Annotated in this window: 103 protein-coding genes, 2 pseudogenes and 1 riboswitch (1 of these 106 only partly in view); of the genes and pseudogenes, 50 read left to right on the top strand and 55 right to left on the bottom strand. The window is 69.5% G+C overall.

All coding sequences use genetic code 11. The features are described from left to right. Together K7G19_RS01495 and K7G19_RS01490 are read right to left on the bottom strand one after the other, a co-directional pair. Positions 1 to 33, bottom strand: partial view of a tripartite tricarboxylate transporter substrate binding protein gene (locus K7G19_RS01495; RefSeq protein ID WP_370639465.1) — the 5' end (the start) only. It extends 972 nt beyond the left edge of the window; 33 of the gene's 1,005 nt are visible here — the first part of the coding sequence; its start codon is at positions 31 to 33; its stop codon lies beyond the left edge, outside the window. Next, a complete protein-coding gene (locus tag K7G19_RS01490) occupies positions 30 to 881 on the bottom strand; it encodes an amidohydrolase (RefSeq protein WP_226106273.1) in 852 nt (283 codons plus the stop codon). Before K7G19_RS01490 ends, K7G19_RS01495 begins: the two co-directional genes overlap by 4 nt. 210 nt (positions 882 to 1,091) lie before the next feature. Here K7G19_RS01490 and K7G19_RS01485 point away from each other — a divergent pair, with 210 nt between their 5' ends. The 5 genes and pseudogenes from K7G19_RS01485 to K7G19_RS01465 form a co-directional block, all read left to right on the top strand. Then, the gene (locus K7G19_RS01485) at positions 1,092 to 1,979 is read left to right on the top strand and encodes a LysR family transcriptional regulator (protein WP_149318176.1); all 888 of its coding nucleotides are present in this window, start codon (positions 1,092 to 1,094) and stop codon (positions 1,977 to 1,979) included. Positions 1,980 to 2,158: 179 nt separating this feature from the next. Then, positions 2,159 to 3,151 carry an SDR family oxidoreductase gene (locus K7G19_RS01480; protein WP_226105360.1) on the top strand — a complete coding sequence of 331 codons (993 nt, stop codon included), beginning with the start codon at positions 2,159 to 2,161 and terminating at the stop codon, positions 3,149 to 3,151. Positions 3,152 to 3,432: 281 nt separating this feature from the next. Next, the gene (locus K7G19_RS01475) at positions 3,433 to 4,704 is read left to right on the top strand and encodes an MFS transporter (protein WP_226105358.1); all 1,272 of its coding nucleotides are present in this window, start codon (positions 3,433 to 3,435) and stop codon (positions 4,702 to 4,704) included. Between the two features lie 106 nt (positions 4,705 to 4,810). Further along, the gene (chrA, locus tag K7G19_RS01470; protein WP_226105356.1) at positions 4,811 to 6,049 is read left to right on the top strand and encodes a chromate efflux transporter; all 1,239 of its coding nucleotides are present in this window, start codon (positions 4,811 to 4,813) and stop codon (positions 6,047 to 6,049) included. 213 nt (positions 6,050 to 6,262) lie between these two features. Then, positions 6,263 to 6,895, top strand: a pseudogene (locus K7G19_RS01465) (UdgX family uracil-DNA binding protein); the annotation flags it as partial. A 137-nt stretch (positions 6,896 to 7,032) separates the two neighbouring features. On the opposite strand, the gene K7G19_RS01460 reads toward K7G19_RS01465, so the two are convergent. From K7G19_RS01460 to K7G19_RS01435, 6 genes and pseudogenes are all read right to left on the bottom strand, one after another. After that, positions 7,033 to 7,416, bottom strand: a complete 384-nt coding sequence (locus K7G19_RS01460) for a Na+/H+ antiporter subunit G (protein ID WP_149318172.1) — start codon at positions 7,414 to 7,416, stop codon at positions 7,033 to 7,035. 11 nt (positions 7,417 to 7,427) lie between these two features. Then, positions 7,428 to 7,703 carry a K+/H+ antiporter subunit F gene (locus K7G19_RS01455; RefSeq protein WP_149318171.1) on the bottom strand — a complete coding sequence of 92 codons (276 nt, stop codon included), beginning with the start codon at positions 7,701 to 7,703 and terminating at the stop codon, positions 7,428 to 7,430. Continuing rightward, a complete protein-coding gene (locus tag K7G19_RS01450; protein ID WP_149318170.1) occupies positions 7,688 to 8,191 on the bottom strand; it encodes a Na+/H+ antiporter subunit E in 504 nt (167 codons plus the stop codon). The genes K7G19_RS01455 and K7G19_RS01450 overlap by 16 nt, the downstream gene beginning before the upstream one ends. Further along, complete coding sequence (locus K7G19_RS01445) at positions 8,188 to 9,738, bottom strand: monovalent cation/H+ antiporter subunit D (protein ID WP_226105354.1); 1,551 nt, start codon at positions 9,736 to 9,738, stop codon at positions 8,188 to 8,190. The genes K7G19_RS01450 and K7G19_RS01445 overlap by 4 nt, the downstream gene beginning before the upstream one ends. 167 nt (positions 9,739 to 9,905) lie before the next feature. Further along, a pseudogene (locus K7G19_RS01440) lies at positions 9,906 to 10,226 on the bottom strand (Na+/H+ antiporter subunit C); the annotation flags it as partial. Continuing rightward, the gene (locus K7G19_RS01435; RefSeq protein ID WP_226105352.1) at positions 10,226 to 13,033 is read right to left on the bottom strand and encodes a monovalent cation/H+ antiporter subunit A; all 2,808 of its coding nucleotides are present in this window, start codon (positions 13,031 to 13,033) and stop codon (positions 10,226 to 10,228) included. The pseudogene K7G19_RS01440 and the gene K7G19_RS01435, both read right to left, overlap by 1 nt. A gap of 382 nt (positions 13,034 to 13,415) precedes the next feature. Between K7G19_RS01435 and K7G19_RS01430 the strand changes: the two genes are divergently transcribed. Next, the gene (locus K7G19_RS01430) at positions 13,416 to 13,844 is read left to right on the top strand and encodes a hypothetical protein (RefSeq protein ID WP_043437284.1); all 429 of its coding nucleotides are present in this window, start codon (positions 13,416 to 13,418) and stop codon (positions 13,842 to 13,844) included. A 154-nt stretch (positions 13,845 to 13,998) separates the two neighbouring features. On the opposite strand, the gene K7G19_RS01425 is transcribed toward K7G19_RS01430, so the two are convergent. The 5 genes from K7G19_RS01425 to K7G19_RS01405 form a co-directional block, all read right to left on the bottom strand. Then, positions 13,999 to 14,214, bottom strand: coding sequence for a hypothetical protein (locus K7G19_RS01425; RefSeq protein WP_149318166.1), 216 nt, complete (start codon positions 14,212 to 14,214; stop codon positions 13,999 to 14,001). Positions 14,215 to 14,260: 46 nt separating this feature from the next. Continuing rightward, positions 14,261 to 14,710, bottom strand: a complete 450-nt coding sequence (locus K7G19_RS01420) for a PA2169 family four-helix-bundle protein (RefSeq protein ID WP_053823726.1) — start codon at positions 14,708 to 14,710, stop codon at positions 14,261 to 14,263. A 263-nt stretch (positions 14,711 to 14,973) separates the two neighbouring features. Further along, positions 14,974 to 15,570: a GTP cyclohydrolase II gene (ribA, locus tag K7G19_RS01415; RefSeq protein WP_149318165.1), complete on the bottom strand. Its 597-nt coding sequence runs from the start codon at positions 15,568 to 15,570 to the stop codon at positions 14,974 to 14,976. Positions 15,571 to 15,780: 210 nt separating this feature from the next. Continuing rightward, a complete protein-coding gene (gene cls / locus K7G19_RS01410; RefSeq protein WP_226105350.1) occupies positions 15,781 to 17,208 on the bottom strand; it encodes a cardiolipin synthase in 1,428 nt (475 codons plus the stop codon). A gap of 288 nt (positions 17,209 to 17,496) precedes the next feature. Then, a complete protein-coding gene (locus K7G19_RS01405; RefSeq protein WP_226105348.1) occupies positions 17,497 to 19,341 on the bottom strand; it encodes a phosphodiesterase in 1,845 nt (614 codons plus the stop codon). Between the two features lie 494 nt (positions 19,342 to 19,835). On the opposite strand from K7G19_RS01405, the gene K7G19_RS01400 reads away from it, so the two are divergent. The 4 genes from K7G19_RS01400 to K7G19_RS01385 all read left to right on the top strand — a co-directional run bounded on the left by K7G19_RS01400 (position 19,836) and on the right by K7G19_RS01385 (position 25,389). After that, positions 19,836 to 21,338 carry a methyl-accepting chemotaxis protein gene (locus K7G19_RS01400; protein WP_226105346.1) on the top strand — a complete coding sequence of 501 codons (1,503 nt, stop codon included), beginning with the start codon at positions 19,836 to 19,838 and terminating at the stop codon, positions 21,336 to 21,338. 192 nt (positions 21,339 to 21,530) lie between these two features. Continuing rightward, positions 21,531 to 23,159 (top strand): class I adenylate-forming enzyme family protein, encoded by a 1,629-nt coding sequence (locus tag K7G19_RS01395; RefSeq protein ID WP_226105344.1) that lies wholly within the window; start codon positions 21,531 to 21,533, stop codon positions 23,157 to 23,159. A gap of 20 nt (positions 23,160 to 23,179) precedes the next feature. Continuing rightward, positions 23,180 to 24,037: an IclR family transcriptional regulator gene (locus tag K7G19_RS01390; RefSeq protein WP_226105342.1), complete on the top strand. Its 858-nt coding sequence runs from the start codon at positions 23,180 to 23,182 to the stop codon at positions 24,035 to 24,037. Positions 24,038 to 24,315: 278 nt separating this feature from the next. Beyond that, a complete protein-coding gene (locus K7G19_RS01385) occupies positions 24,316 to 25,389 on the top strand; it encodes a hypothetical protein (protein ID WP_226105340.1) in 1,074 nt (357 codons plus the stop codon). Here K7G19_RS01385 and K7G19_RS01380 read toward each other — a convergent pair. Continuing rightward, on the bottom strand, positions 25,379 to 27,079 hold the full coding sequence (locus K7G19_RS01380; protein WP_226105337.1) for a thiamine pyrophosphate-binding protein: 1,701 nt from the start codon (positions 27,077 to 27,079) through the stop codon (positions 25,379 to 25,381). The genes K7G19_RS01385 and K7G19_RS01380 overlap by 11 nt on opposite strands. A 409-nt stretch (positions 27,080 to 27,488) precedes the next feature. Here K7G19_RS01380 and K7G19_RS01375 point away from each other — a divergent pair, with 409 nt between their 5' ends. Continuing rightward, positions 27,489 to 27,857, top strand: coding sequence for a 5-carboxymethyl-2-hydroxymuconate Delta-isomerase (locus K7G19_RS01375; RefSeq protein WP_149318159.1), 369 nt, complete (start codon positions 27,489 to 27,491; stop codon positions 27,855 to 27,857). Positions 27,858 to 27,891: 34 nt separating this feature from the next. Here K7G19_RS01375 and K7G19_RS01370 read toward each other — a convergent pair whose 3' ends face one another. Genes K7G19_RS01370 through K7G19_RS01360 form a run of 3 tightly spaced genes read right to left on the bottom strand, consistent with a single transcriptional unit; the run spans position 27,892 to position 31,534 of the window. Then, positions 27,892 to 29,397, bottom strand: a complete 1,506-nt coding sequence (locus K7G19_RS01370; protein ID WP_226105335.1) for a carboxylesterase — start codon at positions 29,395 to 29,397, stop codon at positions 27,892 to 27,894. Between the two features lie 38 nt (positions 29,398 to 29,435). Further along, entirely contained in the window at positions 29,436 to 30,854 is a 1,419-nt protein-coding gene (locus K7G19_RS01365; RefSeq protein WP_226105333.1) for a heavy metal sensor histidine kinase, read from the bottom strand. Beyond that, positions 30,851 to 31,534 (bottom strand): heavy metal response regulator transcription factor, encoded by a 684-nt coding sequence (locus K7G19_RS01360; protein ID WP_149318157.1) that lies wholly within the window; start codon positions 31,532 to 31,534, stop codon positions 30,851 to 30,853. Before K7G19_RS01360 ends, K7G19_RS01365 begins: the two co-directional genes overlap by 4 nt. A gap of 391 nt (positions 31,535 to 31,925) precedes the next feature. Between K7G19_RS01360 and K7G19_RS01355 the strand changes: the two genes are divergently transcribed. Next, entirely contained in the window at positions 31,926 to 32,312 is a 387-nt protein-coding gene (locus K7G19_RS01355) for a hypothetical protein (RefSeq protein WP_226105331.1), read from the top strand. 313 nt (positions 32,313 to 32,625) lie between these two features. Here K7G19_RS01355 and K7G19_RS01350 read toward each other — a convergent pair whose 3' ends face one another. Both K7G19_RS01350 and K7G19_RS01345 read right to left on the bottom strand, forming a co-directional pair. Then, positions 32,626 to 33,069, bottom strand: a complete 444-nt coding sequence (locus K7G19_RS01350; protein WP_149318156.1) for an HU family DNA-binding protein — start codon at positions 33,067 to 33,069, stop codon at positions 32,626 to 32,628. Between the two features lie 279 nt (positions 33,070 to 33,348). After that, positions 33,349 to 33,843 carry a DUF962 domain-containing protein gene (locus tag K7G19_RS01345; protein ID WP_226105329.1) on the bottom strand — a complete coding sequence of 165 codons (495 nt, stop codon included), beginning with the start codon at positions 33,841 to 33,843 and terminating at the stop codon, positions 33,349 to 33,351. A 345-nt stretch (positions 33,844 to 34,188) separates the two neighbouring features. On the opposite strand from K7G19_RS01345, the gene K7G19_RS01340 reads away from it, so the two are divergent. The 5 genes from K7G19_RS01340 to K7G19_RS01320 all read left to right on the top strand — a co-directional run bounded on the left by K7G19_RS01340 (position 34,189) and on the right by K7G19_RS01320 (position 39,525). Then, the gene (locus K7G19_RS01340; RefSeq protein WP_370639464.1) at positions 34,189 to 34,944 is read left to right on the top strand and encodes a Crp/Fnr family transcriptional regulator; all 756 of its coding nucleotides are present in this window, start codon (positions 34,189 to 34,191) and stop codon (positions 34,942 to 34,944) included. Beyond that, a complete protein-coding gene (locus tag K7G19_RS01335; RefSeq protein ID WP_226105327.1) occupies positions 34,941 to 35,810 on the top strand; it encodes an arylamine N-acetyltransferase in 870 nt (289 codons plus the stop codon). Before K7G19_RS01340 ends, K7G19_RS01335 begins: the two co-directional genes overlap by 4 nt. A 229-nt stretch (positions 35,811 to 36,039) precedes the next feature. After that, positions 36,040 to 36,804, top strand: a complete 765-nt coding sequence (locus tag K7G19_RS01330) for an SDR family oxidoreductase (RefSeq protein ID WP_149318154.1) — start codon at positions 36,040 to 36,042, stop codon at positions 36,802 to 36,804. Positions 36,805 to 36,827: 23 nt separating this feature from the next. After that, on the top strand, positions 36,828 to 38,630 hold the full coding sequence (locus tag K7G19_RS01325) for a class I adenylate-forming enzyme family protein (RefSeq protein ID WP_226105325.1): 1,803 nt from the start codon (positions 36,828 to 36,830) through the stop codon (positions 38,628 to 38,630). A 43-nt stretch (positions 38,631 to 38,673) separates the two neighbouring features. After that, positions 38,674 to 39,525 carry a phosphatase PAP2 family protein gene (locus tag K7G19_RS01320; RefSeq protein ID WP_370639463.1) on the top strand — a complete coding sequence of 284 codons (852 nt, stop codon included), beginning with the start codon at positions 38,674 to 38,676 and terminating at the stop codon, positions 39,523 to 39,525. Positions 39,526 to 39,550: 25 nt separating this feature from the next. Here K7G19_RS01320 and K7G19_RS01315 read toward each other — a convergent pair whose 3' ends face one another. From K7G19_RS01315 to K7G19_RS01295, 5 genes are all read right to left on the bottom strand, one after another. Beyond that, positions 39,551 to 40,135, bottom strand: a complete 585-nt coding sequence (locus tag K7G19_RS01315; RefSeq protein ID WP_226105323.1) for a CreA family protein — start codon at positions 40,133 to 40,135, stop codon at positions 39,551 to 39,553. Between the two features lie 2 nt (positions 40,136 to 40,137). Continuing rightward, positions 40,138 to 40,623 (bottom strand): acyl-CoA thioesterase, encoded by a 486-nt coding sequence (locus K7G19_RS01310; protein ID WP_149318152.1) that lies wholly within the window; start codon positions 40,621 to 40,623, stop codon positions 40,138 to 40,140. A 176-nt stretch (positions 40,624 to 40,799) separates the two neighbouring features. After that, positions 40,800 to 41,081 (bottom strand): HU family DNA-binding protein, encoded by a 282-nt coding sequence (locus tag K7G19_RS01305; protein WP_006577833.1) that lies wholly within the window; start codon positions 41,079 to 41,081, stop codon positions 40,800 to 40,802. Between the two features lie 264 nt (positions 41,082 to 41,345). Next, a complete protein-coding gene (locus K7G19_RS01300) occupies positions 41,346 to 42,566 on the bottom strand; it encodes a Bcr/CflA family multidrug efflux MFS transporter (RefSeq protein ID WP_226105322.1) in 1,221 nt (406 codons plus the stop codon). A 157-nt stretch (positions 42,567 to 42,723) separates the two neighbouring features. Next, positions 42,724 to 42,888 carry a hypothetical protein gene (locus tag K7G19_RS01295; RefSeq protein WP_187829200.1) on the bottom strand — a complete coding sequence of 55 codons (165 nt, stop codon included), beginning with the start codon at positions 42,886 to 42,888 and terminating at the stop codon, positions 42,724 to 42,726. On the opposite strand from K7G19_RS01295, the gene K7G19_RS01290 reads away from it, so the two are divergent. Next, entirely contained in the window at positions 42,851 to 43,381 is a 531-nt protein-coding gene (locus K7G19_RS01290) for a hypothetical protein (protein WP_043440846.1), read from the top strand. The genes K7G19_RS01295 and K7G19_RS01290 overlap by 38 nt on opposite strands. 194 nt (positions 43,382 to 43,575) lie before the next feature. Here K7G19_RS01290 and mdoH read toward each other — a convergent pair whose 3' ends face one another. Together mdoH and K7G19_RS01280 are read right to left on the bottom strand one after the other, a co-directional pair. Next, positions 43,576 to 46,155, bottom strand: coding sequence for a glucans biosynthesis glucosyltransferase MdoH (gene mdoH / locus K7G19_RS01285; protein WP_226105321.1), 2,580 nt, complete (start codon positions 46,153 to 46,155; stop codon positions 43,576 to 43,578). Beyond that, the gene (locus tag K7G19_RS01280) at positions 46,128 to 47,657 is read right to left on the bottom strand and encodes a glucan biosynthesis protein G (protein ID WP_304524166.1); all 1,530 of its coding nucleotides are present in this window, start codon (positions 47,655 to 47,657) and stop codon (positions 46,128 to 46,130) included. Before K7G19_RS01280 ends, mdoH begins: the two co-directional genes overlap by 28 nt. A 766-nt stretch (positions 47,658 to 48,423) precedes the next feature. On the opposite strand from K7G19_RS01280, the gene K7G19_RS01275 reads away from it, so the two are divergent. Next, positions 48,424 to 48,906 (top strand): hypothetical protein, encoded by a 483-nt coding sequence (locus K7G19_RS01275; RefSeq protein ID WP_226105320.1) that lies wholly within the window; start codon positions 48,424 to 48,426, stop codon positions 48,904 to 48,906. Between the two features lie 30 nt (positions 48,907 to 48,936). Here the strand turns inward: K7G19_RS01275 and K7G19_RS01270 are convergent, their stop codons facing one another. Both K7G19_RS01270 and ribB read right to left on the bottom strand, forming a co-directional pair. Next, entirely contained in the window at positions 48,937 to 49,593 is a 657-nt protein-coding gene (locus K7G19_RS01270) for a surface-adhesin E family protein (protein ID WP_150083446.1), read from the bottom strand. A gap of 140 nt (positions 49,594 to 49,733) precedes the next feature. Beyond that, positions 49,734 to 50,450 carry a 3,4-dihydroxy-2-butanone-4-phosphate synthase gene (gene ribB / locus K7G19_RS01265; RefSeq protein WP_150083445.1) on the bottom strand — a complete coding sequence of 239 codons (717 nt, stop codon included), beginning with the start codon at positions 50,448 to 50,450 and terminating at the stop codon, positions 49,734 to 49,736. Between the two features lie 237 nt (positions 50,451 to 50,687). Beyond that, positions 50,688 to 50,878: riboswitch (FMN riboswitch) on the bottom strand. Positions 50,879 to 51,117: 239 nt separating this feature from the next. On the opposite strand from ribB, the gene K7G19_RS01260 reads away from it, so the two are divergent. Then, the gene (locus tag K7G19_RS01260; protein WP_226105319.1) at positions 51,118 to 51,717 is read left to right on the top strand and encodes an acyloxyacyl hydrolase; all 600 of its coding nucleotides are present in this window, start codon (positions 51,118 to 51,120) and stop codon (positions 51,715 to 51,717) included. Here the strand turns inward: K7G19_RS01260 and K7G19_RS01255 are convergent. After that, positions 51,705 to 52,610, bottom strand: a complete 906-nt coding sequence (locus tag K7G19_RS01255; protein ID WP_149318146.1) for a helix-turn-helix domain-containing protein — start codon at positions 52,608 to 52,610, stop codon at positions 51,705 to 51,707. The genes K7G19_RS01260 and K7G19_RS01255 overlap by 13 nt on opposite strands. A gap of 204 nt (positions 52,611 to 52,814) precedes the next feature. Here K7G19_RS01255 and K7G19_RS01250 point away from each other — a divergent pair, with 204 nt between their 5' ends. The 4 genes from K7G19_RS01250 (at position 52,815) to K7G19_RS01235 (ending at position 55,530) form a co-directional block, all read left to right on the top strand. Further along, a complete protein-coding gene (locus K7G19_RS01250) occupies positions 52,815 to 54,128 on the top strand; it encodes a hemolysin family protein (protein ID WP_226105318.1) in 1,314 nt (437 codons plus the stop codon). Between the two features lie 94 nt (positions 54,129 to 54,222). Next, a complete protein-coding gene (locus tag K7G19_RS01245; RefSeq protein ID WP_370639462.1) occupies positions 54,223 to 54,651 on the top strand; it encodes a DUF6152 family protein in 429 nt (142 codons plus the stop codon). A gap of 19 nt (positions 54,652 to 54,670) precedes the next feature. Next, positions 54,671 to 55,204: a hypothetical protein gene (locus K7G19_RS01240; RefSeq protein WP_149318143.1), complete on the top strand. Its 534-nt coding sequence runs from the start codon at positions 54,671 to 54,673 to the stop codon at positions 55,202 to 55,204. Between the two features lie 194 nt (positions 55,205 to 55,398). Further along, entirely contained in the window at positions 55,399 to 55,530 is a 132-nt protein-coding gene (locus K7G19_RS01235) for an entericidin A/B family lipoprotein (protein ID WP_149318142.1), read from the top strand. A gap of 138 nt (positions 55,531 to 55,668) precedes the next feature. On the opposite strand, the gene K7G19_RS01230 is transcribed toward K7G19_RS01235, so the two are convergent. From K7G19_RS01230 to K7G19_RS01215, 4 genes are all read right to left on the bottom strand, one after another. Then, positions 55,669 to 57,480: a phospholipase D family protein gene (locus K7G19_RS01230; RefSeq protein ID WP_149318141.1), complete on the bottom strand. Its 1,812-nt coding sequence runs from the start codon at positions 57,478 to 57,480 to the stop codon at positions 55,669 to 55,671. A 278-nt stretch (positions 57,481 to 57,758) separates the two neighbouring features. Further along, positions 57,759 to 58,400, bottom strand: coding sequence for a bifunctional 4-hydroxy-2-oxoglutarate aldolase/2-dehydro-3-deoxy-phosphogluconate aldolase (locus tag K7G19_RS01225; protein WP_226105317.1), 642 nt, complete (start codon positions 58,398 to 58,400; stop codon positions 57,759 to 57,761). Positions 58,401 to 58,500: 100 nt separating this feature from the next. Next, entirely contained in the window at positions 58,501 to 59,436 is a 936-nt protein-coding gene (locus K7G19_RS01220; RefSeq protein WP_226105316.1) for a sugar kinase, read from the bottom strand. 81 nt (positions 59,437 to 59,517) lie between these two features. Continuing rightward, on the bottom strand, positions 59,518 to 60,879 hold the full coding sequence (locus K7G19_RS01215; protein ID WP_226105314.1) for an amino acid deaminase: 1,362 nt from the start codon (positions 60,877 to 60,879) through the stop codon (positions 59,518 to 59,520). A 176-nt stretch (positions 60,880 to 61,055) separates the two neighbouring features. Between K7G19_RS01215 and K7G19_RS01210 the strand changes: the two genes are divergently transcribed. The 8 genes from K7G19_RS01210 to fghA all read left to right on the top strand — a co-directional run bounded on the left by K7G19_RS01210 (position 61,056) and on the right by fghA (position 70,349). Then, the gene (locus K7G19_RS01210) at positions 61,056 to 61,982 is read left to right on the top strand and encodes a MurR/RpiR family transcriptional regulator (protein ID WP_150083440.1); all 927 of its coding nucleotides are present in this window, start codon (positions 61,056 to 61,058) and stop codon (positions 61,980 to 61,982) included. Positions 61,983 to 61,984: 2 nt separating this feature from the next. Beyond that, a complete protein-coding gene (locus K7G19_RS01205; RefSeq protein ID WP_226105312.1) occupies positions 61,985 to 63,535 on the top strand; it encodes an amidohydrolase family protein in 1,551 nt (516 codons plus the stop codon). Positions 63,536 to 63,598: 63 nt separating this feature from the next. After that, complete coding sequence (locus tag K7G19_RS01200; protein WP_006579898.1) at positions 63,599 to 63,991, top strand: RidA family protein; 393 nt, start codon at positions 63,599 to 63,601, stop codon at positions 63,989 to 63,991. A 181-nt stretch (positions 63,992 to 64,172) separates the two neighbouring features. Beyond that, entirely contained in the window at positions 64,173 to 65,534 is a 1,362-nt protein-coding gene (locus K7G19_RS01195) for a GntP family permease (RefSeq protein ID WP_149318135.1), read from the top strand. A gap of 88 nt (positions 65,535 to 65,622) precedes the next feature. Then, on the top strand, positions 65,623 to 66,582 hold the full coding sequence (locus K7G19_RS01190) for an aldo/keto reductase (RefSeq protein ID WP_226105310.1): 960 nt from the start codon (positions 65,623 to 65,625) through the stop codon (positions 66,580 to 66,582). Positions 66,583 to 66,607: 25 nt separating this feature from the next. After that, entirely contained in the window at positions 66,608 to 68,104 is a 1,497-nt protein-coding gene (locus K7G19_RS01185) for an NTP/NDP exchange transporter (RefSeq protein ID WP_226105308.1), read from the top strand. A 258-nt stretch (positions 68,105 to 68,362) separates the two neighbouring features. Continuing rightward, entirely contained in the window at positions 68,363 to 69,469 is a 1,107-nt protein-coding gene (locus K7G19_RS01180; protein ID WP_150083436.1) for an S-(hydroxymethyl)glutathione dehydrogenase/class III alcohol dehydrogenase, read from the top strand. A 19-nt stretch (positions 69,470 to 69,488) separates the two neighbouring features. Then, entirely contained in the window at positions 69,489 to 70,349 is an 861-nt protein-coding gene (fghA, locus tag K7G19_RS01175) for an S-formylglutathione hydrolase (protein ID WP_226105306.1), read from the top strand. Positions 70,350 to 70,470: 121 nt separating this feature from the next. Here the strand turns inward: fghA and K7G19_RS01170 are convergent, their stop codons facing one another. After that, complete coding sequence (locus tag K7G19_RS01170; protein WP_149318130.1) at positions 70,471 to 71,463, bottom strand: GlxA family transcriptional regulator; 993 nt, start codon at positions 71,461 to 71,463, stop codon at positions 70,471 to 70,473. A gap of 204 nt (positions 71,464 to 71,667) precedes the next feature. Between K7G19_RS01170 and ybaL the strand changes: the two genes are divergently transcribed. After that, on the top strand, positions 71,668 to 73,500 hold the full coding sequence (ybaL, locus tag K7G19_RS01165; RefSeq protein ID WP_226105304.1) for a YbaL family putative K(+) efflux transporter: 1,833 nt from the start codon (positions 71,668 to 71,670) through the stop codon (positions 73,498 to 73,500). A 22-nt stretch (positions 73,501 to 73,522) separates the two neighbouring features. Here ybaL and K7G19_RS01160 read toward each other — a convergent pair whose 3' ends face one another. Continuing rightward, a complete protein-coding gene (locus tag K7G19_RS01160; RefSeq protein ID WP_149318128.1) occupies positions 73,523 to 74,560 on the bottom strand; it encodes an AraC family transcriptional regulator in 1,038 nt (345 codons plus the stop codon). 251 nt (positions 74,561 to 74,811) lie between these two features. Between K7G19_RS01160 and K7G19_RS01155 the strand changes: the two genes are divergently transcribed. The 4 genes from K7G19_RS01155 to K7G19_RS01140 are packed head-to-tail and all read left to right on the top strand — an operon-like array spanning position 74,812 to position 79,807. Further along, positions 74,812 to 75,945 carry an acyl-CoA dehydrogenase family protein gene (locus K7G19_RS01155; protein WP_149318127.1) on the top strand — a complete coding sequence of 378 codons (1,134 nt, stop codon included), beginning with the start codon at positions 74,812 to 74,814 and terminating at the stop codon, positions 75,943 to 75,945. Positions 75,946 to 76,000: 55 nt separating this feature from the next. Next, the gene (locus K7G19_RS01150) at positions 76,001 to 77,524 is read left to right on the top strand and encodes a CoA-acylating methylmalonate-semialdehyde dehydrogenase (protein ID WP_226105302.1); all 1,524 of its coding nucleotides are present in this window, start codon (positions 76,001 to 76,003) and stop codon (positions 77,522 to 77,524) included. 40 nt (positions 77,525 to 77,564) lie between these two features. Next, a complete protein-coding gene (gene mmsB / locus K7G19_RS01145; RefSeq protein WP_149318374.1) occupies positions 77,565 to 78,464 on the top strand; it encodes a 3-hydroxyisobutyrate dehydrogenase in 900 nt (299 codons plus the stop codon). Beyond that, a complete protein-coding gene (locus K7G19_RS01140) occupies positions 78,461 to 79,807 on the top strand; it encodes an enoyl-CoA hydratase/isomerase family protein (protein ID WP_370639461.1) in 1,347 nt (448 codons plus the stop codon). The genes mmsB and K7G19_RS01140 overlap by 4 nt, the downstream gene beginning before the upstream one ends. A 27-nt stretch (positions 79,808 to 79,834) precedes the next feature. Here K7G19_RS01140 and alaC read toward each other — a convergent pair whose 3' ends face one another. Further along, complete coding sequence (gene alaC, locus K7G19_RS01135) at positions 79,835 to 81,106, bottom strand: alanine transaminase (protein WP_226105300.1); 1,272 nt, start codon at positions 81,104 to 81,106, stop codon at positions 79,835 to 79,837. Positions 81,107 to 81,363: 257 nt separating this feature from the next. Here alaC and K7G19_RS01130 point away from each other — a divergent pair, with 257 nt between their 5' ends. Next, positions 81,364 to 81,648 carry a nicotinamide mononucleotide transporter gene (locus K7G19_RS01130; protein WP_226105298.1) on the top strand — a complete coding sequence of 95 codons (285 nt, stop codon included), beginning with the start codon at positions 81,364 to 81,366 and terminating at the stop codon, positions 81,646 to 81,648. 28 nt (positions 81,649 to 81,676) lie between these two features. Here K7G19_RS01130 and K7G19_RS01125 read toward each other — a convergent pair whose 3' ends face one another. The 3 genes from K7G19_RS01125 to K7G19_RS01115 all read right to left on the bottom strand — a co-directional run bounded on the left by K7G19_RS01125 (position 81,677) and on the right by K7G19_RS01115 (position 84,558). Then, positions 81,677 to 82,612: a siderophore-interacting protein gene (locus K7G19_RS01125; RefSeq protein ID WP_226105296.1), complete on the bottom strand. Its 936-nt coding sequence runs from the start codon at positions 82,610 to 82,612 to the stop codon at positions 81,677 to 81,679. A 3-nt stretch (positions 82,613 to 82,615) separates the two neighbouring features. Next, the gene (locus K7G19_RS01120; RefSeq protein WP_226105294.1) at positions 82,616 to 83,263 is read right to left on the bottom strand and encodes a PadR family transcriptional regulator; all 648 of its coding nucleotides are present in this window, start codon (positions 83,261 to 83,263) and stop codon (positions 82,616 to 82,618) included. A gap of 218 nt (positions 83,264 to 83,481) precedes the next feature. Beyond that, positions 83,482 to 84,558, bottom strand: a complete 1,077-nt coding sequence (locus K7G19_RS01115; protein WP_226105292.1) for an AI-2E family transporter — start codon at positions 84,556 to 84,558, stop codon at positions 83,482 to 83,484. A gap of 713 nt (positions 84,559 to 85,271) precedes the next feature. Between K7G19_RS01115 and K7G19_RS01110 the strand changes: the two genes are divergently transcribed. Continuing rightward, positions 85,272 to 86,564 (top strand): DSD1 family PLP-dependent enzyme, encoded by a 1,293-nt coding sequence (locus K7G19_RS01110; RefSeq protein ID WP_226105290.1) that lies wholly within the window; start codon positions 85,272 to 85,274, stop codon positions 86,562 to 86,564. 209 nt (positions 86,565 to 86,773) lie between these two features. Then, positions 86,774 to 87,418 carry a phosphoglycerate mutase family protein gene (locus tag K7G19_RS01105; protein ID WP_226105288.1) on the top strand — a complete coding sequence of 215 codons (645 nt, stop codon included), beginning with the start codon at positions 86,774 to 86,776 and terminating at the stop codon, positions 87,416 to 87,418. Between the two features lie 163 nt (positions 87,419 to 87,581). Here the strand turns inward: K7G19_RS01105 and K7G19_RS01100 are convergent, their stop codons facing one another. Then, positions 87,582 to 87,983 (bottom strand): 4-oxalocrotonate tautomerase, encoded by a 402-nt coding sequence (locus K7G19_RS01100; RefSeq protein WP_149318120.1) that lies wholly within the window; start codon positions 87,981 to 87,983, stop codon positions 87,582 to 87,584. A gap of 180 nt (positions 87,984 to 88,163) precedes the next feature. Between K7G19_RS01100 and K7G19_RS01095 the strand changes: the two genes are divergently transcribed. The 3 genes from K7G19_RS01095 to K7G19_RS01085 all read left to right on the top strand — a co-directional run bounded on the left by K7G19_RS01095 (position 88,164) and on the right by K7G19_RS01085 (position 91,070). After that, positions 88,164 to 89,078, top strand: a complete 915-nt coding sequence (locus tag K7G19_RS01095) for a LysR family transcriptional regulator (RefSeq protein ID WP_226105286.1) — start codon at positions 88,164 to 88,166, stop codon at positions 89,076 to 89,078. Between the two features lie 190 nt (positions 89,079 to 89,268). Beyond that, positions 89,269 to 90,306, top strand: a complete 1,038-nt coding sequence (locus K7G19_RS01090; RefSeq protein WP_149318118.1) for a M14 family zinc carboxypeptidase — start codon at positions 89,269 to 89,271, stop codon at positions 90,304 to 90,306. Then, on the top strand, positions 90,303 to 91,070 hold the full coding sequence (locus tag K7G19_RS01085) for an alpha/beta fold hydrolase (RefSeq protein ID WP_226105284.1): 768 nt from the start codon (positions 90,303 to 90,305) through the stop codon (positions 91,068 to 91,070). The genes K7G19_RS01090 and K7G19_RS01085 overlap by 4 nt, the downstream gene beginning before the upstream one ends. Here the strand turns inward: K7G19_RS01085 and K7G19_RS01080 are convergent. The 12 genes from K7G19_RS01080 to K7G19_RS01025 form a co-directional block, all read right to left on the bottom strand. Continuing rightward, the gene (locus K7G19_RS01080; protein WP_226105282.1) at positions 91,067 to 91,930 is read right to left on the bottom strand and encodes a DUF2063 domain-containing protein; all 864 of its coding nucleotides are present in this window, start codon (positions 91,928 to 91,930) and stop codon (positions 91,067 to 91,069) included. The genes K7G19_RS01085 and K7G19_RS01080 overlap by 4 nt on opposite strands. Beyond that, the gene (locus K7G19_RS01075; protein WP_226105280.1) at positions 91,923 to 92,804 is read right to left on the bottom strand and encodes a DUF692 domain-containing protein; all 882 of its coding nucleotides are present in this window, start codon (positions 92,802 to 92,804) and stop codon (positions 91,923 to 91,925) included. The genes K7G19_RS01080 and K7G19_RS01075 overlap by 8 nt, the downstream gene beginning before the upstream one ends. A gap of 116 nt (positions 92,805 to 92,920) precedes the next feature. Next, positions 92,921 to 93,517, bottom strand: coding sequence for an EF-hand domain-containing protein (locus K7G19_RS01070; RefSeq protein ID WP_226105278.1), 597 nt, complete (start codon positions 93,515 to 93,517; stop codon positions 92,921 to 92,923). Between the two features lie 146 nt (positions 93,518 to 93,663). Further along, the gene (locus K7G19_RS01065; RefSeq protein ID WP_226105276.1) at positions 93,664 to 94,335 is read right to left on the bottom strand and encodes a DoxX family protein; all 672 of its coding nucleotides are present in this window, start codon (positions 94,333 to 94,335) and stop codon (positions 93,664 to 93,666) included. A gap of 455 nt (positions 94,336 to 94,790) precedes the next feature. Next, complete coding sequence (locus K7G19_RS01060) at positions 94,791 to 95,195, bottom strand: cytochrome P460 family protein (RefSeq protein ID WP_226106267.1); 405 nt, start codon at positions 95,193 to 95,195, stop codon at positions 94,791 to 94,793. Between the two features lie 294 nt (positions 95,196 to 95,489). After that, positions 95,490 to 96,560 (bottom strand): alpha/beta fold hydrolase, encoded by a 1,071-nt coding sequence (locus K7G19_RS01055; protein ID WP_226105275.1) that lies wholly within the window; start codon positions 96,558 to 96,560, stop codon positions 95,490 to 95,492. Between the two features lie 167 nt (positions 96,561 to 96,727). Next, positions 96,728 to 98,224: a hypothetical protein gene (locus tag K7G19_RS01050; protein WP_226105274.1), complete on the bottom strand. Its 1,497-nt coding sequence runs from the start codon at positions 98,222 to 98,224 to the stop codon at positions 96,728 to 96,730. A gap of 79 nt (positions 98,225 to 98,303) precedes the next feature. Then, positions 98,304 to 99,953 (bottom strand): hypothetical protein, encoded by a 1,650-nt coding sequence (locus tag K7G19_RS01045; RefSeq protein ID WP_226105273.1) that lies wholly within the window; start codon positions 99,951 to 99,953, stop codon positions 98,304 to 98,306. 192 nt (positions 99,954 to 100,145) lie between these two features. Further along, complete coding sequence (locus tag K7G19_RS01040; RefSeq protein ID WP_226105272.1) at positions 100,146 to 100,772, bottom strand: LysE family translocator; 627 nt, start codon at positions 100,770 to 100,772, stop codon at positions 100,146 to 100,148. Between the two features lie 52 nt (positions 100,773 to 100,824). Continuing rightward, positions 100,825 to 102,423, bottom strand: a complete 1,599-nt coding sequence (locus tag K7G19_RS01035) for a histidine kinase N-terminal 7TM domain-containing protein (RefSeq protein WP_226105271.1) — start codon at positions 102,421 to 102,423, stop codon at positions 100,825 to 100,827. A 154-nt stretch (positions 102,424 to 102,577) separates the two neighbouring features. Continuing rightward, positions 102,578 to 103,195, bottom strand: a complete 618-nt coding sequence (locus K7G19_RS01030; protein ID WP_149318108.1) for a TetR/AcrR family transcriptional regulator — start codon at positions 103,193 to 103,195, stop codon at positions 102,578 to 102,580. A 291-nt stretch (positions 103,196 to 103,486) separates the two neighbouring features. After that, complete coding sequence (locus tag K7G19_RS01025; RefSeq protein ID WP_149318107.1) at positions 103,487 to 103,903, bottom strand: hypothetical protein; 417 nt, start codon at positions 103,901 to 103,903, stop codon at positions 103,487 to 103,489. A 524-nt stretch (positions 103,904 to 104,427) separates the two neighbouring features. Here K7G19_RS01025 and K7G19_RS01020 point away from each other — a divergent pair. The 3 genes from K7G19_RS01020 (at position 104,428) to K7G19_RS01010 (ending at position 106,185) form a co-directional block, all read left to right on the top strand. Continuing rightward, on the top strand, positions 104,428 to 104,778 hold the full coding sequence (locus K7G19_RS01020) for a hypothetical protein (RefSeq protein WP_149318106.1): 351 nt from the start codon (positions 104,428 to 104,430) through the stop codon (positions 104,776 to 104,778). Between the two features lie 188 nt (positions 104,779 to 104,966). Further along, a complete protein-coding gene (locus K7G19_RS01015) occupies positions 104,967 to 105,698 on the top strand; it encodes an alpha/beta hydrolase (RefSeq protein ID WP_226105269.1) in 732 nt (243 codons plus the stop codon). A gap of 97 nt (positions 105,699 to 105,795) precedes the next feature. Next, on the top strand, positions 105,796 to 106,185 hold the full coding sequence (locus K7G19_RS01010) for a hypothetical protein (protein WP_226105267.1): 390 nt from the start codon (positions 105,796 to 105,798) through the stop codon (positions 106,183 to 106,185). Positions 106,186 to 106,236: 51 nt separating this feature from the next. On the opposite strand, the gene K7G19_RS01005 is transcribed toward K7G19_RS01010, so the two are convergent. Then, positions 106,237 to 107,400: an AGE family epimerase/isomerase gene (locus tag K7G19_RS01005; RefSeq protein ID WP_226105265.1), complete on the bottom strand. Its 1,164-nt coding sequence runs from the start codon at positions 107,398 to 107,400 to the stop codon at positions 106,237 to 106,239. A gap of 149 nt (positions 107,401 to 107,549) precedes the next feature. On the opposite strand from K7G19_RS01005, the gene K7G19_RS01000 reads away from it, so the two are divergent. Both K7G19_RS01000 and K7G19_RS00995 read left to right on the top strand, forming a co-directional pair. Beyond that, positions 107,550 to 107,789, top strand: a complete 240-nt coding sequence (locus K7G19_RS01000) for a hypothetical protein (RefSeq protein WP_149318102.1) — start codon at positions 107,550 to 107,552, stop codon at positions 107,787 to 107,789. 248 nt (positions 107,790 to 108,037) lie between these two features. Next, complete coding sequence (locus K7G19_RS00995; RefSeq protein ID WP_149318101.1) at positions 108,038 to 108,340, top strand: hypothetical protein; 303 nt, start codon at positions 108,038 to 108,040, stop codon at positions 108,338 to 108,340. 45 nt (positions 108,341 to 108,385) lie between these two features. Here the strand turns inward: K7G19_RS00995 and mdtD are convergent, their stop codons facing one another. Beyond that, a complete protein-coding gene (gene mdtD, locus K7G19_RS00990; RefSeq protein WP_226105263.1) occupies positions 108,386 to 109,834 on the bottom strand; it encodes a multidrug transporter subunit MdtD in 1,449 nt (482 codons plus the stop codon). Positions 109,835 to 110,091: 257 nt separating this feature from the next. On the opposite strand from mdtD, the gene K7G19_RS00985 reads away from it, so the two are divergent. Beyond that, a complete protein-coding gene (locus K7G19_RS00985; protein WP_149318099.1) occupies positions 110,092 to 110,688 on the top strand; it encodes a lipocalin family protein in 597 nt (198 codons plus the stop codon). A gap of 72 nt (positions 110,689 to 110,760) precedes the next feature. On the opposite strand, the gene K7G19_RS00980 is transcribed toward K7G19_RS00985, so the two are convergent. Continuing rightward, on the bottom strand, positions 110,761 to 111,099 hold the full coding sequence (locus K7G19_RS00980) for a hypothetical protein (RefSeq protein WP_187829179.1): 339 nt from the start codon (positions 111,097 to 111,099) through the stop codon (positions 110,761 to 110,763). A gap of 292 nt (positions 111,100 to 111,391) precedes the next feature. Here K7G19_RS00980 and K7G19_RS00975 point away from each other — a divergent pair, with 292 nt between their 5' ends. Beyond that, complete coding sequence (locus tag K7G19_RS00975; RefSeq protein ID WP_226105261.1) at positions 111,392 to 111,865, top strand: hypothetical protein; 474 nt, start codon at positions 111,392 to 111,394, stop codon at positions 111,863 to 111,865. The last annotated feature ends 57 nt before the right edge of the window (positions 111,866 to 111,922 follow it).

Raw genomic sequence — 111,922 nt, 5'->3', positions numbered from 1 at the left:
CGACAGCGTGTGGAACAGGGCAGGCAGCATCATGCGGAGTCTCCTTGGAATTGGAATAGGTTCAGCGCGGTATCGCCGAGCAATTGCCGGCGCTGCGCGACATCGTCGATCCAGTCGTCGAGCCATTGGCGGGTAGCGCCGTAGGACACGTGTGGATGTTGGGTATGGGGCCAGTCGCTGCCCCACAGCAGGCGCCCGGCGGTGAAGGCCTCCAGCAGCCGCTGTGCCGCAAGCCGCCCTGCCTGCGCGCATTGCGCATCGGGCCAGTTGCGATAGGCGCCGGACAGCTTGACCCAGACCCGTCCGCTGTCGGCGTGGCGCAGCAGAGCGTCGAAACCCGGGTCAGCCACGCCGAGCGCCGGATCGGGCCGGCCGAAATGATCGACGACGATGCGGCAACCGGCCGCCAGCAGCGCGGGCATGACTTCCTGCAGCCGCGCCGCGGGCAGATGCAATTCGACGTGCCAGCCGCGCGCATGGATGCGCTCCAGCAAGCCGCGCCACGGCGCCGTGCCGAGGTCGGGCGCCGGCAGGCCGATCAGGTTCAGCCGGATGCCGACCACGCCGGCGGCGGCCATGGCGTCGAGCTCCGCATCCTCGATGGCCGGGTCCACCACCGCCACGCCGCGCAGCCTGGCGGGCTCCGCACGCAGCGCCGCCAGCAGGTAGCGGTTGTCGGTGCCGAGAAAGCTCGGCTGGACCAGCACGCCGTGCGTCAGGCCATTCGCGTCGAGCTGTGCCAGATAGTCGCCCAGCAGCGCGTCGTGGTCCGGCCGGTAGCGCCGGACCGCCGCCAGCGCCAGGCCGTGCTCGAACACATGGGCATGCGAGTCGACGGCGGGTCGCGTCGATGGCGACGCGGATGGTGACGCAGGCGGCAGCGCTGATGGTGACGCGGATGGTGACGCAGGCGGCAGCGCTGATGGTGACGCGGATGGTGACGCAGGCGGCGGCGCGGATGGCGAAGACTGGGACAAGGCGCGGCTCCGGATCGAAAACGGCTGAATGGACAACGATAGTTCGGACGGATTCTAGGGAGCGCGGGTATAGTTTTCCATTATCCAGAATCTGTTTATTCATACCGTTTCGATATGGAAACCCGCCACCTGCGCTACTTCCTCGCCGTGATCGACCATGGCAGCGTCAGCCGCGCCGCCGACTGGCTCGGCATCGCGCAGCCGGCGCTGAGCACCGCGCTGGCCCGCATGGAGAAGGACCTGGGCGTCCGGCTGTTCGAGCGCTCGCGCCGCGGCGCGCAGCCGACCGCGGCGGCGCTGGCGATCCTCGACGATGTGCGCACCAGCGTCGAACGCATCGACGCGGCGGCCCGGCGCGCGCAGGAGATCGGCCGCGGCAGCGCGGGGCAATTGACGATCGGGCTGGTGTCCTCGGCGCTGTTCGATACGCTGCCGCGCGCGCTGCGCGAGCTGCGCCGGCGCGCGCCGGGCGTGCGCGTGATCCTGCGCGAGATGAGCAATGCCGAGCAGGCCGAGGCGCTGCGCACCGGCGCCATCGATCTCGGCCTGATGCACACGCCGGTGGCGGTGGGCGGACGCATGCGGGAGCGCCCGCTGCTGCGCGACCGGCTGGTGGCGGCGATTCCCGACGAGCTCGAGCCCGGACCGGACGGCAAGGTGTCGCTGGCGCAGATCGCCGAGGCCGGGCTGGTGATGTATCCGCAGGCCCAGCTGCCGGCCTTCTATGCCGGCATTCTCGATGCGATGCGCAAGGCCGGCCACGAGGCCCACGTCGCGCAGGAGGCCAACCGGACGCTGACCGTGCTGGCCTGCGTCGCGGGGGGCTGCGGCGTGGCGCTGTTGCCGAGCTGGATCCGTTCGCTGAACTTCCGCGGCGTGCGCTTTTGCGAGGTCCGCGATGGCGATGCCCTGCCGACCTTCGACCTGTCGGCGATCTGGCCGGCGCGCTCGGTGCCGACGCTGGCCGATCTGTTCGCCAGCCTGGAGATGGGGCCGGCGTAGCAGCGCGGCACGGGCGCGGACAGGCACCGCGGCGAGCAGGCACGGCGGGGACGGGCTCAGCGTCCGACACACTCGCCGGATGACACGCTCGGCGGATAACAGGTTCGGCAGGGGATGTCGCCGTGGCATGCCGTTTGCATCGTCACCCCGCACGATTGCCGATCCGCGAAGGAGTGACCATGCGTCCGTCCCGTCCCGTCACCATCGTCATCACCGGCGCGTCCAGCGGCATCGGACGGGCCACCGCCGAGGCCTTCGCCCGCAGAGGCGTGCGCCTGGTGCTTGCGGCGCGCGGAGAAGCGGCGCTGCGCGAAGTGGCCCATGTCTGCGCGGCGCACGGCGCCGACACGTTGATGGTGCCGACCGACGTCGGCGACGCGGAAGCCGTCGCGGCGCTGGCCCGGCTCGCGGCCGACACCGGCGACGGCCGCATCGATGTCTGGATCAACAATGCCGGCGTCGGCACGGTCGGCCTGCTGGAACAGACGCCGGTGCATGCCCACGAGCGCGTCCTGCGGACCAACCTGATCGCCTACCTGTACGGCGCGCACGCGGTGCTGCCCTACTTCAAGCGCGAGGGACACGGCACGCTGATCAATGTGCTGTCGATGAACGCCTGGTCGCCGTCGGCCTATGGCGTGTCCTACACCGCCAGCAAATATGGGCTGCGCGGCTTCAGCGAGGCGCTGCGCGCCGAGCTGCTGCCCTTCCCCGGCATCCACGTCTGCGACATCTTTCCGGCGGTGGCCGATACGCCGGCCTTTCGGCATTGCGCCAACTACACCGGCAAGGCGATCCGGCCGCCGCGGCCGCTGGTCGATCCCCGTGCCATCGCCCGTGCGATCGTGCGGGCGGCGGCGCGGCCGCATCGCCAGGCGACCACCATCGGCAGCGTGGCGTGGCTGTCCCGCGTCGGCAATCTGGTCACTCCGGGCCTGACGCGGCGCTTTTCCCAGCAGCTCGCCCAGCGCTATCTGGACCGGGCCGACCCCGCGCCGCGCACCGACGGCAATCTGTTCGATCCGACCGAGGGCTATATGGCGGTGGACGGCGGCTGGCGGAACCGCAACGAGGGATCGCGTGCCACGCAGGCCGGCCTGATCGGCGCCGGTCTGCTGGCCCTGGGCGTATCCCTGGGCATATTGGCCCGGCGGCGCCGCCAGGCCGACTAGGGTCTGGCGAGAACCCTCCGAGAACCCTCCCAGAACCCTCCCAGAACCCTCCGAGAACCCTCGGAGAACCGTCCCGGAACCCTCCGCATGGCGGTGCCGTCATGCTGCGTCGCAGCACGGCCGCGCGTTTTGCTTCACAATAACGGCCAAACCGGCCGCCCGGATCGCTTCGCTCGCTTCGATCGCGACCGGGCGTGCCAGCGGGCCGCAGAGCCCGCGCTCCGGTTCATCACAAGGTCCAAACAACACGCGTCCGCGCGATCTCTTGCAGTCATCTCCTCATGTCCGCCCCTGACGGTAGCCCATACGATCCGATCGACTCCTTTTCACACGACGCTCCCGCCCCTTCCCCAGCCGCTTCCTCCGCCACCAGCAAGGCGGAGCGCCGCGCCGGGCGGCTCGCGCTGCTGGCGCTGGGTGTCGGCGGCTTCGCCATCGGCACCGGCGAATTCGTCATCATGGGCCTGCTGCCCGACGCCGCCAGCGACCTGGCCATCACGATCCCGGCCGCCGGCCACCTGATCAGCGCCTATGCGCTCGGCGTGGTGATCGGCGCCCCGCTGCTGGCGGTGCTCGGCGCGCGGTTGCCGCGCCGCACCCTCCTTCTGGCGCTGATGGCGGTGTTCGCGATGGGCAACTTCGCCAGCGCGCTGGCGCCCGGCTACGGCTCGATGATCGTCGCGCGGCTGCTGACCGGCTTTCCGCATGGCACCTACTTCGGCGTGGCGGCGCTGGTCGCCGCCAGCCTGGTCGCGCGCGAGCGCCGCGCGCAGGCGGTCGGCATGGTGATGCTGGGCCTGACCGTCGCCACGCTGGTCGGGGTGCCGATCGCCGCGGCGATCGGCCAATGGCTGGGCTGGCGCTCCGCATTCGCGCTGGTCGGCCTGATCGGCGCACTGACGGTGTTGCTGGTCTGGCGCTGGGTGCCGTTCGTGCCGGCCGACCGCCACGCCAGTCCGCTGCGCGAGCTGTCGGCGCTGGGCCGCAAGCAGGTCTGGCTGACGCTCGGCATCGGCGCGATCGGCTTCGGCGGCATGTTCGCCGTGTTCAGCTATATCAAGCCGACGATGATCGAACTGGCGCACATGCCCGCCAGCGGCATTCCCTTCGTGCTGGCGCTGTTCGGCGTCGGCATGGTGATCGGCAATCTGGCCGGCTCCAAGCTGGCCGACAAGGCGCTGATGCCGACCATCGGCGGCGTGCTGGTCTGGTCCGCTGCGGTGCTCGGCGCCTTCGTGCTGACCGCGCCGCACGCCTGGCTGGCGTCGGCCAATGTGCTGCTGATCGGCACCGTGGTCGCGCTCGGCCCGGCCCTGCAGATCCGCCTGATGGACGTCGCCGGCGATGCGCAGACGCTGGCCGCGGCGCTCAATCACTCGGCCTTCAACATGGCGAACGCGCTGGGCGCCTGGCTCGGCGGCGTGACCATCGCGGCCGGCCTGGGCTGGCAATCGACCGGCTGGGTCGGCCTGCTGCTGGCGGCGGGCGGCCTGGTGGTCTATCTGCTGTCGCTGTCGGACGCCTCGCGCCGCGGCGCACCGGCCACCGCCTGAGGACGGGCCGCAACCGGGCACGACGGCCCGCGATGGCCTGCGATGGCCTGCGGCCATCGCGCTGCGCTACCATGGCGTTCCCTGCACCCGAGCCCACGCCAGCCCCATGGAGCCAGAACCGCTGCCGGCCACCGACGGCCATAGCCTCGCCCCGCATCGCCATCCGGTCTGGGAGGTATTCCTGGCCTTCCTGCGGCTGGGCCTGACCTCGTTCGGCGGACCGGTCGCGCATCTGGGCTATTTCCGTCAGGAATTCGTGGTGCGCCGGCGCTGGTTCGGCGAGCGCGTCTATGCCGACCTGGTCGCGCTGTGCCAGTTCCTGCCGGGGCCGGCCAGCAGCCAGGTCGGCATGGCGATCGGGCTGTCGCGCGCCGGCTTTGCCGGCATGCTGGCCGCCTGGGTCGGCTTCACGCTCCCGTCCGCCATCGCGCTGATCCTGTTCGCGCTGACCTTGTCGGCGTGGGGCAATGTGCTGCCCGCCGGCATGCTGGCCGGGCTGAAGATCGTCGCGGTGGCGGTGGTCGCGCAGGCGGTCTGGGGCATGGGCCGCTCGCTGTGTCCGGACCGTCCCCGCGCGACGATTGCCGCGGTCGCGGCCTGCGTGGTCGTGCTGGTGCCCGGGCCGCTGGCCCAGGTCGCGGTGATGGCGGCAGCGGCACTGCTGGGCCGCGCGTTGCTGAAGACGGCCCCGGCCGGCGAGCACGAGGCCTTGCCGATTGCGGTCGACCGCCGGCTCGGTGCCCTGATGCTGTCGATCTTCGCCGCGCTGCTGGCACTGCTGCCGCTGGCGGCGCAGACCTGGCCGGGCCAGGCACTGGCGCTGATCGACGCCTTCTACCGGGCCGGCTCGCTGGTGTTCGGCGGCGGCCACGTGGTGCTGCCGCTGCTGCAGGCCGCGGTGGTCCCCAACGGCTGGGTCGACAACGACGCCTTCCTGGCCGGCTACGGCGCGGCGCAGGCGGTACCCGGTCCGCTGTTCACCTTCGCGGCCTTCCTCGGCGCGGCGATGCGGATTGAGCCGAGCGGCTGGGCTGGCGGCGCCCTGTGCCTGGTCGCGGTCTTCCTGCCGTCCTTCCTGCTGGTCGCCGGCGCCCTGCCGTTCTGGGAACGGCTGCGCCGCAGTCCGCATGCCCAGGGTGCACTGGCCGGCGTCAATGCGGCGGTGGTCGGCGTGCTGCTGGCAGCCTTGTACGATCCGGTCTGGACCAGCGCGATCCACCGCCCGGCCGACTTCGCGCTGGCGCTCGCGGCGCTGGTGGCGCTGATGTTCTGGAAGCTGCCGCCGTGGCTGGTGGTGGTGGCCTGCGCGCTCGGCGGCTGGGGGTTGTCGCTGTTGCCGCTCTGAGCCGGCCCGATCCCGTCCGAGCCGATCGGATAGAAGACCGAGGATCGAGGATCGAGGATCGAGGACCGAGGACCGAGGACCGAGAATCGGAATCGGAATCGCGGTCGTGGATCGAAGACAAGGATCAGCGATCCAGGATCGCGCTCGGCGCCGTTGGCATGCGGCGTGCTTGAAACGAGCAACGCGGCTCGCCAGCACCGCTGCCCACGCGCCATGTCCTCACCATCCCGCCCAACTCCACCCGACGACGCGCCCGACCCCGCACCGGAACCGTCCGACCAGCGGCCGGCCACGCTCGATGCCTGCCGCCGCTGCGACCTGTGGCGCAATGCCACCCATGGCGTGCCCGGCGACGGCCCGACGCCGGCGCCGGTGATGGTGGTCGGCGAACAGCCCGGCAATCAGGAAGACCTCGCCGGCAAGGCCTTCGTCGGGCCGGCGGGCCGGCTGCTTGACGAAGCATTCGAAAAAGCCGGCTTGTCGCGCGAGTCGGTATTCCTGACCAACGCGGTCAAACATTTCAAATGGGAGCTGCGCGGCAAGCGGCGGCTACACAAGACACCGGCACAACGGGAGATCGAGGCCTGCGGCTATTGGCTCGAGGACGAATTCGAACGGGTGGCGCCGCGCGTGGTGGTGGCGCTCGGTGCGACGGCGCTCAAGGCCGTGCTGGGCGTCAAGGCGACGGCGCTGCGCAAGGTGCTGGGCCAGCCGATCGAGCACGAAGGCCGCACCGTGATACCGACCTACCACCCGTCCTATGCGTTGCGCGTGCCCGATCCCGCGGCGCGCGAGGCCGCCTTCGATGAAATCGTCGCAGCCTTGAAGCTGGCCGCGAAGTTCAGCGGCAAGGCGGCGCGCAAGGGCGCCGGCAAGACGGTCGCGAAACGCGCCGTCGCCAAGTCGCCGTCGGCGTCGTCGTCAGAGTCCGCGCCCAAGCCCAGGCCCAAACCAAGGCCAAAACCAAAACCGGCCGCGGAACCCTAGCGCTGCTCGATGCCGTCGTCGTCCTCCGGCTCGGCCTCGGCGCCGCGGTCGGTCAGCCACGGCCGGCCGCGCGTGACCGGATGGACCGGCACCCGTTGCTGCATCGCCGCCTTGGCCAGCATATGCGCGCTGATCGGCGCGGTCAGGAACAGGAAGGCCGTCAGCAGGATCTCGTGCAGACTCCAGCCCTCACCCAGGCTGCTGAAGTAGACGACGGACGCGATCACCACCCCGCCGACGCCGAGCGTGGTCGACTTGGTCGGCCCGTGCAGCCGCATGAAAAAGTCCGGCAGGCGCAGCAGGCCGATCGCGCCGACCAGCGTGAACAGGCTGCCGATCAGCAGCAGCGCGCAGACGATGGCCTCGAGGTAGAACGGCATCGCGGGGCTCCCTACTTCAGCTCGATGATGTCGCCGCGCTGCAGATACTTGGTCAGCGCGACCGTGCCGATGAAGCCCATCACCGCGAGCAGCAGCGCCACCTCGAAGAACTGCGCGGAGCCGAGCCAGATGCCGAACACCACGATCAGCGCGATCGCATTGATGTTCAGCGTGTCGAGCGCGACGATGCGGTCCGGCAAGGTCGGGCCGATCAGCAGCCGCAGCAGCGTCAGCAGGAAGGCGATGCCGAGCATCGCCAGCGAAATCGGAATCACGACGGCAAGCATAGGAAGATCTCCCTCAACGGCGCCTCGTAGCGCGACTTGATGCGCGCGATCATGTCGTCCGCATCGTCCAGATCGAGCACATGGATCAGCAGGCAGCGGCGATCGTCGCTCAGTTCGGCGCAGACCGTGCCCGGGCTCAGGGACACAATGCTGATCAGCGCGGTCAGCGCGATCTCGTGCTCGGACTCGAGCGGAAGCTCGATAAAGGCCGGTTGCAGGCGCGCGCCACGCACCAGCACCAGCCAGGCGACATGCACGTTGGCGACCACGATGTCGACGGCGACATGCCAGATCAATCGCAACGCGAGCCAGGGCCGCGCCAGCCGCAGCGGCCGCAACCACAGCCGCCGGCCGACGCGCAGGCCAATGGCCCAGGCCAGCAGCGCGCCCAGCAGCCAGTCGCCCGGCGCGGCCGCATTGCCCAGCAGCAGCCAGACCGCGAGCAGCATCGCGCTGAGCCAGGGATGGGGCAACAGGCGCCGCATCATCGTGCCGGCTCCGTCGGCGCGCCCAGCACCGCCCGCGTATACGCGGCGCGGTCGAACAGTTGCAGCGCGGTTGCGTCCAGATAGCCGGACAAGGGCCGCGCGAACACGACCAGCGCCACGCTGCAGGCCAGCAGCAATGCGCAGCAGACCAGCTTGGCCGCGTCCGGGCGGCGCACCGGCGGCGTACTGGCCTGTGGCCGCGTCACCATGCCGTGCTCGTGCGCGGCGGCGGCTGCCGGCCCCTGCCACAGCAGCCGGCTGCCGGTGCGGCTGATCGCCACGATCAGGGCCAGGCTGGACACCAGTACCGCGGGCCAGAGCACCGCCGCGCCGTTCCACTCGCCATACAGCGGCATCGCCTGCATCAGCATCACCTTGCCGATGAAGCCCGACAGCGGCGGCAGCCCCACCACGGCGATCGCGGCGGTCAGGTACAGCGTGCCGGCCAGCCGCGAAACGCCGCCGCCGACGGGCATCCTGCCGGACGGCAGCTCGAGCGAATCGGCCAGCAGGAACAGCGCGGCGGTGCCCACCGTGGTGCTGGCCAGGTAGTACAGCGTCGCGCTCCAGGCCTGCGGCGTCTGCATCGAGACCCCGGCGCACAGCAGTCCGACCGATACCAGCACGAGGTAGCCGGTCAGCCGTTTCATCGAACGCGCCGCCAGCGCGCCGCATGCGGCCAGCACCATCGTGACGATCGCCAGCCACCACAGCCAGTGGTGCATGAAGGCGCCGAACCAGCCGCGCCCGCCGTCGAACAGCAGGGCATGGCAGCGCAGGATGGCGTAGATGCCGACCTTGGTCATGATCGCGAACAGCGCGGCCACCGGCCCGGCCGCCGCGGCATAGGCACGCGGCAGCCAGAAGGACAGCGGAAAGATCGCCGCCTTCAGCCCGAACACCAGCATCAGCATCGCGCCGGCCGCCAGCGCCAGCGGTACCTCCGATGGCGCCAGCCGCGCCAGCCGCTCGCCGAGGTCGGCCATGTTCAGCGTGCCCGTGATGCCGTACAGCACGCCGATCGCCAACAGGAAGAACGAGGAGCCGACCAGATTGAGCACGACGTAATGCAGGCCGGCGCCAATCCGTTCGCTGCCGCCGCCATGGACGAGCAGCGCGTACGAGGCGATCAGCAGGATCTCGAAGAACACGAACAGATTGAACAGATCGTCGGCCAGGAAGGCGCCGTTCAGGCCCATCAGCTGGAACTGGAACAAGGCGTCGAAATGCCGGCCGGCACGGGTATCGCGCTCGCCTGCGCTGAGCACAGCGGCCGCGCCGAGCAGCGCCGTCAACAGCAGCATCAGCGCCGCCAGCCGGTCCAGCTGCAGCACGATGCCGAACGGCGCCGCCCAGTTGCCCAGCGCGTAGACCGCGATGTTGCCGCCGGCTGCCTGGCCGACGAGGCCGGCCGCAATCGGCAGCAGCGCCAGTGTCGCCAGCACGCCCAGCCAGCGCGAGCGTGCGCGCCAGCGGGCCGGCATCACCACCAGCAGGCCGCCGCAGAACAGCGGCAGCAGGATGGGCAGCAGCATGGCGTGGTTCATCGCGCCTCCTCGCTGGCCGGGGACGGAGCGGTCGATGGCGCCGTTGATGGTCCCGTTGGTGGCGCCGTTGGTGGCGCCGTCGAGGGCGATGCCGAGCGCGCGCGCTCGGCATCCTCCGGACGTTCGGGCTCCGGCGGCTGCCCGGGTACCGCCGACGATGGATCGGCCGGCTCGTCGCCGTCCACATGGTCGCTGCCGCGCAGCGCACGGGAACGCAACGCCAGCACCATGATGAAGGCCGTCATCGCGAAGCCGATCACGATCGCGGTCAGCACCAGCGCCTGCGGCAACGGGTCCGCATACTGCGCGCCGGGCGCGATGATCGGCGGCTTGCCGGTGGTCAGCCGGCCCATGCCGAGCAGGAACAGCGTGACCGCATAGGTCAGCAGCGTCAGTCCGAGCACCACCGAGAAGGTACGGGCGCGCAGCACCAGATAGATTCCGCAGGCGGCGAGCACGCCGATGGCGGCGGCGAACAGGGCTTCCATCAGGCAGTCTCCGCGATCTCGCGCGCGGCGGCCACCCGCTTGTCGCGCACGCCCAGGTGGGACACGATCAGCAGCACGGTGCCGACCACGGTCAGATAGACGCCCAGGTCGAACAGCAAGGCGGTCGCCAGTTCGATCTCGCCGATCCAGGGCAGATGGAAGTGGCCGAAGGCGGTGGTCAGGTATGGATAGCCGAACGCCCAGCTGCCCAGGCCCACCAGCCCGGCGATCAGGATGCCGGCGCCGGCGATGGCGCGATGGTGCAGCGTGATGCGCGACTCGGTCCACAGCACGCCGCTGGCGATGTATTGCAGCAGCAGCGCCACCGCGGTGATCAGCGCGGCGACGAAGCCGCCGCCGGGCAGCTGATGCCCGCGCAACAGCATGAAGATCGCCACCAGCATCGTCAGCGGCAGCATCAGCCGTGCCAGGATCGCGAGCAGCAGCGGATGGCTCTGGCGCGACCACGGCATGTCGTTCGGGCCGGCGGTCGGCGCCGGCAGCCGCAGGCCCTTGAGCAGCGCATGCACGCCGAGGCCGGCGATCAGCAGCACGCAGATCTCGCCCAGCGTATCGAAGCCGCGGAAATCGACCAGGATCACGTTGACGACGTTATGCCCGCCGCCGCCCGGCACGCTCTGCGCGATGAAGAAATCGGCAATGGTCTGGTGCGGGCGCGTCATCACCGCGAACGCGGCCACGCCGACGGTGCCGCCGCCGGCCAGCGCCAGCGCGGCATCGCGCAGATGCCGCGCGGTGCCCGCGCGCTCCGGCAGGTCGACCGGCAGGAAGTACAGCGCCAGCACCAGCAGGATGACGGTGACCACTTCGACCGAGATCTGCGTCAGCGCCAGGTCGGGCGCCGAGAAACGCGTGAACGCCAGCGCCACCATCAGCCCGCACAGGCTCGCCATCAGCAGCGCCACCACGCGCTGCCGGCGCGCCGCGACCACGGCGATGGCGCCGATCGCCAGCAGTATCAGGCCGGTCGCCGTGACCGGGTCCGCAGGGGACAGCGGCGCCGGGCCCTGGGCCTGCTCGAGCTCGAACAGATAGCGGGCAGGCAGCAGCACCATCGCCGCAATCGCGAAGGCCAGATAGCGCTGCAGCGAACCGTTCTCGAACAGCAGCGCCAAGCGGCCGGCGGCGCGCTCGATGCGCTCGATCGCATCCTCGAAGCGGTCGCGCGCGTTCAGCTGCGGCAGCTTCGCGTGATAGTGGCGGAACGAATCGCGGCGCAGGAAGAACAGCGCAGCGCCCGCCGCCATCGACAACGCGCTCATCGCGAGCGGCAGATTGAAGCCATGCCAGGGGCTCAGGCTGTAGATCGGCAGCGGCGCGCCCATGGTGCCACGCGCGGCCGCATCGAGCAGGCCGCCGACGGTGTGGTTGGGGAAGAGCCCCACCACCAGGCAAGTGACCACCAGGATCTCGACCGGGATCTTCATCCAGCGCGGCGGCTCGTGCGGCGGATGATGGGGCAGGTCGTCGGGCTCGCCGTCGAAGAACACGCCATGGATGAAGCGCAGCGAGTACGCCACCGTCAGCGCGCCGGCGGCGGTCGCCAGCGCCGGAATGGTCCAGTTGAACGGACCGAGCAGGCCCTGTGCCAGCGTCTCGCCGAAGAACATCTCCTTGGAGAGGAAGCCGTTGAGCAGCGGCACGCCGGCCATCGCCAGCGAGGCGACGATGGCCAGCAGCGCGGTGTGCGGCATGTAGCGGCGCAGCCCGCGCAGGCGGCCCAGGTCACGCGTGCCGGTCTCGTGGTCGATGATGCCGGCGGCCATGAACAGCGAGGCCTTGAACACCGCGTGGTTCATGATGTGGAACAGCGCGGCCACCGTGCTCAGGCCGGTGTCGAGCCCGAACAGCAGCGTGATCAGGCCCAGATGGCTGATGGTCGAATATGCCAGCAGCCCCTTCAGGTCCCGCTGCACCAGCGCCATGCCGGCGCCCACCACCAGCGTGGCGAGGCCGGTCAGGCTCAGCATGTAGAACCACCAATCGGTGCCCTCGAGCACCGGATACAGCCGCGCCAGCAGGAACACGCCGGCCTTGACCATGGTGGCCGAGTGCAGATACGCCGAGACCGGCGTCGGTGCCGCCATCGCGTGCGGCAGCCAGAAGTGGAACGGAAACTGCGCCGACTTGGTGAAGACCGCGAGCAGCACCAGCACGATCATCGGTGGATACAGCGGGTGCTTCTGCACGGTGCCCGCGCTGGCGATCACGTCGGACAGCTCCATGCTGCCGCAGATATGGCCGAGCAGCAGCACCCCGGCGAGCAGCGCGAGCCCGCCGCCGCCGGTGATTGTCAGCGCCATGCGCGCGCCCTTGCGCGCATCGGAGCGATACGACCAGAAGCCGATCAGCAGGAAGGAAACGATGCTGGTCAATTCCCAGAACACGACCAGCAGCAGCAGATTGCTCGACAGCACCACGCCGAGCATCGCGGCCATGAACAGCAGCAGCAGCGCGAAGAAGCGCGCGGTCGACTGGCTGCGCGACAGGTAATAGCGCGCGTACAGCAGCACCAGCAGGCCAATGCCCAGCACCAGCAGCGAGAAGGCGAAGGACAGGCCGTCCAGGCGGAAGCTCAGCGCGAAGCCCAGGCCGTCGAGCCACGGCATGCGCCAGGCCAGCACCTCGCCGCTGAAGATCTCGTGCCGCACGCTGGCCAGCAGGGCCAGCCCGAGCATCGGCGTGCCCAGCACCAGCGGCGCGGTCAGCGCTCGCAGATGGCGGCCGACCAGCGGCGTCAGCATGGCCGCGACCAGCGGCAGCGCGATCAGCCACAGCATCACCATCTGTCGTCTCCGGCAGAGGGTGCGGGAAGGCGAAGGGAAGGCGGCGGGCCCAGCCGCGCCGAGCATCGTGTGCGCAACATGCGGCTATTGTGCCCCATGACACCGCCGCCGCGGCAATCGTTATGTCTGCCCTAAAAATAATTCACATCGAATCCGGGCCATTCAGCGCGGGCCTGCATGCCGCACCGGTTGTATCACCGCATTCCAAAGATCGCGGCCATTCGGGATAGCACGAGGTTGGATCGCCCCCCGGCGCCTACATATACTGGCATGCGGCCTGCATCGACGGCCGCACGACGCATCGTCCACGAGCAAGCACACGCACCGCGCCACTACCCCTGTCGCGCGGGACGACCGCACAACACCGAACCGGGAGCGGAGAATGGGGATGCTGACTGAAGAACAATACCAAGCCACGCAGGAATCGCGCCGCGCCGGATTGCGCGCGCTGCGCGCCGCGCTGCTGAAATCCCACAAGGAGATCATCCAGCACGACCGTAACGAATATGAACGCCTCTATGGCCCGATCCCCGCGGGCCAGTTCGTGCAGATCGTCACCGAGGACAACTACTTCCGCTGGCTAGACCCGCTGTCGCGCCTGATCGTCGAGATCGACGAGGAGCTCGACGGGCCGAAGCACCATGATGGCACCTGCCGCGCGGTGGCCGAGGCGGCGGCGCGGCTGTTCAGCACGCAGGGCGATCCGGCGTTCCGCGAGCGCTATCACGAGGCGCTGCAGGACGAGCCCGCGGTCACCGTGGCGCACGGGCAACTGATGTCGGTAATCGCACAACTTCGCAAGCTGCCCTAGGGGACGCGCAAGACAAGACGCGGGAGCCTTGCGGCTCCCGCGTCTTTGCTTTTGCGTACGCCCAGGACCCGGCAGGGCCAGTTGCGCGACCGATCCTCGCGGTCAATCCTGCCGGGCAACCCCTGCGGCCAATCGCCGCATCCGGCCCGGGCGATCAGCCGGGGCCACCAGCCTGGCCGCCCTTGCGCGGCCTGCCGCCCTGCCCTTCACTGTCGTCCTTGTCGGGCTCGACCGCGATCGGGTCGCTGGCCGGGAACGTTTCCTCCAGCGCCTCGTCGAGGTTGCGCTCGGTATGGTCCTCGGCCGCCCCGCCCTTGCCTTGCTGGCCGGAGCGGGGAACCGCGGTGTCGGGCTTGCCGGGCTGGCTCATCGTCTGTCTCCTTCGCGTGGCGGTGGCGGGCGGCGGCCTCGGCCGCTCAGGTCGCGCGATAGCGGTTGCGCAGGTCGCGCACCAGGTCATGGTTGCGCAGCACGCCGTGATACTGGCGTTCGATCAGCGCGCGCACTTCGAAGCTCAGATCGTCGTGCTGGAGGGCGTCCGCGTATTTCTTCTTGGCCACGTCCTCGCCGCGCTCGCATTCCTCAAGGATAGACAGATCGGTGCGATTCGCGACCGCGCTGCGCAGGCTGACCCAGCCGCGATGCAACGCGCCGGCCACGCTGCCGCCCTCTTCCGGCCGGCCACCCAGCGCGATCACCTGCGACTGCAGCTCGCGGATGGCGGCGCCGATCTCGGTCGCGCGGCTGGTGAACAGTTCCTTCAGCTCAGGATTGGTGGCATCCTCGGCGGCCTTCAGAAAACCTTGCTCGCCGTCGCGCGACACCTCGATCAGATCGTTGAGCACATCGACGTTCTTGTCTGCCATGGCGACTCCTCGTTATCGTGATGCCGCCGCATGCCGCGGCGGCGGTTGCAGGACGGTTGCAGCGAGGCTGCAAAACGGCGCGCACCGCGTGCGGTGCGACCATGCCTTCACGATAAGAGAAGCGGCGGGCGGGGACTGTAAGCAGGCCGCCCGAGAAGCTGTCGGTCGATGCCTACAGGGTTGCCCCCAAGGACCGGGAGCGGTGTCGCGCGCGTTCCCGGACGCGTTGTCCGGCGAATTGTCCCCCGTTGTCCGGCGCGCCGTCAGTCGAGCAGATGCCCGAGCCGCACGCGCTTGGTGGCCAGGTACTTTTCGTTCTCGGCGTTGGCCGGCACGCTGTGGCGCACCTGCTCGAGCACGGTGATGCCGGCCTCTTCGAGCTGCTGCCGCTTGCGCGGATTGTTGCTCATCAGCCGGATCGATTTGACGCCCCATTGGCGCAGCAGATCGGCGGCGAAGGCATAGGTGCGGGAGTCGACCGCCTGCCCAAGCGCCAGATTGGCATCGACCGTGTCGAGCCCGCCATCCTGCAGGCTGTATGCGCGGATCTTGTGGCCCAGGCCGATGCCGCGGCCTTCGTGGCCGCGCAGGTACAGCAGGATGCCGCGGCCCTCTTCGGCGATGCGCTCCATCGCCAGCGCCAGTTGCTCGCCGCAATCGCAGCGGCACGAACCGAATACGTCGCCGGTCAGGCATTCCGAATGCAGCCGCGTCAACACGCCCTCGCCGGCGATGTCGCCGACGCTGAGCGCCAGGTGTTCCGTCCCGCTGGTCGCGCCCTTGAAGGCGTGAGCGGTGAACTCGCCGAAGCGGGTCGGCAGCCGTGCCGAACCGATCAGCGTGATTTCCGTGTCGTTCATATCATCTTGCCAATGCGTGTGCGCCGGATGCCGTGGCAGCGGCCGGGATGGGGTCCCGGGAGAGTCCGCTGCCGGCTGGGTGATGCCTGCCGATGGCCCCTTCCAGGGCGGCGCCTGACGGCAAGGATACCGCGAATCGGCAAAGGGCCGCTCGGGGCCCCGTGTCGGGCCCTTTACCCGGGCCGCGCTTGCCGGCCCGGCGCGCAGCCCCTACAGGATCGGCGCGAACAGCTTGGCCACATGCATCGCCACGCGGCGGGGCCCCGGCGCGGCCAGGTATTCGTCGCGGCCGATCTCGCGTGCCTGGGCAAAATCGGCCAGCAGCATCCCCTCGACCTGGCTCGCGAAGGCGCGATCGGCCGTCATCACCGTCAGCTCGAAATTGAGCCGGAACGAGCGGTTGTCGAGGTTCGCGGTGCCGACCGCGGCCAGCTCGTCGTCGATCAGCATCACCTTCTGGTGCAGGAAGCCCGGGATATAGCGATAGATGCGGATGCCCGCGCAGATCGCCTGGTAGGCGTACAGCGTCGAGGCGGCGAACACCACCTTGTGGTCGGCGCGTCCCGGCATCAGGATGCGCACGTCGACGCCGCGCAGCACCGCCAGCCGCAGCACCGCGAACACCGCCTCGTCGGGCACGAAGTACGGCGTCGTGATCCACAGCCGGTTGCGCGCGGCCTGGATCGCCTCGACGAAGAACAGCGAGCAGGTCTCCTGCGAATCGGCCGGCCCGCTCGGCACCACCTGGCACACCATCGCGCCGGCCGGTTCGGGCGGCGGCAGCAGCAGCGTCGGCACTTCACGCGCGGCCCAGTACCAGTCCTCCGCGAAGGTCATCTGCAGGTCCAGCACCGCCGGTCCGCGCACCTCGATATGGGTATCGCGCCAGGGCGCCAGCGGCGGCCTGCGGCCCATGTATTCGTTGCCGACATTGTGGCCGCCGATGAAGGCCCGCTCGCCATCGACCACCACCAGCTTGCGGTGGTTGCGGAAGTTCAGCTGGAAGCGATTGACGAAGCCGCGGTGCGGCGCGAACGCGCTGACCTTGACGCCGCACTCGGCCATGCGGCGAACGTAGTGGCCCGGCAAGGCATGGCAGCCGATGCTGTCGTACAGGAAATAGATCTCGACGCCCGCGGCCGCGCGCTCGCACAGCAGCGCCTGCAGCTCGCGCCCGAGCTCGTCGTCATGGACGATGAAGAACTGCACCAGCGCGACGCGGCGCGCGGACTTCAACGCGGCGAAGATCGCCTCGAAAGTGGCCTGCCCATCGACCAGCAGTTGCACATGATTGCCGGACAGGCAATGCAGCCCGGTCAGCCTTGGCAGTGCGCGCAGTCCCGGATGATGCGGCTGCCGGACGATGCAGGCCTCGCGCTCGCGCGGCTCCATGCCGTGGCGCAGTTCGCGCATCTGGGCGCGATAGAAGCGCCGCGCATTGACATAGCCGACGAAATTGCTGCTGCCGAACACCAGGTACGGCACCAGTGCCAGATACGGTATCAACAGCAGCGAACCGGCCCAGGCGATGGCGCCGGGCGCGGTGCGGACCGTCATCACGGCATGCATGGCGGCGAACACGCCGATCACGTGGAAACACAGGACAATCGTCGCGACAACGCTGGTGCTCAATAACATCGGCTGCCATCCGCTGCGGAATGCGGTTGAACGATGAACGGTGAACGATGATGAGTGAACAGTGAACACTGAACTGCCGCGCATTGTGGCATAGGCGGCCCGCATCGCGCCCGTCCATGTATGCAACATGGACGCGCTGATGACCTCGGCGCCTGCGTTTGCATTTTTTTTAGGCAGTCCGATGGGGCGACGCGCCGGCGCGCGCCTGGCGCCGTGGCCGGTCGGGTTATCCACACAATCTGTGGATAACCCGAACGCCCGTTCGCGAGCCGGGCGCTCGCCGGTCGCTCAATGTGGACGGCCCTCGCTGCGCTCTTCCGACGGACCGCCCGGCCCCAGCGTCGGCGTCAGGTCGACCACCGCGAAACCGCTCGGGTCCTTCTTGGCATCGCGCTTGGCCGCGGCCGCGGCGGCGGCAATATGGCTGCTGCCCAGGCGCCAGCCGTCGGTCTCGGTGCGGGCCACCCCGTGGGCCACGCGGACCGCGCCGATCGCCATGCTGACCATCGGGAAGAATGCGGTGCGGCCATGGCGGTCCTCGCCATGGATGCCCCCTGCCGCGCGGTCGTCCACGTCGTACAGTTCGCGCGCGGCGCGATTGAAGCGCGCGATCGCGCCGCGCGCCCGCTGGTTCCAGTCCGGGCTCTGGTACAGCACCAGGAAGTCGTCGCCGCCGACATGCCCGAGGAAGTCGCGCACCGGATCGCAGGCATCGGCCAGGATCGCGGCCGCGCCCTTGATCATCTCGTCGCCCTTCCAGTAGCCGTACTGATCGTTGAAGGGCTTGAAGTGGTTCAGGTCGACATAACAGGCGCAGAACGCCGCGCCCGCATCGAGCAGCCGGTCGACATGCTGGTTCAGCGGGATGTTGCCCGGCAGGAAAGTCAGCGGATTGGCATAGCGCGCCGCCTCCATGCGGATCTCGGTGACGGCGCGGATCAGGTCCGCGCCGGTGCCCAGGCCCGCATAGCGGCCGCCATCGGTGATGATGAAACCGTCGGCCAGATAGCGCTGGTTGCCGCTGGCCAGGCTCTTGGCCATGGTCTCGATGGTGGCCTCGCGATCGAAGCAGACCGGCTCGCGATGGGCCATCAGGATGCAGGCCTTCTTGCCATAGAGCTCGCGATGGAACGGCGCGGCATAGCGGTCGATGAAGCTCTGCCGGTTGATGATGCCGATCGGCCTGCCCTCCGGATCGAGCACGGCCAGCGCATGCAGCCCGGGATGGGCGTGGAACAGCGCCAGCACCTCGTTGTTGGTCTGCTCCGGCCGCACCGTCGGCGCGCGCCGCAGCAGCTTGCCGGCATTCGGCCCGGTCCAGCCCGAACGCACCACCTGCGGAAACACCGCGATCTGGCGCGAGCCCAGCGCCTGCACCACGTCATGCGGCGGCGCCTGCGACGGCTCCGGCAATGGCCGCCCCAGCAGATAGCCTTGGCCGAACGGCACGCCGAGATCGCGCAGCACCGCCAGCTCCTCGTTGTCCTCGATGCCTTCGGCAATCACGCTGATGCCCAGCGCATCGGCCAGGCTCAACACCGTGCGCATCAGTTCGAGCCGCCGCGAGCATGAGGCCACGCCGTGCACCAGCGACTTGTCGAGCTTGATGAATTGCGGCGTCAGCTGGACCAGCAGATCGAGGTTGGCGTGGCCGGTGCCGAAGTCGTCCAGCGCATAGCGCAGGCCGAGATCGCGCAGTACCGCCATCGCGTCGGCAAATGCCGCCATGTCGCCGATGCGGGTCTGCTCGGTCAGCTCGATCACCACGCGCCCCGGGGCCACGGTGTTCGCCAGCAGCGCCGCCATCCCGCGGCCATGATCGGCCAGCAGATGGCGCAGCGTCATCGGACTGAAATTTACGAACAGCGCGCCGGGCAACTGCAGCTCGGCGAAGCGCGCCAGCGCGGCGCGGGCCGCCTGCACTTCCAGCGCCATCGTGTCGGCGGGGCTGACGGCCAGCCGGAACAGCGCTTCGGGCGAGGCCAGCGGCGAGCCCTCGGGTCCGCGCAGCAGCGCCTCGTAGCCGAGCAGATCGGCCGACTCGAAGCGCACGATCGGCTGGAAGACGGCGCGCAGCGGCGGCAGACGCATCGGCGCAGCCGCTGCGGCGGATTCGATCACGGCAACGGACATGGGGATCTCGACAACGGTGGCAAGGACGCCGGGATGGACGCGGCGACGGCGTGTGTGGCCTGCGCCGGCATCGACGAGGCGCGCGGCAAGGCAGCCTATTTCATGACAGTCACATGACCGCCATATGACAACCCCGCCGCATGGCAGGACGTCACGGCGACGTCACATCCCCTCGCCAGCATCAGCCCAAAACAACAATTCACGGGCGCCGCATGCGGCGGGGGAAAGCCATGTTGCAAATATTCAGAACGGGGTGGCCGCGCTGGCGGTCAAGGTTTGGTTTGCGGTCGAGCACGGGCGCGGGGATCGCACCGATGCTCGGCACCGCTGCCACGGCGGACACGGCGCCAGCGGGCACGTCGCCATGGGGGCCATCGGGGCCACCGGGGCCGGCGTGGCAATCCGGGCCATCGGAGTCCTCGGAGTCCTCGCCTTCCTCGGCGGCCCGGCGCCGGCCACGCCTGCCGCTTGCCGCGCGCCTGGGCACGGCGTTCGTGCTGGTCTACCTGTTCGGCGCGGCGGCCGCGGTCAGCGGCATCGTCAATCTGGTCGCGCTGAAGGACAGGACCGACACGCTGTATCAGCGCGACATGCGCGGCTCGGTCGCGGCCGAGCGCGCCCAGTCGGCGCTGGCCGGCCTGGGACACGCCCAGCTCGCGTTGACGATGGCCACCAGCACGGCCGAGCGCGATACCGCCGCCCAACAGATCGCCCAGGCCCTGCAGACACTCGACACCACGCTGTCCGGCGTCGGCCGTGCCGCGCCGGATCAGGCCGAGGCGCTGGCGCGCGAGCGTGCCAACGCGGCGCAACTGATGCACGGCTATGTCGAGCTGTTGCGCAAGCAGCCGCTCGACGCGCTGCAATTCGACAGCGCCGTCTCCGTCGAGGGTCACTTCGTCGCCGAACAGCTGGCGAAACTCGGCACGCAGATCGAGCAGGCCCGTGCCCGCCTGGAGAAGCAGGCCGCCGATACGGTTGCCTCGGTGTCGTCCAGCCAGGCCCGCGCGCAGTGGATCACGATGGCGATGCTGGCCGCGAGCCTCGCGGCGGCCGCAGTGCTGGCATGGCAGGCCGCGCGCGCCCTGCTGGCAGAACTCGGCGGCGAACCGCGCGAGGCGGCCGACGCCGCGCGGCGCATCGCCGCCGGCGACCTGACCGAAGGCCAGCGTCTGCGCCGGCGCGGCGCGCGCGGTCTGCTGCAGGATCTGGCCGCGATGCGCGACGCGCTGGCCGCGATGCTCGCGCGCATTCAATCCTCGGCGCGCCAGATCCATGGCGCCAGCGAGCGGATCGCCGCGGCCAATCGCGATCTGTCCGAGCGCACCGGCCGCCAGCTGGCCGCCGTCGAGGAAGCCGCCACGAGCATCGGCGAACTGCGCGGGCTGGTCGAGCAGATCCACATGCGTGCGCACGAGTCCAGCGCGATGGCCAGCCAGGCACGCGACGCGGTCGGCACCGGCAGCGCGGTGGTGCGCAGCATGCGTGCGTCGATGGATGCGGTGCAGGCGCGTTCGCGCGACATCTCCGAAGTGGTAGGCGTGCTGCAGGGCATCGCCTTCCAGACCAATCTGCTGGCGCTCAACGCAGCGGTCGAAGCTGCGCGCGCCGGCGCGGCGGGCCGCGGCTTCGCCGTGGTGGCCAACGAAGTCCGTGCACTGGCGCAACGCAGCGCGCAATCGGCGCGCGATATCGGCGCGCTGCTCGGCGAAGCCACGCGCGACATCGAGGCCGGCGCCGGCCTCAGCGGCGAGGTCGAACAGGCGATGGCGGCGATCGAGCAGGCGGTGCTGCGCAGCCATACGCTGGCGGAGCGGCTCAATGGCCTGGCGCAGCAGCAGGCGGCGGGGATTGCGGTGGTCGACGGCGCCGTCGCGCGCCTGGACGGCACCAGCCGGCAGAACGCCGAACTGGTGACCACGGTGGCGCAGCAAGCCGAATCGCTGGACTGGCAGGCCGGCGAACTGGCCGCCGATGTGGGGCGCTTCCGCTTCTGAGCCGGGCCCGCCGGGAGGCGAGGCGCTCCGCCGTCTTGGGACGCTGCTGGACGCATCCCGCCATCGGATTTGGCTGTTCTGCACTGCAGAACATAGATTCTGCATTGCAGTTGACGGCATCATCGAACGATGCAACCATCGCGGACAGACCAAGCCGGCGGCCACGCCGGCAACGCCATTCCGGAGACTTCGATGAGCAGCACCTTCAGCGCCAATCCCGGCGCCAATGCCGGCCCCAATACCGGCCCCAATACCGGCGCTAATTCCCCCGCCGCCTCCACGCCCGCTTCCCGGCCCTCCGCCGCGCCGTTCGTGCCGCCCTACGCGCGCCTGCACCAGGCCATCGCGCCCTGGGCCGCCGACCGCCCGGACGTGGTCGCGCTGATGGATGGCGAGCGCTCGATCCGCTATGGCGAGCTGGAGGGCGCGGTGCGCCAGAGCGCGGCGGCGCTCGCCAATGCCGGCGTGCGCGGCGGCGACCGCGTGGTGCTGGTGACCGAGAACAGCGTCGGCTGCGCGGTGCTGATCCTCGCCCTCAGTTCGCTGGACGCGTGGGCGATTCCCGTCAACGCCCGCCTGTCCGCGCGCGAGATCGACAACATCATCGAGCACGCGGGCGCCCGGCTCGCGCTGTATCTCGACAATGCCTACCCCGAGGCGCGCGAGCACGGCCTGGCGCGCGGCGCGCAATGGGCCGAATGGCCGCATGTCGGTCGCCTGTTGATCGGCAAGCTCAATGGCGAGGCGGTGCCCGAACCGGTGCAGGCAGACGCGCGCGAACAGGTGGCCGCGGTGATCTACACCACCGGCACCACCGGCGCATCGAAGGGCGTGATGCTGACGCATTCGAACCTGATGTTCATCGGCCACAGCAACCGCGTGCAGGCGCGCGTGCAGCCTGGCGACCGCGTCTATGGCGTGCTGCCGATCTCGCATGTCTACGGCCTGTCGGTGCTGCTGGTCGGCCCGCTGTCCAACGGCGCCACGGTCTACTACGAACCGCGCTTCCGGCCCGAGCGGCTGGCGCGCGCGCTGGTCGAGGAGAACCTGTCGGTGCTGCACGGCGTACCGGCGATGTACGCCAAGCTGATCGAATGGGGCCGCAGCCAGCCCACGCCGCTGCGCGCGCCGGCCTTGCGCATGGCGCAATCGGGCGGCGCGCCGCTGACCGCGACGTTGAAGGCCGCGTTCGAGCAGACCTTCGGCATCACGCTGCACAACGGCTACGGCATGACCGAAACGTCGCCGACCGTCAGCCAGACGCGCGTCGATGCGCCGCGCAGCGACTGCTCGGTGGGCCAGGCGGTGCCCGGTGTCGAGGTGTGCCTCGGCGATCCGCTGCCGGACGGCAGCGGCGAACTGCTGGTGCGTGGCCCCAACGTGATGAAGGGCTACTACAAGCGCCCCGATCTGACCGCGCAGGCGATCGACGCCGACGGCTGGCTGCATACCGGCGACCTCGCCAGGATCGACGACGACGGCGCGATCTCCATCGTCGGCCGGTCCAAGGAAATCATCATCCATTCCGGCTTCAACGTGTATCCCGAGGAAGTCGAGCAATCGATCAACGCGTACCCGGCGGTGGTGCAGTCGGCCGTGGTCGGACGCGCCGTCGAAGGCAACGAGGAGGTGATCGCCTTCGTCGAGGTCCGCGCCGGCATGACGCTCGATCCCGCGGCGCTGAAGACCTTCCTGCGCGAACGGCTGTCGCCGTACAAGATCCCCGCGGAAATCAAGGTGGTCGCACAGCTGCCGGCCGCGCCGTCGGGCAAGATCCTGAAGGCCAGGCTGCGCGAGATGCTGGCCGCCGGCGAGTTCTGAGCGCGGATCGCACGAGCACCATGGCAAGCGACGATCAGGCCCAGGCGATGGCGACCGAGGCGGCGGAGCGGGACGACGTCCGCAGCGGCATCGGCAGCGGCGCGCCCCGCCACAAGGAAGACCGTCACTTCGTCACCGCGCTGGCGCGCGGCCTCGATGTACTGGCATGCTTCCGCGGCTTCGACGCGCAATTGGGCAACGCGGAACTGGCGCAGCGCTGCGGCCTGCCCAAGTCGACCGTATCGCGGCTGACGCATACGCTGACCGAGCTCGGCTATCTGCGCCTGGAGCCGGACGCCGGCAAATATCGCCTCGGCAGCTCCGCGCTGGCGCTGGCGCCGACCGGGCGCGAAGGCGCCGATGTGCTGGCGGTCGCGCGGCCGCATATGCAGCGCCTGGCAGATCTGTCGCAGGGCGTCGCCTCGCTGATCCTGCGCGATCGCGGCCGCATGCTGATCTTCGAGAACTGCCAGGCCGAGAGCTATCTGACCTTGCGCGTGGCCGTGGGCACGCGCATCTCTGGCCTGACCACGGCCGCGGGCCGCGCCTATCTGCAGGCGCTGCCGGCCGCCGACGCGCGCCAGGCGCTGGCCGCCTTCCGCGCCAGCGACGGGCTGCCGGAGGCCGAGGCCCAGGCGGTGCTCGCGCGCAGCCGCGAGGAAGTCCGGCGCATGGGCTGCACCACCTCGTTCGGCGACTGGCTGCCGGACATCAATTCGATCGCGGCCGCCTTTCATCCGGGCCCCGCGCTGCCGCCGATGACGTTGAGCTGCAGCGGCCCCAACGCGGTCGTCCCGCCGCGGCATCTGCTCGACGTGGTGCGGCCGGTGCTGATCGAATGCGTCGCGCGGATCGAGCGCGAACTCGGCGGCGCGTAATCGGACGGCCGTAATCGGGCGGCGCGACGATCGGGCGACGCGACAATCGGGCGACGCGGAAGCGGCCGGCCTGCCGCGACGGTGACGAAACCGCGATCGCGCGACGAGCGGGCTACCGTTTGCCATACGGACCGCGCCAAATTCGCAAGAACGCGGCCAGCATGCCGCCATGATTCCGGTGTCCCGCAAACCGATTGGCCCCGCCTGGCAGGCGCGGCCGATCGGACGCGGCAATCCCACTGCCGCGCGCCAGTGCGGCGTTTTCCGGAGCGCCCCCCATGCCCACTCTGCCCTGCCTTGCGCGCCCCGTCCTCGCGGCGCACTATTCGACCGCGCACGAATTCTTCGACGCCGTCGCCAAAGGCAGCGACGAATCCATGCTGAAGCGGATCGTCCTTCAGCGCGGCTCGTTCTTCGTCGGCGGCCGCGGCTACCGGCTCGTCGTCGAGAATGCCGCAGTCGCGAACGCCCGCCAGCCTGTCGATGTCCGGCTGGAGCGCAACTGGCGCGAATTGGGCTGGTTCCGCCGCGTCGTGCTGACGCTGCTGAGTTGCGTCGTGCCGCGCGACAGGTATCGCTGCGAGCGGCCCTGTCACGGGCAGGTTCCCGCCGTATTGCACACCATCACGCGACTGCGCCAGCGGGCCGGCATGGCTGTCTCGACTGTGCCGCCCTCCGTCAACGAAGCACGCGTCCCTTCTGGCACCGGCGTTGACGTCGACGAACCGCGCCCGCGGATTTCCCCGGTGCTGTCGCCCGAAGCGCGCCGCGTGAGGCTGAATTTCCTGGCCGAGCGCATCCGCAAGGCGGACCGCTGCAAGCTGTTCGCGCACAAGGGGAAATGGTGCAAGGTGGTTCGCGCGATCGCCGGCAATGATCCACCCGAATGCCTGGACGTCGCCGCCGCGGCGGTGCTGGCGCAGATGGCGGCCGTGGTCAGGTACCTGCGCCGCAACCGGTCGGAGAGCGCATCGGCCTATGCCGAAGTGATGGGCGTTCTGCAGGCGCTTCGCCAGTCGGCCGACGCCAAGGACGAACAACTGGCGGAACTGGCCGCTCGCCTGACCGACGTGTGGAAGCAGCACTGGTGGCGCGGCGAGATTCCGAGGTATTCGGCCTTCGCGGACTTCCGGCTGCCCGTGGGCGTGGTGCAGCGCATCGGCGCCTGCTTGCGCGAGGACTGGCTGCTCGTCAACGATGAGTTATGCACGCTGGACCTGCGCGACCGCCAGATCAAGCGTCTGCTCGCCGCCGCGTCGGCGAAGTCGACCACCACCACCACCACCACCACCGCCACAACCACCGCCGGCGCGGGCAGCGCTCCGGCGGTCCCGTCGCTTGCTACTGGCTGAGCCGCATCGCCGGCGTGATCTGCCGCGGGTCGGTGCACAGCTCGAGCAGCGCCGGCCTGCCTGCGGCGCAGGCGCGCGCAAAGGCGTCGGCAAACCCGTCCGCGCTGGTCAGCCGCTCGGCCCAGGCCTCACAGGCCTGCGCCAGCGCGACGAAATCCGGATTGACGATGCCGGTGCCGCTGACGCGGCCCGGATAGCGCCGCTCCTGATGCATCCGGATCGTGCCGTACATGCCGTTGTTGACGACCAGCACCACGACATTGGCGCCCACCGCGGCCGCGGTGGTCAGCTCCTGCGGATACATCTGGAAGCAGCCGTCGCCGGCGAAGCACACCACGGTGCGCTCGGGATGGCGCAGCTTCGCCGAGATCGCAGCGGGCAGGCCATAGCCCATCGCACCGCAGGTCGGAGCCAGCTGCGTGCGCGGCCGGCGATAGGCGAAGTAGCGATGCAGCCAGACCGCATAGTTGCCGGCCCCGTTGGTGACGATCGCATCGTCGGGCAGCGTGCGGTTCAGATGGTCGACCACCGCGGTCATGTCGACACCAGTGGCGTCCGCGTGCGGCGCGGCCGGTGAGACAAAACCCTGATGATCGGCGCGCGCCGCGGCCGTCCATTCGCGCCAGCGTATCGTCGCCGGCGCCGGCAGGCCCGCCAGCATCGCCGCTCCCGGACCGATACCCGCGTGGATCGCCAGATCGGGCTGGTACACCCGGCCCAGTTCCGCCGCATCGGCGTGGATATGCACCAGCCGCTGGCGCGGCCGCGGGGGTTCGAGCAGCGTATAGCCGTCGGTGGCCACGTCGCCGAGCCGCGTGCCGAAGGCAACGACCAAATCGGCGCCGCGCACGCGCTCGGCCAGGCGCGGATTGACACCCAGGCTCAGATGCCCGACATAGTGCGGATCGCGATTGTCCAGCACGTCCTGGCGGCGGAAGGCACAGGCCACCGGCAGGTCCCAGGCATGCACGAAGCGGGCGAACGCGGCCGCATCCTCGTCGCGCCAGTTGGCGCCGCCGGCGATCACCAGCGGGCGCTGCGCTGACGACAGCTGCTCGGCCAGCGCGGCCGCATCCGCGGCCGACGGCGAGGCGACCACGGGCCGATACGCGCCGGTGTCGCGGCAGACCGCCTCGCCGTCGAGCACGTCCTCGGGCAACGCGAGCACCACCGGTCCGGGCCGGCCCGAGGTCGCGACCTGGAAGGCGCGCGCCACCAACTCCGGGATGCGCGCGGGGTCGTCGATCTCGGCGACCCATTTGGCCATGCCGCCGAACATCGCCGCGTAGTCGACCTCCTGGAACGCTTCCCTGCCGCGGTGCTCGCGGGCGATCTGCCCGACGAACAGGATCATCGGCGTCGAATCCTGCGCGGCGATATGGACGCCGACGCTGGCATGCGTCGCCCCGGGTCCGCGCGTGACGAAGCAGATGCCGGGACGTCCGCTCAGCTTGCCGTCGGCCTCGGCCATATTGGCCGCCGCGCCTTCGTGCTTGCAGACGATCAGGTCGATGGCGGGCTGATCGTGCAGGGCGTCGAGCACGTCGAGGAAGCTCTCGCCCGGCACGCAGAACACACGCTCGGTGCCGTGGATGCGCAGCGCATCGACCAGGATGCGGCCGCCGCTGCGTGGCGCGGGCGCCGGCGTGCCGGCGGAGGACGATGGGAGGTCGGCGGTAGGCTGGGTCATCGGCTGGCTCATCGAATCGGAAACGGGACGAAGATCGGGAACGGTATCGGGAACGACAACGGGAACGACATCCGGAACAGGCTCGCGAACGGGATCGGAACGCGATCGGAACAGGTCCGAACGGAATCGGGACCTGAACCCTGCATCGCCCCATTGTGCAGGCGAACGCGAAACGGCAGGCAAGGCAGGACCGATTATCGCGCCAAAATTCGGGTTGGCCGCCGGGGTGACCGCCGCGCGCCCTCGCCGGGCGTTGGCCTGCCCGTGGCACGGCGCTTATCATGACTACCGCCGCGAACGTCATCGCCGCCGACAGCGGCAGTGCGCCGGGGAACGAACCGAACACCGATGCCTCGACGCACCCGGCGTTTTGCCCGCTGTCTCTTCCCGCCAACCGACGGAGTCCCCGATGCCCCATCTCGTCATTGAAATCACCGAAAACGCGCGCCTGAACTGCTCGCCCGAGGAACTGCTGGATCAGGCCAACGCCGCGCTGCTGGCCTCCGGGCAATTCCAGGAGCCCGATATCAAGTCGCGCTGCATCACGCTGGAGACCTACCGCCAGGGGACCGAAGCGGTCGAGCGCGCCTTCGTCCATGGCCGGCTGTCGATTCTCGACGGCCGCGACCTGGCAACGCGCCAGGCGCTGGGCCAGGCGGTCTGCGAGGTGATCGCCGAAGCGGTCCGCTCGGGCGCGAACAACACGCCGGTGCAGATCAGCGTCGAGGTGCGCGAAATGGAGCGCGCCAGCTACGCGAAACAGGTGATCGGCGGGTGAAGGCCGGTCCGCGCAGGATGGCGGACCGGGACCGTTACCGGGATGCCGTCGGGGATGCCGTGGGGGATGCCGAGCCCGATTCAGCAGGGGATGCAGGGGATGCGTCATAGGATGCCGCGGCCGATGCGGTGGCCGAGGTGGTGGCCGAGGTGGTTGGCAATGCGGTGGCCGAGGCCGTGGCCGGTACCGCCCCAGCGGCCCCGTCCAACCCCAGCACCGACAACATCACGCCGGTCTGCCATGCGAAATACGGGTTGTAGGTCAGCCGCGCGTGCACCTTGCCGGGCTCCCGATAGCCCCAATCCGAATACCAGACCTCGGCGCCATCGACGCAGCGCTGGTACTCGGCCGGCTCCTGACCGTTCAGGCACAGCCGCAACGAGCCCTGCCGCCCATAGAGCGGATTGGCATCGGAAAACAGCACGCCCATGTGCGAGAACTGGCTGATGCGCTCTGCCGGCAGGCGGTCCGGGCGGACCAGCACGCGGCCGGTACCGGCGCTCCCGTCGGCCTTCGCATCGCGGCTTGCACCGACGCTCGCATCGACGCTTCCAGCGAGGCGCACATCGGCCCTCGCATCGACAAGCACATCGCCGCTCGCATTGCCCTGCTCCGCCCCATACCAGATCAGCCGGCTCGCCGGATGCGTGAAGCGCGTACCGAACACTTGCCGCACGTAATGCGAGTCGACCACCGAATCGTGCTCGGCGACGATCAGCAGCGCCGGCTTGTCGTAAGGGCGCGCGTTCAGCGCCGCGCGCGCCGCGACATTGCTGCGGTAGTACTGCGCGAATCCATTGGTGGGCGTGTTCAGATAGCGGACCGGCGTCTGCTGCGGCCGGTCGTCGCCGGTCGACAGCAGCCACGGCATCACCGGTGCGAGCCACGGCGTCAGCCATTCCCATCGGCTGCCGGAGCGCAGCGCCGGCGACACCAGCAACAGCCCGGCGATCTCGGCATGGGCCTGCGCATAGTCCAGCACCAGATTGGCGCCGGTGGAGAAGCCGCCGAGATACAGCGGCCCGTCGCCAACGGTGTCCCGCAACGCCGCGACCTGCTCGCGCAGCACGCGCTGCCAGTCCTCCAGCCTGACGTCCATCAGGTCCGCTGGCGCCGTGCCATGGCCGGGCAGCAGCACCGTGCGCACCAGCAGGCCGCGCTCTGCCAACCGCGGCGCGATATCGACGAAGGACCACGGCGAATCGCCGAGCCCGTGCACCAGCAGCGCCCCGCCGCGCGGCGTGCCGGCGGGACGCCATTCGCGCGGCAGATTCCATTCGGTCTCGGCTTGCATATCGGCCGACACGTAGCGGCGCCGGCTTTCCAGCGCGGCGAGCGCTTGCGCGCGATGCGCGGCGAAGGTCGGTGCGATGGGGGGTGCGCGCGTCGCGCTGTCGTCCTGCCGGCTGTGGTCCTGCCGCCCGTGGTGCTGCCGGCCGTGGTCCTGCCCGGTGATGCTGCAAGCCGAAGCCAGCACCATCAGCCCGGCGGCGGTGGCGACCAGCGCGGCGACGACGAGGCGCCGGACACGGCTTGCCATGCGCACGCGCCGCGGCGTGCGCGTCTTGCCGCCGCCCATCATGCCGTGGCCGCCTGTGTCAGCGGAGGCAGGCTGTCGGACGTCGGCGCCTGCGGCGGCAGCGCCGGCAGCGTCAGGCCGATGCAGACCACGCCGCGCGACTGGCGCGCGAACACCGCGCCGCCATGCATTGTGGCGATGGCCTTGACGATGGCCAGTCCGAGCCCGTGGTTCTGGCGGCTGTCGGCGCGCGCACTGTCGACGCGGTAGAAGCGATCGAACAGCCGGTCCATCTGCGCGGTGGACAGCGGGTCGGCCTCGTTGCGCACCGCAATCGTCACCACGCCGGCCTCGTCGCCGATCTCGACCGCCACCGGCCGGCCGTGCAGGCCGTGCTGCAGCGCATTGCCGAGCAGATTGGTGATCGCCCGCTGCAGCAGCGAGGCGTTGACGCGGGCACGGGCGTCGCCGACGATCTCCAGCGTCGCGCCGGCGTCCTCGAACAGCATGTCGAGGAAGTCCGCGCTGCGGCGCACCTCGTGCGCGACCGACACCTCGACCAGATCGCGCGCCAGCGCGCCCCGGTCCGATTGCGCGAGAAACAGCATGTCGACGACGATGCGGCCGAGCCGTTCCAGATCCTCCAGGTTCGACTGCAGGATGTCCTCCAGCTCGCGCGCGCTGCGTGGGCGTGACAGCGCCACCTGGGTCTGGCCGATCACGTTGCCGAGCGGCGTGCGCAGTTCATGCGCGACATCGGCATTGAAGGCGGACAGCTGCACGTAGGCGCGTTCAAGCTTGTCGAGCGCGCCGTTGAACGCCAGCACCAGGCCGGACAGCTCGGCCGGCAGATCGGTATCGGGCAGCCGCTCCAGCTTGCGCGGATTGAGCTCGCCGGCATGGCGCGACAGCGCCTCGATCGGCGCCAGCCCGACCTTGGCGATGCGCCAGCCGAGCACCGCCACCGCCAGCACACCGAGCACCGAGCAGACGATCAGCGCAACACCCAGCACGCGGCTGGTCTGGTAGAACGGCGCCTGATCGACCGCAACCACCAGCGCCAGCGCCGGGCGCTCGTCCAGCGCGGGGATCATCCGCTTGAGCATCAGGAAGCTGCGGTCGTCGAACTGCACCGTCCAGACATCCGGCGCACGCTGCACGGTGACCGCGTCGCGCGGAAACGGCTTGCCGAAGCGGAAGCGCGCATCCGGCGTGTCGACGAAATAGCGCAGGCTGTCGTCCTCCGGCGTCATGCCGGTCAGCACCGCGCCGAAGCGCTCCCATTGCGGCTGCGTGCCGTAGTGGGCGGCCTTCGGGCCGATCAGCTGGAAGCGCGCCTCGAGCTCCTCGAGCTGGCGCTTCTCGAGCTCGACGCACTGGACGTAATACATCACGAAGCCGGTCACCGAGAACACCAGCGCCGCCGCGAGGGCGAACATCGCGGCCAGCCGCGTGGCGATCGAGCGGCGGCGGCTCACGCGATTTCCTCGGCTCGGCATTCGAGCACATAGCCCATGCCGCGAATGGTATGCAGCAGCTTGGGCTCGCCCGGCCAGTCGAGCTTGGCGCGCAGGCGCTTGATCGCCACCTCCACCACATTGGTATTGCAGTCGAAGCTGATGTCCCACACCAGCTCGGTGATCGCCGTCTTCGAGACGATCTGCGACTGGCGCCGCGCCAGCACCGACAGCAGCGTGAATTCGCGCGCGCTCAGGTCGAGCCGCCGGGTGCCGCGCATTGCGCGCCGCGACAGCAGGTCGATGCGCAGGTCGCCGACCGTCAGCTGCGAGGGCTCGCTCTGGCGGCCGCGGCGGGTCAGCACATTGAGGCGGGCCAGCAGCTCCAGGAAGGAGAACGGCTTGGCCAGGTAATCGTCGGCGCCGGCGTCGAAGGCATTGAGCCGGTCGTCCAGATCGTCACGCGCGGTCAGCATGATGACCGGCGTCTGCTGCTCGCGCCGCAGCGACTTGAGCATCGACACGCCGTCGAGGTCGGGCAGCATCACGTCGAGCACGATCGCGTCGTAGGGCTCGGTGCAGGCCATGTGCAGGCCATCGACCCCGTTGGTCGCCGTGTCGACCACATAGCCGTTTTCCGACAGCCCACGGCGCAGATAGTCGACGGTCTTGATCTCGTCCTCTACCAACAACAGTTTCATGGGTCCGGCCCTCCAAGTCCGGCAAGTTCGCGGCAAAGTTGCGGCCAAACAGTTGGCGCCAAACTCGCGGCACAGCCGTCGCCCGCAATGTCCGCGCCAACGGCTTCCGCCCGCCATTTCCGGCAACTATAGGTGAAAGCCGCCGCCCGAACCTGTCAACGTTGTCAGCTTGCCGCCGGCGTGGGCATCACCGTGCAAGCCGTGCTGCCACGGGGTATTTGTCCGGCCACCCGCGGTGCGCGGCGCGCCTCCGATCCTGACGCAATTGTCAGGCTGGCGTCACCGCCGCGTCCGGCCCGGTTCATAGACTGCTAACCGTGCTTGGCCAAGCCGTCTCCCCTCGTCAAGGTTCCCAGAACCGCCCCGGATCCCAATCTGAAGGAGTGTTGCCATGACTCGAACGACCCCGACCACCGTGCCTCACCGAGCGTCCGGCGCCCCGCCCCGTCCGCGTCCCCCGCTGGCGGCGCAGCGGCTGCGCGCGTTGCGCCAGCGCTGGCATGCGCGCCGCCGCGCGATGCTTGCCGCGCTGCTGCCCACCGTGGCGATGATGATCGGCGCCACCGTCTCGCTGTCGGCCAAGGCCGCAACGCGCACCGCCGATCCGTACACCGACGGCGCGCGCAGCGCGACCCAGAAGTTCGATGTGTTCACCGAAGGCGCCAGCCGCCTCGGCCCGCGCGACAGCTTCACGCAGGGCGGCCATGGCGCGGACCATCGCGATCGCTTCAGCGACGGCCCGCATACGCAAGACACGCCGGCGGACCATAGCGCCTAGCACGGGGCGCCCCTCGCCCTGCTGGCCATGACTGGTCGGCGTGGGCGAATGCCTGGCGGTTAATTGCAATATTGAAGGCTACGCGCCGTAGCTGCGTCGCGCCGTAGCTGCGTCGCGCCGTAGGTCGATTGGTTTCGGCCCGAGCCGCTGCAGCGCAAATTGTTCGTCGCGGCCCGATTCGTTGTCCGCCGATTCGCCTCGGTGCATTCCTCGCCGACCGATTGCCAATGGAAAAGGGAGCCGCATGCGGCTCCCTTTTTTCACTGCTTGCCGCGACCGGCATCCGCCTGTCGCGGTCACGTCGGATGACGTATTACGCGGCAGCGTCCTTCAGCTTCTTCAGCGGACGGACCTTGACCTTGACGCTGGCCGGCTTGGCCGGGAACCAGCGCTCTTCGCCAGTGAACGGATCCTTGCCGAAGCGCTTCTTCTTCGCCGGCACCTGTTGCGCGGTGATCTTCAGCAGGCCGGGCAGCGTGAATTCGCCGGCGCCCTTCTTGTGCAGCGCGCTGACGATGGTGTTTTCCAGATGGGCGAGCACCGTCTTCACGGCCTTCGGCTCGACTTGCGTCTGCGCGACCAGGTGAGCGACCAGGCTGGATTTGTTGAAGGTGTCCTTCAGCGGACGCGGGGTTGCGGTTGCGGGCGCAGCGGCCTTCTTCGCGGCAGCCTTCACGGGCGCCTTGGTTGCCGGTGCCTTCTTGGTCGCGGCGGTCTTGGTTGCAGCTTTCGCGGTCGATTTCGCTTTGGTCGCCATATTGGTCAGATAGAGTTGAACGGTTGGCGCCGCAAACCCCGCGAAAACAGCGTACGGCTGCGGCGGCCACCGAATCATAGCGGAAAGTGACGCATTTCCAAGGGGGTTTGGCCCGTTACCCCCCTGAAACCCCGTAAAAACCCGGTGAAAAGTCCTGCTTTCTGTCGCGCCGATGCATCGACGCGCGTGCGCGGCAACGCCCCGGCCCTCCTGTCGGCGCGCATCGCCGTGCTTCGCAGTGTCGAGCGATGACCCGCTCCTTGCGCGTGCGATACCGATTCAGTGCGCGTGCGCCTCCATCCGTTCGCGCGTTTCGCGCGCCAGGCCCAGCGCAAAAGCCGTCTCGGCGACCAGGAACAACGGGCCGATCAGCAGCCCGACAAGATCGTCGACGAAGGCCGGCTTGCGCCCTTCGTAATAGTGGCCGACGAACTGGATCACCCATCCAAGCACGAACAGGCCGATGCCGATCGCCAGCCAGGCCGCGGTCGACAGTCCTCCGATCAGATGGCCGACATAGACGAACAGGGCAAGGATCAGCGTCATCGCGATGCCGAACCCCGCCGACAGCCGCAGATAGAACAGACAGGACAGCACGTAGACCACGATCGCCGGCGTCAGCACCGCGGCGCCGCCGAGCGGGATCTGCGGACGCGCCAGCAGCGCCGTGACCGCCAGCACGATCATCGGGATGCCGACGAAGTGGGTCGCGACGTTGCGGCTGTCGCGGTGATAGGCGGCGTATTGGGATAGATGGTCGACCAGCGTTTTCATGGCGTCTCCTCCTGTCAGCGGGGACTACGAACGGCATGCCGTCGGACCGATCCCGCGCAATACGGGCGCACTACGGACGCAATACGGGCGCACCACGGGCGAACTTCGGCTGCATTCCTGGCGCACCTCCGACGCATGGCTGGCGCGCTCCAGCCCGGCATGATCGATTTATAGTAATGGGCGCGCCGGACGCGGTCTGTCCGAATTTTGACAGTCCGGGCTTGTCCCTGGGCTTGTCCCTGGGCTGGTCCTTGACCTCGTCCCCGGCCCTTGCCGAACTCGCACCGGCGCACGCACCGACGCTCGCACGGACTCACCTCGACCCTGCCCTGCGTCGCGATGACGATGGAGACCACCATGGGGATTCCGCCCCTTGCCTGCCCCACGCGTGGCACCGACAACCCCGCCGATCCGCTCGCCCCGCTGCGCACGGGTAGCTGGTTTCGCGGCCTGCCCGAGGACATGCGCGCGGCCCTGCTCGAGAGCGGCACGATGCGCCGGCTGGAACCTGGCGAGGTCCTGTTCCAGCGCGGCGATCCCTTCGATGGCCTGTTCGCGGTGATCGCCGGCGCGGTCCTGGTGCATGCGCACGATGCCGGCGGCAAGGCCGCGCTGCTGGGCATGCTGGAAGGGGGCGCATGGTTCGGCGAGATCTGCCTGTTCGACGGATTGCTGCGCACGCATGACGCCCGCGCGGCAACGCGTGCGGCGGTGTGGCACGTCCCGCGCGCCCGGCTCGACGCGATGCTGGCCGCGCAGCCGGCGTGGTGGCGCGAGTTCGGCAAGCTGCTGGCCGGCAAGACGCGCGAGGCGTTCCGCTATGTCGAGGAGGCGCAATTGCTGCCCCCGCTGGCGCGTACCGCCCGGCGGCTCGCGGCCATCGCGCGCTCCTATGGCGACACGCCCGCGGCGGCCGAAGACCCCGCACGGCAGCCCCATCGCTCGATCCATCTGCCGCAGGAACAACTGGCGCAGATGCTCGGCCTGTCCCGGCAGACCGTGAACCACGCGCTGCGCGAACTGGAGGCACGCGGCCTGCTGCGGCTGCGCTACGCCGATATCGAACTGCTCGATCTGTCGACCCTGGAGACCTTGACGTGACCACACCGGTGAACCCATCGGCCCAGCCGAGCCTGGATGCCGACCGGCTCGACGCCTATCTGAACCGCATCGGCCTGCGCGAGCGCCCATCGCCCGGCCGCGAGGCGCTCGACGCGATCGTTGCCGCGCATCTGCGGCGCATTCCGTTCGAGAACATCGACGTGCTTCTCGGCCGCCCGATCGACATCGCGCTCGACGCGGTGTTCGACAAGCTGGTGACGCGCGGACGCGGCGGCTACTGCTTCGAGCACAACACGCTGCTGGCCGCCGCGCTGACGGCGCTCGGCTTCGAGGTGGTGCCGCTGGCCGCGCGCGTACGCTACGGCGTCGACGAAGGCGTGCCGACGCCGCAGTCGCATCTGCTGCTGCGCGTGCGCATCGCCCACCGCGACTACATCGCCGACGCCGGCTTCGGCGGCCCCAATCCGCCCTGCGCGCTGCCGCTGTCCGAACCGGCGCCCGAGGGGCTGCCGTACCGGCTGGTCAGCGCACCGCCCGGTGCGGCATCCGGCGGCGCGTTCCACCTGCTCGATCTCGAACTGGCCACCGCCGACGGCTGGGCCAAGCTCTATCGCTTCGACCTGTCGCCGCAGGCGTGGATCGATTACGCGGCGCGCAACTGGTATGTCTGCACCCATCCGGACAGCGTGTTCCTGCACCGGCTGATGGCGGCGCGCACCGACGGCAACGTCCGCCTGACGATGACCAACGGCGAGCTGACCGAGCGCGATGCCGATGGCGCCAGCCGCCACCTGCTGCTCGACACGCCGGCGGAGATCGTCGCCACGCTGCGCGAACGGATCGGCGTACGGCTGGACGACGAGACGGCGGCCGGCCTGCGGGAATGGCTGGCGCGGCGGGCCTGAGGCATGCGGGCGGGCGCCCCGCACACCGGCCCACCCTGCGCACCATGCACGCCGTGAATCCCCCGCAGAAAGAATGCTGATAAGGGCCGAGGAACGCGCGCCGGCCTGTGGACGCGGCCAGACCCACCGACCATAATGTGCCGGTCGCCGCCGCCCGTGCAACGCGTGCCGCGGCGCCACACCAACATCAGAGTCCACCGGAAAACGGGATCGGTAGAGGAGACACCCCATGTCATTGTTCGATCTGAGCGGCAAGGTCGCCATCGTCACCGGCTCTTCGCGCGGCATCGGCCGCGCGATCGCCGAGCAGATGGCGGTCCAGGGCGCCAAGGTGGTCATTTCGTCGCGCAAGGCCGAGGCCTGCCAGGAAGTGGTCGACGCCATCAACGCCAGGCACGGCGACGGCACCGCGATTGCCGTGCCGGCCAATATCTCGTCCAAGAGCGATCTGCAGCATCTGGTCGACGAGACCAACCGCGTGTTCGGCAAGATCGACGTGCTGGTCTGCAATGCCGCGTCCAACCCCTACTACGGTCCGATGGGCGGGGTCACCGACGAGCAGTTCCGCAAGGTGCTCGACAACAACGTGATCTCCAACCACTGGCTGATCCAGATGGTCGCGCCGCAGATGATCGACCGCAAGGACGGCTCGATCATCATCGTGTCGTCGATCGGCGGCCTGCGCGGCTCGCCGACCATCGGCGTCTACAACATCTCGAAGGCGGCGGACTTCCAGCTGGCGCGCAACCTGGCCGTCGAATTCGGCCCGCACAATGTGCGCGTCAACTGCATCGCCCCGGGCCTGATCAAGACCGACTTCGCCCGCGCGCTGTGGGAGGACCCGGTGCGCTACAAGCAATCGACCGAGAACGCGCCGCTGCGCCGCATCGGCGAGCCGGTCGAGATCGCCGGCGCGGCGGTCTACCTGGCCTCGAGCGCCAGCACCTTCATGACCGGCCAGGCGCTGGTGGTCGACGGCGGCGTGACGATCTGAGCGGCGCTCACGCTCGCCGCCCGATGGCACCGCCGACCCGCAGTTCACAGGGCAGTGCGCAGGGAGATTCGCCGGCCTGGCCGGCGATCTCGCTGGCCGAAGCCCATGCCCGCCTGACCGCGCCCGGCGCACCGTTCGAAACCGAGGTGCGCGAGATCCGCGGCATTCCAACCACGGTCTGGAAGCACGCGCCGCCGACGCTGCGCGACCTGTTCCTGCAGGCCCGCGCGCGCGGCGAGCGTACCTTCGTCGTCTACGAGGACCAGCGCGTTTCCTATGCGGGCTTCGCGCGCGCCGCGCTGGCGATCGCGCACGCGTTGATCGCGGACGGCGTGCGCCCCGGCGACCGTGTCGCGGTGGCGATGCGCAACCTGCCCGAATGGCCCGCGGCCTTCTACGGCGCGCTGCTGACCGGCGCCATCGCGACGCCCCTCAATGCATGGTGGACCGGCCCCGAGCTCCAATACGGCCTGGCCGATTCCGGCTGCAAGGTCGCCATCGTCGACGACGAACGGCTCGAGCGGCTGCGTCCGCATCTGGCCGAGTGCCCCGCCCTGCTGCGCGTCCATGTCTGCCGCTTCGGCGCCGATGCCGGCAATGCCGCGATGGCAGGAGATGTTGATCCGCGCGTGGTGCCGCTGGAGCGGACCACCGGCGACGTGATGGCCTGGGACGCGTTGCCGGATCTGCCGCTGCCCGACGTGGCGATCGATCCCGAGGACGACGCCACGCTGTTCTATACCTCCGGCACTACCGGCAAGCCCAAGGGCGCCATCGGCACGCACCGCAATGCGACCACGGTGGCCTTCTGCGGCGGCTTCGGCCCGGCGCGCAACTTCCTGCGCCGTGGCCAGCCGATTCCCGAACCCGACCCGCAGGCACCGCAGAAGGCCACGCTGCTGTCGGTGCCCTTTTTCCACGTGACCGGCTGCATGTCGGTGCTGAACGGCGCCTTGCACGCCGGCAGCAAGATCGTGCTGATGCGCCGCTGGGACGCGCTGCGCGCGCTGGCGCTGATCGAGCGCGAGCGCTGCACGGTGGCCGGCGGCGTGCCGACCATCGCCTGGCAACTGGTCGAGCATCCCGAGCGTGAGCGCTTCGACCTGTCGTCGCTGGAGAGCGTCAACTACGGCGGCGCGCCGGCCTCGCCCGAGCTGGTCCGCCGCATCGTCGAGGTGTTCCCCAAGTCGATGCCCGGCATCGGCTGGGGCATGACCGAGACCTCGGCCACCTTCACCAGCCACAACGCCGAGGAATACCTGCATCGTCCCGACAGCAGCGGACCCGCGCTGCCGATCGGCGAGATGAAGGTGGTCGACGGCCGCGGCCGCGCCCTGCCGCCCGGCGAGGTCGGCGAGCTGATGGTGCGCGGCGCCAATGTCGTGCGCGGCTACTGGAACAAGCCCGAGGCCACCGCCAGCACCTTCGTCGACGGCTGGCTGCGCACCGGCGATATCGCGCGGCTGGACGAGGAAGGCTTCCTCTATATCGTCGATCGCGCCAAGGACATGCTGATCCGCGGCGGCGAGAACATCTATTGCATCGAGGTCGAGAGCGCGCTGTACGAGCATCCCGCGGTGATGGACGCGGCCCTGGTCGGCATCCCGCACCGCACGCTGGGCGAGGAACCGGGCGCGGTGGTAGGCGTCAAGCCCGGCGCCAGCGTTACCGAGGCCGAGCTGCAGGCCTTCGTCGCGCAGCGGCTGGCGGCGTTCAAGGTGCCGGTCCGCGTGATCGTGCGCGACGCGACGCTGCCGCGCAACGCAAACGGCAAGATCCTGAAGTCGGAATTGCGCAAGCTGTTCGACAATGGCGCGAACGCGTAGCCACGCGCCACGCGCCCTATCACGACAACCGGGAGCCCCTATCTTGGCCACTGCCGCCTCGCCCATCCGCGCCGCCTGGCGCGGCACCCTGTCCGTCTTTGCCGTCGCCGCCTTTCTGGCAGGCGCCTACGGTTGCGCCAGCCAGGGCCCCATCAGCCGGGCCGGCGACGTGCCGGAACTGCGCCCGGGCGTTCTCGCCGGTTACCTACCCGCGGACCAGCGTCCCGACAGCCTGCGCCTCGTGCCGCCACCGCCTGCGCCCGGCTCGCAGGCGCTCGCCGCCGACGAGGAAGCCGCGCGCGCGAACCTGGCCAAGACAGGTACGCCCCGCTGGCAACTGGCCGTCGAAGACGCCAACCTGAAATTCCCGCAGGCGGCCGAGACCTTCTCGTGCGCGCTGGGCGTGCCGATCAACGAACGCGATACCCCGCAGCTCTACCTGCTGCTGCGGCGCAGCCTGGTGGACGCCGGCCTGTCGACCTATCGCGCCAAGGAGCACTACCGGCGCCAGCGTCCCTTCCTCGTCAACCACCTGCCGACCTGCACCCCCGACGATGTCGCCAAGCTGGCCAAGGACGGCTCCTACCCGTCCGGCCACAACGCGGCGGGCTGGGCCTGGGCGCTGATCCTGACCGAGGTCGACCCCGAGCGCGCCGACGCGATCCTGGCGCGCGGGCTCGCCTACGGCCAGAGCCGCCTCGCCTGCAACGTGCACTGGCAGAGCGATGCCAACCAGGGCCGCATCATGGGCGCAGCCACGGTGGCGCGGCTGCATGCCGACCCGACCTTCCGCGCCGACCTTGCGGCCGCACGCACCGAGGTGGCGGCCGCGCGCGCCAAGGGGCTGAAGCCGACGCGCGACTGCGCGGCGGAGCGGGCGGCGCTGGGGCAGTAGCGCCCCCCACGAAAGAGAGCAGCGCTCAGCGCAGCGGGATCGGCGTGCCGGCCTCCACCGGTACCGCCGTCACGCTGTTCTTCGGGCTGCCGGACACGATGCGGTCCGAATAGGTCAGGTAGACCAGCGTGTTGCGCTTGCGATCGACCACGCGCACCACGTGCAGGGTCTTGAACAGGATCGACATGCGTTCGGAGAACACATTGTCCTGCTGGCGCAGCGGGCCCTTGAAGGCGATCTTGCCGACCTGCCTGCAGGCGATCGAGGCTTCGGCCGGGTCCTCGGCCATGCCGAGCGATCCCTTGATGCCGCCGGTGCGGGCGCGCGAGACGTAGCAGGTGATGCCGTCGACTTCGGGATCGTCGTAGGCCTCGATCACGACGCGGTCCGAGCCGGTCACGCGGAAATGCGTGTTGACGCCGCCGATTTCTTCGGCATGCGCGGGCGCGATCGTGGCGAACGCCAGCGCCCCAACGAACGCACCAACGAACGCACCAACCAACGCACCAACCAACGGACGAACCAGCGGACGAACCAACGCACCAGCCCGCGGGGCAGCCAGCGATGCGGCCGAACCTGCGGCCATCGGACGACGGGATGCGCGCGCCATGGTCAGCTCACCGCGCCCTGGATCTGGTCGTGCCGGTGCTCCATCTCCTGGCGCAGCTGGCGGCGCAGTTGCGCGGCGGCGAAGCGCTGGCGCTCGACCTCGTCGCGCGGCACCAGCGGCGGCACCTCGGCCGGCTTGCCGTCGTCGTCGACCGCGACCATCGTGAAATAGCAGCTGTTGGTATGGCGCACCAGCTTGCTGCGGATGTTCTCGGTGATGACCTTGATGCCGATCTCCATCGAGCTGCGCCCGGTGTAGTTGACCGCGGCGAGGAAGGTCACCAGTTCGCCGACGTGGATCGGCTGGCGGAACACCACCTGGTCGACCGACAGCGTGACGACATAGCGGCCCGCGTAGCGGCTGGCACAGGCATAGGCGACCATGTCCAGATATTTGAGGATGGTGCCGCCGTGGACATTGCCGGAGAAATTGGCCATGTCCGGCGTCATCAGCACGGTCATCGACAGTTGATGCGAGAGGTCGTTCATCGGGAGCGGCGCGGAGGAATCGGCGCGGGTGGGTTGAGATTGGGGTGGCGAACTGCGGCGGTGGCGGAACGCGCTTGCAGGATGCGAGTGTAGCGCGGCGCGGCGACGGCGGCGCCAAATGAAAAAGCGGCCCACGTGGGCCGCTCTCTCCGGTTGGCATCCGAGGATGCCCGCTCTTACTTCTTCTTGTTCACAGCGTCCTTGAAACCCTGGCCGGCAGAGAACTTGACCGTCTTGGCGGCCGGAATCTTGATCGTTTCGCCGGTGCGCGGGTTGCGGCCGGTACGGGCGGCGCGCTTGCCGGCGCCGAAGCTGCCGAAGCCCACCAGCGTGACCGAATCTCCCTTGGCAACCGCCTTCTTGATGTTTTCCAGCGCGGCGTTCAGGGCGCGCTCTGCTGCAGCGTTGCTCAGTTCCGCGTCTGCGGCGATGGCAGACACCAGTTCACCTTTATTCATGGCTGTATCCCTTGTTGGTCGTCGTCACCGGTGACCAGCCTGAGCCGTTTCACCGACCGGCGCAGTCTAATCCGCCGCTTGCGCGTTGGGCAATCCCCAGTCGCACCGACGCAACGAAAATGCCGGAAATCCTTCCGTCAAGCGGCTTTCGGGGAGATTTACCCCCTCAATTCGGGGCTTTGACGCGGGTCCGACAGCGGGTTATCCCGAACCTGCGGCAAGGGCCGCGGCGCCCCGCGTCGCCACGCCTCCCCGGCCGGCAGCCTATTCCGCGGCAGCCACCACGGCGGAACGACGGCCGAACATGCGCATCAGCACCGCGCCGATGCCGGCGATGGCCATCACCACGCCCAGCGGCAAGGCGGTGCCGTCGTGCCACAGGCTGACCGCGGTACCGGCCAGCGTGCCCATGCCGAATTGCAGCGTGCCCATCAGCGCCGATGCGGTGCCGGCGCGATGGCCCTGATGCGCGAGCGCCAGCGCCGACGCGTTGGGCGTGATACAACCCAGGCCCGCCACGAAGATGAAGAAGCCGACCAGCAGCACCGGCAGCGCCGCCACGTTGGCGAGGTTGACCAGCGCGAGCAGCAGTCCCGCGCCGCACGGCGCCAGCAGCGCCAGCTGCAGCACGCGGTCGAGCGAGCGGCCGCGCACCAGCGCCGCATTGATCTGCGACATCGCGATCAGGCCGAACGCATTGGCGCCGAAGACGAAGCCATAGTGCGAGGGGTCGATGCCGTGCAGTTCGATCAGCACGAAGGGCGAGCCGGCAATGTACGCAAACATGCCCGACTGCGCGAAGCCGGCGCACAGCGAGTAGCCGAGAAATTCGCGATCGCGCAGCAGCGCGCCGTAGTTGCTAAAGACATTGCCCAGGCGCAGCGGCGTCGCGCGGCGCGGGTCCAGCGACTCCTCCAGGCGGAAATGCACCAGCAGCAGGACCAGCGTGCCGACCGCGGCCATCACCCAGAAGATCGCGCGCCATCCCAGCGCGGTCAGGATCGCGCCCCCGACGATCGGCGCGAGGATCGGCGCCAGGCCCATCACCAGCATCAGCGACGAGAACGCGCGCGCGGACTCGTGCGCCTCGAGCCGGTCGCGCACCATCGCGCGCGCCATCACCATGCCGGCGCAGCCGCCGGCCGCCTGCACGAAGCGCCAGGCCATCAGTGCGGGTGCGTCGCCGGACAGCGCGCAGGCCACCGACGCCAGCACGTAGAGGCTGAGCCCGACATACAGCGGCGCCTTGCGGCCGAAGCGGTCGCTGACCGGACCGTAGAAGGACTGCCCGATCGCCAGGCCGACCAGGAAGGTACCGAGCGTCAGCTGCACGCTGCCGATGTCGACGCCGAGGTCGGCGGCCAGCGTCGGGAACGCCGGCAGGTACATGTCAATCGACAGCGGCGCCAAGGCGGTCAGCGACGCGCAGATCAGCAGCCAAAGCGGAAAACGCGGCGTCGTGGCCGTGCGGGAGGATTGGGTCATTGGCGGACGACGGAACGCCGTCAAGCGAAAGGCGCAATTGTTGCACACCGTGATGTATTGCGTGCCTGCGGGTTCCGCCTCACGGGGCCGGCGGGTACAATGCACCCGGTCGACACACTGCCGGTCCGTCTTCATCGCCGGTCTCGATCGCGGGACTTCAGCGCAGCCCCAGCCCCGTGCCGTTCCAGGCGTTCTTTCCCTGCATGCGAACCATATCGAACCACACGACTGCATCGATCGCCCGAGGAACGTCGGCCTCCATCGGGATCGCTACCGCAACCTGGTTGCTGTGGGCCTCGTCCGCCTGCGCGGCGCCGGTCACGGCGCGTACTGTCGCGGCACATCCAGCCGCGAGCGCGGCCGTGGTGGTCGATGAAGCCGATTCGCTGACCCGCATGCTGCGCGGCGCGGCCACCGGCCAGAACACCGGCGCGGCCGGCGTCCCCGAATTCCTGCGCAGCTCGCGCCGGCCCGATACCGTGCTGGCGCGCGCCTGCCGTCAGCTCAACGACGCGCTGCCGATCGAGATCGACAAGGAAACGCGTCTGCGCCGCTGCCAGGCGGTGCCCGGCAAACACATCCTGTTCCAGCTGGAATTGACCAACTACAGCGGGCCGATGCTGGACCTGGCCAGCTTCGAGGTCAGCTACGCCGCGCCGCTACAGCGCAATATCTGCGCGAATCGCGACGTCGAGATCCTGACCAAGCTGGGCGTCAGCATGATGTTCCGCTACATGACACGCAAGGCCCGCGGCGAGCGCCGCGTCGGCGACGTCTATATCAACGGCCCGATCTGCACGGCGGCGCTGCGCTGAGCGTCCCGTCTCGCTTCCATCGGCGATGGCATGGCCACCGCTCCTGCCCTCTGTCCCAACCCCTCTCCCCCAACCCTCTCCCGCATGCGGGAGCGGGGAGCGAGGCATTGAATCGGCGTTGGCGGTGGCAGCCGGCGTTTGGGTTCTCCCTCTCCCTCACCGGGAGAGGGAGAGGGAGAGGGAGTGGTGTCCGATCAAGCCGCCGCACTCCCCCGCGGGCGCAGGGGCACGACATTGGCCGCGCGGCGCAGCAGCGCGCGCGTGGCCTTCCAGCCGTCGTCGGCCAGCGGCGACGACCACACCGCCTCGTGCAGCCGCGACAGCGCCAGCGGATCGTTCAGCAGCAGCAGCTTCTGCTTCGCGCTCAGATTGCCGGGGCCATTGGTCAGCGCCTGCTGCACCAGCACCGCGTGCTGGCGCTGCGTGCTGGCCGGCTGCACCACGCGCGTGGTCGCCGTTGCGCACATCAGCGCATTGGTGACCGGATCGACCACCGCGTCGACGAAGCCCGGCGTATCGCCTGCCTCCGCCACATGGCGCTGCGTGTCGACGATCTCGCGCGGCGGCTCGATTTCTTCCGGAATCACGAACAGTCCGGCACGGCGCGTGGCGCGGCCCAGGCTGACGCGCGAGAGCCAGACCGACAGCGGGATCGACAGCGCCAGCGCGCCGACGATCGGCAGCAGCCACCAGACGAAGCCCGGATCGAGCCAGTACACCAGCGCGCCCCAGCCCAGACCCAGCACGGTATGCCAGCCGTGGCGGCGCACCGCCTCGCCCCAGCTCGTCTCGGCGTCCTCGCGCGGCGGCGACTTCCACGAGATGCCCCAGCCGATATAGGCGGCGAGCACGAACTGCGTATGGAACAGCATCCGCACCGGCGCCAGCAGGGCCGAGATCACGACCTCGATCAGCATCGACAGCATCAGCCGCAGCGCCCCGCCGTAGCGGCGCGCCTGCTTCATCAGCAGCACCACGCCGAACAGCTTCGGCAGGAACAGCAGCGTGGCGGTGGCCGAGAACAGCGCGAGCGCCTTCTCCGGATGCCACTCGGGCCAGTTCGGATAGAACTGGTACGGCTGCGAGAAGTACTCGGGTGGCACCAGCGCATGCTTGGCCAGCATCGCGGTCGACAGCAGCAGGAACAGGAACCACAGCGGCGCCGACAGGTAGGCCATCACGCCCGTCAGGAACACCGCGCGGTGCACGGCGTGGAAGCCCTGCTTCATCCACAGCCGGAAGTTCATCAGGTTGCCCTGGCACCAGCGGCGGTCGCGCTTGACCTCGTCGAGCAGATTGGGCGGCAACTCCTCGAACGAGCCCGGCAGATCGTAGGCGATCCACACCCCCCAGCCGGCGCGGCGCATCAGCGCGGCCTCGACGAAATCGTGCGACAGGATCTCGCCGGCCAGCGGCCCCTTGCCGGGCAGCGGCGCCAGCGCGCAATGCTCCATGAAGGGCTTGATGCGGATGATCGCGTTGTGGCCCCAGTAGTGCGATTCGCCCAGTTGCCAGTAATGCAGGCCGGCCGTGAACAGCGGTCCGTAGACGCGCGTGGCGAACTGCTGCACGCGCGCGTACATCGTCTCGCGGCCGGTCGCCAGCGGCGCGGTCTGGATGATGCCGGCGCCCGGGTTGGCCTCCATCAGCCGCACCAGCGTGGCCAGGCAATCGCCGCTCATCACGCTGTCGGCGTCGAGCACCACCATGTAGCGATACTTGCTGCCCCAGCGGCGGCAGAAGTCGGCCACGTTGCCGGTCTTGCGCTTGACGCGATGACGGCGCCAGCGATAGAAGATGCGGCCGAAGCCGTTGACCGCGCGGCAGGTTTCCATCCACGCATCGGTTTCCGCGGTGCGCAGGTCGGGATTGCCGCTGTCGGACAGCACGAAGAAATCGAAGTGGGCGAGTTCGCCGGTGCGTTCCAGCGATTCGTAGGTCGCGCGCAGGCCGGCGAAGACCCGGGTCACGTCCTCGTTGCAGATCGGCATGATGACCGCGGTGCGCGCCTCCTGGGCGATCGGCGCGTTGCCGCTCGCGGAGCGCGAGATCAGATGGCGATCGCCCCCCTTGGCCAGCACCAGGAAGCCCATCATCGCGGTCCAGAAGCCGGCCGAGACCCACGAGAACAGCACCGTGAACAGGCCCAGCGTGATCATCTCGAGGGTGTCGTTGCCCTTGTACGGCAGCACCGTCGACATGAAGTACGTCGCCATCATGGTCTGCACGATCACCAGCAACAGCAGCACCCAGCGGCGGTGCGCACCGGCCGGATGCCACTTGCCCTCGGCGTCGGGGCCGTCGTGCAGCGTGTCCCAGGTCTCTGGAACCGGCGGCTTGCCGAACAGCTTGCGCACGCCGTTGCGCACGAAGGCCGCGACCAGGTGCGGCGGCCACGGCCGCGGCACCATCGACGCACGTTTGGGTTCGGGGCCGGTGGCCACATGGACCGTGCCGTCGGCGCGCCGCTCGATCAGCGGTTCGCCCCCGACCTTGGGCTCGCCGTAGGCGAGTTGCAGGCGCCGCTCGATCGAGCCGTAGGCCGCGCCGGCGGGAGAGGCCGCGCCGTCGCCATTGGACAGCGCCTTTTGCAGCGAGCGTACGCCGGGATCGTCGCCGGTGGCATCGCCCTTGATGACGATGCCTTCATGCAGCGCGGTATCGGCGAGCAGGTCGCGGCGCTGTTCCGGCGATACCGGCAGGCGGTCGACATAGCGCTCGCACGCCGCCGCGGCCGAGCGCTGCTTTAGCCTGGGGGTAAGATGTAGCTCCATGTCTCTGACAGGGTTGTGTTGCCGTTGCGAAGATAGCCGCGCAACTCGACCGGCTTGTTCTCATCCTTGCGGCGCAGGAACATCGTCATGCGCCAGCCACCGGTGGCCTCGTTGCGCTGCGTCGTGGTGCGCAGCAGTTCGGCGTTGCCATCGGCCGATACCACCGCATCGATATGCGCGGCGGGATCCAGCTTCTTGAATGCGGGCCCCTCGAAGTCCACCAGCAGCGAGAAGCTGGTGTCCTCCTTGTTGCGGGACAGCCCCTGCCCGCGGCGGGTCTGCGTGACCCACGACAGCGGCGGCATGCGCTCGCGGTCCTTCTGCCACAGCAGCCGGTATTCGAGATCGAACGGCTGCTTCGGCTTGGGCGGGTTGTCCGGGACCCAATAGGCCACGATGTTGTCGTTGGTCTCGTCCGGCGTCGGGATCATCACCAGTTCGACGCGCCCCGAACCCCAGTTACCGCGGGGTTCGACCCAGCCGCTCGGCCGGCGTTCATACCATTCGCCGATTTCCTGGTAGCTGGCGAACGAGCGGTCGCGCTGCATCAGGCCGAAGCCCTGCGGATTGGTCGCCGAGAACGAGGTCACCAGCAGGCGGCGCGGATTGACGAGCGGACGCCAGATCCATTCGCCGGTACCCAGCTGGATCGACAGGCCGTCGGAGTCGTGCACCTCGGGACGGAACTCGGGCGCCGCGGGCGGCTGGTTCTCGCCGAACAGGTACATGCTGGTCAGCGGCGCCAGGCCCAGCTTGGTCACGTTCTCGCGCAGATACAGGCGTGCCTTGACCTCGGTCTCGGTGTCGGTGCCCGGCTTGATCACGAAGCGATAGGCGCCGCTCATGCGGCGCGAATCCATCAGCGCATAGATGACCAGCTGCTTGTCGCCCGGTGCGGGACGCTCGATCCAGTACTCGACAAAGCGCGGGAATTCCTCGCCCGAAGCGAGCGCGGTGTCGACTGCAAGACCACGCGCCGACAGCCCGTACCACTGATCCTTGCCGACGCCGCGGAAATAGCTGGCGCCGACGAAGGACACCACCTCGTCCTTGTGCTTGCCGTTGACCGGATGCAGCACGCGAAAGCCCGCAAAGCCCAGGCCCTTGAGCATCTCGGGGTCGAACTTGTGCGAGCCGTAGTTGAAGTCGGCCGGATTGAAGCGCATCTCGCGCACGCGGTTGCCGGTGACCTCGTTGATCTTGACGGGCTGGTCGAACACCATGCCCTCGTGGAAGAACGACAGCTCGAACGGCAGCTTGGTATTGCGCCAGACGAAGCGTTCGGGCTTGTACTGGATCTCGCGATAGCGCGGGTACGACAGTTCGCGCAGCTCGGTCGGCAGATGGGCCTTGGGGGCCTTGTACGGGGAATTGGCGAGCTGGCGCGCGCGCGCCGCCACGGTATCGAAGCTGAACGCATGCGCCGCCATTGCGAAGCAGGCCAGCGCACCGGCACACAGCCAGCGTCCCAGTCGCACGCCGTCGAAGCGCGCCGACGGCATGGGCCGGCGGGAACGGGCGGAGAGCGGCGAGGAAATGGCGGAGTCGATCATGAATGCCGTCATCAAAGGCGGTAGTCGGTAATGCAATTGGTTATTCGGGAAGCCGCGGACAGTGGCGCGGAAACTCGTCGATGGCCAGGCCGGAGAACCGGTGCCTGAGCCGCCCCATGACGGACGTTGCCGGGGGCTGTGACTTTGGTGACGCTTGGAAGCTGTTGGATTTGCTGCAATGCGGGACAAAACCTTAACAAATTTGCCTACCAAAAGTCACGTTTCGGTCACGCAACGGTTGCAACAATTTGAAACGTTTGTTGCTTATCCGCCTCTTGATTGATCAACGTCGGGTATCCTCCTCATCAGTCAAATGGCGCCGAAGTTGCACCGCAACAAGGCCCATGGCCACGACGGGCGCGCATGGCCTGTCCGCTCCTGTCGTCCTGCGCGCAGGAGCAGCGAATCGGTGTCGGGATCGGATGCGCGCCGGACGGCACGCGGTCGGTTGCGGATGCGGCCGTACCGTGCGGGCGGCAAGCGCCGGAACACGAACGTGCCGCAGCGGGCGCGACGATTGAAACTAGGCCCGTGTCATTGCGGCGTCAATCGGAGGCTGTCCGACAAAACCCTGCCTTGGTGGGACGGAACACGCAGGCCGGCGCGCGCGAGCCGCGCCGCGGGTCGGCGCGCACTACAATCGACCGATCCGTTCGATGGCGCGCCCGCGTGAAACCGGGCCGACCACGCCCACCACGCTGACAAGGGGGAAGCGATGCCGCACGCAGCGCCTGCCCGCCTGCCGATGCCGCATTCGGCGCGCGCCCGCCTGCCGCTGCCGCGGCGCCTTGCGCCTGCACTGGCGTTTGCACTGGCGCGTGTACTAGCGTTTGCGCTGGTGTTTGCGCTGGCCCTGTGCGCGGCGGCGCCCACATGGGCTTATGTCGACCACTATCTGACCAGCACGATCGTCGGCACGATGACGCAGAGCGAGGCGCGCGCCTTCGCCTCCGCGGTCAATCGCGCATTGAACACGACCGAGGACGGCACCCCGGTCTCGTGGCGAACCCAGGCCACGCCGCGGCGCCCGGCCACCTACGCCAGGATCACGCCGCTGCAGAGCAAGACCGACCACGGCCAGCCCTGCCGCCAGATTCGCAGCGAGCTGCAGCGGTCCAGCAACGAGGAAAGCTGGACCGGCTGGTTCTGCAGGCAGCCGGACGGCCGCTGGCGGGCGCGGGCTGTCGACGAAGAATAGGAAACAAGGAAAAGCCGTTCGGCGCAGTGCTCAGCGGCACAGGCGCGCCATCATCTCGCTGGCCAGCGAGCCCGATGAGGCCACCTGCGGCGTGGCCCGCTGCGGCGAACGGATCGTATAAAGCGGTTCGCCGCGCGCGAAACGGCGCGGGAACAGCGTCTGCTCGACCACCGCGTACATCGACGTGGCGCAGTCCAGCACCATGCGCCGCAGCGACGACTGGATCGGCTCGCCGCTGGTCGTGTGGATGGCGCCGCCGACCGGCGCGTTGCGCATCACGACGACGCCGATGCGCGCGCCCTTGCGGCGCACCGAACGCTGGTCCAGATAAGAGATCACGCCATTGGCGCCCATCAACGGCAGCCAGCGCTGCGGGTCCGGAGCGGACGGGTCCGGCGCGGCCAGCGTCACGCAGCCTTCGCGCGGCGTCGAACGAAAGACGGTGCCGCCGTTCGGCCCCTGGCATTGATAGAGCCCGGCGGCCGCCGCGGGCAGCACCTTGCCGCGAGCGGTGTCGGCGTGGGCATCGGGACTGAGCGCGGGCGCGAGCGTCAGCGTGACGGCCAGCAGCAGCAGCGGCGCGATCGATCTGGATGCGGTGGATTCGGCGGAACGGTAACGAAACGGCGCGACGCCGGCGCTGAGAGCGCGGCGGCGCGGTGCGGGCGTGGCGGCACGAGACGACATGATGCGGGGCGCGTTGGTGAAACGGGGACGGCCCGGGGACCGGCGGCGGGCGCGGCCCACGATGATGCATGGGCCGCGCGACAGGCGGCATTGTCGCACAGCGACGCGCCGCCGCGGCCGGAACGGTCCGCCCCCAGGCCTCAGTGCCCCTGCTCTCGCCAGGCCACCAGTTCGGCGATGGTCAGCACCGGCAGATCGTGCTGCGCGGCGAAGACCAGCGCCTGCTCGTAGCGGGCCATCGTGCCATCCGGATTCATCAGCTCGCACAGCACCGCGGCCGGAGACAGGCCCGCCAGCCGCGCGAGATCGACCGATCCCTCGGTATGGCCGCGCCGGGTCAGCACGCCGCCGTCGGCGGCCACCAGCGGAAACACATGGCCGGGACTGACCACCGCGTCGAGCCCCGCGTCGTCGGCGATCGCGGCGCGGATCGTGGTGATCCGGTCGGCCGCGCTGACGCCGGTGGTGACACCGGTGCTCGCCTCGATCGACACCGTGAACGCGGTACCGTACTGGCTGCGATTGTTCTCGACCATCGGCCGCAGGCCCAGCCGCGCGACTTTCTCGCGCGTCAGGCACAGGCAGACGATGCCGCTGCATTCGCGGATCAGCATCGCCATATTGCCCGGCGTCAGCCGCTCGGCGGCGACGATCAGGTCGGCCTCGTTCTCGCGGTCGTGGTCGTCCATCAGCACCACGGGACGGCCCTCGCGCATGGCCTGCAGGGCCTGCTCGATGCGGGTCGGCAGATCGTGGGGAAGCGCCGGCACGATGGCGGCGGCAGGGTCCACGGCGGCCTGCGCGGAGGCGGCGTGGTCGGGGGAAGCGATATCGTGGGAAGAGATAGCGGACAGCATTGAAACGCTCCTTGCGTAAAGATCAACGGGCGTTTCAGGGGATTGGCGTCACAAGCGGGAGCGCGCACGAGAGCCGGCCCGAAGCCGGCCTGCGTGATCGTTCACGACGCCGCCCACTCGCGCATGGCAAGGCAACGAACCGCGGAGCCGCATGCACGAGGCACCCGACCGCGCAGGCCCGCGCCGTTCCAGCCTGACCGCAGTGAAGCGGCAGTGAAGCGGCAGCGATGCTTGCTCGCCCATCTTCTTTCATCCGGACTATGACCGTCGGCCCTGGCCTCTCACCAGGTCTGCTGACCCCGCGCGAATCCATGTACCAGACAAAGGAAAACATGGATCGACGCGGGCGCTCGCGGGCTCGCCGGCGCGTCGGAGAACGCGTTCGGCATACCGCCGGTGGGGACTTTCACCCCGCCCTGAAGACGTAACGAAACCGGCGAAACGCGCTTGCCCTTCGAGGAATCGTGGCCCGATTCCCGGGGGCGGAGGCCCGCGCCGGCGTTGCGATGTTAGCACGCGATGCGGCGTAAGCGCCCGATCTGTACTACAACTAAACGACTTGCGCCGACGCCGCGCCCGCCATGCGGGCATCGAAACCCCGGCGCCGCGCAGGCTTTCCGCGCTCTCGCCCGCGTTTCCCGTTCCCGTTTTTCTTGCCGCGATCACGATGCCATTCGACGACAATCCGCTTGCCCGCCCGTCCCGCCGCCCTTCCCCTTCCCGTCACGCCGCGCGCGCGCTGCGCTGGCTCGCCGCCCTGCCCCTGCTGATTGCCGGCAGCGCGGCATGGGCCGACCCCACCGTGCAGATCGGCTACGGCACCGACAGCCGCACCGACGTGCGCAAGGTCGATATCGCCTTCGGCTGGGACTCCGGCTTCGGCTGGGGCGACCCGATGGGCCTGCGGCTCGGGCTCTCGTGGGAGCTCAATGTCGCGCGCTGGGACAGCACCAGCGACGCCAATCCGCGCAACCTGTGGGAGATCGGCGCGCAGCCGGTGTTCAGGCTGGCGTGGCAGCGCCATCGGTGGGTGCCCTTCCTCGAGGCATCGATCGGCGTGCGGTTGATGAGCGGAACGCGAACGTCGGACAACCACACCATGTCGACCGCGTTCCAGTTCTCGGACATGGCGGGCGTCGGCATCGCGTTCGGCAAGGACCAGCGCTTCGCGATCGGCTACCGCTACCAGCACATCTCGAATGCCGGCATCAAGAAGCCCAATCCCGGCTCGGACTTCCATACCGCCTATCTGCGCTACCGGTTCTGAACGGCGGCTGGCTCGGCGTCGCGCCCCAGCGCCTCGAGCGCGAGGCGCGACGGTTCGTCGGCCGGGAAGAAGCATTCGATCCGCAGTTCCTGCAGCGTGACGTCGTGCGGATTGCCCAGCGTGGTCAGCGTCGAGAACAGCGAGGCCTGGAAGCCCTCGGCGCGCAGCACCACCGGCAGCACCGGCGGCAGCGGGCCCTCGCTGGCTTCCTCGTCGGCATGCGGCACGCCGCCCGGCCCGATCATCTCCGGATGCCATTGCGCGATGCGGGCGAAGATCTCGCGCGCGACGCGGTCGTGCGCCTGCGCCTGCAGCTCCTGCCAGACCCGGCGCAGCAGATAGCGGCCGACCTGATGGGCGTTCTCGATCAGCGGCCACAGGCCCTGCGGATCGAACACGGTCAGCATCAGGTTGATGCGCGGGCCGCCGCCGGCATCGTTGCCCAGGCCCTCGGGCAGCACCGCCGCGGGACGTCCGTCGAGCAGCGCGTCGACCATGCGGCGATAGGCACGGTTGGCGTCGCTGATATTCCAGAAGCGGTCCAGCACCACGGCGGGGTACGGCTCCTGCTTGGCCAGGATCAGCGCGATGGCCTGGCGCACCATCTGCAGCGGTGGTTCGGCCAGCGCATGCTCGCTGTACGCGGGGGCGAAGCCCGCCGCCAGCAGCAGCCGGTTGCGCTGGCGCAGCGGCACGCCGAGCCGGTCCGACAGCGCGAGGATCATCTCGCGGCTGGGCCGGGCGCGGCCCGATTCGAGAAAGCTGATATGGCGCTGCGACACGCCCGCGGCAAGCGACAGCGCCAGCTGGCTGTAGCCGCGGCGCCCGCGCCAGTAGCGCAGCAGGGCGGGAAAGTCGAGGGCGGTTTCGGAGGCGGGGGTCAGCGTGTCCATGGCCGCATTACAGCATGCGGTGCGCGCGCTGGCGATAACCTGCCAGGTAATGAACGCCGGACCGAAGCCGGACCGAAGCCGTACCGAAGCCGTACCGAAGCCGTACCGAAGCCGGACCGAAGCCGGACCGAAGCCGGACCGGCCACATGCCGATGTTATGCTTGACGGCTCGACAACACCCGCGCGCGTAGGGCGCGCAACCCGATGGAAATAGCCATCCTGCTGGCGCTGATCCTGCTCAACGGCGTGTTCGCCATGTCCGAGATCGCGCTGGTTTCGGCCCGCAAGGCCCGCCTGCAGAAGCTGATCGACGAGGGCGACCGCGGCGCGATCGAGGCGGTCAAGCTGGGCGAGGATCCGACCCGCTTCCTGTCCACCGTGCAGATCGGCATCACGTCGATCGGGGTGCTCAACGGCGTGGTGGGCGAGTCCGCGCTGGCACAGCCGCTCGGCATCTGGCTGCAGGGACTCGGTATGGCGCAGCCCACCGCAGGCTATGTGGCGACCGCGATCGTGGTCGCGGGCCTGACCTACTTTTCCATTGTGCTCGGCGAGCTGGTGCCCAAGCGGCTGGGCCAGCTGGCGCCCGAAACGCTGGCGCGCGCCGTCGCGCGGCCGCTGTCCTGGCTGGCGATCGCCTCGACGCCCTTCGTCAAGCTGCTGTCGAGCTCGACGCGGCTGGTGCTGCGGCTGATCGGCGTCAAGAGCGGCGCCGGCCCCGCGGTCACCGAGGAAGAAATCCACGCGCTGCTGGTCGAGGGCTCGGAGGCCGGCGTGATCGAGCGCCACGAGCACACCATGGTGCGCAACGTGTTCCGGCTCGACGACCGCCAGCTGACTTCGCTGATGGTGCCGCGCGGCGACGTGATCAGCCTCGACGTCGAGCTGCCGCTGGAGGAAAACCTGCGCCGCATCGAGGAGTCGGACCATTCGCGCTTTCCGGTGGTGCGCGGCGGCATGCACGACGTGATCGGCGTGGTCAGCGCGCGCCAGCTGCTGGCGCGCAAGCTGCGCGGCGAGGCCACCGACCTGGCCGCGGTGATGCAGGCCCCGGTCTATGTGCCGGAGAGCGTCACCGGCATGGAGCTGCTCGAACATTTCCGCTCGTCCGGCGGGCAGATGGCGTTCGTCATCGACGAGTACGGCGAGGTGCTGGGCATCGTCACGCTGCAGGACCTGATCGAGGCGATCACCGGCGAGTTCAAGCCGGACATCGCCGGCGACGAATGGGCGGTGCAGCGCGAGGACGGCTCCTGGCTGCTGGACGGCCTGATCCCGATCCCCGAGCTGAAGGACCGCATCGGCCTGCGCAGCGTGCCGGAGGAGGACAAGGAGCGCTATCACACGCTGTCGGGCATGCTGTTGCTGCTGCTGGGACGGCTGCCGCAGATCGCCGACTCGGTCAGCTGGCTGGACTGGAAGTTCGAGATCGTCGATATGGACGGCAAGCGCATCGACAAGGTGCTGGCCACCCCGCTGCCCTCCGATGAAGGGCCGGAGCCCGATACGACCGGCTAGCGGGAGCTATACTCAGCAGCGGACGGCGCCCGCCGTCCGCTTCCATGCGTTCCGTCCGCTGCCCGCCCGCTGCCTGCCGTTACGGAGATCCGCCATGTCCCACCTGTCCCGCTTGTCCCGCCTGTCCGCTTTGTCCCGCCCGTTCCACCGGTTCCCAGCGATGCGCGCCGCCCCGTTGGCCGCGCTTTCCTGCGCCGCGGCGCTCGCCGCCCTGCTGGCCGGCCCGGCCGCCGCCCATCACGGCTGGTCCAGCTATGACGACAGCAAGCCGATCACGCTGACCGGCAAGCTGACCGAGGTCAAATACGAGAACCCGCACGCGATGGTGCGGATCGATGCCAACGGCAAGCGCTGGCTCGCCGTGCTGGCGCCGATCTCGCGGATGCAGGCGCGCGGGGCGACCGCCGACAAGGTCGCGGTCGGCCGCGAGGTCACCATCGTCGGCTATCCCAGCAAGGAACACGGCGACGAGATGCGCGCCGAGCGGATCGTGCTCGACGGCCAGACCGTCGAACTGCGCTGATCGGCCTGCCCCGCCCGCCGTGGCATCGCTGACGGAACTCGGCGCGACGCTGGCGGCGTTGCCGCTGTCGAGCGCGCTGCGCGCTTCCGCCTGGGCCTATCCGCTGGTCGAGATCGTCCACCTGGCCGGCATGGCGCTGCTGTTCGGCACCATCGCCGTGGTCGATCTGCGCCTCGCCGGGCTCTGGCGCAATCTGCCGGTGACGGCGCTGCTGCGCCAGGTTCTGCCGCTGACGATGGCAGCCTTCGTCGCGGTGGCGATCAGCGGCATCCTGCTGTTGCTGGCGCATGCGGACGAACTGGCGACCAATCCCGCGCTGTATGCCAAGCTGGCCCTGATCGCCCTGGGGCTGCTCAATGCCCTGGCGTTTCATTTGTGGCCGTACCGGGCCCTGCAGCGGGCGGCCGGCCCGGGCGAGGCCCGCAGCGGCGCTGCCGTGGCCGACTGGAACGTCGGCGTCCGGCCGCCGCGCGCGGCGCGCACCGCGGCGGTGCTGTCGCTGCTGACCTGGACGCTGGTGATCGCGGCCGGAAGGCTGATCGCCTACGTCTAGGGAGGGCACCGTCCCCCCTTCGTTGCCCCTTCCGGCACCTTCCGCATCCGTTTTGCGTCCGCTCTGCGCCCCTTCGGCGCCCTGCCCGTTCGTCCGCCCGGCCGGCCGTTACAAATAGCCACACTGCCCTGTGCGCAGCGGGCCGCACCAATTGTAAAATCGCCCCGTTCGCAACATCTCAAAAGGAGCGCAGTGTGAAAAAAGGTTGGATTTTCGGTCTGATGCTGGCTGTGCTGCTGACCGGCTGCAACACGATGGCCGGGCTCGGCCAGGACATCCAGCGCGGCGGCCAGAAGCTCGAAGGCGCGGCGGATCGTCACAAGTAAGCCAGGCAGGCAACCCGGCAGGCCGCCCGCCAGATGCGCGGCGGCCTGCCGGCGCCTCCAGTAGTCGGCGCCTTGCTGCAATCGGAGCCTGGGCAGCGGGTGCCTTGATGCAGCCGGCGCCTTGCCGCTGCCGGCGGCTTACAGCAGCTCTTCCGGCGTAAAGGGCGTCAGCACGTCGATCCAGAAGCGCTGCGACCAGGTGGTATCCGGCTCGGTATCGAGCACCACCGCCTGCTTGCCCTGCCCGTCCACCCATTGCAGCTTGTCGTCCTCCGACAGCTGCAGCCTCCAGCTGTTGACGCCGATCGCGCCCGTGAACAGCTGCGCCACCTGCCCCGCCAGCCGCTCGTTGCGCACGATGATGCCGGTCTCGGTGTTCTGCGTGATCGAGCGCGGATCGAAATTCATCGAGCCGACGAACAGCGTGGTGCGGTCCACCACCGCCGCCTTGACGTGCAGGCTCGCCTGCGAGGACTTGAAATCCCCCACCGCGCGCTGCTGCCGATGCAGCCGTGACTTCAGCTCGTGCAGCTCGACGCCGGCGCGCAGCAGTTCCTTCCGATAGCGCTTGTAGCCGACGTGCACGATCGGCGAATCGGTCGCCGCCAGCGAGTTCGTCAGTACGCGTATCTTGACCCCGCGACGGGCCAGGCCGGTCAGCCATTCGACGCCGCGCTTGCCCGGCACCAGGTACGGCGAAATGATGATGATCTCCTGCCGCGCCTCGTTCATCATCCGCGCGACCTCGTCGGCCAGCGTGTCGTCGCTGTCTGGCAGCTTGTCGGGCTCGACCTTGGCGGGGTTGTCGACCAGCACGCTGGCGCGCGCCCATTCGAAGTTCAGCTTGCCGCCGCGGATCAGTTCGCGCGCCAGGAAGCTCTTGTTCGGATCGATCTTCTGCGGCGCCGTCATGCCGCTCGCCTCCAGCCGCTTCTGCTCGGCCTCGCGCTGCGCGGCCTCGTCGACCAGCGCCTGCTCGGGCGCGGGCGGCGAAGACGAACCGCTCGAACCGGTCGATCCACCGGAGCCCGAACCACCAGAGCCCGATGCACCGGAGGCCGATCCGCCAACGCCCGATCTGCCGGAACCCGAGCCGGACGATCCGCCCGCCCCTTCCGTTTCCCGATTACCGGCGGCCTGCACGCCCGAACCCGGCGGCGTGCCCGCCGGTCCCGGCGCCGCCTCGTTCGGATTGGCGAGTGCCTCCACCGGATAGGCGTACTGGCTGTTCCAGTACTCGTCGAAGCCCGCCGACAGCCTGCGCACCGCGGGGCCGGCCACCACCACGTCGAGATCGACGAAGTTGGTATCCGGCGCGCGCAGGAAATACGCGTTGCCGATATTGCGGCCGCCGGTCATCGCCATCGCGTTGTCGGCGATGAAGACCTTGTTGTGCATGCGCCGGTTGACCCGGCGGGCGTCGCCGACCACGCTGATGAAGCGCGTCAGCTTGGAGAAGCGCCCCGCGGGAAACGGATTGAAGTAGCGCACCTCGATATTGGGATGGCGTGCGAAACGCAGGAAGGCCGGGTCCTTGCCGTCGCTGTGCAGGTCGTCGACCAGCAGCCGCACATGCACGCCGCGCTCGGCGGCCGCGCGCACGCGGCGCAGGATCTCGCGCGACGATTCGTCGGCGGCAACGATGTAGTACTGCAGATCGAGGGAACGGGTGGCGCGGTCGGCCAGCGTGATCAGCGTGCCGTAGGCCTCTTCGCCGGACGACACCAGGTGGAAGCCGGACAGTGCCGGGTCCGGCGTACTGCGGGCGACGACCTGGCCCAGCGGCGTATCGGCCCAGCCGGCGAAGGCGGTCGAGGGCCGGCGTGGTACATCCTGCGGCAGGCTGGCGCAGGCGGAAGCGCTCAGCGCCAGCGTCACCGTGGCGAGCCAGCGCAACCAGCTCGCCGTGCGCGGCCTCGCTTTCCCCCACGACACCGCAAACGCCGTCATGCCGACTCCATCAGTCCGGATGCTGTCAGCTTAGGTGGCGCCGACGGCCCGGACAATCCGCCTTTGTCCGACAGCACGCCAACGGCCGTGCTGCAGCGCGCGAGACGCGCCGGGCTGGCGCATGCCGAGCGCTTGCCGGCGCCGGACGGACCCGGACAAGCGCCGGACAAGCGCCGGACGAGCGCCGGACGAGCGCCGCACGAGCGCCGCACGAGCGCGAAAGGCGCTCGAAAGAAGGACCGAAGGAGCGCCGAAATTGCGCGGCAGGAAGCCGGCGCTCAGCTGCGCCGCAGCGCCGCGGCCTCTTCCGCCAGCGAGCGGATGCGCGCCCAGTCGCCGCTGGTGACCGCGTCCTTGGGCACGACCCAGGAGCCGCCGACGCAGACCACGTTCGGCAGGGCCAGATAGGCCGGCGCACGCGCCGCGTCGATGCCGCCGGTCGGGCAGAAGCGCAGCCGCGGCAGCGGCCCGTTCAGCGACTTCAGCATCGGCATGCCGCCGGCGGCCTCGGCCGGGAAGAACTTCAGGAAGGTAAAGCCGGCCTCGAGCGCGGCCATCGCCTCGCTGGCGGTGGCCACACCCGGCAGCAGCGAAATGCCGGCATCGCGTGCGCCTTCGGCAAGCCGCGGTGTCAGCCCGGGCGAGACGGCGAACTGCGCGCCGGCATCGCGCACCGCATGCAGCTGCGCGACATCGAGCACGGTACCGGCGCCGACCACTGCCTGCGGCAAGGCCGCGGCGACCGCGCGCATCGCCTCGATGGCGACCGGCGTGCGCAGCGTGATTTCGAGCACCGGCAGGCCGCCGGCCACCAGCGCCTCGGAGACGCGCAGCGCCTCGTCGACGGAGTGGAACTCGAGCACGGGAATGACCGGCACGCCGGCCAGGCGGTCGATCAGCGAGGGAGATTGGCTGGGCATGGCGTTATCGGGAAGGAAGTCGGTACGGGTTGAAAGGAAGCGTCGTCCGCCGTCGCACGGCAACGCCGCACGGCAGCACTGCGAGCGCGGACCGGCGCCATCATCGGATCACCGAGACGGATTCGGCCAGCCGCGCCAGCACCGTTTCCGCCGAGGGAATCGGCGCGACCGCGCCATAGCCGGTGGTCGACAGCGCGGCGGCCACGTTGGCATAGCGGGCCGCGTCGAAGGGATCGTCGCCGGCGGCCAGCCGCGCGACGAAGCTGCCGCCGAAGCAATCGCCGGCCCCGGTGGCGTCGAGCGGCTGCACCGGATACGCGGGCACCAGGGCGCGCGCATCCGTCGTCGCCACGTAGGCGCCCTCTTCGCCCAGCTTGAGCGCGACCAGTTTCACGCCGCAGCCGAGCAGATGGTCGACGATGGCGTCGCGGTCGTCGAGCCCGGTCAGCACCGTGACATCGTCCCAGCTCGGCAGGCAGATATCGGTCATCCCGAGCGCTTCTCGCATGATGCCGCGCGCGCGGGCCAGCGACCACAGCCGCAGCCGCAGATTGGTGTCCAGCGAGACCTTGACGCCCGCCTTGCGCGCCAGCTCCATTGCCGCGAGCCCGGCATCGCAGGCGGTGTTGCTGATCGCCAGGCTGATGCCGGACAGATGCAGATAGCGCGCTTCGGCGATCGCCTGCTGCGGCAGATCGTCATGGCTGTAGCAGCTCGCCGCCGAGCCGGCGCGCAGATAGTCGAAGCGATGGCCGTGGTTGTCGTGGCTGACGAAGTAGACGCCGGTCGGCGCCCGCGGGTCGGTGCGCACATGGCGGGTATCGACACGCTCCTGCGTCCACAGCGCCAGCAGGCGCTCGCCGAAACTGTCGGCGCCCACCGCGCTGATGAAGCCGGTCTGCGCGCCCTGGCGCGCGGCGGCGATGCAGAAGTTGGAGGTATCGCCGCCGAAGCCCTGCAGATAGCGTTCGGGCGCGTCGGGCTGCTGGTTGAACTCGACCAGCGCTTCGCCGAAGGCCAGGATATCGATGCTCATGGTGCGATCGCCGATACGGGAGAAAGGGGAACGGAAGAACCGGGGAACCGGAGGACCGGAGGACCGCAAAAGCGGGAAACTTCAGAAGAAGGTCTGCACGATATCGACCACGCGCAGTTCGTCGTCCAGCACCGGAATATGCCGCCACTTGTCGAAGGTCAGGCAAGGGTGCGAGATATCGAAGGCGATCATGTCGCCGACCCGCACATCGTCGCCCGGCGCGATCCGCAGATAGGCGTGCTGATCCATCATGCCGGTGATCTCCCAGTGAGAAGGTATGGACGGCGTATCGACCGGCGCGGTTCCCCGCGCGCTTGCCCCGTCCTTTGCCCCGTCCTTTGCGTCGTCCTTTGCGTCGTCCTTTGCCCCGCGATCAGCCGAACCGGGACGGAAGTGCCGCGCCGGAATCGGCATGCCGGCATCGAAGGCGGCGTCGCGCTTGCCCATGCCAACGATCGCGCGGTCCGGCTCGGGGATCGACTGCACATAGGCCCACAGCTGCAAGGCGGGCAGCAGACTCTCCCGCATCTTCCGTGCCACCGGGTTGCGGGCCAGGATGCGCTGCTGCGCCTGCCGGTAGATGCCGACGTCGTGGGTCAGATAGCAGCCCGGCCGCAGCACGATGTCGACGGGGGCGCCGATGTCGGCGCCGGCAAATTCCTCCGCCACCACGTCGTACCAGGCCGAGCCCGCACCGGACAGCACCACCGGGCGAGGTTCGGCACCCGCGCCGAAACGGCCCTGCGCGGCAAGTTCGCGCGTCACCGCGACGGTGCGGCGCAGGAACGCGCGAATATCGGCCTCCTGCTGCAGCACGCCCTCGTAGATCTCGACGCCGGCCAGCGTCAGCGCGTCGGACCAACGGTCCAGCGCGTCCAGCACCTGCTGCTGTTGCGCGGCGTCGCGCACGCCGGTGCGCCCGCCCTCCACGCCCAGTTCCAGCAGCACCTGCAGGCGCTGGCCGCGCGCGCGGAAGAACGTGCCGAGCTGGTCCACCAGTTCGGCCGAGTCGACCAGGCAGAAGAATTCGAAATCGGGATCGCGCAGCAGGTCGGCGACGATCTCCATATTGCGCCGGCCCACCAGCTGGTTGGCCATCAGCACCCGCTTGACGCCATGCGCATGGGCGGCGGCGGTCTGCTGCGCGGTCGCCAGCGTGATACCCCAGGCGCCGGCCTCGAGCTGCCGCGCGAACAGCTTGGGCGCCATCGTGGTCTTGCCATGGGGCGCCAGCTTCACGCCATATTCGTCCATGAACCGGCGCATCCAGGCAAGGTTGTGGGCCAGCCGGCTTTCGTACAGCACCGCGGCCGGCAGGCTCAGTTCCTCGTCCAGCAGGCGCCAGCCGGTGGCGGCCTCGGCGGGCGCCAGCGGCGCCTCCAGCTTGCCGAGCGCCTTGTTCAGCGGATCGATGATCCCGCTCTGGTACTTTATATCACGCATGCCGTTGTCCGCCTTGCCGCGCCCAGCCACACACTGTGGCGCGCTGCCGAAATTTTCGATTGACGTAATGATAGCGGCGAAATTACGATATTTCATCCTTGTTATAAAGTAACACGCTGCGATGCCCCGGCCTCACCGAGGCCAGGCCCGACGTCCGGCACCCCTTCGCCAAGCCCATGCCCGCTGCCTTCGACATCCTGACCCGCATCGCCGAGCGCGGCCCGACGCTGCGGCTGGCCGAGCAGAAGGTGGCCCAGGTCATCCTGGAGGACGTCGCCGGCGCGGCCTCGGCCAGCATCAATGCGCTGGCCCGCAGGGCCGGCGTCAGCGAGGCCAGCGTCACGCGCCTGGCCAAGGCGCTGGGCTGCCGCGACGTGCGCGACCTGAAGCTGCGGCTGGCGCGCGCGACCGCGGTTGGCCAACGCTTCCTGCAGCACGAGCCCGGCACCGTCGGCGCGGACTCGGGCGCGGAAGCGGCTCCGCCCTCGCTGACCGACCGCCTGCATGGGGACGTGGTCGCCGTGCTCGAGGCCAATCGCCAACTGATCGACGAGGCCCAGATCGAACGCGCCGCGCGCCTGTTGCAGGACGCGCGCATGGTCTACGCTTTCGGCATGGGTGGCGGCTCGACCTGGCTCGCCGACGAGGCGCGCTATCGATTGGCGCGGCTGGGCCGGCCGGTCGCGAGCTATCAGGACGCGGTGCTGCAGCAGATGGTCGCGGCCACGCTCGTCAAGGGCGATGTGGTGCTGGCCTTCTCGGTCAGCGGCAGCGTGCCCGAGATGCTGGCCAGCTGCGATGTCGCGCGCGAATACGGTGCGCGCGTGATCGCGGTGACCGCGCTGGGCTCGCCGCTGGCCGCGCGCGCCGACGTGCTGCTGCCCGTGCGCGCGCTGGAGACCGATTTCATCTTCAAGCCGTCGGCCTCGCGCTATGCGATGTTGCTGGTGCTGGACGTGCTGGCCACGCGGCTGGCGTTGCTGCAGCAGGACGACAGCCAGGAACGGCTGCGGCGACTCAAGTACGTGCTGGACGCGCATCGGGGCAGCGGCGAGCGCGGCAGCGCGGGGATGCGCGACAGCCGTCAGCCGCTCGGAGACTGACCATGGCAGCGAGCTCGGACACCCTCTTCGCCTATGACACGCTGATCCGCGGCGCCACCGTGATCGACGGCTCGGGCGCCGCCGCGCGCGTCGCCGATGTCGGGCTGCGCGACGGCCGCATCGCCCGCATCGTCGACATCGATGCCGACGACGATGGCGGCGAACGCATCGCCGCCGACACCGCCGCCGAGGTCGTCGAGGCCGACGGGCTTGTGCTGGCACCGGGCTTCATCGACGTCCACACGCACGACGACACCAACGTGGTGCGCCAGCCCGAGATGACGCCGAAGCTGTCGCAGGGCGTGACCACCGTGGTGGTCGGCAACTGCGGCATCAGCGCGGCACCGGTGGCCCTGCGCGGCGAGCCGCCCGATCCGATGAACCTGCTGGGCGATGCGAGCGCGTTCCGCTATCCGAGCTTTTCGGCCTACGTCGATGCCATCGCCTCGGCGCGGCCCGCGGTCAACGTGGCCGCGCTGGTCGGCCACACGGCGCTGCGCAGCAATCATCTGGACCGGCTGGACCGCGCGGCGAGCGCCGACGAGATCGCCGCGATGCGTGCGCAATTGCAGGAGGCACTGGACCACGGCGCGCTCGGCCTGTCGACCGGCCTCGCCTATGCCAACGCCTTTGCCGCGCCGACCGAGGAAGTGCTGGCGCTGGCCGAGCCCCTGGCCCGCGCCGGCGCGCTGTACGCCACGCATCTGCGCAGCGAATTCGCCGAGATCCTCGACGCGATGGACGAGGCCTTCCGCATCGGCCGCCATGCCCGCGTGCCGGTCGTGATCTCGCACCTCAAATGCGCGGGCGTGGACAACTGGGGCCGCAGCGGCGCGGTGCTGGACGCGCTCGATGCCGCCCAGCGCTGGCAGCCGGTCGGCTGCGACTGCTATCCCTATACCGCCAGTTCGTCGACGCTGGACCTGAAGCAGGTCACCGGCGACTTCGACATCATGGTGACCTGGTCCACGCCGCATCCCGCGATGGGCGGACGCCTGCTCGCCGATATCGCGGCCGAATGGCAGGTGGATCTGCACGAGGCGGCCCGCCGCCTGCAGCCGGCGGGCGCGGTCTATCACTGCATGGAAGACGCCGACGTCGACCGCATCCTGGCGCATCCGGCCACGGTGATCGGCTCGGACGGGCTGCCCAACGACCCGCTGCCGCATCCGCGCCTGTGGGGCGCGTTCCCCCGCGTGCTGGGCCACTATGCGCGCGACCGCGAGCTGTTTCCGCTGACGATGGCGATCGCCAAGATGACCGGCCTGTCGGCCGAGCGCTTCGGCCTCGCGGGACGCGGCTTCGTGCGCGAAGGCCATTGGGCCGACCTGGTGCTGTTCGACGCCGCGACGATCCGCGACGCGGCCACGTTCACAGAGCCGATGCAGCCGGCCGAGGGCATCGCCGCGGTGTGGGTCAACGGCACGCTGTCTTGGTCGCAGCGGCGCGCCACCGGCGCGCGCGCCGGGCATTTCCTGCCGCGCGGCGAGCCGGTCCCCGCCGTCGCGGACACCATCGCGAACCGCAACGCGGACAACATCGCGGACACGTAAGGCCGCACGCTCCCCCCCTGTTTCAAGCTCACCGTTTCCCGTATTCAGTTCGAAGGAGTCTTCATGGATATCCAACGCTTTGGCGTCGAAGGCGGCACCGGCACCGGCGGCCAGCACATGCCGTTCGCACGCGCGGTCGCTGCCGACGGCTGGCTGTATGTGTCCGGCCAGGTGCCGATGGTCGATGGCGAGGTCGTCGACGGCGGCATCGTCGCGCAGACCCACCAGGCCATCAGGAACGTGCTGGCGATCCTGGCCGAGGCCGGCTACGGCCCCGAGCATGTGGTCCGCTGCGGCGTCTGGCTCGACGACGCACGCGACTTCGCCTCGTTCAACAAGATCTTCAAGCAGTATTTCGGCGCCAATCCGCCCGCGCGTGCCTGCGTGCAGTCGAGCATGGTGGTCGACTGCAAGGTCGAGATCGACTGCATCGCCTACAAGCGTCCGGGCGGCTGAATCCACGGAATCCGCTGATTCAGCCGATTCGCCGATTCCGCGCATTGCCCTGATCCCGCGGATACAGGCGGATACAGCGAATCCAGGCCGCCTCCCCTTCCCTTTTCCCAACCGGGCCGCGCCAGCGGCCTCTTTCATACGCCGCGGCGCCGACCGGCCCCGCGCACCCCAAGGAGACAACATGGTCCCAGTCACCGGAACCACGCTGTTGCTGTATGCGCTGATCGCCGTGATCGCGCTGGTCGTGCTGATCGCGCGATTCAAGCTGAACCCCTTCATCACGCTGGTAGTCGTCTCTGTGCTGCTCGGCTTCTCGGTCGGCATGCCGATGAACGAGATCGTCAAGTCGTTCGAGGCCGGCGTCGGCGGCACGCTCGGCCATATCGCGCTCGTGGTGGGCCTGGGCACGATGCTCGGCAAGATGATGGCCGAGTCCGGCGGCGCCGAGCGCATCGCGCGCACGCTGATCGCCTTCTTCGGCGAGAAGAACGTGCACTGGGCGATGGCGACCATCGCCTTCATCGTCGGCCTGCCGGTGTTCTTCGAGGTCGGCTTCGTGCTGCTGATCCCGATCGCCTTCAATATCGCGCAGCGCACCGGCACCTCGATGGTCAAGGTCGGCATCCCGATGGTGGCCGGCCTGTCCGTGGTGCACGGCCTGATCCCGCCACATCCGGCGGCACTGCTGGCGGTGACCGCCTACGGCGCCGACATCGGCCGCACGATCCTGTACGCGCTGATCGTGGGCATCCCCACCGCGGCGATCGCCGGTCCGATCTTCGCGAAGCTGATGGACCGCCATATCAAGCTGCCCGCCGACAACCCGCTGGCGGCGCAGTTCATCGAGGAAGCCGACGACACCGCGCCGGCCCAGGCGCTGCCGGGCTTCGGCATCACGGTCTTCACGATCCTGCTGCCCGTGATCCTGATGCTGATCGGCAGCGGCGCCGACCTGGTGACGACGCCCAAGACCTGGGCCAACGACTTCCTCAAGCTGATCGGCAACTCGGTGATCGCGCTGCTGATCGCCGCGCTGGTCAGCTTCTACACTTTCGGCAAGGCGCGCGGCTTCAATCGCGAGGCGATCCTGCGCTTCACCAACGAATCGGTGGCGCCCACGGCGATCATCACGCTGGTGGTCGGTGCCGGCGGCGGCTTCGGCCGCATCCTGCGCGACTCGGGCATCTCGAACTCGATCGTGGAAGTGGCCACCGGCGCCAACGTCTCGGTGCTGGTGCTCGGCTGGCTGGTCGCCGTGATGATCCGCATCGCGACCGGCTCGGCCACCGTGGCGATGACCACCGCGGCCGGCATCGTCGCGCCGATCGCGGCCAGCGTGCCGGGCACGCGGCCCGAGCTGCTGGTGCTGGCCACCGGCGCGGGCTCGCTGATCCTGTCGCACGTCAACGATGCGGGCTTCTGGCTGGTCAAGGAGTACTTCAACATGACCGTGGCGCAGACGTTCAAGACCTGGACCGTTTGCGAGACGATCATCTCGGTGGTGGCGCTGCTGCTGACGTTGGGGCTGGCCACCGTGATCTGAGCGGGAGGAAGGCCGCGGCGGCGGCTGTGCCAAATCGGCGCGTCTTACCTACAATGGCCGGGAAGTTGCCGGCTCGCCAGGAGACGCCATGCCCATCGATCGTCGCCGCTTCCTTGCCTGCTCCGCCGCGCTGGCGGGCACGCTGACGTCCGCCGCACGGGCCCAGCCCGGCCAGGCATCGGCCTCCGCGTCCGCAGCCCCCGGCACGCCGGCCGCGGGCGGCAGCGCTGGCCCGCTGCGTCGCGCCATCCCCGGCACGCGCGAAACCCTGCCGGTGATCGGCCTGGGCACCGCCGACACCTTCGACGCGCCGACGCAGGGCCTGCAGCAGAGCCCGCTGTCCGAGGTGATGTCGCTGCTGCTGCGGATGCCGGGCGCCGTTCTCGATACCGCGCCCAGCTATGGTGCCGCGGAGGCCGTCACCGGCGAATTGTTGCGCCTGCACAATGGCCGCAGGCAGGTCTTCCTCGCCACCAAGATCTCGGCATCAAGCAGCAGCGCGCCGGCGCAATGGGCGCGCTCGCAGCAGGAGCTGGGCAGCGACACCGTCGACCTGCTGCAGGTCCACAACCTGATCGACTGGGAAGAGAACCTGCGTTTCCTGCGCCGGCTGCAGGAACAGGGCAAGACCCGCTATATCGGCGTGACCCACTATCGCGCCGATGCGCACGAGCGGCTCGAGCAGATCGTGCGCAGCGAGAAGATCGACTTCGTGCAGATCAATTACTCGCTGGGCGAGCGCGAGGCCGAGCGCCGGCTGCTGCCGCTGTGCCGCCAGCGCGGCATCGGCGTGCTGATCAACCGGCCGTTCCAGGACGGGCGGCTGTTCCGCGCGGTGCAAGGACGCCAGCTGCCGCCGTGGGCGGCCGAACTCGATTGCAGCAGCTGGGGCCAGCTGTTCCTCAAATTCATCGTCAGCCATCCGGCGGTGACGGCGGCGATTCCGGCGACGTCCAATCCCCGCCATATGCGCGACAACCTCGGCGCGGCGCTCGGCCGCATGCCGGACGCGCAGCAGCGCGAGCGCATCGCGGCGCTGCTGACCTAGCGCCCGTCCACCGCAATCGCCAGGCATGGCAGCCGCCCCGCCTCCGCACCCCGACCCTGGCCACGGCCCCGGCCGCCTCGGCGCGCTCGGCATCCGCCCGGGCGAACACGCGGCCGTAGTCGCGGCATTCGGCTTCTTCTTCTGCCTGTTCGCCAGCTACTTCATGCTGCGGCCAGTGCGCGAAACGATGGGCATCGCCGGCGGCGTGCAGAACCTGCAATGGCTGTTCACCGCGACCTTCGTCGTGATGCTGGCCGCGATTCCGCTGTACGGCCTGTGCAGCTCGCGGCTGCCGCGGCGGCGCTTCGTGCCCTGGGTCTATGCCTTCTTCATCGCCAATCTGCTGGCCTTCGCGCTCGCCACGCGCGCGCGGCCCGACGATGTCTGGCTGGCGCGGGTGTTCTACGTGTGGCTGTCGGTGTTCAATCTGTTCGTGGTGTCGGTCGCGTGGAGCCTGATGGCGGACGTGTTCCGCCCCGAACAGGCGCGCCGGCTGTTTCCGGTGATTGCGGCGGGCGCCAGCGTCGGCGGGCTGACCGGGCCGCTGCTGTCGGGATGGCTGGTCGGGCCGATCGGGCTGACCGGGCTGATGCTGCTGTCCGCCGTGCTGCTGGCGGCGACGCTGCCGGGTTGCGCGTGGCTGTTCCGGTGGCGGGCGCGGGCCGGGGCCGGGGCCGGGGCCGCGGCCGGTGCCGCAGCCGGTACTGCGATCGGTACCGCAACCGGTGTCGCGACCCGGGCCAGGGCTGACATTGGCGCCGGGTCCATCGCGCCGCGCGATGCCGCGGCGAGCGCCGCACCCACGCACCATGCCGGCCCCGCGCGCGACGATCCGCGCGATCCCATCGGCGGCAGCCTGCTGGCCGGCCTGACGCTGATCGCCCGCTCGCGCTATCTGCTCGGCATCGCGCTGTTCGTGATCCTGCTGTCGACCGCCAGCACCTTCCTGTACTTCGAACAGGCGCGGCTGGTCGCGGAGACTTTCCCCGACCGCACCGAGCAGACGCGCGTGTTCAGCGCGATCGACGCGATCGTGCAGGCCGCCACCATCGCGATCCAGCTGTTTTTCTCCGGCCAGATCGCGCGGCGCTACGGCGTGACCGCGCTGCTGACGGTGGTGCCCCTGGCCGTGGCGGGCGGCTTCGTGCTGCTGGCGATCTGGCCGGTGTTCGGCGTGCTGGCCGGCGTGATGGTGCTGCGCCGCGTCGGCGAGTACGCGCTGGTGCGGCCCGGCCGCGAGATGCTGTTCACCGTGGTCGATGCCGAGACCAAGTACAAGGCCAAGAACGTCATCGACACGATGGTCTACCGCGCCGGCGATGCGGTCAGCGCCTGGGTCAAGACCGGCATCGACGCGCTGGCCGGCCATCCGGCGGTGGTCGCCCTGACCGGTGCCGTGCTGACCCTGGTCTGGGGCTTGCTTGGGTGGTGGCTGGGCCGGCGCCACCAGGGCGCCGCCGACCTGCCGGCGCGGACAGCGACCGCCACGGCCGAGGCCGCGGCCCGCATGCCGGGCCGCTAGCCCTCGCATTCGGCCAAAATGGCGGCTTGCGGGGCCAAGCGGGCAGCATTGCCCCGCCGTGCCGATGCCGCAGGCATTACAGTGTCGGCCGAACCCCGTGGAGCCGAGCGGTGCTGGGTGGTGCCGCGCGGTGCCGTGCGATAACGCGCGATGCCGCTACTGCCGCTGCTGCCGCTGCTGCCGCTGCTGCCGGCCCCGCGTCCGCCATCGATCGAACCCGCCACGCGCCCCGCGCGTCGCCACCTTAGGAAAGCCGCCATGAAAACCAAAGCCGCCGTCGCCTGGAAAGCAGGCGCCCCGTTGACCATCGAGGAAGTCGACCTGGCCGGACCGCGCGCCGGCGAGGTGCTGGTCGAGATCAAGGCCACCGGCATCTGCCATACGGACTACTACACGCTGTCGGGCGCGGACCCCGAGGGCATCTTCCCCGCCATCCTCGGCCATGAGGGCGCCGGCATCGTGACGGAGGTCGGCCCGGGCGTGACCTCGCTGAAGCCCGGCGACCACGTGATCCCGCTCTACACGCCCGAATGCCGCCAGTGCAAGTTCTGCCTGTCGCGCAAGACCAACCTGTGCCAGGCGATCCGCGCGACCCAGGGCAAGGGCCTGATGCCGGACGGCACCTCGCGCTTCTCGCTCGACGGCAAGCCGATCTTCCACTACATGGGCACGTCGACCTTCGCCAATCACATCGTGGTGCCGGAGATCGCGCTGGCCAAGATCCGCGACGACGCGCCGTTCGACAAGGTCTGCTATATCGGCTGCGGCGTCACCACCGGCGTCGGCGCGGTGCTGTTCACGGCGAAGGTCGAGGCCGGCGCCAATGTGGTGGTGTTCGGCCTGGGCGGCATCGGGCTGAACGTGATCCAGGGCGCGAAGATGGTTGGCGCCGACAAGATCATCGGCGTCGACATCAACCCGAACCGCGAGGCGCTGGCGCGCCAATTCGGCATGACGCACTTCGTCAATCCGAACGAGGTCGAGAACGTGGTCGACCATATCGTGCAGCTGACCGACGGCGGCGCCGATTACTCGTTCGAATGCATCGGCAATACCAAGGTCATGCGCCAGGCGCTGGAGTGCTGCCACAAGGGCTGGGGCAAGTCGATCATCATCGGCGTGGCCGAGGCCGGCGCCGAGATCTCGACCCGTCCGTTCCAGCTGGTGACCGGCCGCGAGTGGAAGGGCTCGGCCTTCGGCGGCGCGCGCGGCCGCACCGACGTGCCCAAGATCGTCGACTGGTATATGGACGGCAAGCTGAACATCGACGACCTGATCACGCACACGCTGCCGCTGGAGCGGATCAACGAGGGCTTCGACCTGATGAAGCGCGGCGAGTCGATCCGTTCGGTGGTGCTGTACTAAGGCCGGAGGCGCGACGCTCATGCTCGAACTGCTCTCCGAGCACGGCTGCTTCGGCGGCGTGCAGCGCTTCTACCGGCATGCGTCGACCGCGGTCGGCCTGCCGATGCGCTTCTCGGTCTTCCTGCCGCCCGCGGCGCTGGCCGGCGTCGGCACGCCGCGGCCGGCCCTGATCTATCTGGCGGGCCTGACCTGCACCGAAGAAACCTTCATGATCAAGGGCGGCGCGCAGCGGCTCGCCGCGCAGCTCGGCCTGATCCTGGTTGCGCCCGATACCAGCCCGCGCGACACCGGCATCCCCGGCGAGGCGGACGAATGGGACTTCGGGGCGGGCGCGGGCTTCTATCTGGACGCGACGCAGGCGCCGTGGAACGCGCACTGGCGCATGGAAAGCTATGTCGCCGGCGAGCTCCACGATCTGGTGGTCGGCGAACTCGGCGCCGACCCGCGGCGCATCGGCATCTTCGGCCATTCGATGGGCGGCCACGGCGCGCTGGTGCTGGCGCAGCGCCATCGCGAGCGCTTCCGCTCGGTGTCGGCGTTCGCGCCGATCGCCGCGCCGTCGCAATGTCCCTGGGGCGAGAAGGCGTTCAGCCGCTATCTCGGCGACGATCGCGCGCAATGGCTGCAGTACGATGCCAGCGCGCTGATGCAGGCGCAGCCCACCGCGCCCTTCCCCGGCGGCATCCTGATCGATCAGGGGCTGGCCGACAAATTCCTCGCCGACCAGCTGCATCCCGAGGCCTTCGAGGCGGCCTGCGCCGCGGTGGGCCAGCCGCTGACGCTGCGGCGGCATCAGGGCTACGACCACGGCTACTACTTCATCTCCACGTGGATGGAGGACCATCTGCGCCATCACGCGGCGCAATTGCAGGACGGCTGACCGGCCGGTGGAAGGCGCTTCGGCGTTTCGGTGCTTGAGCGCTGCGGTGCTTGGGCGCTGCGGTGCTTGAGCGCTTCGGTACTTGAGCGCTTTGGTGCTTGGGTGCTTGGGTGCTTGGGCGCTACGCCGCCGCGCCAAACCGCTGGCGATAGTCGCGCGGTGTGATGCCCAGATGGCGCAGGAAGGCGCGCCGCAGCGCTTCGTCGGAACCGAAGCCGCTGCGCGCGGCCACCGCCTTCAGGGGCAGCTCGCCCTGCTCCAGCAGGCGGCGTGCCGCTTCGAGCCGCGCCGATTCGATGAAGGCGGTCGGGCTCGCCCCGGTCTCGCGCGCGAACACACGGCGGAAATTGCGCTCGCTCATCGCGGCCCGCGCCGCCATCTCGCTCATCGTGAACGCGCGGGTCAGGTCGCGCAGGATCCAGTCCTGGACCTCGCGCACGCCGGCGTGGCCGGTGGTCTGGCTGGCCAGATGCACGCTGAATTGCGACTGGCCGCCCGGACGCTTCAGGAAGACCACCAGCTCGCGCGCCAGATCGAGCGCGATCTCGCGTCCGAGGTCCTCTTCGACGATGGCCAGCGCAAGGTCGATGCCGGCCGTGACGCCGGCCGAGGTCCACAGCCGGCCCTGGCGCACGAAGATCGCATCGGGATCGACCGCCACCGCGGGATAGCGCTGCCGCAGCAGCGGCGCCACGCTCCAGTGCGTGGTCGCGCGCTTGCCGTCGAGCAGACCGGCGGCGGCCAGGAAGAACGATCCCGAACACAGCGCCACCAGCCGGCCGATGCGCGGGGCCACCGCGCGCGCCCACGGGACGATCTCCCCCGCTTCCTGCAACGCCCCTTCGATATCGCGCGCGCCGACGATCACCGCGGTGTCGGGCAGCAGCACCGTGTCGAGCCGCGCGGTGGCCTCCAGCGTCATCAGCGTGTCCGAACGCACCGGGCCCACACGCGTCGAGACGATGCGCGTCCGATAGGCCGGCGGCTGGCCGCGCCGGGCCAGCTGCAGGTTGGCATAGTCGAACACCGTCATCGGTCCGACCGCCTCCATGGCCTTGAAGCCGGGATAGACGACGAGATCGATCTGATGGGGTGCGGGGGACGGCTGGGACATGAAGCGGGAACGGCGGGCAGCCGGCGGAAACGAACCGCAGGAGGGACCGCGATCTTTGGAAAACGAGCGAAGGCGACAGTGTAAACGACGCCCCGTTGCCGCCCGTGCGGGGAGCCCGGCCGCATCCGCTTGCTATCATGGACTGCAGACCGTTGCGCCCCCGATCCCCCCGATCACCCCTGATCACTTCGCTGCGAGCCGCCCGTGCCCCATGAAGTCAGCCTGATCACCACCATCGCCGCCGGCCTCGGTCTGGCGCTCGTCTTCGGCTTCATCTGCGCCCGCCTCGGCGCGCCGGCGCTGGTCGGCTATCTGCTGGCCGGCATCGTGATCGGCCCGGCCACGCCGGGCTTCGTCGCCGACATGGCGCTCGCCGGCCAACTCGCGGAAATCGGCGTGATGCTGCTGATGTTCGGCGTCGGCCTGCACTTCTCGCTGGAAGACCTGCTGTCGGTGCGCGGCATCGCGCTGCCGGGTGCGATCGTGCAGATCGCCTTCGCCACCGCGCTCGGGGCCGGCGTGACGCGGCTATGGGGCTGGCCGCTGGCCGACGCGCTGGTGTTCGGCCTGTGCCTGTCCGTCGCCAGCACCGTGGTGCTGCTGCGCGCGCTCGAGCAGCGCGGCACGCTCGATTCGGTCAACGGCCGGATCGCGGTCGGCTGGCTGGTGGTCGAGGATCTGGTGATGGTGCTGGTGCTGGTGATGCTGCCCGCGCTGGCCGAGGTGTTCGGCACGGTGCCGTCGGGCCAGGCCGCGGCCATCGCGGCGGGCGGCAACGGCGCCGTGCCGCCCGATGCGGGCGCGTCGCTATGGGCGACGGTGGGCGCCACGCTGGGCCGCGTCGCGGTCTTTATCGCGCTGATGCTGCTGGTGGGCCGCCGCGTGTTTCCATGGCTGCTCTGGCAGGTCGCGCGCACCGGCTCCAACGAACTGTTCACGCTGTGCCTGGTCGCGGCGGCGGTCGGCATCGCCTACGGCTCGGCGGTGCTGTTCGGGGTCTCGTTCGCGCTCGGCGCCTTCTTCGCCGGCATGGTGCTGCGCGGCTCGGCGCTGAGCCATCGCGCCGCGCAGGAGACGCTGCCGCTGCGCGACGCCTTCTCGGTGCTGTTCTTCGTCTCGGTCGGCATGCTGTTCGACCCCCGCGTGCTGCTCGACGCGCCGTTGCAGGTCATTGCCACGCTGGCCATCGTGATCGTCGGCAAATCGTTGGCCGCGCTTGCGCTGGTGCTGACGATGCGCTATCCGCTGAACACCGCGCTGACGGTGTCGGCGAGCCTCGCGCAGATCGGCGAGTTCTCGTTCATCCTGGCCGGGCTCGGTGTCACGCTCGGCATGCTGAGCCCGCAGGGACACAATCTGGTGCTCGCCGGCTCGTTGATCTCGATCGCGCTCAATCCGCTGGTGTTTCGCACCGTGGAGCCGCTGCAGCGCTGGATCCGCGCGCGCTCCGAACTGGCGCGCAAGCTCGAGCGCAGCGCCGATCCGCTGGCCGAGCTGCCGGCGACGGTCGATCAGGCGCTGCTGACGCGGCAGGTGGTGCTGGTCGGCCACGGCCGCGTCGGCCGCCGTATCGTCGGGGCACTGCGCGCGCATGGCGTGCCGGTGGTAGTGGCCGACCAGAACCGGGAGATCGTCGAGGCGCTGCGCGCGCAAGGCGTGCCGGCGGTATCGGGCGATGCGGCCGAACCGTCCGTGCTGATCCAGGCGCATATCGCGCGCGCCGGCATGCTGGTGATCGCCACGCCCGATACCGTCGGCGTGCGGCGCATGGTCGAGATCGCCCGCACGCTCAATCCCGGGATCCGCATCCTGGTGCGCACGCACAGCGAGGACGAGGCCGCGCTGCTGCTGAAGGACCGCGTCGGCGAGGTGTTTCTCGGCGAGCAGGAACTGGCGACGGCGATGATCCGGCGCGTGCTGGAGAGCGCGCGGCAGGACGCCGCCGCGGCCGTCGATGCCAGCGCGAAGGGCAGCGTGAACAACGGCGCGAACCGCGGCGCCGACACCGGCGACCGGCGCGCCGACGCGCCGCACTGATCCCGTCCGCTGCGCCGCGCGCTCAGTCCGCGGCGGCGTGCATGCCGCGATAAACCCCGGGCCGCAGCCCGGTCCAGCGCCGGAACGCCCGATGGAAGGCGCCGGGCTCGGCAAACCCCATCTCGGCGGCGATCTCGGTGATCGGCAAGTCGGTATGACTGAGCGCCTCGATCGCCAGGTCGCGCCGCAATTCGTCCTTCAGCTGCTGATAGGTGGCGCCCTCCTCCATCAGCCTGCGCCGCAGCGACGAGGCAGACAGATGCAGCGCCGCCGCGAGCGCCTCGAAGGTCGGCCATCCATCCGGCCGCGACTGCCGCAGCAGCCGGCGAACCCGCGCGGCCACGCTGCTGCGGTCCGAGTACTTGACCACCACGTTATGGGGCGCGTCGCGCAGGAAGGCCTTGACGCTGCGCTCGTCGTGCCGCACCGGATGGTCCAGCCACGCCGCGTCGAAGATCAGCGCGGTGCAGGGCGCATCGAAGGCGAGCTGGCGTGAGTACATGACGCGGTATTCCGCGCTGTAGTCGGGCTCCGGATAGCGGAACGCGGCCAGCCGCACCGGCACCCGCCGCCGCGCCAGCCAGCACATCAGCCCGTGCAGCATGATCAGCAGCGTCTCCTGGGCGAACACGCCGGGACGGCGGCGCGACGGCTCGGTCAGCACCAGCGCGGCGCGCTCGGGGCCGGCGCCGGGCGCGTCGCCATCGTAGCGGCGCAGCAGCTGCACGCCGATATCGTCGAGCAGCAGGCCGAAGCCGCGCGCGACGCGGTCGAGCCCCTGCCCCACGGTGCGGCTGCCGGCCACCGCATGGCACAGCAGCGCGAAGCTGCCGGGCTTCATCGCGCGCGAGTCCTGACCGAAGAACTCGTCGCCAAGCGCCGCCGATACCGCCAGCCACAGCCCGCTGTAGCTCGCCGCGGACACGCGCGCCTGCGCGACCGCCAGCATCGCCGGCGCGATACCGGCGGCGCGCAGCACCGGCTCCGGATCGATGCCGCGCGAGCGCAGCCCGGAAATCGCATGGTGGACAAAGCAGATCGCGACGCTACCTTTTTCCATCGGCACGCGAGGCAGTAACGGGACGCAACAGCAAAGACATGGAGACGATCCGTAAGGTGGTCGGGATGCCGGCTGCCGCCGTCACGGCAAGCGGCGGGCAGTGGCAAATCAGTTCAGCACAGTTGGCGGATTTTGGCATAGCGCGCGCCGGCATCGCCTTTCTACACTGCCGTCATTCCACGACCGCCCCACGGCGACCGCACCACGACGACCGCACCACGACGGCCCCGCAACCACGCGACCACAGCGCCATGTACAGCGAATACACCGAGCAGCAACGCATGATCCGCGACACCGCGCGCGCCTTCGCCGAGGAACGGCTCAAGCCCAACGCCGCGCAATGGGACCGCAGCGGCCAACTGCCCGACGAGATCGTCGCCGAGATGGGCGCGCTCGGCCTGCTCGGCATGATCGTGCCCGAGCAATGGGGCGGCACCTATACCGACTACATCGCCTACGCGCTGGCGATCGAGGAGATCGCCGCCGGCTGCGCGGCCTGCGCGACGCTGATGAGCGTGCACAGCTCGGTCGGCTGCGGCCCGATCCTGCACTACGGCAGCGAGGCGCAGAAGCAGCGTTATCTGCCGGCGCTGGCCAGCGGCGAGCTGATCGGCGCGTTCTGCCTGACCGAGCCGCAGGCCGGCTCCGAGGCGCACAACCTGCGCACGCGCGCGCGGCCGACCGACGACGGCTGGGTCCTGTCGGGCAACAAGCAGTTCGTCACCAACGGGCAGCGCGCCGGCATCGCCATCGTCTTCGCCGCGACCGAACCGGAGCGCGGCAAGCGCGGATTGTCGGCTTTCCTCGTTCCGACCGACACGCCGGGCTTTCACGTCCATGCCCCGGAGAAGAAGCTCGGCATCCGTGCTTCGGACACCTGCGCGATCACGCTGGAGGACTGCGTCGTGCCGCACGACGCGCTGCTCGGCGACACCGGCGAGGGCCTGCGCATTGCGCTGTCGAATCTCGAAGGCGGCCGCATCGGCATCGCCGCGCAGGCGATCGGCATCGCGCGCTCGGCCTTCGATGCCGCCTGCCGCTATGCCGGCGAACGGGTGCAGTTCGGCCGGCCGCTGCGCGAGCATGCGCCGATCGCCAACATGCTGGCCGACATGGCGACCGAGCTGAACGCGGCGCGCCTGCTGGTGCATCGCGCCGCGCGCATGCGCAGCGACGGCCAGCCCTGCCTGTCCGAGGCCTCGCAGGCCAAGCTGTATGCGTCGGAACTGGCCGAACGGGTCTGCTCCAAGGCGCTGCAGATCCATGGCGGCTACGGCTACCTCGAGGACTACCCGGTCGAGCGGCACTACCGGGACGCGCGCATCACCCAGATCTACGAAGGCACCAGCGAGATCCAGCGGATGCTGATCGCCCGCTCGCTGTAGTTCGCGCCTCGCCTTTCCTGACGACTTGCACGACCAGACAAACGATGGAGACACCATGACCACACAGCCCGCCACCGACACCGCGATTCCGACAGTCAAGCTGCTGATCAACGGCGAATGGGTCGAATCGGCCGCCACCGAATACCGCCAGGTCGTCAATCCGGCCACGCAGCAGGTGCTGGCGCGCGTGCCGCTGGCCACGCAGGCCGAGGTCGACGCCGCCGTCGGCGCGGCGCAGCGCGCCTTCGCCAGCTGGCGCCATACGCCGATCGGCGCGCGGCTGCGCATCATGCTGAAGTACCAGGCGCTGATCCGCGAGCACAGCAAGCGCATCGCCGCGATCCTGACCGCCGAGCAGGGCAAGACGCTGTCCGACGCCGAGGGCGACATCTTCCGCGGCCTCGAGGTGGTCGAGCACGCCGCCTCGATCGGCACGCTGCAGCAAGGCGGCTTTGCGGAGAACGTGGCGGCGACCGTGGACACCTACACGCTGCAGCAGCCGATCGGCGTGTGCGTCGGCATCACGCCGTTCAATTTCCCGGCCATGATTCCGCTGTGGATGTTCCCGATGGCGATCGTCTGCGGCAATACCTTCGTGCTCAAGCCGTCCGAGCAGGACCCGCTGTCGACGATGGACCTGGTGGCGCTCGCGCTCGAAGCGGGCGTGCCGCCCGGCGTGCTGAACGTCGTGCATGGCGCGAAGGACGTGGTCGACGCGCTGTGCACGCATCCCGATGTCAAGGCGGTGTCGTTCGTCGGCTCGACCGCGGTTGGCACCCACGTCTACAACCTGGCCGGCAGCCACGGCAAGCGCGTGCAGTCGATGATGGGCGCCAAGAACCACGCGGTGGTGCTGCCCGACGCGCACAAGGAGCAGACGCTGAACGCGCTGGTCGGCGCCGCCTTCGGCGCGGCGGGCCAGCGCTGCATGGCGACGTCGGTGGCGGTGCTGGTCGGCGCGGCACGCGACTGGGTGCCCGAGCTGATCGCCAAGGCCCGCACGCTGAAGGTCGGCGCCGGCGCCGAGCCCGGCACCGATGTCGGACCAGTGGTGTCGGTCGCGGCGAAGCAGCGCATCCTGGGCCTGATCGAGGCCGGCGTGAAGGAAGGCGCGACGCTCGCGCTCGATGGCCGCGAGGTCAGCGTGCCGGGCTATCCGGACGGCAACTTCATCGGGCCCACCGTATTCACCGACGTCACCACCGAGATGTCGATCTACACGCAGGAGATCTTCGGGCCGGTGCTGGTGGTGATCGGCGTCGACACGCTCGACGAGGCGATCGCGCTGGTCAACCGCAACCCCTTCGGCAACGGCACCGGCGTGTTCACGCAGAGCGGCGCCGCGGCGCGCAAGTTCCAGAGCGAGATCGACGTCGGCCAGGTCGGCATCAATATCCCGATTCCGGTGCCGGTGCCGTATTTCAGCTTCACCGGCTCGCGCGGCTCGAAGCTGGGCGACCTCGGCCCCTACGGCAAGCAGGTGGTGCAGTTCTACACGCAGACCAAGACCGTGACGGCACGCTGGTTCGATGACGAGACCGTCAACCAGGGCGTCAATACCACCATCGCGCTGCGCTGAAACCGGCAACGCACAGGAGACCTCGATGCAGCAGACCTCGATGCATATCGCCTTCATCGGCCTGGGCAACATGGGCGCGCCGATGGCGCGCAACCTGCTGAAGGCCGGCCACACGCTGACGGTATTCGACCTGAACGCGCAGGCGCTGGCCGCGTTGCGCGAAGCCGGCGCCAGCGGCGCCGATTCGCCGCGGCAGGCGGCCGCGGAAGCCGATATCGTGATCACGATGCTGCCGGCCGCGGCCCATGTGCGCGGCGTCTACACCGGCGAGAACGGCGTGCTGGCCGGCGTGCGTCCCGGCGTGCCGCTGGTCGATTCGAGCACGATCGATCCGGCGACGGTACGCGAACTGGCCGCGCTGGCCGCGCGTCAGGGCAATCCGTTCGCCGACGCGCCGGTGTCCGGCGGCACCGGTGGCGCGCAGGCCGGCACGCTGACCTTCATGGTCGGCGCCGAGGCGGCGCTGTTCGAGCGGCTGCAGCCGGTGCTCTCCGGCATGGGCAGGAACGTGGTCCGCTGCGGCGACACCGGCACGGGCCAGGTCGCGAAGATCTGCAACAACCTGATCCTGGGCATTTCGATGATCGGCGTATCCGAGGCGATGGCGCTTGGCGCCCGGCTCGGCATCGACACCACGGTGCTGGCCGGCATCGTCAACACCTCGACCGGGCGCTGCTGGTCCTCCGACACCTACAACCCCTACCCCGGCGTGATCGACACCGCGCCGGCCGCGCGCGGCTACAGCGGCGGCTTCGGCGCCGAGCTGATGCTCAAGGACCTGGGGCTGGCCAACGATGCCGCGCGCGCGGTGCGGCAGCCGCTGTTCCTCGGCGCCCTGGCGCAGCAGCTGTATCAGGCGATGTGCCAGCGCGGCGATGGCCAGCTCGATTTCTCGGGCGTGATTCGGCAATACCTGGATGCCGATGGAGGGACGGCGTGAACGCAAGGGCCGAAACCATGCCGCACGCGGTGGATGCCAAGGGCACAGACGAGGTCCGCTTCGACGTCATCAATCGCGTCGGGCTGGTCACGCTGAACCGGCCACGCCAGCTCAATGCGCTGTCGTATCCGATGATCCTGGCGCTGCGCGAACGACTGCGGCAATGGGCATCGCGGGACGATGTCGTCGCCGTGGTGCTGCGCGGCGCAGGCGACAAGGCGTTCTGCGCCGGCGGCGATATCCGCGCGCTGTACGACAGTTATCGCGACGACATGGCGGGGTGTGGCGGCAACGATGGCGAACCGCTGTACCACCGCTTCTTCGTCGACGAATACCAGCTCGATTTCGAACTGCACCGCTATCCCAAGCCGGTGGTCGCGCTGATGGACGGCATTGTGATGGGCGGCGGCATGGGGCTGGCGCAGGCCGCGCGGCTGCGCATCGTCACCGAACGCGCGCGCGTCGCGATGCCGGAGACCGGCATCGGCCTGGTGCCCGATGTCGGCGCCAGCCACTTCCTGTCGCGCATGACGCCCGAGCTGGCGCTCTATGTGGGCCTGACCGGGGTGACGCTCGGCGCGGCCGACACGCTGCTCTGCGGGCTCGCGGATGTCGCGGTCGACAGCGCCGGGCTGGTGGAACTGGAGGCGACGCTGGCCAGCATCGACTGGTCCGGCAGCGCCGGCCCCGGCAGCGACGGCGACACGGTGCTGGCGATCCTGCGCCGCGCGCTGGTCCCCGCATCGCCGGTCACCGCGGCCGACGCCCCGCTGCTGAAGGTCCTGCCCGCCCTGCTGCGGCATTTCCGCGCCGACGCGACGCCGGCGGCGATCCTGCAGGGACTCGCGGGCGAGCAGGATGCCTGCTGCACGGACCGGGCGGAGCGCGCCGACCGGGCCGACCGAGCCGACCGAGCCGACCGGGCCGACCGAGCTGATGGCGCCGACCGAGCCGATGGTGCCGACCGAGCCGATGGTGCCGACCGCGCCGGTGGCTCCGATGGTCCCGAAAGGGCCGAATGGGCCGAATGGGCCGCCAAGACCGCCACGCTGCTGCGCGGCCGCTCGCCGCTGATGACTGCGGTCACGCGTGAACTGCTGCTGCGCGGCCGCCGGCTGGACCTGGCCGATTGCTTTCGCATGGAGCTCGACGTGGTCAGCCACGCCTTCACCGACGGCGATTTCATCGAGGGCGTGCGCGCGCTGATCGTCGACAAGGACCAGACCCCGCACTGGCGGGTCGGCAGCCATGACGAGGTCGATCCCGATGCGGTACGCCGGTTCTTCGTATCACCGTGGCAAGGGGAGCGGCACCCGTTGGCATCGCCCGCCTTGACTTGCTGATTCCCCCGCTCGCGCGGGCGCGACGACCTACCCCTTCGCCCCGCCCCCGCGCGCCGGCTCATGCGCGGCCGGCGCGACCAGCCCATCGGCGCGGAACATCGCCTTGATGCCCCGCACCGCCTGCCGAATGCGCGATTCGTTCTCGATCAGCGCGAAGCGGACGTAGTCGTCGCCGAAGTCGCCGAAGCCGATGCCCGGCGATACCGAGACCTTGGCCTTCTCCAGCAGCTGCTTGGCGAACTCCAGCGAGCCCAGCGCGCGATACGGTTCGGGAATCCGCGCCCAGATATACATCGACGCCTTCGGCAGCTCCACCGGCCAGCCGGCTTCGTTCAGGCCGCGCGCCAACACGTCGCGGCGCGACTGGTATTGCGCGGCGATCTCGCGCACGCACTGCTGGTCGCCTTCGAGCGCGGCGATCGCGGCGATCTGCAGCGGCGTGAAGGTGCCGTAGTCGTGATAGCTCTTGATGCGCGCCAGCGCCGTCACCAGGTCGGCGTTGCCGGCCATGAAGCCGATGCGCCAGCCGGCCATGTTGTAGCTCTTGGACAGCGTGAAGAACTCCACCGCGATGTCCTTGGCGCCCGGCACCTGCAGGATCGACGGCGCCTTCCAGCCGTCGAAGACGATGTCGGCATAGGCCAGGTCGTGCACCACCAGGATGTCGTGCTTGCGCGCCAGCGCGATCACGCGCTCGAAGAAATCGAGCTCGACGCATTGCGCGGTCGGGTTGGACGGAAAGCCCAGCACGATCATCTTGGGCTTCGGATAGCTGCCGCGGATCGCGCGCTCGAGCTCGGCGAAGAAGTCGACGCCCGGAATCAGCGGCACCGAGCGGATATCGGCGCCGGCGATCACCGCCCCATAGATGTGAATCGGATAGCTCGGGTCCGGCACCAGCACGGTGTCGCCGCGATCGAGCGTGGCCAGCATCAGGTGCGACAGCCCCTCCTTCGAGCCGATCGTCACGATGGCCTCGCGTTCCGGATCGATCTCGACGTCGTAGCGCTCGCGATACCAGTGCGAGATCGCGCGCCGCAGCCGCGGGATGCCGCGCGAGGTCGAATAGCCGTGGGTATTGGGGCGCTGCGCCGCCTCGGTGAGCTTGGCCACGATATGCGCGGGCGTCGCGCCATCGGGGTTGCCCATGCTCATGTCGATGATGTCCTCGCCGCGACGGCGCGCGGCCATCTTGAGCTCGGCGGTGATATTGAAGACGTAGGGGGGAAGACGATCGATGCGCGCGAAGCGGCGCTGGCCCGAAGTGCTCGGGCCCGGGGATGCCGGAATGGCTGACATGGTTGTCCTTGTACGTAAGCGCCCGGAACCGTCCGAGCGACGTTGGCGGTTGTCAGTGCCGCCGGCAACGATGTTAATCGGGTTACGGGCGCGCGTCCACGGCTATCGCGCAAAGGGGATGACGCTCTCGTCGGCCCGCTGGGGCGCCGCAGCTTGTGCCGAGCGTTTCTCCCTCTTGCTCGCGCCGCGCTTCGGCGGTAAGCTTCGCCCACGCTTTGTATGCAAAACTTGAACACAAAAAAAGGAGACATAGCGCGATGGATCTCGCTGCCGCTCAACTGCCGATGGTGCTCAATGGTCTGGAATGGTCGGGCTGCGCGCTCGCGATGAGCGGCTCGCTGCTGGTGGCGCTGCACAACAAGGCGTCGCGCTGGGGCTGGATTTCGTACCTGTGCTCGAACATCGTGTGGAGCGTGTTCGCGCTGGTGACCGGCACCTATGGCCTGTTCGTGCAGCAGCTCGGCTTCACCGCGACCAGCCTGTACGGGCTCTACCGGCATACGCAGTTCCATCGTCACAGCGGACACGCCGGCTCGCACTGAGCCGGAGCGCCCCAGCCCTGCGCGGGGCTCAGTCGTCGAGCGTCTCGTGCACGCCGACCGCGCCGTGCTTCCAGTAGGCCGACGCGCGGATGCGGCGCTTGTCGATGCCGCGCTCGTCAACCAGGCAAGCGCGCACCGCGCGCATCTCGGCGGCTTCGCCGGCGGCCCAGACATAGCCCTCTCCGGCCGGCAATTCCAGCCGGCGCAGCGTCGTCAGCAATTCGTCGCCTTCGGCGCGATACAGCCAATGCAGTTCGCAGTCGGCATTGCTGCGCAGATCGAGACGCGCCTCGCGATCCTCGACCTGGACCACGACCACCACGCGCTTGCCGGCGGGCAATTCCTCGAGACGGCGGGCGATCGCGGGCAGCGCCGCTTCGTCGCCGATCAGCAGGTGCCAGTCGAACGCCGACGGGATCACGAAGGAACCGCGCGGCCCGCCGATGCCCAGCCATTGGCCCGGCTGCGCCTGCGCCGCCCAGCTGGCGCCGGGACCGTCGCCGTGCAGCACGAATTCGATATCGAGCTCGCGCGTCGCGGCGTCGTAGCGGCGCGGCGTGTAGTCGCGCGCGATCGGGCGCGGCTGTCCCTCGGGGAACATCGGACCGTCGGGTCCCATCTCGGGCAGCACCGGGCGCTGCTGTCCGGGCGCGGGCAGGAACACCTTGATGTGGTCGTCGAACGAGGCCGAGACGAAGTCGGCGAGGTCGTCGCCGGTGAAGGTCACGCGCAGCAGCGCCGGTGAGAGCCGCTGCGTGCGGACCACCTGGATGTGGCGGAACTTCAGCGGATGGCGGACGCGTTCGACGGCGAGCGCGGCGGCGCCGCGGCTATCGAGCGGACTGGCGGTATCGCCGGTGTTGGCCGTATTGGCCGTATTGGCCGTATTGGCCGTATTGGCCGTATTGGCGGTATTGGCGGTATTGGCGGTATTGGCGGTATTGGCGCGATCGGTAGCGGACATGCATTACCTCGGTTGGCGTGGTCGGGCGGGACGCGGCGGCACGGCGGCTGCCTCGGTGTCTTCGATATCGGCGACGGCGCGCAGCAGGATGTCGGCGACGCGCCGTTGTTCGGCCGGCGAGGCATCGGTGCGCAGCAGCAGCGCGCGCTTGAGCGCCATGCGCGCCTGCACGAACTCCGGCAGCCAGCCGTTGCCCTGCTCGTCCGGCTCGGGCGGCGGCTCGCCGGCAAGCGCGCGGCGCACCCACTCCATCTTGCGGGCGGCATGACGCAGCCCGTTCCACAGCAGCGCCAGGCGCTCGCGGTTGGCCTGCAGGAACTCGCGGCCGGGCTCGGCAAGCCGATAGCACTTGCGGTTGCCGTCGACGTCGACCGCGGCGTGGCCGATCTCCTCCAGGTACGTCAGGGCGGGATAGATCACGCCCGGGCTGGGCTTGTAGAAGCCGGCGCTGCGCGCTTCGAGCGCCTTGATCAGCTCGTAGCCATGGCTGGGCTGCTCGGCCAGCAGGTCGAGCAGCAGCAGTTGCAGGTCGTCGGCGCCGAGCTTGCGGCCGCGGCGCAGGCCGTCGGCGTCGGAGCCGAAACCGCCGAATCCACCGAAGGGACCGCCGGGTCCGTGGCCGTGCCGGCCGTGATGATGGCGAGGAGGCATGGGTCAGTCGTCCGTTATATCGAAAAACATATCTTACGATATAGTTGGCGGCACTGCAGGTCAAGCTTCGGCCCTGCTTGCGGCAGGGTCTTGCCGGGCGCGCTATCCGCCGGTCGCCCTTTGGGTGGGCCGTCCTATCCCGTCGCCCTGTTCCGTCGGCCGCCCTTGTTCCGTCGACCGCCCCTGTTCCGTCGGCCGGCCCGGTCCCGTCGGCTACCCTATTCCCCCAGGAACTCCGCCACGAACTCCAGCCCTTCGATATGGTCGGCCACCACCTTGGCGATCACGGCGAGCGGAATCGCCAGCAGCATCCCCCACGCGCCCCACAGCCAGGTGAACAGCAGCAGCGCGACGAACACCGCCACCGGATTCATCTTCGCCATCCGCCCGGTCATCCAGGTCTGCACCACCGAGCCGATCAGCGTCGCGATCAGAATCGAACCCCCCGCTGCCGCGGCGGCCAGCCCCAGCGTGCCGAACTGCATGAAGGCCGCCACGCCGAGCGCGATCGCGGTGGCGCCCGAGCCGAAGTACGGAATCAGATGCAGCGCGGCCGCGGCCAGCGCCCAGGTGCCGGCGTGCTGCAGGCCGATCGCCTTCAGCAGGAACCACGTGCACACCCCCAGCGCGGCATTGGTGATCAGCAGCATCAGCATGTAGCGCTGGATCGCCCGGTTGATCTCGCCGAGCATATGGACGTTGACCTTCTTCTGCGTCAGCGTGCGGCCCGTCATCTTGACGAACTTGCGCTTGAACATGTCGCCCGACACCAGCAGGAAGAAGGTCAGGAACAGCACCACCACGGCCTGCCCCGCCGCCGCGAAGGCGCTGACCGAGCCGGCCAGCACCATGTCGTGCAGCGCGCCGGCGGGCTTCTCGATCACGACGGGCGCGCCGCGCGAGAGCTGTGGCGTGCCGCCGGTCAGCACGGTCGCCGCGCGCTGGATCTTCTGCCACATCGAGTCGTCGCCGCTGAGCAGCGCCGACAGGCTGCGGGAGAGCTTGCGGGCGATCTCGGGCAGACGGTCGACGATGGCCTCCACCTGGCCCTGCAGCAGATAGGCGCCGCACAGCAGCACCGCGACCAACCCCAGCAACACCAGCGTCGCGCCGATCGGACGCGGCAGCCGCTGCCGATGGAGCGCCGACACCAGCGGATCGAGCAGATAGGTCAGGATGACCGCCAGCACCACGGGAATCACGAAAGCCTTGGCAACATGCAGCGCGTACAGGCAGGCCAGCGTCGCGAGCACCACCAGCGCCAGGCTGCCGCGCTGGATCGCCACCGGCAGCATGCGGGCGCTGGCCGGGCCGCGGGCCGGCTCGGCCGCCGATGTGGCGGCCGATGAGGCTGCGGATGAGGCCGCTCCGGACTCACCATCCCGGGCGCCCACGGCGATGGCCGATGCGTCCCGCTGTGCGGTCGCCCCAGGCTCGCGCTCGCGGGCATTCGCGGCGATGGCCGAAGCGTCCGGCTGTGTGCCTGTCGCTGGCTGGCCGTCGCGGACATTCGCGGCGATGGCCGAAGCGTCCGGCCGTGTGGCCGCCGCCTCGCTCGCCGCCGTCGCCCCGGCCAGCGGCTCGACTGCTGCCTCGTCCCGCGATGGCACCGCCCGCGCGCCACCCGTGGACGGTGCGGATGGCGCACCGGGCTGCGCGGACGGATTGGGCGTGGCATGCATGGCGAGGGGGACGGTGCGGGGGCTGGGGAGCGCCGCGCGGGAAGCGCGGTGCATCACTGTCAGCATAGTCGGCGGCTCACGCCCCCCGCAGTCGGACGGCCGCCGCAAGCCGTGTAGGACAAGCGCGACAGCGTCCCCCGTGGCCCACGGCGCTCCGAACACGGCACGGGGACCCGGGCAGGGACCCGCGGCACGGGGACCCGGGTAGCGGTCCGGCACCCGCGGCCGCGCGCCACGGCACGGTTTGACAGCCCGTCCCGATCGACCGATGATGCCCCGCGCCTCACGCCTTTCGGCCCACCGCCCCTTATGGAGACCTCGCCGTCATGCCCGATCACCGCCCTGTGCCTTCCGCCGCGACCGACCTGCCCGTCCTGCGCGATCCGGCGGGACTGCCCGCCCTGCCCCCGATCGCCGAGCCCGGCCAGCCGTGGCAGGCGATCGACACGCCGGCGCTGGTGCTGGAGCTCGATGCCTTCGAGCGCAATCTGCAGCGGATGCAGCAGGCCGCGGATCGGGCCGGCGTCGCGCTGCGGCCCCATGCCAAGGCCCACAAATGTCCAGACATCGCGCTGGCGCAAATGACGCGCGGCGCCGTCGGCATCTGCTGCCAGAAGGTCAGCGAGGCGCTGCCGTTCCTGCGCGCCGGCGTCGCCGACGTCCATATCAGCAACGAGATCGCCGGCCCGGCGAAGGCCACGCTGCTGGCCCGGATGGCGCGCCACGCTCGGATCAGCGTCTGCGTCGACGCCGTCGTCCAGGTGCGCGCACTGGCCGAGGCCGCCGAACGCGAGCAGAGCGGGCTGACGGTGCTGGTCGAACTCGACATCGGCCAGGGCCGTTGCGGCGTGGCCGATGCCGACGCCGCGCTACGGCTGGCCGAGCGCATCGCCGCGCAGCCGCGCCTGTCGTTCGGCGGATTGCAGGCCTACCATGGGGGCATCCAGCATGTGCGCGACCACGCCGCCCGGCGCGAGGCCGCGGCCCGCGCGGCGGAGCGTGCCGGCGCGGTGGCGGCCCGGCTCGCAGCGGCCGGTGCGCCGTGCCAGGTGGTCACCGGCGGTGGCAGCGGCAGTGTCGAATTCGACCTGGCCAGCGGCGTCTTCACCGAGATCCAGCCCGGTTCGTATGTCTTCATGGACGGCGACTACGGCAGCAATGCGCGCGGCGACGACGGCGCGGCCGAGGCGCTGCGTTTCGAGCACAGCCTGTTTATCGCGACCACGGTGATGAGCACCGCGGCGCAGGGCCAGGTCGTGGTCGATGCGGGATTGAAGTCGATGGCGGTCGACTCGGGGCTGCCATGGGTATGGGAACGCAACGGCGGGCAACGCAACGGCGTCGATCACAACAGCGGGGAGCGTAGCGGCGGGCAGCGCAACGTCGGCACGCGCAGCACGCGGCTGGCCTATGTCGCCGCCAACGACGAACACGGCATCGTGCGGCCGGTGCCGGGCGCCGGCGGCGAGGTGCCGGCACTGCCGCAACTGGGTGAACCGCTGTGGCTGGTGCCGGGCCATTGCGATCCGACGCTGAACCTGTACGACACGCTGGTCGGGGTGCGCGACGGCAAGGTGGAATCGCTGTGGCCGATCTCGGCGCGCGGTCTCAGCCGTTAAAACGGGTCGTTAAAACCAGGGTTACACGCGGCCATTAAAGGCAGGCCGTTAGAGGCAGCCCGTTAGCAGCAGCCGTGCGAAGCGGCCGTGCGAAGCAGCCGTGCGAAGCAGCCGTCAGAGTAAGCCGTTTGGACGCAGCCGTCAGAGGCGAGCCGCCAGATATAGGCCGCAGATCCGCGGCCAGGCGGGGGGCAGCAAGGAGGAATGACATGATCGATCGCAGCGGACGGCCCATCGACACACCCTCCACGCGGCGGCGCGATGCACTGCGCATCGCGGCCCGCGTCGCCTGCTGGACAGCGCTCGCATCGGCGATGCCGGCCAGCGTGTCCAGCGCCCTTGCGCAACCGCTCGGCACGCTGCCCGTCTCGGCGCTGGCCCGTCCCAATGTGGTGGTGTTGCTGCGGCATGCCAATGCACCCGGCATCGGCGACCCGCCCGGCTTCGACCTGCAGTCCTGTCCGACGCAGCGCAATCTCGATGCGAGCGGCCGCGCCCAGGCACAACGCCTCGGCGCGGCGTGGCGCGCGGCGGGCTTTCGTCCCAGCGCGGTCTGGAGCAGCGCCTGGTGCCGCTGCCGGGACACCGCGCGCCTGATGGACCTCGGTCCCGTCACGGTGCTGCCGGTGCTCAACTCCTTCTTCGGCGACGCCGGCGCCCGCACGCACCAGACGGCCGCGCTGTCCCGCTTTATCGACCAGCTCGACCCGCGCGGCGGGCCGTATCTGATGGTGACCCATCAGGTCGTCATCACGGCCCTGACGGGACAGGGGGCCGACAGCGGCGGCGGCGTCGTGTTCGAACTGTCGCCGGACGGCCAGCCACGGCGCCTGTATCGGCTGCCCGCGGGCTGAGGTCAGTCGCCGGGGGTCGCCGCCGGTCGCGGGGTCGCCGAATCGCCGAATCGCCGAATCGCCGAATCGCCGAGCCGCCGGGTCGCCCGGTCGCCGAGACGCCCGGTCGCCCGGTCGCCGGAGCCGCCGCGGGATACTTGCCGCCGCTCCGGCCGAACGCCAACTACAACGTCGAACCGTGCTGATGGCGGTATTCCTGCGTGCGGCCGCCATAACCGTAGGCCGCGGCCCGGGCGTCGATCACATGGATGTACGAGCAGTCGTGCACATTGCCGATCAACTCGGACAGCGCGCGGTGCACCGCTTCGAGATAGCGCGCCTTCTCGGCCTTGGTATTGGTCTCGTCGGTCACGCTGATATCGAGATGGAAGGCATTGCGCTCGAGCGCGGACAGCGGCTGGCCGTCGATGAACCAGGCGTCGTGCGGCACGTACTGGACCGCGACCGCCATCACTTCGGGCTTCTTGCCCAGCACGGTACGGGTCAGCTCGGCAACGGTGGCGGCGGCCTTGGCGGTCAGCGCGGTATCGGGGCGGCCGGAGATCTGCAGTTGGAGATGGGGCATCGCGGTTTCCTCCTTGAATGGTTGGTGAAGTGGTCGGTGCATGGAATCGAAGGTGGCACGGGCCGGCTCGATATCGCCGTGCCGACCCGCCACTGACTCGATCCTAGTGCCCCGCCTGCCATCGGAAAAGCGGGAAGATTTGATACCATCCATCGATAATGCCGAAACCAGGAGCGGGCGATGCGCGGCTTCGATCTCGAACAATTGCGTACCTTCGTCGCGGTGGCCGACAGCGGCAGCCTGTCGGCCGCGGCGCCGCGGCTGTTTCTGTCGCAGTCCTCGGTCAGCGAGCAGTTGCGCAAGCTGGAGGAGCGCGCCGGCGTGCCGCTGCTGCTGCGGGGCCGCCGGGGCGTGCAGCCCACCCCGGCCGGCGAACGGCTGCTCGGCCATGCGCGCCGCATGCTCGATCTGGACGCGCTGGCGATGCAGGACATCCGCGGCGAGACGCTGGCGGGCGAACTGCGGCTCGCCATCACCGACTACTACCGCACCAGCGAGATTGCCGGCATGCTGCGGCGCCTGCGCGAGCGGCACCCGCAACTGCGGCTGCACGTGACGGTGATGAAAAGCGCAGCGATCGATGCCAGCGTCGACGACGACGCCTTCGATATCGGCCTGACCATGCGGGTGGTGGGAGCGCGCAGCGGCGCCGCCGATCGGTCGCGCGGGTCCCGCGGGTCGCGCGGGTCGCGCGCCGGTTGGCTCCCGTTGCGGCGGGAGCCGCTGGCCTGGGTCGTCGCGCGCGGGGAGACGGACAGCATCGCCATGCCGCTGCCGCTGGTGCTGCTGCCGGACACCTGCTCGCTGCACCAGTACGTCGTCCGGACCCTGAAGCGTACCCGCGTGCCGTACCGCGTCTCGCACTCCGCGTCCGGCGTGGCGGGGCTGCAGATGGCGCTCGCGGCCGGGCTCGGCATCTCGTGCCTGAACCGCTCGGCCATTCCGGCCGGCGTGGCCGAGCTCGACGCGGCGACCGCATCGTCGCTGGGCCTGCCGGCGCTGCCCGAGGTCGAGTTCTGCCTGCTGCCGCCGCGCCGCGGCGAAGCACCGGTGGTACAGGCCGCGCGCGAGGTCCTGGCCGAGCAGTTCGGTTGACCGGCGCGGCCGCATGACCCGGCTCGATGACAGTCCCGTGTCGTCACAAGGCACTGTCATATTGCGCGAGTAGACTCGCAACATCGTTCCGTCATACGGACCGGCGCGGTCGCGGCGTGCCGCTCGCCGTCCGCCCAACCGCCGCGCAACTTCCGCCCAGCTTCGGCCCAACTTCCGCCCGACTGCCCCGATGCCCCTTCCCGCCTCCGACAGTTTCGCCGAGCTCGATCTGCTGCGCGCACTGCTGGAAGTCGGCGCGGCGCATTTCGATATCGAAGTCGTATGCGAGGCCAGCAGCCATGGGCGGCGCTTTCCGGTGTACCTCGCCGGCATCGGCTCGCGCGATCCCCACGCGCCGGCGATCGGCCTGTTCGGCGGCATCCACGGCCTCGAACGGATCGGCACGCAGCTGCTGCTCGACTATATGCGGGCGCTGCTCAAGCGCCTCGAATGGGACGAGCTGCTGCACCTGCAATTGCGCAAGGTCCGGCTGTTGTTCATGCCGATCGTCAACCCGGCCGGCATGTGGGCCGGCCGGCGCGCCAATCCGAACGGCGTCGACCTGATGCGCAACGCCCCGCAGGATGCCGAGGGACGCGTGCCCTTCCTCGCCGGCGGCCAGCGCATCGGCCCGTGGCTGCCGTGGTACCGCGGCAGGGCCGGCACGCCGATGGAGGCCGAGAGCACCGCGCTGCTGCGCGTGGTGCAGGCGCAATTGCTGACGCGCCCGCTGAGCTTCGCGGTCGATTGCCATTCGGGCTACGGCTGGCGCGACAGCATCTGGTTTCCCTACGCGCGGACGCAGGCCGCGATGCCGCATCTGCCCGAGATGTACGTGCTGAAGACGCTGTTCGAGCAGGCCCACCCGCATCACGGCTACGCCTTCGAGCCGCAGAGCCACCAGTACCTGGTGCACGGCGACCTGTGGGACTACGCCTATGACCGCACGCCCGCGCCGCATATCTTCCTGCCGATGACGCTGGAACTGGGCTCGTGGCTGTGGATCAAGAAGAATCCGCGGCAGCTGTTCTCGCGCGACGGCTTCTTCAATCCGGTCAAGGCGCATCGCACCGCGCGCGTGCTGCGCCGCCATGTCAGCCTGTTCGACTTCCTGGCGCGCGCCGCCTTCGCGCCGGCGCGCTGGCTGCCGACCGGTGCGGCGCGGCAGGCGATCTGGCGCGAGGCCAGCGAACACTGGCGCGCCCCTGCCGGCAGGCCGACACGATGAGCGACTGGATCCTGTTGCGCGGGCTGACGCGCGAGGCGCGCCATTGGGGCGAACTGCCGGCGGCGCTGCGGCGCGGCGGCGCGGTCGGCGATGACGATCGCCTGACGATGCTCGATCTGCCGGGCAACGGCAACCAGGCCCGCCGGAGATCGCCGGCGACGGTGGCGGCCAACGTGTCCCACCTGCGCGCCGACGCGGCACGGGCCGGCCTGCGCCCGCCGTACCGGCTGCTGGCCATGTCGCTGGGCGGCATGGTGGCGACCGCGTGGGCGCAGCAGCACGCGGATGACATCGAACGGCTGGTGTTGATCAACACCAGCATGCGGCCGTTCGGCGCGCCGCATCAGCGCATGCGTCCCGGCGCGTGGCCCGCGGTGCTTGGCCTGATGCGCTCGTGGCACGACGGCGCCCGTTGCGAGGCCATCATCCATCGGCTGACCTGCGCCCGCACCGATGCACTCGAATCCGACGTGGCGCGCTGGACCGCGATCCGCACGGACGCGCCGGTCAGCCGCGGCAATGCGCTGCGCCAACTGCTGGCGGCGGCCCGCTTCCGGGCCGGCACGGCGCCGCCACACTGCGCCACGCTGCTGCTGTCGTCGGCGGCCGACCGGCTGGTGTCCCCGGCCTGCTCGGCGCGATTGGCCGCGGCGTGGTCGGTCCCGCATCGCGTGCACCCGTGGGCGGGACACGACCTGCCGCACGACGATCCGCAATGGGTGGCGCGGGAGGTGGCACGCTGGATCGCGTTGCCGGCCAGCTAGGCATCGCTCTCCAGGCCGTGATCCTCCCGATCGCGAACCGCCGCGACGATGCCGTCGGCGTGCATGTCATTGAGCAGCGCCATGCCGGCGGCGACGAAGGACGGCAAGTCCGGTACGCCGCATTGACGCCCCAGTTCGTGCAGCAGGCTGTCGGCGGTCACCGAGCCGCCCGACGGCCCGATCTCGTGCAGCAGTTGCCAGGCGAGCGGACTCAGCTCCGAGAATCGCACCTCGTCGTCGGCGGTCCTGCGCACCAGCAGGAAGGTCGCCAGGGCCGGCGGTTGCGACGGCCGGTACGCCGGTCCGAGCCGATGCACCGGCCAGCGATAGGCCAGGGGCCAGGCCAGCGGGCACAGTTGCAGCGGCAGGTCCAGGGCCGGAGCGCTCATTGGAGTACCCATCGGAGCGCCGGTTGGAGCGCCGGTTGGGGCCGGGATTGGGGCGAACAGTTCCGCGCCGAGCGGTTGTGCATCGCTCTGCAGCAGCGCCATTTCCACCCACTCGTAATGCGCCAGCTCGGCGAGGAACGGCCGCCGCATCGGCGCGGGCAAGGACTCGAGATCCAGCGCGTCGACGAAGGCGACAAACTCTTCGGCAATCTCGCCGAAGCGCGGCGTGTGCGAACGGTGGTCCCGCAGGAAGCGCTCGACCAGCCAGCGCCAATGCTCGGCTCCCAGCAAGGACACCAGCACCGGAAAGGTCCCGCCCAGCAGCGACACGAGGTTGCCAGTCACCAGTTCGCGATAGATCCGCACGCGGGCCGGGTCCATGCCCGGCGGCGAGGGATGGCGCGACGGATCGCGCAGGTGGCGGGTCAGCGCCAGCTGCTGCTGCATTGAAGTGCGCGCGATCTCAGCCATGGGCGCTTCTCCTCGCGGCTCCACCCGCACGGGCCTGCAGTTCGCGGATATGGCGCAGCTCCCTGGCCAGCTCCGCATAGTCGGGAAAGTTGAAGTCGCGCTCGAGCACGGTCGGATGGACGCCGAAGCGGCCATAGGCGTATTCCAGCAGCGCCCATACCTCGGCCTTGACCGCGGCGCCGTGCGTGTCGATCTTCAGGTCGTCGGCTTCGTCGTAGTGGCCGGCCACGTGATAGGCGGCCACCCTGCCCGGCTCGAGCGCATCGAGGAAGGCATAGGGATCGAAACCGTGGTTGATCGCGTTGACGTAGACATTGTTGACGTCCAGCAGCAAGGCGCAGTCGGCCTCGCGCAGCACGGCATTGGTGAAGGCGGCCTCGTCCATGTCCTGCCGCGGGGCGGCGTAGTACGACACGTTCTCGATCGCCATCGTCCTGCCGAGGATCTGCTGTGCCCGGCGAATGCGGGCGACGACATGTTCGATGGTCTCCTCCGTGAATGGCAGCGGCAGCAGGTCGTACAGATGCGCGTCGTCGGTGCAGTAGCTCAGGTGCTCGCTGTAGAGCGGCACGCGATGGCCATCGAGGAAGCCGCGGATCTCGGACAGCAGGCCTTCATCGAGCGGCGCGATGCCGCCGAGCGACAGCGACAGTCCATGGCAGTAGAGCGGATACCGCTCGGCCAGACGGCCCAGGGCCTTGCCATAGGCGCCGCCGACGCGCAGCCAGTTCTCGGGCGCCAGCTCGAGAAAATCGAAATCGCCGGGCGGCGCCTGCTCCAGCTGCGGGATCAGGGCCCGGCGCAGCCCCAGGCCGACGCAGGCGGTGGGCGCGGAGCGCGGTGACAGGACGGACGAATGGATCGGCACCGGCACGGTGGATCTCCTTGGCGATCGTTTGGGGGGCATGGGCCACCGGGGGGGCCCGATGCAGGGCTTGCGCAGCCGCGCCGCACCGGTTACATCCGGCGCGGCGCGGCCGCACGGAACAGTTACTTCTTCAGCTTGGCGAACAGGTTCTTCGGTACCGGCTTGCCGTTGGCCTGGTAGGTGGCACGCAGATACTCGTAGGCCTCGGCCTCCGAGATGTTGCCGTCGTGGCTGGTGTCGATCTTGTCGAACTCCGCGGCGCGCGTCGGCGCCACCGCCAGGAACTCGGCGCGCGAGACGAGGCCGTTCTTGTCGGTATCGGTGCGCGAGAAGGAGGCGTCGCCGCATTTCCCTTCGCCGCATTTCCCTTCGCCGCATTTGCCCTCGCCACACTTGCCTTCGGCCTGCGCGCCCTTGCTGGCGCCGCGCGACACGCGCGTCGTTTCGGCACCGCACTTGCCTTCGCCGCACTTGCCCTCGCCGCATTTGCCTTCTGCCCGCGCGCCCTTCTTCGCGCCGCGCGGTGCGCGCACCGTTTCCGCACCGCACTTGCCTTCGCCGCATTTGCCTTCGGCGGCCTTGCCGTCGGCCGCGGCCACCAGATAGCCCTGCGCCAGCGGCTGCATGGCGAAGACCGGTCCATTCAGCAGCACGCTGCCGGCCAGCGCGGCACCAAGCAGGCCGAGCGTCGTCTTGCGGGGGGAATGAGCTTGTGACATGGCGAATCTCCTGAGTCAATGCACGCGGACGTGCGGGTCTGTGCCACGAGGCGTGGCGAACGAAATCGTGTCGATTGGGGTGGTGCCGGGTATGGCGGGCTTGCGCAGCGAAGCGCCGCGTATCGTTCGGCCGGATGGCGAGACCGTCAGGCCGTGGCCCTGGCCCTGGCCCGGCTCAGCGCGCCCAACGCGATACCGATGGCGATCAGCGCGCCGCCGGCCCATGGCAGCAGAAGCGCCAGCGGCAGGCCGAGCAGGATCAGCACGGCGGACCAGACGGCATGGCCGGCATGGGTCGCAGCAGCGGCCGGCAGCGCGTTGCACTGCGTCCACCGGTGCATCAGCAAGCCGTCCAGGCTCAGCGGCCCGGCACCACGCAGCAGCAGCGGCAGCAGCATGAGCACATACAGCAGCGGCAGCTTGAAGTTGCCGTAGCCCTTGTCGGTGACGGCGTAGCCCTGCCACAGCTCGGCGAGGCTCGCCCACTCCGTTGGCCAATGGACCGCGTAGGTCGCGACCACGGTCAGCACGATCAGCGCGTAGGCGACGAAGCGCGTGCCCAGGCCCAGCAGCAGCGCGACGGCGCCCAGCAGTTCGAGCCACGTCGCCAGCGTCCAGTTGAGGTTGGCGCTCAGCAGCGAGAACGGCGGCGGGAATTGCCCGGCGAGCTGGTCGAACCAGTTCTGTCCGAGCAGCTTCTCGCGGCCCGACTCGAAGAACTCCCAGGCCAGGATCGCGCGCAGTCCCAGCGGCGCGAGCCAGTGGCCGACGGTATCGAGGCGGGTCGTCAGCGGGATGGGGATGGGCCGGTCTTGCACAGTGCGCTCCTTGAAATGGCGTCGTGGATTCGATGTCGCCATTTCAGGGCGGGCGTGTATCGCGGATGTGTTTGACGGCGTGCGGGATTGTCACGGAGTTGCATCGCAGGCCGGGCTGGATACAGTGCAATACAAAGCGCGGGCCTTCTCGGTGGTTCGTGGTGCTTCCCCATGGACCGTGGCCATTGCACAGTTGCGCTGAGGCGCCGTTGCGCGGTGGTGCGGTGGTGCGGTGGTGCGGTGGTGCGGTGGTGCGGTGGTGCTGTGGTGCTGTGGTGCTGTGGTGCTGTGGTGCTGTGGTGCTGTGGTGCTGTGGTGCTGTGGTGCTGTGGTGCTGTGGCGCGGTGACGCGGTGATGCGGTGATGCCTGCCGAGGGCAAAAAAAAATCCGGATCGGCCTGCCAGGGCAACAGGCCAATCCGGACCGGCACCGCGGGGCGCGGCCAAGGCCACCGCTACGGTGCGAAGCGCGTGAACACGTAATCGCGGTCCTTGACGCGGGCCGCATGGCAGGCGAAGCAGGTCTGATGCTGGGCCGCGTCCACCGCCACGCCGTCGACGAAGCGGCCGAAACCCCAGCCACCCGTCGACGCATACCGGCGCGAGTCCTTGACCATCACCTGCACCGTGGTCGGCTGCCCCGGGATCGTCGCGGGCTCGAAGTCGGGCGATGGCTTGCGCTTGTAGGCGAGCTTGACCAGCACGGCCCCGTCGGGGAAGCGCTTCGCCGATCGTTCGATGGCCGCCATCGCTTCGGGATTGCCCAGCACCACACGCAGTTCATCGAGCGGGGCGGCCTCTTCGGCGGGTGCGATCAACTGCCATTTACGGTAGCCGTGGGGAATGGTGACGCCATAGATGGGGGAGGCCGATGGCTTGGCGGTCGGCTGTGTGGCGGTTGGCTGCGTGGCGGTCGGCTGCTGGACGCGCTGCTTGGTGGCGGGCTGCTGGGCGGTCTGATGCTCGGCAGGCTGCTTGCCGGTCTGTTGCTGCGCGGTGTCGCTGGCGGCATGGACCGCTGGCTGCGCGGTGTCGCGCGCGCCGTGGACCGATGGCTGCGCCAGGGTCGGCTGGCCGACGGCGGCGCAGGCGAGCAGCGTAAGCCCGGCGAGGGTCGTGGGTAGTCGGAGACGTTGCATGCGAGATCCCCTCGCTCAAAGCTGCACGACCTGCAACACCGCGTCGGCGAATGCGCGCGGTGCTTCCTGCGGCAGGTTGTGGCCGATGCCGCCGCCGATGTCCCGGTGCTGGTACTTGCCGGTGAACATGCCGGCGTAAGCGGCGGGCTTCGGATGCGGGGCACCGTTCGCGTCGCCTTCCATCGTGATGGTCGGCACCGAGATCTTCGGCGCCGCCGCCAGGCGCTTCTCCAGCGCATCGTATTGCGTCTCGCCCTGGGCCAGCCCGAGACGCCACCGATAGTTGTGGATCACGATGGCGACGTGATCGGGGTTGTCGAACGACTGCGCCGAGCGGCGGTAGGTGGCGTCATCGAATCGCCACTGCGGCGAGGCCAGTTGCCAGATCAGCCGGTTGAAGCCATCGAGATTGGCCGCATAGCCGGCGGCTCCGCGTTCGGTCGCGAAGTAGAACTGGTACCACCATTGCAACTCGGCCTGCGGAGGCAAGGGCTTGCGGTTGGCTTCCTGGCTGCCGATCAGATAGCCGCTGACGGATACCAGTCCAAGGCAGCGCTCCGGCCACAGCGCGGCGACGATATTCGCAGTGCGGGCGCCCCAGTCGAAACCGGCAATGATGGCCTTGTCGATCTTCAGCGCATCCATCAGCGCGATGACGTCGAGCGCAAGCGCGGCCTGCTGGCCGTTGCGCGGCGCGTCGGCCGACAGGAAGCGGGTCGAGCCGTATCCACGCAGGTACGGCATGATCACGCGATAGCCGGCCGCCGACAGCAGCGGCGCGACCTCGACGAAGCTATGGATGTCGTACGGCCAGCCGTGCAGCAGGATCGCCACCGGACCGTTGGCCGGCCCGGCCTCCGCATAGCCGATGTTCAAGGTGCCGGCGTCGATCTGGCGAATGGGGCCGAAGGAGGCGGCACCCGGCGTTTGCCGGGCACCGGTTGCGGCCGGCCGTGCCGACTGCGTCGACTTTGCCGATTGTGCCCTGGCCGCGCTGCCCAGGCCCAGTTCCAGCAAGCCGATGCCGGCCAGCGCCGTGGTCGAGCCGAGCAAGCGGCGGCGATGTGCGTTCACTGAATCTGACATGGTCGTTTCTCCAAAAAGGTGGGTGAGAAACGCCAGTGGACTCCCGCGCGGTATCGTCGGCATGTCCGAATTCCGCCGCCGCGCATCGCCGTGTATCGATCGACGGGGTCGATACACGGCGATACAAACTCGCCGCTGGATTGCGTGATGGTCCGACGTGGCCGGTGCTAACGGAGGATGGCACCATGGCCCGGACTGGCGCCGGAGGGGCCGCCGCCCCGTGCCACCTCGGCATCCACCAGTCCGGCGCTGTGCCAGATCCGCTGCGCCTGCGCGCGCACCGCGGACTGCCGCGCCCGCACGCCGGCGATCCCTGCCATCGCATCGCGAAAGGCCTGCTTGCCGGCGTCGTACAGCGCCTCGCGGATGTCCAGCAGCTTGCGGCAAGTGCCCCAGGCGTTCAGATCGAGCCGCTGCAGCGCGTCGCCGAGACGATGCAATTGCGGCTCTGTCAGCCGGGCACCGGCACGTGCCAGCAGCTCGTCCACACGCCGCTCGATCTCCGTGAGCACCCCCTCGCCCGCGCGCTGCCGCGCCAGCGTGCGCAAGTTGTGGACCAGCGAATCGATGGCAGCACCGATCTGGTCGGCATCGCTGCCAGGATCAAGCAGCAGGTCCGTCAATGTCTGCATGGCGGCCGGCGGCGGACTGCTGCGGGGCTTCTCGTTGACGCGACTCGACGCATCGCCAGCCGCTGCGGCAGCCGCCGCTGCCTCGTCCGGCCCAGCGGCACCGGACGGACCCGAGGGCGGTTCCTGGGCAATGCCAAGCTGCGTGCGGATCAGCACCAGCGCGGTATCCCGCTCAAGCACGCGAAAATCGTCGGCATGGCGGGTCATGCCGCTCACGGTCAGCTCGCGAGCTTCCGACGCCCTGCATAGCGCTTGCGCGGCCGTCGCCCATTTCGCGGCCAATGCCTGCGTGAGCGCCAGGTCGCCGTCCGCCATCCCGAAACGGCACACCGCCTCGACCGAACGTCGGAACATGTCGAAGGTATCCGCAGCGTACGCACCGCCGGCCAGGAACTTGCGGTCGCGCGGGCGCGGGCTGACCCAGTCGTCGCGAAGGCGCGCCAGGTCCAGTACGCCCTTGCCGTCGCGTACCTTGGCCAGTTCGCGGTCCAGCTGCGCCAACACATGACCGACACCAGCCGCGGGCACGATGCTGTCCGGCTCGAACCTGCGTAGCGCTTCCCTCGCGGTCGCCTCGATCATGGCCTTCGCCGCCGTTGTCGCGGCCGCATCGTCCGCCGCGGCGTCGTTGCCGAGGTCCGATGCCGGATAGCCGCGGGGGTCCTGGCACCAGTCCACCATCGCCTGCAGGGTGTCCCTGCTGCACCGGGCACAGAATGCGGCAAGCGCATCGGGCGGCAATGGCGTCAGCTTCTCGGCGATCGACTTCGCCGTATCCCGGTCGGACAAGGGCGGCGGCGTGGAAACGTAGGTGATCCGGGGCAACGGCTGACGGCCGCTGGCTACCGTCTGCGCGCGCCGGCCGCGCCAGAAGAACAACGCGCGCAGAAGCCGGGACCAGAGGCTGGTTCGCGCGGTTGGCGCGCCGCATGCAACGCCGCATGCAATGCCCGAGGATGGCGCGGCTTCGGACCGCACCTTGTACCTGACGCCCAGGCACGGACCGAAGAATCTGGACACGACTTGCAACATCCCATTCCCCCAAACAAGCAAAAAAAAGCATTCCGCGCGGCCCCATCGAGGCCGCGCCCTGACTAACCATGTGCGTGGATCAGGCCCGGACCCAATCGAGCGGCATTTCGGCCGGAGTCTCCGGCGCGGGGTCGGTAGCGAACAGCTGCCGGAACAGGACGTTCGCCGCAGCGACTGCGCCCGCTTGCGCGGATGCCGATGACGCGCCGTGCGGTGCCTCCGACGAAGTGGAATCGGCCTGGCCGGCATGGGCCGGGCCCTGGTCCGAGGCACGCGCCTTGCCTGCGGCGCGTGCCTTGGCGTCACTGGCGCTCGGCAAAGGCGCTGCTGCAGGCTTCGTCTTCTTATTTGCCGCTTCGCGCTTGGCTGCCGGCGCCGCTTGCCACGCCATGCGCATGGCGAGCAAGGCGGACAGCTGATCGTAGGCGGCCAACCAGTCGCCCAGCAGCCGACGTTGGCCGGCGAGCGCGCTGGCGGCGCGCGACGTGCCCGTGTCGTGGCGCTCGCCGGGGCGCGCCGAGCGGTGGACCATGGCACGCAGTGCGAGCATGGCTGGCGTCGTCATCCAGCGATGCAGATTGGCGATGTCGTTCGGCTTCAACGCCGGCAGCCTCGTCGCCAGCGCGTCGTGCAGCAGACTCTCCGGCGCGCTGTCGGCAGCCGGAAGATCGGAACCGGTGCCGGCCCGATCCGCATCGCCGATGAGAGCCCGTGCGCTGTCGGCCAGCTTGCGGGCGCTGGCCCCAAGCGCAGCGAGTTCCGCGAGAAGGACCGCATCGCCGGCGTGCTGGCTCGCGTCGGCCGTACAGTGGCCGGCATGCCGACAAAACCGGTCGAGCGTGTCTGTTGCCACGCTGGAGAGCGTGCTGCCCGCTTGCAGCATCGGCTCCAGTTCCGGGCCGAGGACCGGGCACTGCCGCAGCGCCAACCGCTGCGCGGCGTTCAGCCCGTGACCGCCCTCGAGCACCAGGCGGTGCAGCGCCGCGCGCAGTGCGGGCGGAAAGCGGTCGGCAGACGGCGCTTGCCCGCTGTTGCCGGCCAGCATCCTGACATGCGCCAGCAGCATGTCGATCTGCCTGGCCGCCGCCTGGCGATCGGGCAGCCGGTCGCTGTTGATCATCGCGGCAAGGTCCCATGGGGGGCCACCGACGATCGCGCGAAGCGCGGCATCGCCCCGCTCCCGCAGCACGGCATGCTCGCGGCCGTAGGGAATCGCCTCCAGCGTGCCGACCAGTTCGTCGACCGCGTGCTGCAGCGTGGCGGCGTCCGCGGATGGTTCGGTCTGCAAGCGGTCCCGCAGCGCAAGCGCCTGCGCGATGGCGCGGCGCCCCGGCTCCGAGGCGGCAAGCGGGCTCGACGCGGCGAGCGGCCCGGCCGGCTTGCCATCCGTCAGCAGCGCGTCGAGCAGCGCGATGGCGGCAGCCCGATCGCTCGGCAGGCCGGTGGCGAGACGCTCGGCAAGCGGCACGCCGGTGCGCCGGCGCAGCAAGGTCAGCGCCGCGTCGACATGGCTGGCAGGATCGGGCGCATCGAGCGGGACGCGCGTTGGCATGGGTTCTTCCGGAAGCGGTGGCTGGTACAGGCCCAGTGCCAGGCATGGATGCATCGCGTCCAGCGCGGGTTCGGCGCGCTGGCCATCACCGTGGGATCGCCCCGGTTCGGAACGGAAGAACGGCTGGCCGAACTGGCCGAGAAGACGGCCGAAGGAGGGAAAGGAAGAGGGAAACACGATGGCGGTCGCCTCGGCAGTCGAGCGGGATGGCGCAATGTAGCGCTTCCGTGCGAGTTTGCTGTCGAGACTGGTCCGACTCTATAGAGTCTCGCCGACGCACTGCGATGCAATGTTTCGGAATCTATACAGACAGCCTCTGCGGCACCGAGTCGCAGTGCATGGCAGGTGCTGCGCCTGACCCTCGATCCCCTAGCGCTGCGCCGTCGCGAGCCGTACCGCCAGACCGGCGAAGACGGTGCCGGCGAACCAGTTCAGCGCCCGTCGCGCGCGCGCCGAGCGCAGCAGCAACGTGCCGAACAGCCCCGAGAACCATGCGATCGCGCCGAACACCAGCAGCGTGGCGAGCATGAAGACGGCGCCGAGCACCGCGATCTGCATGGCGATCGGTCCCTGCGCCGGCGAGACGAACTGCGGCAGGAAGGCAAGAAAGAAGATCGCGACCTTGGGATTGGTGACGTTCATCACCACGCCACGCCGATACATCTGCCAGCCGTTGCCGGCGCGCTCGCTTGCCTGCACCGGGGCATCGACCGGCGCGCGAAACGCCTGCCACGCGAGCCACGCCAGGTACAGCGCGCCGCAGATCTTCAGCACGGTGAAGGCGGTGGCCGACGCCGCGAACAACGTCGCCAGTCCCAGCGCCACCGCGGCGGTGTGGAACAGCAGGCCGGTACACAGGCCCAGCACCACGGTCAAACCCGCCCGCGGCCCGCGCATGGCGGACTGCAGCAGCACGAAGACGTTGTCCGGCCCGGGCGCGAGGCCGAGCAGCACCGCAATGCCGAAGAAGGCGATCAGCGTATCGAGCGTGGGCATCTTGTCTCCTGGAACGGTGGAAGGCGGGATCGCCTGGGGTGCGGCTGCGCCGTCAGACCAGCGGGGACGGGTCCGTGTGCGGCGCGACGGCCTGGCCGCCGGCCATCACCAGCCGGTTGCGGCCGCCGCGCTTGGCCGCATAGAGCGCAACGTCGGCAGCGGCCACCAGTTCCTCGACCAGCGGCGAGTCCGGAATGCGGGAGACCGCGCCGACGCTGATGCTCAGGAAGGGATGCGACGGGTCCGCGCCCACATGCGGCATTTGCAGCGAGCGCACTGCCTGCAGCATGCGCATGCCGATGTCACGGGTGCGATCCGCATCGGCCTGGTGCAGCACCACGGCGAACTCCTCGCCGCCCACGCGCGCGCAGAAGCTGGCCGCCTCGTCGAGCGTCTGCGCCAGCGTCGCGCCGATCGCGCGCAGGCATTCGTCGCCGCGCAAATGGCCGTAGATGTCGTTGTACTGCTTGAAGAAGTCGATGTCGATCAGCATCAGGCCGAGCGGCGTGCCGCGCTCCTGCGCCGCGGCGAGCAGCACACCGGCCTCGCGCTGGAAGAAGCGCCGGTTGAACAGGCCGGTCAGCGGGTCGCGATACAGATCGCCTTCGATGCGCAGCAGCTTGTCGACGGTTTCGTTGAGCCGGACCGCGAGATTGGAGTTCTCTTCCACCAGCGCATGCTCGCGCGTGCGAAAGGCGCTGACATCGCGCACGAAGACGATGCGGCCAATGACCCGCTCCTCCAGATTGCGCACCGGCTCGACCGTCAGCTCGTAGTCCGGCACGCCCGCCACATACGGCCGGGTCGCCAGCCACGAAGCGGGCGCGGGATCGCCGCGCCGCAGTCCGGGCAACATGCGCTGGGCCGTGCGGTTCAGATCGGCGATGCGGTCGCGGTCGTCGACGATCACACAGCCTTCGCGCAGCGCGTCGAACACGCGCAGCCGCGCATAGTGGCCCACGTCGCCCAGATGTGGCCGCAGCGCGCACAGCCAGACCAGCAGCGCCATCACGGAGAACGTCGCGGGCGTCAGGTCGCCGCCCACCGGCGTGGTCCAGCCTCGCAGATAGGCGACATTGGCCAGCACCGGCAGCAACAGCCCGGCGATCAGCACCGCCCTGCCCCCGCGCGACAGCCTGCCGCGCGGGCGTGCCGTCACCAGAAAATAGAGGCTCGCCAGCAGCAGGCCGTAACTGTAGGCGGCCAGGGCCCAATAAGCCGGGCCGTGGGAGAACACGGCGCGCGTATGCAGGCCTTCGCCGCCGAACCACTGGATCTGCGGCCAGACCAGCCCATGGCGTTCGTTGGTCAGCACCAGGATCATGCTGGCGACGCCGATCGCCAGGGCCAGGGTCAGCCAGCCGCGGCCGATCACGTGGTCGGGATGCGTCAGCCGCACGACGGACAGCAGCCAGCCCACCGGCACCATCAGGATGCCCGGATATTGCAGCTTGGCCCAGACGATGCGTTCCGCGACGTTGGGAGCCTGGATTTCCAGCATGCGCCCGGCACACCAGATGCCGGCGCCGACAGCGAGCAGCAGAAAGGCCCGCACGGTGGGATCGTCGCGCCGCGGCCAACTCGCGATCGCGATCGCGGCGCACACCAACAGTGCGCCGGCCATCAGCAGAATCAGCAGGGAAATCGCCATCGGGCAGGATTGCAACACGGCTGGCCCGAGTGGGCAACCGCTGCAGCACAGGAGTGGGTATCGAGGTCTGCCGGGGCGCAGACCCGAGGTCGCATCGGGCCGGTCACGAACTGCCGGCGCCGACGCCAGAGGTCGGCGCGCGGCGCCGCCGCGCTCAACCCGCGGCCGCTTCGGCCGGCTGTTCGGCGGCGGACGTCGCGCCGGCCGGCTTGCCGACCGCGGCCAGCAGCATCTGCGCCGCGGCTTCCCAGCGCTCGGGCGAGCGGAACAGGCGCGCCGAGATCAGGCCGCTCTGCAGCGCGCCGAAGATCACCATCGCCAGTTCGGCGGCCGGGATCGGCTGGGCCGGTGCGCCTTCGGCACGGGCCTGTTCGATCATGCCGGTCAACAGGCGCTCGTGCAGCAGGAAGAAGTCCTTCAGCACCGCATGAACCGCTTCCGGCAGGCACTCGGTTTCGGTCGCCAGCATGCCGCACATGCAGATCTGGTCCGGATCGAGCTTGCGGCGCCAGCCATTCAGGTAGAGCTCGGCGCGTTCGAGCGGGCTCAGCGCCGGGTCGATATGGCTCAGTTCTTCGGCGATCCGGGCCGTGTATTGCCTGGTCGCTTCCAGCGCCAGGTCTTCCTTGCACGGGAAGTAATAGTGGATGCTGGACGTCTTGACGCCGACCAGGTCGGCGAGGTCGCGATAGCTGAACCCATTGAAACCGCGCCGGCGGATCAAGGCGAAGGTGTGGTCGAGCAATTGCTCGCGGACGGATTGCGCTTTCATGACGCCACTTTATCTACCAACAGATAGGTTAGCAATGAGGGATAGCCCCGGATTGCCGGCATGCCTGCCGTCAAGCGTCATGCAAGATGCGAGCCATTGCCCGGCATCAAGCGGGCAACACTTGCGCGATCGCCGTGACTAGCCAACCACTTGCTCCGCAGAGCAACAGCCAACCGGACACAATCAGAACACTGTCGCGAATTCCCATGATCGACTCCTGAAAACAAGCCTAGCCGCGATGCTGGCGGCCTGGCCACGATGAGCGCGCGGCGGGTTGCCCCGCCGCTCCCGTCAGGCGTGGGCGCCGTCGGTGTAGGTGTCCACGCTGCGCGCGCCGTCGGTGTACGAATCGAAGCGGCGCGACGGCGAGGCGGACACGCCGCTGCGATCCAGGCCGGCGCTGCGGAAGCTGTCGGTGAACGGATCGGTCTTGCCGACGCGGGCGCCTTCGGTGAACGGATCGAACTTGCCGGCACGCGCGCCTTCGCTGTAGACGTCGAACTTGCCGGCGCGGGCGCCCTCGCTGTAGACGTCGAACTTGCCGCTGCGCGCGCCCTCGCTGTACGGGTCGAACTTGCCGGTACGCAGTTCGTAGCCGTAGCGATCGGCCGGCACGCCGCCCGCGCTGGCGGCGGCAGCCTGGCCGGCAACGGTAGCGGCGGCGACGGTGGCGATGGCAATCAGGGTCTTGGCGAACTTGGCTTGCATGATGGTTCTCCTGGCTTCGGTGGGCGCGCAGGCAGGTGGTAATTCCTTGATTCCTGCGTCAGCCCTGGCAACGGGTGCATCGGCGCTTTTTCCGGCATCAGTATCTACTCGTAGATAGATAACCTCTGTCAAAAAAATAGCCTCGGCGGCTCGGTAATGCTGGTGGACCAGGAGTCCGTCGATTTCGTCAACGCACTGCGGGTTCCATGTCCTGCATGTTATCTACCGATAGATAGATAGATAGTCAAGGAAAATATTAAGGCGCCCCGGATGCGACCCGCATCCCCGAAGCGCCACGTGAAGCCAAGTTCATAAATCGGCGTGCCAAGGTGCGGCACATCGGACAATCTACCCTGCCCCGCCGCGATCCGACAATCCGTCATGGCGCGTGGTTGTGGGCGATCCGCGACGGATGCGGTGCGCCGCACATGGCCGAGGTGCATTGGCGTCTATATTGGATCGCATGGCCTGAGAGGTTTTTCGACCACAAGGATCATCGAATCCAGTACGGGAGGTACACCGCCATGCGTTCGCTTGCATCACTGTTCATTGCGCCCAGCCCGGAAAAGATCGCCGCCAAGGAGTTGCAGGACATGCGGCTCGCGCTGTTCCAGGCCGAGCGGCGCCTGCTGGAGGCGCAGATGCAGGTCGACTACTACCGCGACATGGTCGGCTTCCTGGAAGAGGTCGCCACCGCCGGAGTCGAACAGGTCGTCGACAAACGCCGCGCCAGCGAAGCCGCGGCTGCCGAACAGGCCGATCGGACCGAGGCCGCCGCCTCGCACACCGTGCCCGTTCCGTCGCAGACCGCCACGCAGCCCTCGCGCATCGCGCCTGGCCTGACCACCGTGCCGATCGTGCCGTCCGCGGCCTGATCCCTTGCTGTCGGCGGCGCGCCCCGCCGCGGGCGCGCGCCGCTTCTGTGCGATACTGCGCAGCCGCGCTGCCCGGCGCCGTTGCATTTGCAAAGCGCGGATGCCGGCGATCCCCTGAGGATGCGCACGCCATCCTTGCCGATGCCGTCCAGTCCTTCCCCAGCGCGCCGTCGACCCCGCGCCTTGCCATGACCGAAGCCTTCCACGCCGCCGAATCCTCCGCCGCCTCCTCCTCCGACGCCCCGATCGAAATCGAAACCGCGCCGCAGCCACGCTTTGCCGTGATCTGGATGCACGGCCTGGGCGCCGACGGCGGCGATTTCGTGCCGGTGGTGCCAGAACTCGGCCTGCCGTCCGACGCAGCGGTGCGCTTCATCTTCCCGCACGCGCCGCTGATTCCGGTGACCTGCAACGGCGGCTATATCATGCGCGCCTGGTACGACATCGTTTCGCTCAACGATGCGCGCCGCCATGCCGACGAGAGCGGCATCCGCGCGTCGCGCGACACGATCCGCGCGCTGATCGCCCGCGAGAACGCGCGCGGCATCCCGAGTTCGCACATCGTGCTGGCGGGCTTCTCGCAGGGCGGCGCGATGGCGTATCTGGCCGGACTGACCCATCCCGAGCCGCTGGCCGGGATCATCGCGCTGTCCACCTATCTGGCCTCGCCCACGCTGCTCGACGCCGAGGCCGCGCCGGCCAACGCCGCGACGCCGATCTTCGCCGCGCACGGCGCGCAGGACGACGTCGTGCCGCTAGCGCTCGGCACGCAGGCGCGCGACCTGCTGCAGCAACGCGGCTATCCGCTGACGTGGCAGACCTATCCGATGCCGCATTCGGTCTGCCTCGAGGAGATCGCCGACATCGGCGTCTGGCTCGGCCAGCGCCTCGCCGCGGCCGGGGCCGGTTCGGCGGCTTGATGCCGTCCACCATGGCCTGACTGCGCCATTTCCGCTGGGCGGTCGCGTCCGTCGCGTCCGTCGCTCTGCCCGCACGTGCCAATCCGATTCGTTTCCGATGTCAGCGATTCCCCCGCGTCCCCCTGCTCCCTCCGCTCCCCTGCTCGACTTCGATACGCGCAAGGCGCTGCTGTTCGCGCTGGCCGCCGAACGCCTGTCGGCCTACTACGAGCACGGCAAATGGATGACCGACGCCCAGGCCGCCACGCTGGCCGCCCAATGGCTGTCGCGCTCGCGCCTGCAACTGGCGCTGAGCGAGCGCCGGCTGCTGTCGGAACTGAGCGACCAGCTCGCATGCCAACTGGCGGAAACGCTGTCGCGCTCGGCGGGCCTCTACGCCGCGCATGAAATGATGGAATCGCTGGACCCGAACTATCAGTCTGCCTTCGCGCACGACATGCTCGACGAGTGCGAGCGGCTGCTGCGCGAGAACGGCGTGCAGGACTGAGCGGGCCGCGTTACTGCACGGAAACCACGGGCAGCACGGGCAGCACGGGGTTCAATCGGCGAGCTTGCGCAGCGCCTCGTAGGCGGTGGCCAGATGGTACGGCGTGGTCGAGGGCATCTCGTCGCGCAGCACCGCATCGTCCGGGCCGATGCATTCGTGCCAGCCGCGTGCATGCAGGAAACGGCCGGGGAAGGCGGCCAGCCACTGGGCCAGCGCGGTGCGGCCCTCGCCGTCGCCGCGCAGTGCCAGCGCGCGGGCGTATTCGGTCTGCGCCCAGATGCGCTGGGTCGCATCGATGATGCGTCCGTCCGCGTCGAGCGCCGCGGCTACGCCCTGCGTGCCAGGTGCCACCCCATGCCGCTGCGCGAAGGCACAGCCGCGCGTCAGCGACTCGGCCAGTTCGCACGCGCCGAACACCGACGGCGCCATTGCCAGCAGCGAATACCACTCGAACTGGTGGCCCGGCTCGATCCGGTTGTCGGCCGCGCCCAGCGGCAACTCGGCGATGCAGCCATTCGCCGGATCGACGAAGGTGCGCTGGACCCGCTGCGCGATCTCCCGCAGCCGCTGCGCGTACCACTGGTCCCCGGTGGCCTCGTGCGCGGCCAGATAGGCCTCGGTCAGATGCATCACCGGGTTCTGCAGCACCGCCTCGCGCTCGACGGTGAAGTCGCGCGCCAGCGCGGCGTGGTACAGGCCGTCCGGAATGCCGAATTTCGCCTCGATCAGCGCCACCGTGTCGTCCAGCACGTCGCGGGCATCCGCATTGCCGCTGCGGCGCCAGTACGCGGCGCAGGCGAACACGACGAAGGCGTGCGTGTACAGATCCTTGCCGGCATCGAGCGGCGCGCCGTCGGCGTCGATGCTGTAGTACCAGCCCCCTTCCGGATCGGCGAACCGGCGGCGCAGCGCGGCGAACAGCGTATCGGCGTGGGCGAGGCCGCCCGGCTGCCGCGAAAACACGTAGAGCTGCCGCGCGCAGGCCATCGCCCGAAAGCGTTGCACCGGCAGCGGGCTGGCATCGCGCCCCGCGAGGGCCTCGTAGGGCAGCCCGATGGATTCGTGCCAGCCGGGGCCGGTCCACAGCGGCAACACGGTGGTGTCGTAGTGCGCCAGCAGCGCGGCGATGCCATCGCCAAGGCCTCGGGCGGTCCCGCCGGAGGGGGTGGCGGAGGAGGTGGCGGAAGCGGCGGCAGAGGAAGAAATGCGGCTCATCGAGGCAGAGGGATCGGCGGCGGGCACGGGCAAGCGCAGAAGATACTGTAAATGCCCACGAAACAAAAGCGGCGGCCTCACTGTGCCACCGGCCCGAAATCCCCGCGTCCAACAGCTAGGATGAATCGAGGTAGCAAGGGGAACCCGCCATGCCGAACACATCCCTGTCCCTGTCGGACCAGCACCGCACCGTGGTGCTGCACGTGATCGAGCTGCAGCCGCAGGCCTACACCTGGCAGATGGTGCTCGAGGAACACTGCGGCAGCGCCGACTGCGACTGCATCATCGAGGCCCACGCCGAGTGGCCCACGCAGGCCGAGGCGCAAGCGGCCGGCTGGGCCGAATGCAACCGGCTGCTGAACGGTCCCCGCATCGCCACGGAGCACTGAGTCCGGGCGCCGGCGCTTGCACGGCGGCCGATATGCACTACCCTGAAGGCGTCGGGCCTTTCGCCCGGCACGGGTCTGCTGCGCGCTCGCAACCTGGCTTGACGGCACCTTGCCGGCAGGGCGCAGACGCCGTCGGCGTCTCACTGGACCCGATCCGACCGACTCTCACCACGACGGGAGAACCCCACTCGCCACCGGCGCCACGGCGCACCGGCAAGAGAGGCTGTTCCGCTCGCAGGGAGACCGCCATGGAAAAGCCAGTGATCAGTCCGCGCCGCTTTGTCGAGATGGTCAATGCGCGGCTGCCGAGCCATCCGCTGTATCGCGAGGGCATGCACGTGTATGCGGTACCGCGCGATGCCGAGCGTCCGCGCAGCCTGGTCTGCGTGGGGCCGAAGGGCACGGTGGGCGTCTGTACCGCGATCGAAACCATCGTGCGCAACGAGTTCGATGTCGAGCCCGACATCCCGCGCGAGTGGCATCACGACATCCCGCCCTGCGCGCCCAACATCCGCCGCGCGCATCTCCCCGCGCAGGCGCGCCAATCCTGAACAGCGGCGGACGAACCCGGCGCCGTTCCTGGCCGGTCCGCGGCCTCAGACCTCCGCCGCTTCCGCCGTCTCGCGCGTTTCCCTGGTGGCCTGGCCCGTCCCGGTATCGTCCTCGGGCGTCAGCTGCATGAAGATCCAGGCCGACGCCGACGTAATCAGCCCCACGCAGACGAAGGTCGCATGGAACGCCGGCAGCGGCCCGGCCTGCGCATGCTCCTGCAAGACGCGGTTGAAGGTCCCCAGCAAGGCGCCGGCGGACGTGACCGCCAGGCTCATCGCCAGCATCTGCACCATCGACAGCAGGCTGTTGCCGCCGCTGGCGCTGGCACCGCCGAGATCCTTCAGCGTGACTGTATTCATCGCGGTGAACTGGATCGAATTGACGGCGCCGAACAGCGCCAGCTGGCACAGCACCAGGGGCAGCGGCAAGGTCGGCGAAATCAGCCCGAACGAGGCGATCACCAGCCCGACCACGAAGGTATTGGTCACCAGCACCCGGCGATAGCCGTGCCGCTCGATCAGGCGGGTCGCCAGCCGCTTGGACAGCATGCCGGCCGCGGTGACGGGCAACATCATCAGGCCCGCGTACAGCGGCGAATAGCCCAGGCACACCTGCAGCGTCAGCGGGATCAGGAACGGCATCGCGCCATTGCCGATGCGCGCGAACAGATTGCCGAGCAGGCCCACGCTGAAGCTGTGGATGCGGAACAGCGTCAGCGGAAACAGCGGCTGCGTGCGCCGCGCCGCGTGCAGGGCATAGGCGGTCAGCGCGGCCAGGCTCGCGATCAGCAGCATCAGCACGGTGGCGTGCTCGAAGCCGAAGTCGGCCAGGCCGTCGAGCGCGAACGAGATCGTCACCATTGCGGTGGCGAGGAAGGCGTAACCGGCGACGTCGAAACGGCCCGTCTCGGGCAGACGGCTGTTCGGCATGTAGCGCAGCGTGGCCAGGCCACCGAGCAGCCCGACCGGCACGTTGATCAGGAAGATCCAGTGCCACGACAGCGCCTGGGTCAACCAGCCGCCCAGCGTCGGCCCGATCAGCGGCCCGATCATGCCGGGAATCGCGACGAAGCTCAGCGCCTGCAGGAACTGCTCGCGCGGAAAAGTCCGCAGCACCGCCAGCCGCCCGACCGGCAGCAGCATCGCGCCGCCGACGCCCTGCACCACGCGCGCCGCGACCAGGAAGGGCAGGCTCTGCGCATAGGCGCACAGCAGCGATCCGAGCACGAACAGCGCGATCGCCAGCTGGAAGATCCGCCGCGTGCCGAAGCGGTCGGCCAGCCAGCCCGACGCCGGGATGATCACGGCCATCGTCAGCGAATACGCGATGATCACGGACTGCATCCGCAGCGGACTTTCGCCGAGGCTGGCCGCCATCGCGGGCAGCGCGGTATTGACGATGGTGCTGTCCAGCGTCTGCATGAAGAAGCCGACCGCGACGACCCACAACATCACCTTGCGCGTGCGCGCGTCGCTGTCCGGGGTGGGCGTCATGCGGCTGTCAATCCATGGAGACAAATCAATACGGCACGATACGCCACATCATCGCGATACGACAAGACCGGGAGCCGGCCCGTTCGGACGCATGGGTCCCGGCGCATGGGTCCCGGCGCATGGGTCTGGCCGCATAGGTCGGGCTGCATAGGTTCTGGCGCGTAGGACGCGGACCGATGCCGCCCGCCGTCATCGCTGCCTAGACTGGCCGATAACTGGCCAATCACCTGGCCCGACGGCATCCCGAGGAGGCAGACATGAACAAGGCTCGCATGACCACGCTGGCCACGCTCGCCGGCGTCGCCAGCGTCGGTGCGGCACTGCTGCTGGCCGCGCGCTCGCGCGAACCCGTGCGCAATCCGCATGTGCCCGAGCCGGACAAGGACGTGGAACTGGACCCCTACCTGGGCCGCTGGTACGAGATGGCGCGCTACGACAACCACTTCGAGCAGGGCGCCGACGCGGTCACCGCGGAGTACAGCCTGCGGCCGGACGGGCTGATCGACATCGTCAACCGCGCCGGCCGCGACGCGACCGGCAAGCCCCGCATCTCGCGCGGCAAGGCGCGCGTCGTGCCGGACAGCCGCAACGCCAAGTTCAAGGTGTCGTTCTTCGGACCGTTCTACGTCGGCGACTACTGGATCCTGGACCACGCCGAGGACTACAGCTGGTCGATCGTGGGCGAGCCGTCAGGGCGCTACCTGTGGATCCTGACGCGGGCGCGCGATCCCGAGCCGGCGCTGCGCTCGCAATTGCTGCATCGGGTCGCGGAGCTGGGCTACGACGTCGACGCGCTGCGCATGACCGAACACGCAATACTGCAGGAGGCGCCGGCGCCCGCCGCGCCGGCCTGAGGAGGCCGGGCCGCCGAAGCGGCCAAGGCGGATGATGTCCCTCAAGCCGGTACGGCAAGGCCCGGCCGCGGCTCAGTGCCAGTGGCGATGATCGCGCCAGCGCGCCTCGCGATAGCCGTCGTGGCGGTGCCAGCCGCGCGCATAGCCATACGGCGGGCCGTAACGGACGGGCGCGGGAGCGACCACCACCGGGCGCGGCGCCACCACCACGGGCGCGGGGGCGTAGGCCACCGGGGCCGGCGCATAGACGGGCGCCGGGGCATAGACCGGAGCCGGCCGGTAGACCGGTGCCGGCGCCACCACCACGCCGGGCACGCCGACGCCGATATGGATGTCCACCCCGGCATGCGCCGCGGCGCTGGCTGCCAGCATGGCACCGCCCACAGCGACCATTGCGAGAATCCGTTTCATGGTTGTCCCCCTGAGGAGCCGTTGAACATGGCCGTACTGTATGCGGCGGCGCCGTAATATTGGCCGCGCGAAGTGTTGCATTTGTGACGCTGTATTACGGCTGCAGGCGCGTCCCCGCGGCCCCCGAGGGGTCCTGAGGGCCTCGTGCCCGTCTCGCAGGGGCCGCGCAGGCCCGCCGACTCTTGCGAGATCGGCAAGAAAGCGGAAAAGGCTTCGGCAAATTGCCGGCAAGGCGAGAACAAACCCGGCATTCGCATCGTCAAACTGCTATCCCCGTCACAGGAGAACATCGATGAAGACACTGACTCTTGCATCCGAATCGTCCTGCCCTGGCCATTCCGGCCGTTTCGATCCTCCCCGCCAGTCTCGTCTTTCCCGCCGCCTTGCCGGGCTCGGCGCCGCCGCGCTCGGTGCGCTGGCCCTGAGCGTCCCGGCCCTGGCCGCGGACCTGACGCCGCAGACCGCGGGGCCCTTTACCTATGTGTGCGGCGGCGTCGCCGAGGACGAGCAACAAGCGATGCGCGCCGAGGCCCGCAACTACGACATGGGCCTGCTGATGACCGAAGGCCCGCGCGGCGAATATCTGTCCGATGTCGATATCACGCTGTCGCGCGGCGGCAAGCAGGTCGCGAACTTCCGCTCCACCGGACCGCGCTGCCTGATCAAGGGTCCGAAGGGCACCTACCAGGTCACCGCGGACTATCAGGGCAACACCAAGCGCACCACGCTGAGCGCGGGCCAGCGCAACAAGCAGCTGCGCTGGTAAGTCCCTGGGTTGGCAAGTGAGTTGGTAAGTCACTGCTTCGGTAAGCCCGCCCACATC

Origin of the sequence: Cupriavidus sp. DB3, from assembly GCF_020418465.1 — a bacterium.
GTDB classification, from domain to species: Bacteria; Pseudomonadota; Gammaproteobacteria; order Burkholderiales; family Burkholderiaceae; genus Cupriavidus; species Cupriavidus cauae.
The sequence above is the reverse complement of the archived record's forward strand: the minus strand, read 5'-3'. Positions and strand labels throughout refer to the sequence as shown.

Excerpts from the sequence above, each read along its gene's own strand:
- K7G19_RS01485 (WP_149318176.1), top strand. The coding sequence starts at position 1,092 with ATGGAAACCCGCCACCTGCGCTACTTCCTCGCCGTGATCGACCATGGC.
- K7G19_RS01480 (WP_226105360.1), top strand. The coding sequence starts at position 2,159 with ATGCGTCCGTCCCGTCCCGTCACCATCGTCATCACCGGCGCGTCCAGC.
- K7G19_RS01475 (WP_226105358.1), top strand. The coding sequence starts at position 3,433 with ATGTCCGCCCCTGACGGTAGCCCATACGATCCGATCGACTCCTTTTCA.
- chrA (WP_226105356.1), top strand. The coding sequence starts at position 4,811 with ATGGAGCCAGAACCGCTGCCGGCCACCGACGGCCATAGCCTCGCCCCG.
- K7G19_RS01460 (WP_149318172.1), bottom strand. The coding sequence starts at position 7,416 with ATGCCGTTCTACCTCGAGGCCATCGTCTGCGCGCTGCTGCTGATCGGC.
- K7G19_RS01455 (WP_149318171.1), bottom strand. The coding sequence starts at position 7,703 with ATGCTTGCCGTCGTGATTCCGATTTCGCTGGCGATGCTCGGCATCGCC.
- K7G19_RS01450 (WP_149318170.1), bottom strand. The coding sequence starts at position 8,191 with ATGATGCGGCGCCTGTTGCCCCATCCCTGGCTCAGCGCGATGCTGCTC.
- K7G19_RS01445 (WP_226105354.1), bottom strand. The coding sequence starts at position 9,738 with ATGAACCACGCCATGCTGCTGCCCATCCTGCTGCCGCTGTTCTGCGGC.
- K7G19_RS01435 (WP_226105352.1), bottom strand. The coding sequence starts at position 13,033 with ATGGTGATGCTGTGGCTGATCGCGCTGCCGCTGGTCGCGGCCATGCTG.
- K7G19_RS01430 (WP_043437284.1), top strand. The coding sequence starts at position 13,416 with ATGGGGATGCTGACTGAAGAACAATACCAAGCCACGCAGGAATCGCGC.
- K7G19_RS01425 (WP_149318166.1), bottom strand. The coding sequence starts at position 14,214 with ATGAGCCAGCCCGGCAAGCCCGACACCGCGGTTCCCCGCTCCGGCCAG.
- K7G19_RS01420 (WP_053823726.1), bottom strand. The coding sequence starts at position 14,710 with ATGGCAGACAAGAACGTCGATGTGCTCAACGATCTGATCGAGGTGTCG.
- ribA (WP_149318165.1), bottom strand. The coding sequence starts at position 15,570 with ATGAACGACACGGAAATCACGCTGATCGGTTCGGCACGGCTGCCGACC.
- cls (WP_226105350.1), bottom strand. The coding sequence starts at position 17,208 with ATGTTATTGAGCACCAGCGTTGTCGCGACGATTGTCCTGTGTTTCCAC.
- K7G19_RS01405 (WP_226105348.1), bottom strand. The coding sequence starts at position 19,341 with ATGTCCGTTGCCGTGATCGAATCCGCCGCAGCGGCTGCGCCGATGCGT.
- K7G19_RS01395 (WP_226105344.1), top strand. The coding sequence starts at position 21,531 with ATGAGCAGCACCTTCAGCGCCAATCCCGGCGCCAATGCCGGCCCCAAT.
- K7G19_RS01390 (WP_226105342.1), top strand. The coding sequence starts at position 23,180 with ATGGCAAGCGACGATCAGGCCCAGGCGATGGCGACCGAGGCGGCGGAG.
- K7G19_RS01385 (WP_226105340.1), top strand. The coding sequence starts at position 24,316 with ATGCCCACTCTGCCCTGCCTTGCGCGCCCCGTCCTCGCGGCGCACTAT.
- K7G19_RS01380 (WP_226105337.1), bottom strand. The coding sequence starts at position 27,079 with ATGACCCAGCCTACCGCCGACCTCCCATCGTCCTCCGCCGGCACGCCG.
- K7G19_RS01375 (WP_149318159.1), top strand. The coding sequence starts at position 27,489 with ATGCCCCATCTCGTCATTGAAATCACCGAAAACGCGCGCCTGAACTGC.
- K7G19_RS01370 (WP_226105335.1), bottom strand. The coding sequence starts at position 29,397 with ATGGCAAGCCGTGTCCGGCGCCTCGTCGTCGCCGCGCTGGTCGCCACC.
- K7G19_RS01360 (WP_149318157.1), bottom strand. The coding sequence starts at position 31,534 with ATGAAACTGTTGTTGGTAGAGGACGAGATCAAGACCGTCGACTATCTG.
- K7G19_RS01355 (WP_226105331.1), top strand. The coding sequence starts at position 31,926 with ATGACTCGAACGACCCCGACCACCGTGCCTCACCGAGCGTCCGGCGCC.
- K7G19_RS01350 (WP_149318156.1), bottom strand. The coding sequence starts at position 33,069 with ATGGCGACCAAAGCGAAATCGACCGCGAAAGCTGCAACCAAGACCGCC.
- K7G19_RS01345 (WP_226105329.1), bottom strand. The coding sequence starts at position 33,843 with ATGAAAACGCTGGTCGACCATCTATCCCAATACGCCGCCTATCACCGC.
- K7G19_RS01340 (WP_370639464.1), top strand. The coding sequence starts at position 34,189 with ATGGAGACCACCATGGGGATTCCGCCCCTTGCCTGCCCCACGCGTGGC.
- K7G19_RS01330 (WP_149318154.1), top strand. The coding sequence starts at position 36,040 with ATGTCATTGTTCGATCTGAGCGGCAAGGTCGCCATCGTCACCGGCTCT.
- K7G19_RS01325 (WP_226105325.1), top strand. The coding sequence starts at position 36,828 with ATGGCACCGCCGACCCGCAGTTCACAGGGCAGTGCGCAGGGAGATTCG.
- K7G19_RS01315 (WP_226105323.1), bottom strand. The coding sequence starts at position 40,135 with ATGGCGCGCGCATCCCGTCGTCCGATGGCCGCAGGTTCGGCCGCATCG.
- K7G19_RS01310 (WP_149318152.1), bottom strand. The coding sequence starts at position 40,623 with ATGAACGACCTCTCGCATCAACTGTCGATGACCGTGCTGATGACGCCG.
- K7G19_RS01305 (WP_006577833.1), bottom strand. The coding sequence starts at position 41,081 with ATGAATAAAGGTGAACTGGTGTCTGCCATCGCCGCAGACGCGGAACTG.
- K7G19_RS01300 (WP_226105322.1), bottom strand. The coding sequence starts at position 42,566 with ATGACCCAATCCTCCCGCACGGCCACGACGCCGCGTTTTCCGCTTTGG.
- mdoH (WP_226105321.1), bottom strand. The coding sequence starts at position 46,155 with ATGGAGCTACATCTTACCCCCAGGCTAAAGCAGCGCTCGGCCGCGGCG.
- K7G19_RS01280 (WP_304524166.1), bottom strand. The coding sequence starts at position 47,657 with ATGCCGTCGGCGCGCTTCGACGGCGTGCGACTGGGACGCTGGCTGTGT.
- K7G19_RS01275 (WP_226105320.1), top strand. The coding sequence starts at position 48,424 with ATGCCGCACGCAGCGCCTGCCCGCCTGCCGATGCCGCATTCGGCGCGC.
- K7G19_RS01270 (WP_150083446.1), bottom strand. The coding sequence starts at position 49,593 with ATGTCGTCTCGTGCCGCCACGCCCGCACCGCGCCGCCGCGCTCTCAGC.
- ribB (WP_150083445.1), bottom strand. The coding sequence starts at position 50,450 with ATGCTGTCCGCTATCTCTTCCCACGATATCGCTTCCCCCGACCACGCC.
- K7G19_RS01260 (WP_226105319.1), top strand. The coding sequence starts at position 51,118 with ATGCCATTCGACGACAATCCGCTTGCCCGCCCGTCCCGCCGCCCTTCC.
- K7G19_RS01255 (WP_149318146.1), bottom strand. The coding sequence starts at position 52,610 with ATGGACACGCTGACCCCCGCCTCCGAAACCGCCCTCGACTTTCCCGCC.
- K7G19_RS01250 (WP_226105318.1), top strand. The coding sequence starts at position 52,815 with ATGGAAATAGCCATCCTGCTGGCGCTGATCCTGCTCAACGGCGTGTTC.
- K7G19_RS01245 (WP_370639462.1), top strand. The coding sequence starts at position 54,223 with ATGTCCCACCTGTCCCGCTTGTCCCGCCTGTCCGCTTTGTCCCGCCCG.
- K7G19_RS01230 (WP_149318141.1), bottom strand. The coding sequence starts at position 57,480 with ATGACGGCGTTTGCGGTGTCGTGGGGGAAAGCGAGGCCGCGCACGGCG.
- K7G19_RS01225 (WP_226105317.1), bottom strand. The coding sequence starts at position 58,400 with ATGCCCAGCCAATCTCCCTCGCTGATCGACCGCCTGGCCGGCGTGCCG.
- K7G19_RS01220 (WP_226105316.1), bottom strand. The coding sequence starts at position 59,436 with ATGAGCATCGATATCCTGGCCTTCGGCGAAGCGCTGGTCGAGTTCAAC.
- K7G19_RS01215 (WP_226105314.1), bottom strand. The coding sequence starts at position 60,879 with ATGCGTGATATAAAGTACCAGAGCGGGATCATCGATCCGCTGAACAAG.
- K7G19_RS01210 (WP_150083440.1), top strand. The coding sequence starts at position 61,056 with ATGCCCGCTGCCTTCGACATCCTGACCCGCATCGCCGAGCGCGGCCCG.
- K7G19_RS01205 (WP_226105312.1), top strand. The coding sequence starts at position 61,985 with ATGGCAGCGAGCTCGGACACCCTCTTCGCCTATGACACGCTGATCCGC.
- K7G19_RS01200 (WP_006579898.1), top strand. The coding sequence starts at position 63,599 with ATGGATATCCAACGCTTTGGCGTCGAAGGCGGCACCGGCACCGGCGGC.
- K7G19_RS01195 (WP_149318135.1), top strand. The coding sequence starts at position 64,173 with ATGGTCCCAGTCACCGGAACCACGCTGTTGCTGTATGCGCTGATCGCC.
- K7G19_RS01190 (WP_226105310.1), top strand. The coding sequence starts at position 65,623 with ATGCCCATCGATCGTCGCCGCTTCCTTGCCTGCTCCGCCGCGCTGGCG.
- K7G19_RS01185 (WP_226105308.1), top strand. The coding sequence starts at position 66,608 with ATGGCAGCCGCCCCGCCTCCGCACCCCGACCCTGGCCACGGCCCCGGC.
- K7G19_RS01180 (WP_150083436.1), top strand. The coding sequence starts at position 68,363 with ATGAAAACCAAAGCCGCCGTCGCCTGGAAAGCAGGCGCCCCGTTGACC.
- fghA (WP_226105306.1), top strand. The coding sequence starts at position 69,489 with ATGCTCGAACTGCTCTCCGAGCACGGCTGCTTCGGCGGCGTGCAGCGC.
- K7G19_RS01170 (WP_149318130.1), bottom strand. The coding sequence starts at position 71,463 with ATGTCCCAGCCGTCCCCCGCACCCCATCAGATCGATCTCGTCGTCTAT.
- K7G19_RS01160 (WP_149318128.1), bottom strand. The coding sequence starts at position 74,560 with ATGGAAAAAGGTAGCGTCGCGATCTGCTTTGTCCACCATGCGATTTCC.
- K7G19_RS01155 (WP_149318127.1), top strand. The coding sequence starts at position 74,812 with ATGTACAGCGAATACACCGAGCAGCAACGCATGATCCGCGACACCGCG.
- K7G19_RS01150 (WP_226105302.1), top strand. The coding sequence starts at position 76,001 with ATGACCACACAGCCCGCCACCGACACCGCGATTCCGACAGTCAAGCTG.
- mmsB (WP_149318374.1), top strand. The coding sequence starts at position 77,565 with ATGCATATCGCCTTCATCGGCCTGGGCAACATGGGCGCGCCGATGGCG.
- alaC (WP_226105300.1), bottom strand. The coding sequence starts at position 81,106 with ATGTCAGCCATTCCGGCATCCCCGGGCCCGAGCACTTCGGGCCAGCGC.
- K7G19_RS01130 (WP_226105298.1), top strand. The coding sequence starts at position 81,364 with ATGGATCTCGCTGCCGCTCAACTGCCGATGGTGCTCAATGGTCTGGAA.
- K7G19_RS01125 (WP_226105296.1), bottom strand. The coding sequence starts at position 82,612 with ATGTCCGCTACCGATCGCGCCAATACCGCCAATACCGCCAATACCGCC.
- K7G19_RS01120 (WP_226105294.1), bottom strand. The coding sequence starts at position 83,263 with ATGCCTCCTCGCCATCATCACGGCCGGCACGGCCACGGACCCGGCGGT.
- K7G19_RS01115 (WP_226105292.1), bottom strand. The coding sequence starts at position 84,558 with ATGCTGCCGGTGGCGATCCAGCGCGGCAGCCTGGCGCTGGTGGTGCTC.
- K7G19_RS01110 (WP_226105290.1), top strand. The coding sequence starts at position 85,272 with ATGCCCGATCACCGCCCTGTGCCTTCCGCCGCGACCGACCTGCCCGTC.
- K7G19_RS01105 (WP_226105288.1), top strand. The coding sequence starts at position 86,774 with ATGATCGATCGCAGCGGACGGCCCATCGACACACCCTCCACGCGGCGG.
- K7G19_RS01100 (WP_149318120.1), bottom strand. The coding sequence starts at position 87,983 with ATGCCCCATCTCCAACTGCAGATCTCCGGCCGCCCCGATACCGCGCTG.
- K7G19_RS01095 (WP_226105286.1), top strand. The coding sequence starts at position 88,164 with ATGCGCGGCTTCGATCTCGAACAATTGCGTACCTTCGTCGCGGTGGCC.
- K7G19_RS01090 (WP_149318118.1), top strand. The coding sequence starts at position 89,269 with ATGCCCCTTCCCGCCTCCGACAGTTTCGCCGAGCTCGATCTGCTGCGC.
- K7G19_RS01085 (WP_226105284.1), top strand. The coding sequence starts at position 90,303 with ATGAGCGACTGGATCCTGTTGCGCGGGCTGACGCGCGAGGCGCGCCAT.
- K7G19_RS01080 (WP_226105282.1), bottom strand. The coding sequence starts at position 91,930 with ATGGCTGAGATCGCGCGCACTTCAATGCAGCAGCAGCTGGCGCTGACC.
- K7G19_RS01070 (WP_226105278.1), bottom strand. The coding sequence starts at position 93,517 with ATGTCACAAGCTCATTCCCCCCGCAAGACGACGCTCGGCCTGCTTGGT.
- K7G19_RS01055 (WP_226105275.1), bottom strand. The coding sequence starts at position 96,560 with ATGTCAGATTCAGTGAACGCACATCGCCGCCGCTTGCTCGGCTCGACC.
- K7G19_RS01050 (WP_226105274.1), bottom strand. The coding sequence starts at position 98,224 with ATGTTGCAAGTCGTGTCCAGATTCTTCGGTCCGTGCCTGGGCGTCAGG.
- K7G19_RS01040 (WP_226105272.1), bottom strand. The coding sequence starts at position 100,772 with ATGCCCACGCTCGATACGCTGATCGCCTTCTTCGGCATTGCGGTGCTG.
- K7G19_RS01035 (WP_226105271.1), bottom strand. The coding sequence starts at position 102,423 with ATGGCGATTTCCCTGCTGATTCTGCTGATGGCCGGCGCACTGTTGGTG.
- K7G19_RS01030 (WP_149318108.1), bottom strand. The coding sequence starts at position 103,195 with ATGAAAGCGCAATCCGTCCGCGAGCAATTGCTCGACCACACCTTCGCC.
- K7G19_RS01025 (WP_149318107.1), bottom strand. The coding sequence starts at position 103,903 with ATGCAAGCCAAGTTCGCCAAGACCCTGATTGCCATCGCCACCGTCGCC.
- K7G19_RS01020 (WP_149318106.1), top strand. The coding sequence starts at position 104,428 with ATGCGTTCGCTTGCATCACTGTTCATTGCGCCCAGCCCGGAAAAGATC.
- K7G19_RS01015 (WP_226105269.1), top strand. The coding sequence starts at position 104,967 with ATGACCGAAGCCTTCCACGCCGCCGAATCCTCCGCCGCCTCCTCCTCC.
- K7G19_RS01010 (WP_226105267.1), top strand. The coding sequence starts at position 105,796 with ATGTCAGCGATTCCCCCGCGTCCCCCTGCTCCCTCCGCTCCCCTGCTC.
- K7G19_RS01005 (WP_226105265.1), bottom strand. The coding sequence starts at position 107,400 with ATGAGCCGCATTTCTTCCTCTGCCGCCGCTTCCGCCACCTCCTCCGCC.
- K7G19_RS01000 (WP_149318102.1), top strand. The coding sequence starts at position 107,550 with ATGCCGAACACATCCCTGTCCCTGTCGGACCAGCACCGCACCGTGGTG.
- K7G19_RS00995 (WP_149318101.1), top strand. The coding sequence starts at position 108,038 with ATGGAAAAGCCAGTGATCAGTCCGCGCCGCTTTGTCGAGATGGTCAAT.
- mdtD (WP_226105263.1), bottom strand. The coding sequence starts at position 109,834 with ATGACGCCCACCCCGGACAGCGACGCGCGCACGCGCAAGGTGATGTTG.
- K7G19_RS00985 (WP_149318099.1), top strand. The coding sequence starts at position 110,092 with ATGAACAAGGCTCGCATGACCACGCTGGCCACGCTCGCCGGCGTCGCC.
- K7G19_RS00980 (WP_187829179.1), bottom strand. The coding sequence starts at position 111,099 with ATGAAACGGATTCTCGCAATGGTCGCTGTGGGCGGTGCCATGCTGGCA.
- K7G19_RS00975 (WP_226105261.1), top strand. The coding sequence starts at position 111,392 with ATGAAGACACTGACTCTTGCATCCGAATCGTCCTGCCCTGGCCATTCC.